We start from the raw sequence: 109,413 nt of genomic DNA, 5'->3' as shown, positions 1-109,413 counted from the left end.
GTTTTGCCTCCAGCTTCCTTCAGATTCCGCGTCACCACGGACACCCTTGCTCTTGGCTAACCTCTACTTCTGTCTTCGGGGTTCGGGACTTACACCCTATAGTTCATGTACATGCCGGGCGCACAAATAAAAAGGTCTCATTAATAATGAGACCTTTTTAATAGTTGTAGTTATTACACAACAATATTGTTATGAATTCATTATTCTAGTATAGGAAGAACTTGCTTATTTCATTTTAATTTCAGCTAAAGCCGTCAAAAACTTATCATTTAATACTTTAATATATGTTCCTTTCATGCCGAGAGATCTTGATTCAATTACTCCTGCAGACTCAAGTTTACGTAATGCGTTAACGATTACTGAACGCGTAATACCAACACGATCAGCAATTTTAGATGCAACGAGTAAACCTTCATTTCCATCTAGTTCCTCAAAAATATGTTCAATTGCTTCTAATTCACTATAAGAAAGGGAGTTGATAGCCATTTGCACGACTGCTTTACTGCGAGCTTCTTCCTCAATTTCTTCAGCTTTTTCACGCAAAATTTCCATGCCGACTACCGTCGCACCATACTCTGCTAAAATTAAATCATCGTCACCGAATCGTTCCTCTAAACGCCCTAAAATCAACGTACCTAAACGTTCACCACCGCCGATAATAGGCACAATTGTCGTTAAACCATTTTTGAAAATATCGCGGTTTTCAATAGGGAAAATTGTATAATCACTATTGATATCAATATTTGAAGATGTTTCATTGATGTCTTTCAGACTATTTGTATATTCTTCAGGGAATTGACGTTCTTCTAACATTTTTTTCATTCTGTCATTCTCGATTTTTTGATGAATGGAAATCCCCAATAATTTCCCTTTTCGACTAACAATAAATACATTACTATCAATCGTTTCACCTAATGTATCTGCCATCTCTTTGAAATTAACTGGTTTTCCAGCTGTTTTTTGCAACAATGCGTTAATTTTTCTAGTTTTTGTTAATAAATCCATATTAATTGCCTCCTAGGGTTACATTGTTCAATTATTATCGTAGAAAATGCTTTATACTTATTTGCTAAAGTATTCATGTTAAAGGATAAATTGTGACAAATCCTTGTTCTTTGAAATTTCACCAAGTTTTTTGTCTACATATGAACGAGTGATTTGAATATGTGTTGGAGCAATTTCAGGTGCTTCGTAAGATAACTCCTCCAATAATCGCTCCATAATCGTATGCAATCTACGTGCACCAATATTATCCGTTTCTTGATTTACTTCCGTTGCAATTTCCGCAATGCGTTCAATTGCATCATCAGAAAAATCAATAGATACGCCTTCAGTTTCAAGCAAGGCTCTATATTGTAAAATAAGAGATTGATCAGGTTCTTTTAGAATCCGAACAAAGTCTTCTTTTGTTAACTTATCCAACTCTACTCGAATCGGGAAACGACCTTGTAACTCTGGAATTAAATCACTCGGCTTCGACATATGGAAAGCTCCTGCAGCAATAAAGAGCATATAATCCGTTTTAACAGGTCCATATTTTGTCGTCACTGTTGATCCTTCTACAATTGGGAGAATATCTCTTTGTACTCCTTCACGCGAAACATCCGCAGACGAATGCTGACCTCTGCTTGCAATTTTATCAATTTCGTCGATAAAGATTATTCCAGATTGTTCTGCACGTTTAATCGCTTCTTGCGCTAGCTCTTCGGAATCGATTAATTTGTTCGCCTCTTCGATTGCTAATACCCGACGAGCATCTTTCACTTTCATGCGACGCTTTTTCGTTTTTTTCGGCACAAGACTTGATAACATATCTTGCATACCGCTAGAGCCTAGTTCAGGCATTCCCGGAATCATCATGTCTAGAAATGCTGTATTTTGTTCAGTCACTTCTACAGTTACCCATTCGTCTTCCAGTTTACCTGCTAATAAGTCTTCCTTTACTTTAGAACGTTTTAATCGAATTTCAGTTTCTTCTTGAGAATCCGTTTGGCTTTCCGTTTTTTGTCCACCAAATAAAAGTTCAAATGGATTTTGCGTCATTTTTGACTTAGATTTAGAAGGAACAAGCAATTTTACTAACACTTCATTAGCCTGTTGTTCTGCTTGATCTTTAACTTTTTCCATCATCTCTTCTTTCACAAGTCTTCTGGAAGCTTCAACAAGATCCCGAACCATCGATTCCACATCTCGGCCAACATAGCCCACTTCGGTAAACTTTGTTGCTTCAACTTTGACAAACGGAGCATTTGTTAACTTAGCTATTCTTCTTGCTATTTCCGTTTTACCGACACCGGTAGGACCAATCATCAATATATTTTTTGGAATCACTTCACTTTTTAGTTCATCGCTAAGAAGCGATCTCCGGTATCTATTTCTTAATGCAATCGCTACTGCCCGTTTTGCAGCATCTTGACCAACAATATATCGGTTTAATTGTTCTACAATTTGTCTTGGCGTAAGTGTCGTCATCAGTTTAGCGCCTCCACAATAATGTTATGATTTGTATAAACGCAAATATCGGCTGCAATTGTTAGGGCCGCCTTTGCAATTTCTTCCGCTGTCATATGCTGCCCCGCATGTTGCTTTAAAGCTCTCCCTGCTGCAAGAGCATAGTTTCCTCCAGAGCCGATTGCAAGTATTCCATCATCTGGCTCAATTACTTCGCCAGTACCGGAAATAAGAAGCAACGTGTTTTTGTCCATGACAAGTAATAGTGCCTCTAATTGTCGGAGCATCTTATCTCCACGCCATTGTTTCGCTACTTCAACAGCTGCTCGTTGCAGATTGCCGCTATATTCATTCAATTTGGATTCAAACATTTCAAACAGCGTAAACGCATCAGCAACAGAACCCGCAAATCCCGCTAATACTTGCCCGTTAAATAATTTTCTCACTTTTCTAGCTGTATGCTTCATAACGACGGAATTCCCTAATGTAACTTGCCCATCTCCTGCCATTGCACATTTGCCATTATGATGAATGGCAAAAATCGTAGTAGCGTGCATTTCCAATTTTTATTCCTCCCTACCATTATGCTCTTGGATGCGCCTTCATATAAGTACTTCGAAGGTGTTCCTTCGTCACGTGTGTATAAATTTGAGTGGAGGATAAATTCGCATGTCCTAGCAATTCTTGAACTGTACGTAAATCTGCCCCATTATTCAATAAATGCGTCGCAAAGGTATGTCTTAACATGTGAGGGTAAATTTTCGTATGCATACAAGCATTTTGAATCATTTCATTTAAAATATAATGGACACCACGAGCAGTAAGTTCGCCTCCACGCATATTCACGAATAACCTGTTGTGCTTATTATTTTTCATAATCAATGGTCTTGCTTCATTGATATATTTTATTAAAGCATCATGAGCATATTGCCCAAATGGAACAATTCTTTCTTTCCTCCCTTTTCCCATCACCCGAAGAATGGAATAATGAAAATCGATATCGTCTAATTCAATCGATGTGCACTCACTTACACGAATTCCTGTAGCATATAGTAATTCAAGTAGCGCCATATTGCGTAGTGATTTTAAATCGTCGCCTGCATTTGCTTCAAATAACTGTGCAAGTTCATCTTCATAAAAAAAATTGGGTAGTAATTTTTCTTTTTTCGGATGATATAAAGATAGAAAAGGCGAAAGGTCAATCCCATAATCTCGATTTAGAAAACGAAAAAATGTGCGAATGGAAGAAATTTTTCTAGAAACTGTTGTACGAGACAGTTTTTCTTCATATAGTTTGGTCACAAACAACCTTGCATGTATATACTCCACTTCGCGTAAATCGTCAACTCCTTCTGCTCTTAAAAAGGTAAGGAATTGGGTAATGTCTCGTTCATATTCCTTTACCGTATGAACAGAAAAGTTTTTTTCCAATTGAATTACTCGGAGAAACTCATCCAAAGCTTTTGTTGGTTGAATATTCAACTTGGGTCACCTCTATTTCGAAGTACCATGAAGAAAAATGCGGCATTTAGGGCATATTTTTCGTCATTTCTTTATTGGAACACATACAGTGAAAACATCCATTCTCGACTGTATACCGAACTTCGAGATATATCAAGCAAAAAATCAGTAATTTTGTAAAAAATCAGTTTCCCTTCACAAATTGTTAAAAATTTAACCTTTTTTATCCACGTTTATTCAAAGATGATGACATAAATAATAGCCTCTAAACATTATATCAACATTTAGAGGCTAAAATCAATTATATAGTTTGAGTATTCATAAAATTCCGAATTGTTTCAATTGCTCGCTCAGCATGTTTTAATGCTCGTTCTTGCTTAGATTTTATTCGTTCACCTAATTCCGGGAAGATACCAAAGTTAACGTTCATCGGTTGGAAGTTGTTTGGATCTGCTTCAGTAATATAGCGGGCCATGCTACCTAACGCCGTTTCAATTGGGAATTCAATCGGTTCTTTCCCAAGTGCCAAGCGGGCTGCATTCACTCCCGCAATAAGTCCGCTTCCAGCCGATTCAACATAGCCTTCCACTCCCGTCATTTGACCAGCAAAGAATAAATTAGAACGAGATTTCAATTGATAAGTTTTCTTTAATACTTTCGGTGAATTAATGAATGTGTTACGATGCATTACCCCGTAGCGAACAATCTCTACATTCTCTAAACCAGGAATTAATCGAAATACTTCTTTTTGCGCTCCCCATTTTAAATGAGTTTGGAATCCAACAATGTTATATAATGTGCCAGCTGCATTGTCTTGTCGTAGTTGTACAACCGCATATGGACGTTCGCCAGTTCTTGGATCTTCCAATCCGACTGGCTTCAACGGACCAAATAATAATGTTTTCGGTCCACGCTTTGCCATCACTTCAATCGGCATACAACCTTCAAAGTAAATTTCCTTTTCAAATTCTTTCAATTCGACTACTTCTGCATTTACTAAAGCATCATAAAATCGTTCAAACTCTTCCTTTGTCATTGGACAGTTTAAATATGCAGCTTCTCCTTTATCATAACGTGATTTTAAATACACTTTATCCATATTGATGCTATCTTTTTCAACAATTGGGGCAGCAGCATCATAGAAGTAGAGATAATCTTCACCTGTCAATTGTTGAATTTTCTTAGCCAAAGTTTCAGAAGTTAATGGTCCAGTTGCGATTACCGTAATGCCTTCAGGTATTTCCGTTACTTCTTCATTAACTACTTCAACAAGAGGATGATTTTTTAATTGTTCTGTAATAAATCCAGAAAATTCATGGCGATCGACTGCGAGAGCGCCTCCTGCTGGAAGGCTAGCCTGGTCAGCAGCTTTAATAACTAATGAGTTCATCATTCTCATTTCTTCTTTTATTACTCCAACTGCGTTTGTAAGCGCATTCGCTCGCAATGAATTGGAACAAACTAATTCTGCAAATTTGTCTGTATGATGAGCTGGTGTTTGTTTTACAGGTCTCATTTCATAAAGTTTTACTTTTACACCACGGCTTGCAATCTGCCATGCCGCTTCGCTTCCTGCTAGTCCTGCACCAATTACATTTACTACTTGTTCTGTCATAATTATCATCTTCCTAACTTCATTGTGTTGGTTGTTCTTCGTAGTCACAATTTGTACATTGTACTTGAATACCTTTTTTCACTTTTTTCTCAACTAATAATGAACTACATTTTGGACAAGGTCTGCTGATCGGTTTATCCCATGAGACAAAATCGCATTCAGGATAATTTTCACAACCGTAAAAAATGCGTTTCGTTTTACTTTTTCTCTCCACAATTTCTCCAGTTTTACATTTTGGACATGTTACGCCGATTGGTTTTGTAATCGTCTTTGTATTTCGACATTCTGGGAAATTGGAACAAGCCATAAATTTTCCATAACGGCCTAATTTAAATACCATTGGTGCTCCGCATTTTTCACAATCTTCTCCAGCAGGCTCATCTTTAATTTCGATTTTTTCAATCGCTTCATCAGCATGCTTTACATGTTTTTCAAATTCTTTATAGAAATTATCGATAATTTGAATCCAATCAGTTTTTCCTTCTTCAATTTTATCTAAATCAGCTTCCATTTTCGCGGTAAATTCAATATCGATAATTTCCGGGAAAAACTCCATCATCAATGAATGGACAATTTCTCCAAGCTCCGTCGGGACAAAACGTTTATTATCAAGTTGCACATAACCACGTCTTTGAATAACGTCCACAGTCGGAGCATAGGTGGATGGTCTTCCTATTCCAAGTTCCTCCAATTCTTTCACAAGTCTGGCTTCCGTATAGCGTGGAGGTGGTTGTGTAAAGTGTTGCTTTGGAATGATTTCAACTGATTTGATTTTGTCTCCAACGTGCAACTCTGGAAGTATTTTGGTTGTTTCTTCCGTTTGATCGTCAGTTCCTTCAATGTATACTTTCATAAATCCTGAAAATTTCAGTTGAGATCCATTTGCTCGGAAAATACAGCCAGAATTTTTTAATTCTACAGATACTGTATCTAGAATAGCTGGAGCCATCTGACTTGCTACAAATCGGTCCCAAATGAGACGATACAGACGCAATTGATCACGAGTTAATACATCTTTCAATTGGTCTGGTGTTCTTAACACGCTTGTTGGTCGAATCGCTTCGTGAGCATCTTGAGCATTTGTTTGTTTTTTCGCCTTCGGAATTTCTTCAGAGACATATTCTTTGCCATATTTATCGTGAATATATTGAATTGCTTCTGCTTTTGCAGCATCCGAAATACGTGTGGAATCGGTACGCATATACGTAATTAAACCGACCGTACCTTCATCTTTTCCAATATCAATACCCTCGTAAAGTTGCTGAGCAATCATCATTGTTTTCTTTGCTCGGAAGTTCAATTTTCGCGCCGCTTCTTGTTGAAGTGATGAAGTTGTAAACGCTGGAGCAGGATTTCTTTTTCTCTCTTTCTTCGTCACATTTACAACTTCAAATTCGGATCCCTCTATTTTTTTTAAAATTTCTTCCACTTGTTGTTGATTTGTGAGCTTTACTTTTTCCTTTTCATCTCCATAGTAAAGCGCTTCAAATTGCTTTTTATTCTTTTCAAATTTTCCTTCTATTGTCCAGTATTCTTCTGGAACGAAATGTTTAATTTCATTTTCTCTATCGATAATCAACCGCATTGCAACGGACTGAACACGTCCTGCGGATAATCCTTTTTTCACTTTTCGCCACAAAATTGGGCTTATGTTATAACCAACAAGCCTGTCTAATACTCTGCGAGCCTGTTGAGCATCCACAAGATGCTTATTAATTGGACGCGGATGTTTAAAAGATTCTAACACCGCATCTTTCGTAATCTCGTTAAATACTACTCGACAATCGCTTTCAGTATCGATATTTAAAGCTTTTGCTAAATGATATGCGATCGCTTCACCTTCGCGATCTGGGTCGGCTGCAAGATACACTTTTTTCGCCTTTTTCGCAGCTGTTTTTAACTCTTGTAATATAGGCCCTTTTCCACGAATGGTAATATATTTAGGTTTATAATTATCTTCCGTATCAATCCCCATTTGGCTCTTCGGAAGATCAATTACATGTCCAATGGATGCTTTTACTTTATATTTTTTTCCTAAATATCGTTCAATGGTTTTCGCTTTCGCTGGTGATTCTACTATCACTAAATAGTCTGCCATCTTCAACTTCCTCCTCACTAGAGGCACCTTTATATATTTTTAAAGAAATTCCTGTTGCAAAATGTATAACAGTTTGACTAATAATGCAACTTTTTTTCAATATATTTCCTAAAAAAACAAATTTAATTCATCTAAAATTTGTTGACCACTCCATACAGGAATTGCTCCTTCTCTTAACAATCGATTCGTTCCCTCTGAAAGTTTTGAATCAATAGGGCCTGGTACTACAAATATATCTTTTCCATGTTCTAAAGCATGATCTGTAGTAATTAACGTACCGCTTTTCACCGTAGCTTCTGTTACTACAATCGCTTCACTAATACCACTTATAATACGATTCCTGAGTGGAAAATGCCACCTTTTGGGACCAACATAGGGTGGAAATTCCGTTACCAATAAGTGTTGATTAGCCATTATCGTAGCTAATTTCTTATTTTCTTTAGGATAAATATGAAATAATCCATTCCCTAATATACCAATCGTTTTCCCGCCGTATCGAATAGTTGCCTCATGAGCCATTCTATCTGCACCTTTTGCCAATCCACTAACGACAACTATATCCTTTTCAATTAAAGGTGGAACAATCGACTCCAGCGCTTTCACAGTATATTGTGTAGCCATTCTAGAACCGATAATAGCAATTTTTCTTCTAGTTAATAAAGAAATATCCCCTTTCGCATAAAGCACAGTAGGTGAATCGACTAATGTAAATAGAGATAGGGGATAATTTGGATCGGTATAAGGAATTACATGTATTCCTTCATGATTATATGCATCAAGCAAATTTTTCTTTAACATTCTCTTATAATTAGTTAGGATTTTTTCTGCTTTTTCCGATGAAATTTGGAGAATGGACGTTAATTTTGTAGGCGATAAAAATTGCAGTTCATGAAGGGAGGAAATTTCATCTAATAATTTGTGAAATTGATTTAGTGGAAGTGGGTAAACATAGTGGAGGGTAATCAACTCATCAATTGAAAATGAGCTCACATTACACCTCCTATAGTAGAACATATCCTTTTCGTGACCGCACAAAGAATTGTCCAAAAAATATTATAAAATAAAGAAATGAAAAAGTGTAACGCAAATAGATGCGCTACACTCTTTATATTAATGGGTTTTACATTTTTCGTATAGCCCTTTTTCTTTTAATACTTTAATTAATGTTTCACCAATAACAGACGGAGTTGGAGCGATTTCAATTCCCGCATCATTCATCGCCTTAACTTTTTCCGCTGCTGTACCTTTACCGCCAGAAATAATCGCACCAGCATGTCCCATTCGTTTTCCTGGAGGTGCTGTTTGACCTGCGATAAATCCTACAACCGGTTTTTTCATATTTTCTTTAATCCATGCTGCTGCTTCTTCTTCAGCTGTACCACCAATTTCACCAATCATCACAACTGCGTATGTTTCCGGATCTTCATTGAATTCTTTTAATACATCTACGAAGTTTGTACCGTTAACAGGGTCACCGCCAATTCCCACAGCAGTTGTTTGGCCAATACCAGCATCTGATAATTGAAGTACTGCTTCATATGTTAAAGTACCAGAGCGGGATACTAAACCAACATGACCTTTTTTCAAAATATATCCAGGCATAATACCGATTTTACATTCTTCAGCTGTTACTAATCCAGGGCAGTTTGGACCTAGTAAGCGCGTTTTCTTCCCTTCCATAAAACGCTTAACTTTCACCATGTCTAATACTGGAATATGTTCCGTAATACAGCATGTAAATTCTAATTCAGCTTCTACTGCTTCCATAATCGCATCAGCAGCAAATGGCGCCGGTACGAAAATAACAGATGCATTCGCTCCTGTAGCTGCTTTTGCCTCAGCTACCGTATTAAATACAGGTACTCCTTCGATTACTTGTCCACCTTTACCAGGTGTTACCCCTGCTACGATTTTTGTACCGTACTCCAACATTTGTTTTGTATGGAATAAAGCTGTTTCACCAGTAATACCTTGAACAATTACTTTCGTATCTTTATTTACATAAATCGCCATTGTTCTCCCCAGCCTTTCTTACCTTACGAGTTCTATAATTTTTTGTGCACCTTCAGCCATTGAAGTCGTTCCGATAATATTTAATCCAGATTTATTTAGTATTTCTTTACCAAGAGCAGAGTTTGTTCCTTCTAAACGAACAACTAACGGAACATTTAACCCTATTTGCTTCGCTGCTGCTACTACACCTTCAGCGATGACATCACATTTCATAATGCCCCCGAAAATATTTACAAAAATACCTTTTACGTTCGGATCAGAAAGAATAATTTTAAACGCTTCTGTTACTTTTTCCGTATTTGCACCGCCACCAACGTCTAAGAAGTTGGCTGGAGAGCCTCCATAATAGCTGATTGTATCCATTGTTGCCATCGCAAGACCTGCACCATTAACAAGACATCCGATATTTCCGTCTAATGATACATAGTTTAAATCGTACTTTGATGCTTGAATTTCTTTTGGATCTTCTTCATCAAAGTCACGTAATTCAACGATATCAGGATGGCGATAAAGAGCATTTGCATCAAAGTTAAATTTCGCATCTAACGCCATAATTTTATCGTCTTCTGTTAGCACAAGTGGATTGATTTCAAGAATAGAAGCATCTTTTTCCACAAAAGCAGTGTATAATCCAATCATGAGTTTAGCAGCTTGATTTACTAACTTTGGTGGAATTTCCATATTAAATGCTAATCTTCTTGCTTGGAATGGTAATAATCCTGTTATCGGATCAATTACTTCTTTAAAGATTTTTTCAGGTGATTTTTCTGCTACTTCTTCAATCTCCATTCCACCTTCTGCTGAACCCATAACAGTAATGCGCGAAGTGGATCTATCCAAAATAAAACTGATATAGTACTCTTTTTTAATTTCGCAACCTTCTTCAATATAAAGGCGTTTTACTTCCTTACCTTGTGGACCTGTTTGTTGCGTAACTAAAATTTTTCCTAATAAATCCTTCGCATATGCACGAACTTCATCCAAATTTTTGGCTACTTTTACCCCGCCGGCTTTCCCACGTCCACCAGCATGGATTTGAGCCTTCACCACTGTGATATTTGATCCAAGTTCTTTTGCAACTTTAACTGCTTCATCCGGTGAAAAAGCAACTTTTCCGTTTGGAACTGCTACACCATAATTCCTAAGAATTTCCTTACCTTGATATTCATGGATATTCATTTGCCATCCTCCAATTCACCAATTTGGGAAATAGTTTGTTACCAATACTATTTTAATCAAACAGTAACCCATTGTCTATGTTCGCATTTTTTTCGTATTTTTCTTAATTTTCGACATATTTTTCTACTTCGCGTAAAATAAGCATTTTTGCTTTTACAATACTACAATAGTCATGTTAAGAATGTGAAGAAACTTTTCGATCTAATCGATAAATAAAAGCAAATACTTCTGCCACTGCTTCATATAAGTCCTGTGGTATCGACTCGTTTAAATCGAGTTGTCCCAGCAATTCTACTAGGCTGGGATCTTCATATATAGGTACATCGAATTCTTGCGCTTTTTGCAGGATATTTTCTGCAATTTTCCCTTTACCTTTCGCAATCACTTTTGGACTATTTTCATCAGGATTATACATAAGGGCAACTGCTTCTTTTCTTTTTTCCGAATTCATACGCGAATATCCACTCCCCTTTGTACTGCCCCTCTGTCATTCAATTTTTCAATATTTTTCTCAAGATTTTTTTGCAAAGTTTTTTTATAAGGTTTAATCATTACGCCGGATAAATGATAGTTTTTTTCTTCTAGGCCCACTTTTAAAGCTTTTTTTAACGGCTCAGCTAGTACATCTAACCCTTCCAGTTCATTGTACACATAAATCGAAACAATTCGGTTCTGCACCTGCATATCAATCACGGTTTCTTTTAATACTTCCATATTTAGATAAAATAAAATCCGAGCATAGTTGGAATCAATTTTTCCATCTTTTTTCATTCTTCCATTCCATTGAATGGTCGCATCTACGTGCTTTCCTAAAAATTGCAATGGAAGTTGCATAATTATTTGATGTTGATGACCTGTTTCTCCAGAAAGCAGTTGCATTCCATTTAATCGGGCTAATACCATCTCAGCACTATTCTTCAATTCTGTAGATGCGTTCTCATCTTGAATAAGGGACAATAATTGGGGCTTTATAGATTGGATGAGGTTTGTAATATCCTCTCCTTTGTTCAGTGCAGCTTCATAACTTAAACCAAGCCTTATTAATATGTGTTGAATAGCTTTTTGTATCCCTTGACTGTTCAACGATGACTCCAAAATTGCTTGAGATTCCGCCATCATAACTTGTGTAGATGGCTCTTTAGATGCTTGAAAAGCTTTTGCCATTTGAATAAATTCCATATCGCTTTTTATACTCATTTCCTGTTTTAGTAGTGACAATAAATGCTCCTTCGGCGAAACTCCATCTTCGTTAAAAAATAATCGATTTACTGCTTGTTCTGAAAAGGCTTTTAACAATTGGACATGGAGTTGTTTAGCCAATTGTTCAACATGATTAGTGTTTTCGAAGGATTTGAGCAATTCAAGAATGGTATTTTTCTGTTGTTCTGTAAGCGTTACTTCCCCTTTAATCCAATGGGTAATCTGTTGAATTGTATGAGCAATTGAAACAGTTGAACTTGATTGCAACTGTCTGACAAAGAATCCTGCTGTTTCATTGCGAGAAGAGAGCGTTGCGGTGTTCAACCAATTATTAAGTGTTGCATCTTTTGGTAAAATATTTGCTTCTTTTAAAATATTTAACGCTTCAAGTTGCTTTGTTTCTTGTCCATCACTTTGTAGAAGAATTTGCACAGAGCGTGCAATCATCGTTCCCGCTGTTTCTGCTTCGAAAGGTTTGGCAATGGACTGCAACGCATTTAGTAAATTTTCTTTTATTTGAGGTGAAATTAAGTGATTTTGTTGCAATAATTGGGTAAGTTGTTCAAGGTTATTGGAAATGCCACTTGTTTTCGAACCGAGTAGTAGCGCCTTAAATGTTACTTCCGAAAAAGGAATTTTCAATTCCATCATCTTTTGCAATGTTTGTAATGCTTCTTGCTTTGTTACTCCGTCAGGTAAATTTTTCAACCATATTTCCGATTGCAATAATTGTTCTTTAACAATAGGAAGCTGATGTTTGATGAAATGCGTCAACAGTTGCTGCATTTCAGGAGACTTCGGCAAATGCAATGTTTCAATCAATTGTTGCACATTTACAAATTCCTTCGTCATTGGCCCTGTAACCACTTTTAACTCCGTCTGGGGGGAAGTGCTCATCACTTGGAAAAAATGCGAATCTCCCACTTTTATAGGCGTTTCCAGTTTTGCTATGAGACGATGCTCGCCAATTTGGATTTCCGCCATTTGATTTGGATATAATTGTTTAATCTTTCCATGGAATACTTGTCCTTGTTTCAACACAAGAGGATTTATTTGTGCGGACACTTGTTGTTGTTGAATCGGTTGAAAGGAAGGAATTGTCATATCATCACCTTCTTCTCTAGCATTGTTTTAATTGGTTCAAATGATTTGCGATGATGAATGGTTGGCCCAAATTGTTCAATTGCTTCTAAATGTTGCTTTGTGCCATAACCAGCATGCTGATCAAATCCGTATTGAGGATATTCTTTATGTAACTTTTCCATATATAAATCCCGTTCGTGTTTAGCTAATATCGATGCCGCTCCAATCGCAAGACTTTTCGCATCGCCTTTTATTATATTTTTTTGAGGTATATCAATCGGGACTGTAACTGCATCTACAATGCAAAAATCTGGGCGTATTTTTAAACTTTCAACACACATTTTCATCGATTGTTTTGTTGCTTCTAAAATATTCATCTCATCAATGATTTCCGCGCTCTGAAAATGTATTGAATAATCAAGAGCATGCTTTTTAATTAACTCAGCAAATTCTGCGCGTTTCTTTTTGGATAGTTGTTTTGAATCATTCACTCCAACAAGTTCTGGACAATCTTTTGGTAAAATGACTGCGCAAGTGACAACTGGTCCAGCTAGAGGACCTCTTCCCGCCTCATCTATTCCAGCTAAATAGGCATCTTCAAAGGGAAGAAAACTTGCATCAAATGCTTGCTTTTGACGAAATTGTTCAAGCATTTTCTCCTGATTTTCTAATCTCTTTTTAAACTGTAAAAAAGCTTTTTTTACTCCCGCTCTTTCGTCATATTCAAGTTCCTTCATCCATGGCTCATATGTAGACGCACTTTTTAATGCTTCTGTTATTTCCTTAATTGTTTTCATACTTGCTTTCTCCTAATATTTTTATTTTATATCGGCTTAAATAGATTTCTTATAAGATTGACTAGAGTGATTCCATGATTCCACTCATGCTGTACTTTATCATAAATTCATTCTATAATGAGGGGGAATATACTGTGGAGGAAAAGAAATGAAAAAAATATACATATTGCTCTCTCTTCTTTTTATACTGAGCGCTTGCAAAGGCGAAACAACTCAACAAGAAGTTCACAGTGATACAAGCCATATTCATCACAATCCATTGTCGGGAGATTTACAAGAACTAACCTCTATTAATGAATTACCTTCTTTTTTACAAGAAAAACATGAAAACATAACGACTGTATACAAAATCGCATTCGAACATGCCGATGTGTTGCAATGGATTCCTTGTTATTGCGGTTGTGGAGAATCAGCTGGCCACCGAAGCAGTTTAAATTGCTTCGTTGCTGAAATTCGCGACGAACAAGTTCTGTGGGATGACCATGGAACTCGCTGTCTCGTTTGTATGGAAATTGCAGTTGAATCTGCAAAGCTCTCAAATGATGGAAAATCCATTAAAGAAATTCGAAAATATATTGATGAAAAATATCAAGAGGGCTTTTCGAAACCAACTCCGACTGAAATGCCTGCATAAAATTAAACCATCCATAAAGTTTCTCGATGGGACTTTTGGATGGTTTTTTCATCTAATTGTGAACAAGTTCTTTTTTTAATTCTTCATCAACAAAATCAAAAGTTAATTTCCCTAATTCTAAATTGCGAATATCGCGTACAATCAATTCTGATACTTTATCATAGTCAATTGTACCACCAGGACCTAATACATTGCGCAATTTTCCGATATGGTCATAAGTCTTTACGATATCTTCATCTACTGAACTAATACCATAGCGTTCATTCATTCGCTCAGGATAATGGGTAGATAAAAAATTCAACGCATAAGTTGCTAAATCTTCCATATTGAGGATTGTATCTTTAATTGCTCCCGTTAAAGCCAGTTTTAAACCTACCTCTTTATCTTCGAATTTTGGCCATAAAATTCCTGGCGTATCTAATAATTCTAATTCTTTTCCAACTTTAACCCATTGCTGGGCTTTCGTGACCCCCGGAGTATTACCAGTCTTGGCTATGTTTTTTTTGGCTAGACGATTGATTAAAGTTGATTTTCCTACGTTCGGAATCCCTACAATCATCGCTCGAATGGCGCGGGGTTTCATCCCTTTTGCTTTCATGCGAGCCCATTTTTCTGCTAATATTTGTTGAGCAGCTTTTGTGACCTGGTTTAGTCCTTTCCCTTCAAAGGAGTTGATGGCGATTGCCGTTAATCCTTTATTTGAAAAATATTCAACCCATTTTTTCGTCTCTGTTTCATCAGCCATGTCTGCTTTATTTAATAATATCAATCGAGGTTTTTGGTTAATGACTTCATCAATCATTGGATTTCTTGAAGATAATGGCAATCGGGCATCAACTAATTCAAAGACAATATCAACAAGTTTTAAATGTTCTTGAACTTGTCGTTTTGCTTTTGCCATATGCCCTGGAAACCATTGAATTGTCATTATTATTCCTCCTTCAGTCAAAAAAGAAAAGGAGTGTTCATCTACTCCTCTTTTTTATTTCACAATTTTTATTTCACTTAAAGGCCAAAAGACTACGCTTGTACTGCCAATGATTTCATCTTCACTGACGACTCCGATGTGGCGGCTATCCTTGCTGAATCGTCGGTTATCCCCCATTACAAATACATAACCTTCCGGAATTACGTCAAGGCTTGGATCAATATCTTGGAGGGTAAAATCTTGCGTTAATTGACCTTCTGAGAGTTGTGATTTATATTCATCTAAATATGGTTCATCGATGGGTTCACCGTTAATATACAACTGGTCATCTTTATATTCAATATGTTCACCAGGCAATCCAATAACTCTTTTGATATAGTCTTTGCCTTCTGGTGCATGGAATACAACAATGTCAAACCGCTTTGGTTCACCTAATCGATATCCGATTTTATTGACGATCATCTTGTCGCCATCTTTTAGCGTTGGCATCATCGATTCTCCATCTACCACAATAGGAGTAAATAAAAAGTAACGAATAACTACAGCAATGAGGAGAGCAATGATTAACGCTTTTGTCCATTCCCAAATCTCGTTTTTTTCTTTTTTTACTTTTTCCACGAGAGCATTCCCCCAAATCTACTATCTACATTTTATTTCATTCTTATTCTTTATGACAAGCAAAAGAAAGGAGGCTTTTTAAAACAAAGCCCCCTTTAGTAGAATGATTATCGAATTTCTTTAATACGTGCTGCTTTACCACGTAAATTACGTAAGTAGTAAAGTTTTGCACGGCGCACTTTACCGCGACGAACAACTTCTAATTTTGCAATTTTTGGTGTGTGAACAGGGAAAGTACGTTCAACCCCTACACCGTAAGAAATTTTACGCACTGTAAATGTTTCGCTAATTCCACCACCGCGACGTTTAATTACTACGCCTTCGAATACTTGGATACGTTCACGGTTACCTTCTTGAATACGAACGTGTACGCGAACTGTATCACCAGGGCGGAATTCAGGAAGATCTGTGCGAAGTTGTTCTTTTGTAATTTCTGCAATAATATTTGACATGTTTATTCTCTCCTTATACCGAATGTTCATATAGTCTTATTCACTACAGCGGAACACCGTAATTAAAGCTTCTCATAGAAGCACAGATTGAATATTATCATACTTTAAATCAACGTGCAAGGAAAATTCTAATCACGAATCAATAATCAACTAAAAGGGACTGTTTATTCATATTGATTATTTTTATAAAATATTCATGATTTTTCATTTTTTCTTTTTAAAGTTTCAAGATATTCCAGTTGTTTTGGTGTTAGTTCAATATTTTTCAATAAGTCAGGTCTTCGCTCAAAAGTGCGCTTGATTGATTGTTCCATACGCCATTCTTCAATTTTTTGATGATTTCCTGACAATAGCACATCTGGAACTTTCATTCCTCTAAATTCTTGGGGTCTTGTGTAATGCGGGTGTTCTAACAGCCCTGTAGAAAATGAATCATGAATATGTGAAGCTTCTTGTCCCAATACTCCAGGAATTAAGCGAACAACCGAATCAATAATCGCCATTGCCGGTATTTCTCCACCAGTCAATACAAAATCCCCAATGGATATTTCATCGGTTACAAGATGCTCTCGAATACGTTCATCATATCCTTCGTAATGTCCACAAATAAAAACAAGTTCCTCTTCTTCCGCCAATTCTTCCGCTTTCGACTGAGTGAAACGTTCTCCCTGTGGACACATGAGAATAACGCGAGGATTACGGCCTTCAGTAATCGATTCAACCGCATGAAACACTGGCTCAGGCTTCAACACCATGCCAGCTCCCCCACCATAAGGATAATCGTCTACCTGTTTATGTTTGTTGTCGCTGTAATCACGAATATTGGTTACTTGAATATCGACGATTCCTTTTTCTTGGGCTTTTTTTAAGATGGATGAACCGAACACACCATCAAACATTTCAGGAAATAAGGTAAGCACATGTATTTTCATGATAATAATCCTTCCATCACATGAATGGTAATTCGTTTATTGTCAACATCAATATCTTTAACTACATCTTCAATGTAAGGGATATAATGTTTTTTCCCTTTTCCGTCTTTTAATTCCCAAACATCGTTAGCGCCAGTTTCTAAAATATTTGTGATTTCCCCTAAGAGTTCTCCTTCTTCTGAATAAACTTGGCAGCCAATGATTTCAAAATAATAATATTCGTTTTCGCCTAATTCGTCTTCTTTTAATTGGTCTTTTGAAATTTTTAATACACTGTTTTTAAATGGTTCTACTTGATTGATGTTATAATATCCTTCAAATGTTAACAAAATAAAGTTTTTATGTCTCCGGGCATTTTCTACTGTCACCCAGATTGGTTCTGCATTATCACTTTTAAAAATAGCAAGTTGCGATCCTTTTTTGAAACGAATATCTTCAAAATCTGTGGAAGAAATGACGCGCACCTCTCCACGAATGCCGTGTGTATTGACAATGCGACCCACATTTAACCATTCCATCAAACGACACCTCTTTAAATTGAAGTTTTCTAATTAACTGGCTTTTCTCCAACCAGTTCATCATGGTACACGATATAGTTTGATTAACCTAGGAAGATTTTATATGTATAAAAAAGGGGCTGAAGTAGCCCCTTTTTGCATTAGTCCAATATATCGACGTAAGTTTTTTTCTTTTGGTGACCGCTAGCTGAATAAACAATAGTACGAATCGCCTTCGCAACACGACCTTGTTTACCAATCACTTTTCCTCGATCCTCTGGATTGACAAAAAGTTTATAAACAATGCGACTAGCATTTTCATCTTTTTCAACGCGAACGTCTTCGGGATAATCAACTAGTGGTTTGACAATTGTTTCAATCAGCTTTTGCATGCGGACACCTCCTAGATACTTTTCAATTAAGCATTTTTATTGAATTTTAAATTGTGGAATTTTTCCATAATTCCTTGTTGTGAGAACAAGTTACGTACTGTATCAGATGGTTTCGCACCATTTGCTAACCATTTAAGAGCTTTCTCTTCATCGATATTGATTGTTGCTGGAACAGTTAGAGGATTGTAAGTACCAACTGTTTCAATTGAACGTCCGTCACGTGGAGAACGAGAATCAGCAACTACGATACGATAGAAAGGAGATTTTTTAGCTCCCATACGTTTTAAACGAATTTTTACTGCCATGTTTATTGCACCTCCGAATTAGTTTCACACAAGATAGAATAATATCAGTGTTTGATTTGTTTGTAAAGTGTTTTTTCTTAACAGTTCATTTTTTCTTTTATATTAAAATTTAAATAATGAATCGAATCCAGGAAGTTTCATTTTCTTCTTGCCTTTTCCTTGTGCCATGCTCGTCATTTGCTTCATCATTTTTTTCATATCTTCAAATTGTTTTAATAATCGGTTGACATCCTGAATGGACGTACCAGAACCGTTTGCGATTCTCTTTTTACGGCTAGCATTGATGATTTCTGGACGCTCTCTTTCTTCAGGCGTCATGGAATAAATAATAGCCTCCAGGCGATCGATTTGTTTTTCGTCGATTTGAATATTATTTAAACCTTTTATTTTATTGGCACCTGGAAGCATTTTTAATAAGTCTTCCAACGGTCCCATTTTTCGGACAGCTTTAATTTGTTCTACAAAATCATCGAAAGTAAAGCTTTGCGTTTTAAACTTTTCTTCCAATTCTTTCGCTTTTTCTAAATCCACATTTGCCTGTGCTTTTTCAATTAGCGATAGGACGTCGCCCATCCCTAGTATACGAGAAGCCATACGTTCTGGATGGAAAGGCTCTAAAGCGTCCATCTTCTCACCCATACCAACAAATTTTATTGGCTTTTCTGTCACAGCACGAATCGATAACGCAGCACCACCGCGTGTATCTCCATCTAATTTTGTTAAGATGACGCCTGAGATGCCAATTGCATCATTGAAACTTTGAGCAACATTAACTGCATCTTGTCCGGTCATGGCATCAACAACTAAAAATACTTCGTCTGGTTCTTTAATGGCCCGAATATTTTTTAATTCGTCCATCAGTTCTTCATCGATATGTAATCGACCAGCTGTATCGATAATGACCACGTCATAATGTTCTTTTTTTGCATGTTCGATTGCTTCTTCCGCAATTTTCACAGGAGAAACATCCGCACCAAGAGAAAACACAGGAATCGAAAGTTGTTTTCCTAATGTTTCTAATTGTTTAATAGCTGCTGGACGATATATATCGGCAGCAACTAAAAGCGGTTTACGGTTGTATTTCTTCCTTAAAACATTTGCAAGTTTTCCGGAAGTCGTAGTTTTACCAGCACCTTGCAAACCTACCATCATAATGACTGTTGGAGGCTTTGTATTAAATTTAATTTGACTCTGTTCTCCACCCATCAACTCAGTCAATTCATCTTTTACAATCTTAATGACTTGTTGACCAGGTGTTAAACTTTTCATAACTTCAACGCCGACTGCTCTTTCACTTACTTTTTTTACAAAGTCTTTTACAACTTTTAAATTTACGTCGGCTTCAATCAATGCAAGGCGCACTTCCCGCATCATTTGTTTTACATCTGCTTCAGTAACTTTTCCCTTGCCTTTAATTTTTTGGATTGTGCTTTGGAGTCGTTCTGATAATCCTTCAAATGCCAAACTTTTCGCCTCCTAATCCGTTTCTTTTAATTGATCTATTAACTTTAATTGTTCTTCAATAGAGGCATTGCCTTTGATTGCAGCGGCTAGCTTTTCAATCGTTTGCTGACGCTTTTGAAACTTTTCAAATAACTTTAGTTTTTCTTCATATTCTTCAAGCATTGCTTCAGTGCGACGGATATTATCGTATACAGCTTGTCGAGAAACTTTGTAGCTTTCTGCAATTTCACCTAAGGAAAGATCATCTAAATAATATAGTTCCATATATGCCCGCTGTTTATCCGTTAACAAAGCTTGATAAAAATCGAAGAGAAAATTCATCCGCGTCGTTTTTTCAAGTAACATCGAATGTCTCTCCATTCATATTTTTTCTACTGTATCATATCGGTTTTACTTATAAGTGTCAAGTAAATTCCCTTTAACACTGATAATATACACGAATCGGAAATGTTATTGCTAGCGCCATTAAGTATTTGAGCCTGGCCAAAAATTTTTGGTCAGGCTCCTTTTCAAATATCTCTTCTTATTGTTCAGCTTTTTTCAATTCTTGGTCTAATGAATCAGCAAATAATCCGTATACATATCGTTCCGCATCAAATGGTTGTAGGTCATCAATTTTTTCACCTAAACCAACGAATTTAACCGGAATATTTAATTTGTTACGAATTGCTAAGACAATACCACCTTTTGCTGTACCATCCAATTTTGTTAATACAATCCCCGTCACATTTGTCGCTTCTTTAAATGTTTGAGCTTGAATTAACGCATTTTGACCCGTTGTCGCATCTAACGCAAGCAACACTTCATGTGGGGCGTTTGGAATTTCACGAGAAATAACGCGATGCACTTTTTCTAGTTCCTTCATTAAGTTCACTTTATTTTGCAAACGGCCAGCTGTGTCACAAATCAACACATCAACACCGCGCTTTTTCGCAGCATTTATAGCATCATAAATTACCGCAGCGGGATCTGAGCCTTCTGATTGTTTAATTACTTCGCAGCCAACTCGATCGCCCCAAACTTGAAGCTGTTCTATGGCACCAGCACGGAACGTATCACCAGCAGCAAGCATCACTTTTTTTCCTTGATTTTTCAAACGATGAGCAAGTTTACCAATTGTCGTTGTTTTCCCTACACCATTTACACCCACAAATAAAATAACTGTTAGCTCACCATTTGGTTGCAAATTAAGTTCAGAAATGCCTTCCTCGCCCTTTTCATAAATTTCCACTAATTTTTCACAAATAATTTCATAAATGCCATCTGTATCTTTTATATTTTTTCGTTGTACTTCAAAGCGGAGTTCGTCCATTAATTCCATAACTGTTTCAAAACCTACATCCGCTTGCAATAATATTTCTTCTAATTCTTCAAAGAATTCTTCGTCTACCTTGCGATAACGTGCAATTAAATCGTTCACTTTAGAAGTAAACGTATCACGGGTTTTTGCAAGACCCATTTTAAATTTTTGAGTGATCGACCATGCGGAAGGCTTCTTCTCCTCTTCCTTTTCATCCTCTTGTTGAACCGTTTCAACGTCGTCACCAAGAGTTTCTTCCGCTTTTTCGCTGTCATCAGAAAAAGTTTCTTCAGTTTCTATCGTTTCATTTTTTTCTTCTATTACTTCTTTTGATGTTTCTCCCACATCATCAGCTTCATTTTGAACATCTTCGTTTTGTTCAGCCGTTTCCTCAACCGTGTCCTGCTGTAATTTTTCTTCTGATTTTCCACTTAATTTTTCCTTCAAACGTTTAAAAAAGCTCATATTATTCGCTCCTTTGTCCAACAAGTACTACTTCATCTTCCAATTTAACCGAAACGAGCTTCGATACACCAGATTCTTGCATCGTAATCCCGTATAATACATCGGCTCCTTCCATCGTTCCTTTTCGATGGGTAATCACAATGAATTGTGTATCTCGGCTTAATTTTTTTAGATAGGTACTATAACGCTCTACATTTGCTTCATCAAGAGCCGCTTCCACTTCGTCTAAAATAACAAACGGTACTGGGCGCGAATTCAGAATGGCAAATAATAGGGCGATTGCAGTTAATGCTCGTTCACCGCCAGAAAGTAAGCTTAAGCTTTGCAATTTTTTCCCTGGAGGTTGAGCTACTATTTCTATTCCTGTTTCTAGTAAATTGTTCGGATCTAATAAAATTAAATCTGCATGACCGCCACCGAAAAGTTCACGGAAAACTTCGCGGAATTGTAGTTGAATTTTCTCAAAAGACTCTTTAAAACGAGTCGCCATTTCTTCATCCATTTCTCTAATTGTTTCGTTAAGCGTTTGTTGCGCTTCAATTAAGTCATTTCGTTGTTCCGTTAAAAATGTATGGCGTTCTAACACCCGCTCATACTCTTCAATAGCAGTTAAATTAACTGGCCCTAATTCTTCAATTGACTGTTTTAACAATTTTACTTTCTTGCGAATCTGCTCTACATCGTCCAGTTCAACAGCTTCATTTTTCGCTTCATCAAAATCAATTTCATACTCTTCTTCTAATAGATTAGTTAATCGATTAATTTCAAATTCGATACGGCTTTTCTTTACATCGATTGAACGTAATTGTTCTAAAAAACCTTTATGAATTCTTTGCAATTCCTTGAACTGTTCGTCCAATTGTGAGAGCTGTTGTTGGTACTCAATTCGCAATTGACGATTTTCTTGAATTGTGAACGAATATTGATCACGCTTTTCAGCCCACTCAGAAATCGCTTGTTCAATTTCTTCATCGGTCAAATGATTGTCTCGCTCATTTTGAATCCATTCAATTTCTCGAGAAATCGATTCCATTTGTTGAAAAACTTTCGAACGCTTCAAAGCGATATCCGCCGTTTGAATTTGAAGTTGATTTAATTGTTCTTGCAATACCGCAAGTTCTGAGCGTTTTTCAGCTGACTGTTCACGAAGCAAGTCTTTTTCCGTTTCGCTTTGAATTTTTGCTTTCGATAATTGCTCAACTTTGTCGTTTACTTTTTGCAATTCTTTATTCAGTTCAGCTAGTCGTTCTTCTGTTTGGCTTTTTTGTTTAAGTAACGCCTCTCTTCTTGAAGATGCGGACGATTTTTCAGAAGATGCGAGATTTACAGTATTTTTTAAGTTTTTCTCTTCCAATTCTAATTCAACATATTTCGAATGCAACTCCATTTCCTCTTGGCGGTATTGTTCGCTTTGCACCTTTAACAATTCCACTTGTTCACGTAAGGTTGTTAACGTTTCCTTTTCTGTTGCCAGCGTTTTTTCCGCTTGATAAATGGATTGCTCAATTTGGGATAAATTTTTCTTTAACTGTTCTAACTCCGCTTTTCTAGTAAATAAAGAGTTTTGTTGTTTGACGGAACCGCCAGTTAATGAACCGCCAGCATTTACGATATCTCCATCTAATGTAACAACACGATATTTATAGCCACATAACCTCGCGATTTGACTTGCTCCTTCTAAGTTTTCAGCAACAAGAACATTTCCTAATAAGTATTCCACAATATTCCGGTTATGTTCATCAAATTCTACTAATTCATGAGCAAGTTGAATATAAGCTGGATGATTCATTGCTTCCTGAATTTGTGTAGTAGATAGTTTTCGAGATTTCATGACGTTTTTTGGCAAGAAAGTAGCTCGTCCAGCTTTTTTTGCTTTTAACCAGCCGATCGCTTTTTGCGCATCTTGCTCTGTATTTGTGACGATGTGTTGGGTTGCTGCTCCTAAAGCGGTTTCAATGGCTTTAGAATACTTACCTTCCACTTTTAACAGCTCTAGAACGGCTCCTTCAATTCCTTTTAATTCTCCCCGTTCTCTTGCAAGTAAAATTTCCTTCACTCCAAAATTGAAACCAGAAAAGTCTGATTCTAGTTCCTCAATCGCTTCTTTTCTGGACTTCAATTGTTGCTGATGTTGATATGCTTGATACAGCATTCGTTGTTTTTCTTCAAATGAGGAAGTGGCAGCGTTTAGTTGTCGTTGTAATTGTTCATATTGCTCCAACACGTCACTAACTTTATTTCGTATATATTCGAGCTTTTGTGCGAGTTCATTTTTCAAGTTGGAAACTTGTTTTAATTTTTTTAACATCTCTTCAGAGCGGTCGTTCATTCGCTCCTCTGTTTCTTCATATTGGGCTAATTGCTGCTCAATATGTTTTAACTCATTCTTTGCAGTTGCTTCTTCGTTCAATAAATCAATATATAAATTTTTATATTCTTCGATTTGTTGTTCAATTTGAGAAACAGAACTATTTAACGAAACATCCAGTTGTTTAATTTCAGCTTTTAGTTGTTGAATTTCATTTTTTTTCAAATCAAACAATTTTTTATTTTCTTCCTCAGTTTTCGCTAGTTCCATTTCTTCTTCTTTTGCTTCTTTTAAGGCAAGTTGTAATTGTTGAAACTGCTTTTCTGCATTGGAGCGTTTTTCCTGCATTAACGCTTTTCGTCCTTCCCAACGCTCCACTTCAGCACTCGCTTCAACTAGTCGTTCTTGCGCAGCATCAATCGTCTCATCAATGTTATGGATTTTTGTGCGGAGTTCGTCCATTTTTGTTTGTAAATTTGCTATTTCTGATGCTTGATTTTGCTCTTGTTGTTCCAGTTGTTCGTGCTCTTCCTTGACAATGAGTAGTTCTTGATGGTGCTCTTTTAAATCATGAACGATCAGTGACATATCCAATTCTTTCAATTCTTCTGTCATGTGAAGGTAGTCTTTTGCTGCAGAACTCTGGATTTTTAATGGCTCTAAACGGCTATCCAATTCATGTAAAATGTCTAACACTCGATGTAAGTTGTCATCGGTTTCCAATAATTTTTGCTCTGCCTTTTTTTTGCGCAGTTTATATTTTAATATTCCAGCTGCTTCTTCAAATATTGTTCGGCGATCATCCGGTTTACTATTTAAAATTTCATCAACTCGGCCTTGAGAGATAATAGAAAAGGCTTCTTTCCCTAATCCTGAATCCATAAACAAATCCGTAATATCTTTCAGGCGACATTGCTGATTATTCAATAGATATTCGCTTTCACCCGAACGATATACTCGTCGAGTTACGCTAATTTCAGAATAGGGAATACCCACTTCTTCATCTTCATTGTTTAAAATCAACGTAACTTCAGCAAAGTTCAAAGGTTTTCGAGATGCGCTTCCAGCAAATATAACATCTTCCATTTTCGAACCGCGCAAGCTTTTTGCCGACTGTTCCCCTAAGACCCAACGAATCGCATCGGTTACATTGCTCTTTCCACTACCATTAGGGCCTACAACTGCAGTTACCCCTGGAACAAAATCGATACCGATGCGATCCGCGAATGATTTAAAACCTACTACTTCAAGTCGTTTAAGGAACATATTATTCCTCCTTATGCAAGGACTGATTTAGCGCAACCATTGCATTTTGTGCAGCTTGCTGTTCAGCCTCTTTTTTCGATTTTCCGCGTCCAATTCCAAGTTCTTTGTCGTTTAGCAATACGCGGGAAACGAATGTCCGATTGTGGGCAGGCCCTCTTTCGTCAATAATTTCATAATGTAATACTCCAGTATTTGATTGCTGCACCAATTCTTGCAATTGGCTTTTAAAATCCATCACATGCGAAAAAGCACCGACTTCAACTTTAGGGAACACGACTCTTTGTAAAAACTGAACAACAGAATCTAAACCTTGATCTAAATAAAGGGCACCAATAAAGGATTCAAATACGTCGGCAAGCAAGGCTGGTCTCTCTCTTCCACCAGTCAATTCTTCACCTTTACCTAAAAGTACATATTTTCCGAAATTCAATTCGTTTGCGAATATCACAAGGGATGGCTCACAAACGATGGAAGCTCGAAGCTTCGTCAATTCTCCTTCACTCATATGCGGGTAACGATCAAATAAAAATTTAGATACTGATAGTTCAAGAACTGCATCACCTAAAAATTCTAATCGTTCATTATCAGCAAATAATTTTTTGCGATGCTCATTCACATAGGATGAATGGGTAAAAGCTTGGTAGAGTAAATTCTTGTTATTGAACGTGATATTTAATTCTTCTTGTAATTCTTCAAATTGCTGTTTAATTTTTTCGGGAAACACTCCATTTTTTTGTTGAGTACCTTTTCTTTTTATCGTCATGAACAATCTGCCTTCCTATTCATTTCTCTCGTAAATATATCGTTGTTATTCGAAACAGTAAAGATATAAGGATAAAAGATTTATCCACATATCTTCACATCGAATAAATACATTGTTTTTATTATAACCCAAATTCACTTTTCATTTTTCTTTTAATGAATTTAAGCAATGAAAAGAGGCACCCATCAGCCACGTTGTGCGGGATGTGCCTCTTATAAATTAGTTTAATTTACTTTCGATATACTTGATTGCATCGCCAACAGTAACGATTTTTTCTGCATCTTCATCAGAGATTTCCATATCGAATTCATCTTCAAGTTCCATTACTAATTCTACAACGTCTAATGAATCAGCACCTAAATCTTCACGGAAAGATGCTTCTTCTTTTACTTCGCTTTCGTCAACACCAAGACGGTCAACGATTACTTTTGTTACACGTTCTAATACTGTGCTCATTTAGGTCACCTCCCTTCAATAGTATACATAAAAGTGTTTCCTGTTCAAAGAGTCTTTCATGAAAGGATGGTTAATCAACATTATTTATAGTTAGTAGCCCACAATTTTTGATTACATTGCGATGCCGCCATCCACATGAAGAACTTGTCCAGTAATATATTCAGCATCGTCTGAAGCCAAAAATACAACTGCTTTTGCTACATGTTCTGGCTTACCAAGTTTGGCTAATGGAATTTGTGAAAGCATAGAGTTTTTAATATCTTCCGGAAGAGCGTCTGTCATTTCTGTCGTAATAAATCCTGGAGCTACAGCATTCACTAAAATATTTCGTGATGCCAACTCTCTTGAAGTCGTTTTCGTCAATCCAATAACACCTGCTTTTGCTGCTGTGTAATTGGCTTGTCCAGCGTTCCCCGTCACGCCAACGACTGAAGCAATGTTGATAATGCGACCAGAACGTTGTTTCATCATTTGGCGAGTTACAGCTTTTGTGCATAGGAATACGCCTTTTAAGTTCGTTTGAATAACTTCATCCCATTCTTCTTCCTTCATACGCATCAATAAATTATCTCGAGTAATGCCTGCATTGTTTACGAGAATATCAATTGAGCCAAATTCATCTAATGCTGTTTTCATTAAGTTTTGTACTGATTCATTATCTGCAACATTAGCTTGAACTGCAATAGCTTTTTTACCAATTTTTAAAATTTCTTCTACCACTTCATCTGCTTTTTCTTTACTGCCGCTGTAGTTCACGACTATATTGGCACCCTCTTTTGCCAGTTCCAATGCAATGGCACGTCCGATTCCTCTTGAAGCTCCCGTTACAACTGCCGTTTTACCATCTAACTTTCCCATGTTTTCACCCCTTCAATTCCTTTACAACTTCTTCAAACGTTGCTATATCATATACACAATATGTTTTTACTGAGCGATCGATTTTTTTGACTAATCCTGATAATACTTTACCTGGTCCACATTCGATAAATGTTGTAACACCACATTCCAACATCTTGCGAACATCACGTTCCCATTGTACAGGGCTATAAACTTGTTCCACCATTTCTTTCTTGATGGATTCCACATCTTCCAATATTCCTGCATGTACATTACTAATAATCGGAATATTTGGTTGTGAAATTTCTACTTGCTCGATTTCCTTTTCTAATTTTATTGCCGCATCTTTCATCAATTCAGAGTGGAATGGTCCACTTACATCAAGTGGGATGGCTCTTTTCGCACCTTTTTCTTTCGCCAATTGAGATGCTTTTTCTACACCTGCTTTTGTACCTGAAATGACAATTTGGCCAGGGCAGTTTAAGTTAGCAAGTTGTACTAAATCACCGTTATTAGTGATTTCAGCACATACTTCTTTTAAAGGCTCTTCATCCATTCCTAAAATCGCAGCCATAGCACCTTGACCAGCTGGCACCGCTTCATTCATGTAAAGACCTCGTTTATGAACGATTTTGACAGCCTCTTCAAAAGATAACGATCCTGCAATAACGAAAGATCCATACTCTCCTAATGAATGTCCTGCTGTATAGTCAGGAGTAATACCAGCTTCCATTAATTTGGATGCAATCATCACTCCTGTTGTAAGCAGCGCAGGTTGAGCATGGTAAGTTAACGTTAGTTCTTCTTGTGGTCCCTCTAACATTAATGTTGATAGTTTAATATTTAAAGCTTGATCCGCTTGATCATAAAAAGCTTTGCTCGCTTCATCATTGGCTACAAACTCTGCACCCATTCCTACTTTTTGAGAGCCTTGTCCTGGAAAAATAAATGCTATTTTTGACATTTGTCGTCTCCTTTACTCATTTTCTTTCTGACTTTCTAGTATTGCTTGCTTCATGACGTTGACGATATCATTTTCAACCATCATAGCAGCTTGGCGTATTGTATTATAAATCGCTCTCGCATCGGATGATCCATGAGCTTTCACGACAGGAGCCTGCAACCCGAAAAGCAATGCTCCGCCATGTTCGGAGTAGTCTAGTTTATTTTTTAATCCTTTTAATTCATTTTTTACGAGTAATGCACCAAGCTTTGTTTTAGTAGAAGCCATGAATACGTCTTTTAACATTTTCATTAATGTTCCTGCTGTACCTTCAATGGACTTTAACACCATATTGCCTGTAAAGCCATCTGTTACAACGACATCTGCAACCCCTTCAAGCAAGTCGCGTGCTTCCACATTACCGACAAAGTTGAAATCTCCTTGCTGCAACATGCCATAAACTGCTTTTGTCAGTTCATTCCCTTTATTTTCTTCAGTTCCAATATTCAACAACCCAATTCGAGGGCGAGCTATTCCTTGAACTTTTTGAGCATAAATATTACCCATCACCGCATATTGAAAAAGATTTTCAGGTTTTGCGTCTGCATTTGCACCTAAATCTAGCATTAAAAACCCTTTACCATCGACTGTTGGGAGGATTGTTGCGAGAGCAGGCCTTGATACCCCTTCTATTCGCCCCACTTTGAATAATCCGCCGGACATATATGCACCTGTATTACCAGCAGAAATACATGCGTCTACTTTCCCTTCACTTACAGCTTCCAACATGCGTGTCATCGATGAATCCTTTTTTCGTCGAACGGAACGGACAGGATCATCTTCTCCAGTAATGACTTCTTCACAGTGAATGATTTCTAGACGGTCATTTTGTATAATGTATTTTTCTAATTCTTCTTTTCTTCCAAATAGTTGTATTTCTATGTTTGTAAAATCTTTTAAAGCTTCGTTGACACCTTCCACAATTTTCTGAGGTGCATGATCTCCGCCCATACCGTCAATTGCAATTTTCATTTTTGTTCACCTTCACCTTTCGTGCGATACATTTCAAATTCGCCTTTGAACACGGTTTCGTTGTTTACCGTCGAAATAACATCGATATACGTTCGATTTTTTTCAGTGTTAGTTTCTCGGACAATCGCTTTCGTTACTACTCGGTCTCCTGCACGAACAGGTTTAATAAATACAACATTTGACCGAACTGTTAATGCAAGTTCATCATTAATCACTGCAACACATAGGGAGTTGGCTTGGGCAAATAAATGATGTCCACGGGCGATTCCATTTCTTTGGAAAACATGTTCTTCTTTTACATCAAAAATGGATATGGCTCTCTTATCTAACTCGATATCAATAATTTCACCGATTACTTCGTTAATAGGTAATGACTTTACTTCATTTTCTAAATTTCTTTCCGCAACATCTTTTATTCGTTCTCTTAGTTCCGGAATTGATAATTCCATCCGATCGAGGCGAATCGTTTGAACGCTCACACCAAATTTTGTAGCAAGTTGTTCATCCGTGACGAATGGATTTTCCTCAATCGTTTCTAAAAGTAATTGCTGCCGTTCTTTTTTCGATTTTTTTATCAACATTCGCCACCTACTTTCTTCTGTTTTAGCACTTGGTACTAATACCAGTATACATTTCCATAAAAAAGAACGCAACAACGAATTGTTACGTTCAATTATTGAGTTCTTTCAATGCTCAATAAAAATACTTCCTAAATCCTCTCTTTAATTTATGTTTTGTTCTTGCTTTCTATTAATTGAGTACATCAATCCATTCTCTCTCCATTTAATGCACCGGATTGTTCTAACATTTCCCGCAGAAGCCTATACTCATCCTCTTTCCAAAAACGCTCATCATTAATAAGCTTTACAGCATCATTTCGAGCAACTTCCAATACTCGATAATCATGCACTAAGTCAGCTATTTTAAATTCCGGTAAGCCGCTTTGTTTTTTACCGAAGAAGTCTCCAGGGCCACGTAATTCTAAATCTTTTTCAGCTAACCGGAAACCATCATTCGTTTCTGTCATACTCCTCATTCGTTCAATTCCTTCATCGGTTTTTGGATTTGCTAGCAACACACAGTAAGATTGATAGTTCCCACGTCCAACTCGACCACGCAGCTGATGGAGCTGTGCAAGCCCAAAACGATCCGCATCATAAATTAGCATGAAACTTGCATTCGGCACGTTCACTCCTACTTCCACAACTGTCGTAGAAACGAGCACATGTATGTTCCCTTCTTTAAAATCTCGCATCACTTGATCTTTTTCATCGGGATGAAGCCGACCGTGCATGAGCCCTACTTTGTAGCGTCCGTGGAATATTCTTCTTAACTGTTCATATACCTCTACCGCATTTTGGACATCTATCTTCTCTGATTCTTCAATTAATGGACATATAACGTATGCTTGGCGACCTTTTTTCAATTCCATCTCCATTTTCACAAGGCTTGCATTCAACTGTTCTTTTTTCATCCAGTGCGTCTCAATTTGCTTGCGTCCAGAAGGCATTTCATCAATGACGGAAATATCCATTTCTCCAAATGCCGTAATAGCTAATGTACGCGGAATAGGTGTTGCTGTCATAAATAGCACGTCTGGGTGCATCCCTTTTTCCCTCAAGATTCTCCTTTGTTCCACTCCAAAGCGATGTTGTTCATCGGTTATGACAAACCCTAGACGATTGAACGTGACATCAGGTTGAATTAGGGCATGTGTTCCAATAATGACTTGGATTTCCCCATTCTCCAACTGTTCTAAAATGATTTTTCGGTCTTTTGCTTTTGTAGAGCCCGTTAGCAGTGCAATTTTTACACCCATCGGTTGGAATAAACTTTCCAGAGAAGCATAATGTTGTTCTGCTAATATTTCCGTAGGTGCCATTAAAGCACCTTGGAAACCTGCTGTAACGCAAGCATACAAGGTTATTGCAGCAACAATCGTTTTCCCTGAACCAACATCCCCCTGCAGAAGCCTATTCATGCGAAATGGTGATTTTAAATCTTTGCAAATTTCATTGACGACTCGTTTTTGGGCATTTGTCAATTCAAAAGGAATTTGTTGAATAAATTTCTTAAGTTTTTCTAAATCATACTGAATAACAATTCCTTTTTCATGCTCTTTTCTCGACTTACGCAATGCTTGAATGCGCAGTTGAAACATAAGAAGTTCCTCGTAAACAAAACGCCTGCGAGCCTGCTTCAAATGATTAGCATCTTTCGGAAAATGAATGCCCTCTAATGCTTCTTCGATAGATAACAATTGATATTGTTGTCTTATTTTATTTGGCAGCTTTTCAGCCATCTGTCCTTTTGCAAGATCGAGTGCTTGCCGCATAAACTTCCGAAATTTATTTTGATGCAGATTGCCTTTTAAACGATAAACCGGTTCAAAATCTTGGTTAATCTCCTTCGCTCCAAATTTGACTGACGATGCAGTTATCGTTTGCCGTCCTCTATCCCATTTCCCTGAAACAGTAATAATGGTACCTGGAGTTAACCGTTCTTTTAAATAATGTTGGTTAAAGAAAACCACTTTAACAATATGCCTACCAGAGAAAACGCTTACTTGAAGTCTTGACTTTTTCCGTCCGGTAAAAAAGACGACAGGCATGCCTTCTACTCTTGCTTCTATTGTTACTTGTTCGTTATGAGGCGTTTCTGCTAAATCCTTTAATCGAAAGTCCTCATACCGATATGGAAAATACATGATTAGATCATGTATATGATAAATCCCTAATTCATTTAATAATTCAGCGGTTTCTGTTCCTACGCCTTTAATATTGGTAACGGGTTCTAATTCGATTTGTCCCAATATATCTTCACGCTCCAAATATTTTTGCAGCAATTGCTTTTCCAGTCGGTGTAGCAGCAAGTCCTCCTCTACCAGTTTCTTTCAAGTTTGGATGCATTGTTTGCCCAATTCTAAACATAGCACCAATTACTTCATCACAAGGAATCCTACTTTCGATTCCAGCAAGCGCCATGTCCGCAGCAATAAGAGCGTTGTTAGCACCGATTGCATTACGTTTTACACAAGGAACTTCCACCAATCCAGCGACCGGGTCACAAACTAGACCTAGCATATTTTTTAACGTAATGGCGAAAGCTTCTGCACTTTGTTTTGGAGTTCCTCCAGCCATTTCTACAATGGCAGCAGCGGCCATTCCTGCGGCTGAACCTACCTCCGCTTGGCAACCTCCAGCTGCACCAGAAATGCTTGCGTTATTTGCTACCACGAACCCGAAAGCACCTGCAGTAAATAAATAACGAATCATTTGTTCACGAGTAGGATTAAGCTTATTCTTTACAGCAAAAAGAGTGCCAGGCACTACTCCGGCGGAACCAGCAGTAGGTGTTGCACAAATGATTCCCATAGCTGCATTCACTTCATTTGTTGCCATCGCCTTACTTACCGCATCTAACATCAATTCCCCTGATAGAGTGTTTCCTTTTTCAATGTACTTTTGCAATAAAACACTATCACCACCAGTCAAACCAGTGACTGATTTTACACCTTTTAATCCTCGTTCAACTGCTTGTTCCATCACAGTTAAATTTTTATCCATCTGCTCAATAATTTCTTCTCTAGAGCGATTCGTCATTAATATTTCTTGTTCAATCATCACTTCAGAAATGCTTTTATTTTCATTTTCACAAAGCTCAATTAATTCTCTGACATTTCGAAATAGTAAATCCATAGCATCTCCTCTTTTAAGTATTGATTTTCGAAACTTTCGTAATATTAGGGATTAAAGAAATTTGAGTTAGTATTTTTTCATCTACATTTTGGTCAACTTCAATGACCATTAATGCTGTAGAACCGCGGTCGATTCGAGACACTTCCATATGCCCGATATTCACATCATGCATGGCTAAAATGTTGGCTACATTCGCAATACACCCTGCCCGGTCATTGTGAACGACTAAAATAGTAGGCATCCCGCCAGTTAAACGCAATTTAAATCCATTTACTTCACTAATTTCAATTTTTCCACCGCCAATCGAAATCGCTTCAATCGACAATTCCGATTCTTCATCACCCAATACTATTCTTGCTGTATTAGGATGTTCTTTGTTTGCTGTTTCTGGAATAAATTCAAATTGTAAATTTTCTTCTTTTGCATGCTTAAAGGAATCAATAATTCTAGTATCGAAAGTGTCAAAATTTAATAATCCACCTACAATGGCAACATCTGTCCCATGACCGCGGTAAGTTTCTGCAAAAGAACCATATAAATGGATTTTTGCCCACGTTGGTTTTTTTCCAAACAAATCCCTTGCCACTTTCCCTATCCGAACAGCTCCTGCTGTATGAGAGGAAGAAGGTCCTACCATGATGGGACCGATAATATCAAAAACAGAGGTAAATTTCATAACATCACCTATTTGTTAAGTTTGAATTAAGTGTAACATGAACTATCAGTTTCTATCAAAACAATAATATTTTTTTCACCTGCCACTTATTAGAAACTCTATATAAAATAAAAAACGTCCCTAGAAGAGACGCTTTTTTATTCTACTGAGAAGATAAACGGATATAATGTTTGTTTTCCATCGATAATATCCAATTCTACATGTGAGAATCGATCCTCAATGAACTGAACGACTGCATTGACTTGTTCTTCAGTTGCATCTTCACCATAAATCATCGTTACAATTTCTGTGTCATCATCAATTAGATGAGACAATAAATTGTAAGTAGCATCTAACATATCGGAAGTTGAAGCAACAATTTTTCCGTCAGCAAGTGCCATGTAATCATCTTTATGGATTTCTACTCCGTCAATCGTCGTATCTCTAACAGCAAAGGTAATTTGACCCGTCTTTACTCCTGCAATCGCTTCTGTCATCGCTTCTTTATTTTCTTCAACAGAGGCTTCCGGATTGAATGCAAGGATTGCTGCCATACCTTGAGGAATTGTTTTTGTCGGCACAACTGCCGCTTCAATATCTAATAATTCAACCGCCTGTTCAGCAGCCATCACAATATTTTTGTTGTTTGGTAAAATTAATACTTTTTCCGCACCTATTTCTTTTACCGCTTTCACGATATCTTCTGTAGACGGATTCATCGTTTGACCGCCTTCAATGACATAAGAGGCTCCAATACTACGAAGCAAGTTGCTAATCCCCTCACCCATTGCAACAGTCACAACAGCATATGGATGTTTTTCTACCGTTTGTTTTTCATCTTTCTCGGAATTCACGATCGCTGAATGTTGTTCGCGCATATTATCAACTTTTATTTTTATGAGGCTTCCATATTTTTGCCCTTCGTTCAGAACAACTCCAGGAGTTTCAGTGTGAATATGTACTTTCGCTATTTCGTTGTCTGAAACAACAAGTAAAGAATCTCCGAGATTACTCAAGTCTTCACGGAATTTCCCTTCATCAAACGGTTCTTTTCCTGGCTCAAAACGAACCATAATCTCCGTACAATAGCCATATACGATATCTTCAGTGCTCATAAACTCTTGAGCTCGATGATGTTCAGCATTTACTAATTCTTCAAGATTATCGACTTTCGTTTTTTCTGGTAGCGCTTCCCCTTTTAATGATGCTAAAAAGCCTTCATAAATAATAACAAGACCTTGTCCGCCACTATCAACTACACCAACTTCTTTCAGTACAGGGAGCAATTCTGGTGTACGTTTTAATGAATTTTTAGCTTCTTCTACAAGCGCTTCCATCACTTTAATGATATCTTGTTCATTTTCTGCTACTTCAACCGCTTTTGCCGCTGCTTCACGAGCAACTGTTAAAATTGTCCCTTCCACAGGCTTCATAACCGCTTTATAGGCAGTGTCTACTCCCGCTTGAAAAGCTTGAGCAAATTGTTTCGCGTTAATTTCACTTTCTTTTTCTAAATATTTTCCAAAGCCACGGAATAGTTGGGATAAGATTACCCCTGAGTTTCCTCGTGCCCCCATCAATAAACCTTTTGATAAGCTTTGGGCAGTTTTACCGATATGTTTTTGGGCGTTTGCTTCCGTTTCTTTTGCCCCGGATATCATTGATAAATTCATATTAGTTCCCGTATCTCCATCTGGTACTGGGAATACGTTTAATGAATCTACAAAATCTGCATTTTGAGTTAGATGGTGCGATCCCATCTGAACCATCTCTGCAAATTTTGTTCCATCTAATAACTTCATTCGATTAATATCCTCCTCTATTCACCGTTCATTACACGAACGCCTTGAACGAAAATATTGACTGATTTCACGTTCAAACCTAATGTCTTATTTATTGTGTACTTTACTTTTGATTGGACTTGATAAGCTACTTCAGAAATTTTAGTCCCATAGCTGACAATGATATACATATCAATGTGGAGATCTTCTCCTTCTTGCCGTACAATGACACCTTTCGCAAAATTCTCTTTTCTCAAAATATCCGTTAACCCATCTCGAATTTGATGTTTACTTGCCATTCCAACAATACCATAACATTCAATAGCTGCTCCACCAGCAATTTGAGCGATAACATCATTAGAAATATCAATTTGGCCGTAATCTGTTCTAATTTCGATTGACATGATACTGCCCCCTTGGCTCATTTTAACTAAAAATATTGTACTATACAAAATTTGATTATAAAAGAGAACGATGTTGCTCGTCTAGTTTATCAGTATTTTCCTATAACTTCGTTAAAATCTCGTGTTATATTTTATTTTGTAACAACATTTTTTCACCTAATCCTTCATCTTTTTTATTAGACTGTAAAGGTTTTTTTCTTGAAACTATTCTCTAAAATAGTTGCATAGATTTTTTGTCTATGTTAAATTATTATGGTATGTGAAATACTCGAACTGAAAAAAATCTTTCAGATTCATCTGTAAGGAGGGAATATAGATGCCAAAAAAATGTGTAGTAACTGGTCGTAAAACTCGTACAGGTAATAAACGTTCACACGCAATGAACGCTAACAAACGTACTTGGAAACCTAACCTTCAAAAAGTACGTATTTTAGTTGATGGAAAACCTAAACGCGTTTGGGTTTCTACTCGTGCTTTAAGATCAGGTAAAGTAGAACGTGTATAATGACGCGTATATAAAAGCGTAAGTAAAGTCGTTTTTAACGTACTTTATTTACGCTTTTTTATTTTGAGAGAAAATAAAAGGAGGTGTGTAGAAAATTGAAAACTTTCTACACACCCTTACTTCTTATGATGTCTCTGATAAATCTTTGGTTCTTTGTCAAATGGTGTTGGTGAATAAATTTTAGTGACATTATTTGGTAATATGTAATCGGATGGCTTAGGGGAAATTCGAGGTTCCCCTAAGCTGTTTTTATTTTCGCTAAGTTTTGGGTAATGAATATTCGGTTTCTAAAGTGATAGAAGGATCGATAACCGAAAGAAATGCGTTTAATCACTTTGATTTTGTTATTAATCCCCTCTAAAATGCCGTTGTTATAATCATATTTCAACGTATTCTCCACGTAATTTATGTATTTGTTTATTGTCTTGATGGCGGTTTTCATATAGCTGGAAACGCTGTTCTGTTTATTCGCCAAGGTTTTCTTCAAGAGCTCAAAGTCTTTGGTTTTGATGCAATGTCGAACGTATTGGTATAACTCATAGGACGCTTTTAATTCAGAATCTAAATCAATGAGGTAGTGGAGAATCTCCACCTCACACATATGCTTTTTAAAGCAACGATCAAGTTTTGTTTGATCTTTCAGAAGGAGCTTCCAGTATTTTTTCAATTTATTGTAATTCTTTTTATCCCGATTCATGACGTTGATGCGCGTTTTGTTTAAAGCTCTGCTAAATAGTTGGAGGATATGGAATTTGTCGAGTACGATTTCCGCTTTAGGGAAAACTTCTTGGATTAAGGAAATATAAGGGCTGTACATATCGATGACAATCGTTTTTACCGCATCTCTCGCCTTCTTGGAATACCGTAAGAAATACTCTTTGAGGACATGTAATCTTCGGTCCTCCACGATATCCACAATCTCCCCCGTTTCAGAGTCGCAGAAAATAAAGGACATCGCTCCAGCTGCGGATTTCACTGATTTAAACTCGTCAAAACACAGGTGCTTTGGAAGGTAGTGAACATTTGGTTGATAGTAGCTATAAAAGCTGTCAATGACACGACTGACAGTGGCATGAGAAACATTATGTTTCATCGCAATATCTTTTTCGGATATTTTATCTTTGGCGTTTAAAGCAATCGCTACTTTAGTATTGTTGGAAATACAACAGTTTTTAGCCACGACGCTCGTTTTTAAAGTAAACGTGGAATGACAATGTTTACAGAAATAACGCTGTTTACGCAATTTTAAGTAGGTATGAAAACCTGAAATGCTAGGCATTTTAATGAGAGACGTTTTAAAACCGTGTTTAATGATTTGAACATCAAAGACATGTCCACAAGCATAACAAGCTTTTGGTTGGTAAGTTAATTGGCCATAAAAGACTTTTGATTGGACCCCTTTAATGAGTTCTTCTGCACAAAAATTTTCATCAAATGTGATATTTTTGTCTTTTATATTGAGTAGGTTTCGTATAGAATGATGGTGAGACATGTGACACAACTCCTTTGGAAAATGTGTTTTGGCGATTACATTTTACCAGAGTTTTGTCACTGTCTCATTTTTTTGTTCAAAAAAATTGGTGCTGGTTTTTACTCACCAACACCAAATATTATAGAGCCAAATCTTTTACTCCTGCGGTAGTAAAACAAAGTTTTCACAATCCTTGTCGCAACTTATCTGTAACTATGCGCGACAGTCACAAAGAGACCGTCTCAAATTGCTTTTCAGACAGCCCCTTTACTGGGAGCTAGACCAAAATAATCAAAAGATAATAACAGATGAATACGATAAACTACTCTTTTCTTTTTTTCTTTTTATTACTGCCTGAGAACAAATTGATGCAAGAACGGGTAAGATTACTTAAAAACTTTGGCAATTGAAAAGTATAAACTCGCACACTGAGACCTCCTTATAAGTCACTGCTTCTTATCATTAAACATATGCCTGATGAAAAGGAGATATAACCTTGCTCCCCTACGAGCTCATTGCTAGTAAATCGGCTAGAACCCACTTCAATCCTCTCCCGCGTTGTCTCATATTTCACACCGCGTAACGTCACATTTTCTACCGCTTGTATAAAAGAGAAAAATGAAAGGTAACGATATCTTTCATCTCGAGAAATCGTATGCGTTCCTGGTAACAGTATGCTAATTTCATTGTGGCTATTAATAATTCTATGTTCAATATGCGGACATTGTGCCTTCATTTTATATAAAGAACGAAGAGCCGCTTCAAAATGGTCCAAGCGTCCACCAGTTACTCCTGTAATCAAAATTTCATTCGGATTGTAGGAAACAGCTTTTAGCAGTGCTAAGTCGGTGTCAGTTTCATCTTTTTCTGAGCGATACTTTTCAATTTTTTTTACTTTAGAGCGAATTATTTCCCATTCTTCCTTCGATAATGAATCAAAATCCCCGATGATTTCATCTGGAACAATTCCTTTTTCAAGCAAATAAAGTGCGCCGCGATCTGCACCAATAAAATACATGTCCTTTTCTTTAGCATACATTTCAAATGAACATAATTCGTTTTTTGGACCGCCAGCACAAATTAATACTCTTTTCATTGCTGAATTGCAGCCTCACCACTCGTTTTAATAGCCTGCAACGCAGATTTTCGATCTTCTTTATTGTAAATAGCTGAACCAGCTACAAAAATCGTCGCTCCCGCTTTCGCACACGGAATAATTGTTTCCTCCGTAATGCCGCCATCAATTTCAATTTCTACATTATATCCGTTTTCTTTAATCATTTTGGAGAGAGCTTCAATTTTGGGCACAACGCTATCAATAAACTTTTGTCCCCCAAAACCAGGGTTCACCGTCATCAACAATACAAAATCTACTTCTCCTAAAACGTGTTGAATCATTTCAATCGGTGTGTGCGGATTTAATACTACTCCAGGTTTTACACCAAAAGAACGAATTAGTTGAATCGTGCGATGTAAATGTGGACAAGCTTCGACATGAACAGAAATCCAATCTGCTCCAGCTTTTGCAAATGCCTCAATATACTGATCTGGATTTTCAATCATTAAATGCACATCTAACGGTAATTTTGTAACGGGACGTAAAGCCTCCACAACGATAGGACCCATTGTAATATTAGGAACGAAATGACCATCCATTACATCAATATGAATAAGGTCTGCTCCAGCTTCCTCCACTTCCTTTACTTCGTCCCCTAATTTCGCAAAATTCGCTGATAATATGGATGGTGCTATTTTTATCATAACTAATACCTCGGCTTTCGATCTATTATTTCTTGCAAAAATTGTAAATAATGTTCGTAACGAAATTCTAGAATGTCTCCAGTTTCAACCCCAGCCTTTATGGCACATTTTGGTTCTTTCAAATGAAGACACCCACGAAATTTGCATTCATCTTTTTTTCGTTCAAACTCAGGAAAACAAGTTGTTAAATCCTCTTTTTCAAGATGGTCAAATTCAAAAGAACTAAATCCTGGTGTATCTGCAACAAGTCCACCAGCAACTTCGATTAACTCAACATGTCTTGTCGTATGCTTTCCTCTCCCAAGGCTTTGGGATATTTCCCCTGTTTTTAAATTGAGATTTGGAATTAAAGTGTTTAATAATGTAGACTTTCCAACTCCAGATTGTCCTGCCAATACTGTTGTTTTTCCTTTAAGGATCGGCTCTAATCTATCTAGTAATGTTGGATCGTTTTTGTAAGTATCTACCACTTCATAGCCAATATCTTTATAGATTTTGATATATGAATTTATTTCATCTTTTTCTTTTTCCGTCAACAAATCCATCTTAGTTAAGCAAATGATTGGGATCACTTGATGAGATTCCAATATTACTAAAAAACGATCCAGTAAAATTGTATTAAAATCAGGCTCTTTTACAGAAAATACGAGCAATGATTGATCAACATTTGCAATAGGTGGTCGTATTAATTCATTTTTTCGCGGAAAAATTTTCTTTATAACACCATCAGATCCTTCTTCCACTTTCTCATATTCAACAAAGTCGCCGACGAGAGGCTGTTCCCCTCGCTTACGGAATACCCCTCGTCCTCGACATTGCAATAATTTTCCTTCATCGTACACATAATAATATCCACTTAAAGCCTTTCGAATTTGCCCATTAGGCATCCAATTCCTCCTTAATCTCCTCTTTCAAATGGTATTGTATCTTTTTCAATAATTACCGAATCTTTTTCAATCATGTAGGATGCTGTTGAACCCTCTTGAATTACTAATTGGATTTGATAAGTCGTATCTTCAGTAATTTTAATTTCATCATACGGTTTATCCATCGTATTAGATTTGTCTTGAATGTAAATTCTAACTATTTGTTCTTCACCCATTAATGCATGATCATACGGTATCACAACTTCTTTTACATATAATTTTTCGCGTTTTTGTTTAGGTCCTTTTGAAATTACTACGTTCACCGATTCTCCAATTTCTAATTTTGTGTTCGGCTTAGGATCTTGTGATACGACGCTTCCAGCTGGAATGTCGTCTGAATACACTTCTTCGACAATTTTAATTTTAAATCCTGAAGTCTTTTCATATTCCCTCATAGCAGATTGATTAAAGCCTGTTAAATCACTGACAGTTCCAATTTGTTTCCCTTTACTAACTGTAAGCGTTACAATTGAATCTTCAGGTACAACTTCTTCTCCCGGTGCTGGATCTTGACCAATGATTGTCCCTTCCGGTTGATTTGAATATTCCTCGATGATTTTTACATCCTTAAATTCTTCACTAATGATGGAAAGAACTTGATTTAATTGTTTTCCTACATAATCGTTCATTTCAACTTTTTCGTTGCCAATTGAAATGATTAAATCAATTTCTGTTCCTTTTACTCTTGATAAACCAGCTTTTGGATCAGTTTCTATGACTAGCCCTTCTTCAATTTCATCGGAATTCTTTTCACGGATTTCACCGATGACAAATCCTGCCTTTTTTAGAATCTCAGTAGCTTCTTCCACTTCCATATTTGAAACGTCCGGTATCTCAACTTTATCCGGCATCATCAAGTTAACGAGTCCAATTAGTCCAATGATGAGAACAAGAGCAGCTGCCCCGATGATTGTCCAAAGTTTTTTTCTATTTTTCTTTAGTTTTGTAGGTTTCTTTTCCACTTCTTCATTTTTTGTTTTCTTTTTATGATCTGAAATGATCGGTTTTATTTCTTTCGTTTTTGCCAATTCATCGATTGGCATTACATCTTTTATAACTGGAATAGCTTTCGTTTCTTCATTATCAACAGGAGGGCGAAATTTCGGTTCATGTTGCCGAGAGGGAGATAATACCGTTTCTAAATCCGCTGCCATCTCTTCCACTGAAGCATATCTATGGTCAGGATTTTTTGCTGTCGCCTTTAAAATGACATTTTCTAAACTTTGTGGAATGGAAGCATCGAAGTTACGAACAGAAGGTGTTTCTGCTTGCAAATGTTTTAAAGCAATTGATACTGCGGATTCCCCAGAGAAGGGTACCTCTCCAGTTAGCAACTCATATAACACAATCCCTAGTGCATAAATGTCTGATTTTTTCGTTGCTATTCCGCCGCGTGCTTGTTCAGGAGACAAATAATGAACTGTCCCAATGACTGAATTCGTTTTTGTATAACTTGTTGCAGCAAGGGAAGTAGCAATCCCAAAATCTGTTATTTTCACATTACCTGCTTCATCCATTAAAATGTTTTGCGGTTTGATGTCCCGGTGTATAATTTGATTTTCATGGGCATGACTAATGGCGCTCGTTAGTTGTTTCATAATTTGAACGCTTCGAGCAGGAGAAAGCGGTGCATTTTCTTTTATGTACTGCTTTAGCGTTTTCCCTTTTACATACTCCATAACAATATAATGCATATCGCCATCTTCGCCGACATCATAAATACTGACGATATTCGGATGCATTAAACTTGTTGCAGATAAAGCTTCTCGGTGAAAGCGGCGCATACTTTCTTCTTCATTTGTTGAATCATAACGCAACACTTTAATGGCCACATCTCGATTTAATATAACGTCATGGGCTAGATAAACATAACTCATGCCCCCGCCGCCAATGAGTTCAAGAACTTTGTAGCGATCATTAATGCGTTTACCTTCAAGCATAAATTACACCTCCTCTTCAGTCATCATTAATAGAATGAGGGAAATATTGTCTTCTCCTCCGCTATCATTTGCTAATTGCACTAGTTTCCGACCTTTTTCAGCAATAGGCATCGGATAAGTAATGATGGCAGCCATTTCCTCCGTTGATATTTTATTGCTTAACCCGTCTGAACAGATAAGTAAATAAGAATATTCCTTCAGGGTTAGCTCGTAAAAATCCGGTTCAATGGTGGGTTCTGTGCCTAAAGCTTTCACAATAAAATTTTTTTGCGGATGATTTTGTGCTTCTTCCTCACTGATTTCTCCACTATCTACTAATATATTAACGTACGAATGATCACGAGTTATTAAGTCAACGCTAGTTGATGTAAAATGATATACTCGACTATCTCCAATATGACCAATTAAACAATGATTATGGTCAATCAACACGGCTATAAATGTCGTCCCCATTCCTTTACAGTTTTCATGTTCTAAGGAATGGTTGTAAATTTTTTCGTTGATGTTTGATATGGCTTCCTGCATCCACTTTCGCTTTTCTTCCACCGTTGCATTTTGAAATTCTGCCTGTAGAAAATAATTGGACATTTCTTGAATTGCCATTTCACTTGCAACATCACCCGCGTTATGACCACCCATTCCATCCGCTAATAAAGCAAGTTTTAATGAATCAGGGCGCTCTAAAAAAGCTGCCCTATCTTCATTAATAACTCTTTTTCTCCCTACATCACTTTCAACCGTAAACTTCACAATTGTCACCTCGTCTCGTGAACTCTCTCTTTCGCCCGTAATTGCCCACACGCTGCATCAATATCTGAGCCATGCTCTCTGCGAATTGTTACATTGACGCCATTCTTTTTTAATGCTTTTTCAAAGGCAAATATTTGATTTCTTGGAGTACGCACATAATCTCGCTCTGGTACGTAGTTTACGGGAATTAAATTGACATGGCTTTTAATTCCTTTTATCAGTTGGGCTAGTTCTTCTGCGTGCTCAATAGAATCGTTTACACCACCGAACAACCCATACTCAAATGTGACACGGCGTCCAGTTTTATTCGTATAATAGCGTATTGCTTCCATTAATTTATCTAACTTATACGCTCTAGCAATCGGCATTAAACGTTCACGCAGTTCTTGATTTGGTGCGTGAAGAGACAATGCGAAATTAATTTGCAATTGTTCATCCGCGAACTGGTAAATTTTAGGTATTATACCAGAGGTAGAAACAGTTATATGACGCGCTCCAATATTTAAGCCTTTTTCGTGATTGATGACTTTTAAAAACTTCATCATTGCATCATAATTATCGAATGGTTCACCGATTCCCATAATCACCACATGGGATACTCTTTCTCCGACTTCATCTAACGTTTGTTGCACTTTGACCACTTGCTCAACGATTTCTCCTGCAAGCAAATGTCTTTTTAATCCGCCTAAAGTTGACGCACAAAAAGTACAACCAATCCGACAACCCACTTGCGTTGTCACACAGACGGAGTTTCCATAGTCATGGCGCATTAATACCGTTTCAATGGAATAGTTGTCTTGTAATTGAAATAAAAATTTGATTGTTCCATCTTTTGATTCTTGTTTTACAATCGTTGAAAGGGTTGTAAATGCAAAGTTTTCTTTAAGTTTATCTCGCAATTGCTTCGATAAATTTGTCATTTCATCAAAAGTTTTAACCCGCTTATTATAAAGCCATTCATAAATTTGTGTAGCACGGAATGGCTTTTCTCCATTTTCATTCAACCATTGTTTTAATTCATCCAATGTTAATGAATAAATGGATTCTTTTAATTGTGGTTTTTCTTTTTTTACACGTTTCTGTGATGATTCTGCATGTTCAACTAATTCATTTATACGTTCATTAAAAATAGCGTTATCCATTAAATAGGATTCTCCTTTTTACTTAACTTTTTCAAAGGCAGCAACAAAGAAACCATCACTTCCAAAGTCTTGTGGAAAAACTTGCAGCATGCCTTCGTGCTGTGCTTCTAGTAATTGCTTTGGCAAATGGTTTATTGGTACAAGTTTCATCTCAGGGTGAGACGCTAAAAATGCTTCGACTGTTCCTTCATTTTCTTTTTTGCTGACTGTGCATGTGCTATACACAAGTCTTCCACCAGGTTTTAATAATTTTTCAGCATTATCTAACAGCTCCAATTGAATTTCATGTAAGCGGTCAAAATCCTCTTCTCTTTTTGTATATTTGATATCCGGTTTTCGACGCATTACACCTAATCCAGAGCATGGTGCATCAACAAGGATTGCATCGAATGATTCAGGCTGTAATAATTCCACTGCTTTCCTACCGTCAATTGGCGCTGTTTCAACGATATTAATTCCAAGCCTTGCACAGTTTTCTTCAATTAAATCTAATTTATGAGGATGAATGTCCGTTGCAAGAATGGAACCTTCATTTTTCATGATTTCTGCCATATGAGTCGTTTTTCCACCAGGAGCGGCACACATATCTAGTACCCGTTCGCCCGGCTTTGGATTTAAAACGATTGCTGGCATCATTGAACTCTCATCTTGAATCGTTATGATGCCTTGTCGAAAAGTTTCCGTTCTAGCAGCTTGTCCGTTTAATAGATTTAAACATTGTGGAATTACTTTACTTTGTTCTGCTTGAATATCTTCTTGAGCTAATAACTCTATTGCTTCACCTACTGTAGCTTTTAAAGTATTCACTCGGACAGTTTGCTTCGGAGGAATATTATTCTCTTTTAACATAGCAACCGTTTTTTCTAGTCCATATGAGTCAACAAACATTTCTACAATCCATCTAGGATGGCTTGTTTCTATAGCTATACGCTCAATCGGATCTTTTATTTTTTCTAGCGACGGAATGCCCATTCTGGTGATAGATCGCAAAATACCATTCACCATGGAAGCAATCCCTTTATGGCCTCTCCTTTTGGCAATTTCTACAGCTTCATGAACAATTGCATGCTCAGGAATTTTCGATAAATAGACCATTTGGTAAACCGAAAGTCTTAAAAGCCATCGAATCCATTGTTCTATTTTGCCACGAATATACGGTTCTAAATAATAATCCAAGGCATATTTATATTGAAGAGTTCCATAGGTTAATTCCGTCAGCAAGGCCCGATCTTTTGCTTCAATATGATATTTATTGATTGTTTGGTTTAATAATAGGTTGGAATATGCTTGGTTCTTGTCTACGGCAAGTAGTATGCTTAACGCCGCATCTCGCACATTACCATCCCAAATATGAATACTTTTCTTCTTCTTTCTCATTCAAATAAATCTCCAATCTGCAATTTTGAACCCACGCCACGTAAATAATCTTCCGCTGACATGCGTTTTTTACCTGCAGGTTGTAATTCGATTATTGCAAGGGTTCCTTCACCAGTAGCCACTTCAAAATAATCTTTTTCAATTTTCACCACTTCACCAGGACGAGCTGTAACTTGTGAGTCACCTACTTTTGCCCACCAAATTTTCACATTGTCACCTTTAAAGGTTGTATAGGCAATAGGCCATGGATGTAGGCCACGCACTTGGTTATAAATACTTCTCGCACTTTTTGTCCAATCTATTCGCTCTTGTTCCCTTGTAATATTATGTGCAAAAGTCGCTCTTGTTTCATCCTGCGGAATGCGTTCATTTGTACCATTTAGGATGCTAGGAAGCGTGTCCTTTAATAAATCTCTTCCCAAAAGGCTCAGTTTTTCAAACATGATGCCCGTATGGTCCAATTCTTCAATAGGGATTTCTCTTTGGGAAATGATATCACCCGCATCTAATTTTTCTGCCATATACATAATGGTAACGCCTGTTTTCTCTTCTCCGTCAATAATGGCTTGATGAATCGGCGCACCACCGCGATATTTTGGCAATAGCGATGCATGCACATTAATGCATCCCCATTTTGGCGCTTCCAACAACTCTTTCGGCAAGATTTGACCATAAGCAGCAGTAACAATTAAATCGGGATTCATATGAATTAATTCGCTCATTTCATCAGAACCTTTTAATTTCTCAGGTTGAAGAACTTTTAATCCTAAACGAAGTGCTTCTTCTTTTACTGGAGGAGGAGTTAGCACCCGTTTTCTTCCAACAGGACGGTCCGGTTGCGTGACGACTGCTGCAACTTCATATCCTTCTTCATGAAGCATGCGCAAAATAGGAACTGAAAATTCCGGAGTGCCCATAAATACGATTTTTGTCATATTTTATTCTTCCTCCTCCTCGAACATTTCCTCTAATTCTTCTTCAGTATAGACACGTGTAATTTTAGAATTGAATAAAATGCCATCTAAATGGTCAATTTCATGTAAAATACAGCGAGCATCGTAATCCGTTGCTTCCAATTGATATACTTGACCGTTTCGATCATGGGCTTCAATTTTAACATAATTCGATCTTTCCACTTCTCCATAAAGCCCAGGGAAACTTAAACAACCTTCGATGTCCACTGATGAACCGTCCGTTTCGATGACTGTAGGGTTAATCATTTCGATCAACGTTCGCTCTTCACCTAACTCAACAATAGCAATACGAAGGGGAACATTAACTTGAGGAGCAGCAATACCCATACCGTCATATTCAACCATCGTTTCGTACATATCATCTAATAAAGTGATAATCTCTTCATCAATTACTGTTACTTCTTTACATGGCTGTGTTAATATTTTTGCCGGATGCTTTACGATTTCTCTAATCATTAGGTAACCTCTTTCTATTTAAATCATGGAGGGGTCTAAATCAATTGTTAATACGACACCCTTTTTTATCCAATCCGTACGATATATTTTCATTAACTGTAAAAATGTTGGAATTAAATTCGGCTCTATTTTGTATTTTATCAAACATTGATAGCGATATCTATTTTGCAGACGAACGATGCCTGCTGTCGTCGGTCCAATAATAGAAGCATTAAAAGAAAGATGAGTACGAAGAAATTCTGCACATTTATTAGCATATTCTGCTGCTAACAATACGTCTTCATGTGCTACTTGGATGAGTGCTATAAAATAATATGGTGGATATGCCGCACCATGGCGAACCATCATTTCTCTTTCATAAAATGGTTCATATTGTTGGGTTTTCGCAAGTTCAATTGCATAATGTTCCGGTGTGTAGGATTGAATAATTACCTCACCATGCTTTTCCGCTCTACCCGCACGACCACTTACTTGAGTAAGCAGTTGGAATGTCCGCTCAGCTGCGCGAAAATCTGGCAAATGCAGCGAAGTATCGGCACTTAGTACACCAACAAGGGTAATGTTTGGAAAGTCCAATCCTTTGGCAATCATTTGAGTTCCGAGCAGTATATCCGCTTTGCCAGCTCCAAAATTCTCTAATATCTCCTCATGTGCACCTTTCTGTTTTGTCGTATCCACATCCATTCTTAATACCCTTGCCTCTGGAAAGAGTTTCATCAATTCTTCTTCCACTTTTTGAGTACCTGTTCCAAAATAACGAATATGGTCGCTACTACATTCTGGACAAATTGTTGGTACAAACTGTTCATATCCACAATAATGGCATTTTAATTTTTCATTGTAGCGATGATATGTTAAGGAAATATCACAATTTTCACATTGCATCACCGTTCCGCAATCTCGGCATAAAACGAAGGAAGAATACCCTCTCCGATTTAAAAACAACACGATTTGCTCTTTCTTTTTTAACCGATTACGAATGGACTCAGTTAATTTTTCAGAAAACATGGAACGATTTCCCTTTTTTAATTCTTCCCTCATATCAACAATTTCAACAGTCGGTAGGGGTTGATTTAATGCCCGCCCTTTTAATGTCAATAATTTATACACGTTTTTTCTAGCACGAGCATAGGATTCAAGGCTTGGCGTAGCGCTTCCTAAAATCACTGGACAATGATGATATTTACTTCTCCAAATGGCAACATCCCTTGCATGATATCTCGGTGTATCTTCTTGTTTATAAGACGATTCATGCTCTTCATCGAGGATGATGAGTCCTACATTTTCAAAGGGAGCAAATACTGCGGATCGCGCACCAACAACAACCTTCACTTTTTGTTGATGAACTTTCCTCCATTCATCGTACTTTTCACCGATCGACAAACCGCTATGCATCACCGCAACAAGTTCACCAAATCTTGAACGGAAGCGATTTGTCATTTGCGGAGTGAGGGAAATTTCTGGAACAAGTACAATCGCATCTTTACCTTGCTGAATACAATGCTGAATTGCCTGCAAATAAACTTCCGTTTTACCGCTTCCGGTTACCCCATGTAATAAGAACGTTTCAGGGGAACGATTGTCCATCGCTTCTACAATTTTATGTAATGCTTGTTTTTGTTCCTCTGTTAAAGTTAAAAAATCTGTTTTTTTAACATCCTTCTTAAAAGGATTTCGATACACTTCTTCTAATATAAATTCAGCAGCACCTTGCTCAATGATTGCTTGTAACACTTGAGGGGAACAGTTTGTTTCCTTGTAAATAAAATCAGGTTCCAATATTTCCCCAACGTGTTGTTTCATCCATAAAAGCAGTTGTTTTTGTTTTTTGGCACGGTTGGATAACTTATCATATACTTCTTGAAGAAGTTGAAGATTATCTGAAACTTTTACTTTTCTAATTTCTTTTACTTGGCCTTTTTGTTTAACTACATTTTCAAGGGAAAGTAATTTCTTATTTAACGCTTTTTTTAAAGGGATGAGCAAATTATTTTTCTCAAATTCTTTATAGTTCACTTTTGTCGACTTTTGGAAGTAATGTTTTAAAGGTTCATCTAAATTTTCTACATTAGTTTGAAGAACGACCATTTTTTCATACTTTGCCCTAAGTGCTGATGGCAACATTACTTGTAAGCAATCGATTTCATAACAAATCGTTTCTTGTTTCAACCATTTTGCCAATTGAAGCATTTCACTTGTCAATACCGGCTCAATATCGAGTAATGACGCGATTGGCTTAATTTTATCTAACGGAACATCCGTCTCATTCTTTATCCCAACAACAAATCCGAGAACATTCCGATTTCCAAAAGGCACTTTTACTCGACAACCACATTCAATAAGCTCTTCTACTTGTTCTGGAATGAAGTAATCAAAAGGGCGGTCGACTGGATATGCGGACACGTCAACAATGACTTCGGCAATCATCATTTTTTCTCTTCTCTTTCAAAATATTGAATCACCAACTCCGTTATTTTCTCCGGCTCTTCTAATCGTCCCTTACCAACATATCCACAAGCTAAATACCCTTCTGATGGTTCAATAAAGGAATAGCCGTCTCTTGCAAGCTGTGCGATATTGCGTTTTACAGCAGGATGGTCATACATATGCACGTTCATAGCTGGGGCAATCCATACTGGGCTCGTTGTAGCGAGCAGTGTTGTTGTCAACATATCATCAGCAATTCCATTGGCAAGTTTACCAATGATATTCGCTGTCGCAGGTGCAACAATCACTAAATCCGCCCAGTCAGCTAATTCAATATGGGCAATTGAACTTGGATCTTTTTCGTCGAACGTATCAATATACACATCATTTTTTGACATTACTTGGAAAGTAAGGGGTGTAACAAATTTCATCGCTGATTCGGTCATAATTACTTTTACTTGAAACCCTGCTTGAGTTAATTTACTTACTAATGCTACTGCTTTGTAAACCGCAATACCGCCAGACACTCCTAGTAAAATTTTTCGACTCATCAACTTTCACCCTTTCAAAGGATAAGCTCCCAAAGAATGTTTCTCCGGGAGCTACTCGTAGTTTTACATTAAATTTTACTTCTATTGTTCATCAGAATAAACTTTGTTAGCATCTTGGATTTCCATTTCTAATAAACCTGCAGCAACTTCTTCCAACGCTTTCCCAACTGGTTTATGTGATTTATACTCAGACAATTTAAAGTTTCCAAGTTCTTGTAATTGACGGGCACGTTTTGATGCTAAACTAACTAATGAATATTTGGAGTCTACTTTTCCTTTCAACACATCAATGGATGGATATAACATCATCATTCTCCTTTCAACATCGATAAATATCTTTTTTCAACACGTTCACGGCGGCAATGTTCAGCCATGATGATTGCATTTATTTTTTCACAAGCTTTTTGAATTTCATCATTTTCTACAACATAATCATATAAACTCATCATTTCAAGTTCTTCTTTTGCAGTTTCAATTCTCTTTTGAATAATTTCTTCCGTTTCTGTACCGCGACCTATTAATCGTCTTTCTAACTCCGACAAACTAGGAGGTGCTAAAAAGATGAAAAGAGCTTCCGGAACTTTTTCGCGAATTTGAGCCGCTCCTTGAACTTCGATTTCTAAAAAAACATCGCGGCCTGCATCCAATGTTTCATTTACATAATCGAGAGGGGTGCCATAATAGTTGCCTACAAATTCAGCATACTCTAATAGTTTTCCCTCCTCGATTAATTTTTCAAACTCTTCTCGAGTTTTAAAAAAATAATCGACTCCATCGACTTCTCCCTCACGAGGTTTTCGAGTTGTCATTGAAATGGAGTATTCATAATTTGTATTCGGTTGTTTAAAAAGCTCTTTTCTTACTGTTCCTTTCCCAACACCAGATGGGCCAGAAAGAACAATTAATAATCCGCGCTCTTTTTTCATCGATTTCATACTCTCCCTTATTACTACCTTTCCAAGCTTATTCAATATTTTGAACTTGTTCTCGCATTTTTTCTAAAATAGTTTTTGATTGAACAACCACTGGTGAAATGATTACAGACTGATTTTTCGACCCAATTGTATTAATTTCTCTGAGCATTTCTTGCATAAGGAAATCTAATTTTCTTCCTATGGAAAAAGGTTCTTCTAACGTCTCTTCTAACTGCTGGAAGTGACTTTCAAGTCGATCCAATTCTTCCGATATATCAATCCGATCAGCGAAAATAGCGACTTCAGCAAGTATTCTATCTTCTACTTCTTCCACATTTGCAATTTCTGCTAATCTTTCTGTCAATTTTTCTCGATGTTTTTTTACTGCATCTTGCGAATGTTCACGAATAAATTTTACTTGCGCTTTAAGCTCATCATTATATTCGAGCAACACTTGTTTTAATTCTTGTCCTTCTCGCTCTCGCATTTCTACTAATTTTTCCATCGCTTCTCGGACAGCAATTTCAACACTAGATGCAATCTCTTCTGGTGTTAACTCTTTTTTTTCATATAAAAGTGCACCTTCTAATGATAGCACTTCTTGCATAGAATATTGCTCATCTATTGGGATTACTTGGCGAAGTTCATCTTTTGCATTTTTATAGGCTTCAATAAGAGACCAATTAATTTTAAAATCTTTTACTTCTTCACCAGTAAGTTTTAAGTTTACTAAACAATCAAATTTCCCTCGTTTTACATATTGAGATATGATTTTTTTTGCAAGCAGTTCTGCCTCTAACCACTCTTTTGGAAATTTTGTATAAATTTCTAAAAAGCGATGATTCACTGATCGAATTTCTACTGTCAGTTGATAATCATTCGTAGTTGTGACACCTCTGCCAAAACCAGTCATACTACGCACCAAGGTAAGTCACACCTTTCATAAAGCTATGCTCCAATTATAACACATGATTAAAAAATTATAACGTATTTATCCGTTATTAGAAGATTAACTTAGCTTTTTTATTTTATTTGAAAAATTTCTCTTAGTCCATCATAGTATGATGTTTTTGGTAGGGGACCGATTTCCCGCTCATATTTTTCACCGCTTAAAATAACAGGTTCATCAATTAAATAAAACATCTCCGAAAATTCACGCATAAATGGGTTGAATAATCCTACCATTTGAACCATTCTTTTCGTTACAATGGAGATTTTTTTATCATATCCCGTAAACTCTCGAATCATTTGAATGATTTCTTCCCCGGTAATCGGACCGTAAGAAGGAATATTCCACTCTTGCCCATAAGCCTTTTCATTCAATACTAAGTTTACAAAAGCCTTTGCTCCATCAGGCAAATAAATGTATTCCCTCGCCAACTTTGGATTCCCTATAAACATGGCCTTTTTATTGTTTATTACAGCATTGATTGTTGTATATAATAATGTATTAGCGGCATTCGGACCGTAAAAATCTGGGAAATGAGCAATAGTATATTTAATTCCAGAATTCTTGATCATGTTTTCTAATTGCAATCGGATTTTTCCTTTTTTTGTATGAGGATTTTTCGGCATATCCTCCGTCATTTTTTTGCCAACACTTCGACCATAAGCATATATATTATCAACATAAGCAAATTTTATGTTGTACTTTTTTACAGTTTGAATAACATTGTCCATTAATACAGGTAGTTTTTTCCACTCTTGATAAGGTATATTCACTGAATGAACGATTAAATCAACATCTTGTGCTGCATGAAGTAAATCTGTTTGATTAAATAAATCTCCTTGGACTATTTCCACTCGTTCCTCATTATTAAATAGTCTTTCTAATTTTTCCTTATTTCGTGCAAATGCTTTTACTTCAATTCCACGATTACAAAATTCTTTTACAAGTGCCGCTCCCATATTACCTGAAGCACCAAGAACTAATACTTTTTTCATAAAAAAACTCCTCCCTTTTTGTTAACCAGTGGTCAATTAAATGTTCAATACATTTTATTGACCGCTGGTTAAATAAATATAAAAAAATTAACACACGCCTTTAAGTAAAAATTTTACGTGATGAATTGCTGCATTCTCTATATCTTCATAACTTACAACATGGGATAAATAGTGACTAACAAAACCATGCAAAGAAATAAAAATTGACCATATATCCTTTAATTGCAATTTTTTATTTGATAATGTGTATAAAGCATTGGCAAACTTCTCATATACCTTCATCGGTTGTTCATTGATGAAATTGCGTACCTCATCATCTTTTAGCATAAACATTATTTCATAATGGCTCTGATGGTTTAAACCAAACTTGATATACCCAAGCATACATTGCTCAAGTTTTTCTAAATTTTCAATGTCCTTCTCTAATACATTGTTTAATTCCTGTTCTAATAGAACAAAATATTCCTTCACCAATGCAAAAAATAATTCTGCTTTACTTTGAAAATGATAATACAAAGCACCGTGGGAACAGCCAAGTTCTTTTGCAATTTGACGCATCGAAACTTGCTGATAGCCATTTTTTACGAATAAATCTCTTGCAACATCCATAATCATTTTTGGCGTAAGGACAGGTTTAGACGCATCTCTTGCCATAATAAATCCTCCAGTCATTCTAGTTGCATTAAATTAATTGACCACTGTTCAATAATAAGATAATTCAAAGGTTTTAAAATGTCAAATGCTTCTTCTCATTAAACTTTAAATATTTTATGAATTGCATTAGAATCAATGCAGAGATATAAAAACATGATAAAATAATATATCAGTGATTTTTCAAGAAAAGAGGAACAATTATGGCATTTGATGGATTATTTACAGTAGCGATGATCAATGAGTTGAAGAGACTTGAAACTGGTCGAATTTCAAAAGTTCATCAACCAAATGCATTGGAAGTAGTGCTCCATATCCGAGCAAGAGGGAAAAATGAAAAATTATTATTTTCTATTCACCCATCATATGCACGAGTTCACTTAACAAAAGAATCGATTGAAAATCCACAAGAACCACCAATGTTTTGCATGCTCCTCCGCAAACATATTGAAGGCGGCATTATTACTCGAATTGAAAACAATGGTTTTGAGAGATTGATTACTTTTCACATTGAAAGTAAAAACGAAATTGGTGACCAAGTGACTCGGAAGTTAATCGTTGAAATAATGGGACGACATAGTAATTTAATTTTAGTTGACGATGAAAATAAAATCATCGATGGATTAAAACATTTACCACCTTCCGTTAACAGTTATCGAACAGTGCTTCCAGGATTTGAGTATATCCATCCACCAGCACAACAAAAAGCCAATCCGATTACAATATCTGATGAGGAGATTACGAACTTTTTCTCAAATGAAAAAACATCACAAGAAGTAGTTGCTCATTTTGCTGGATTTTCTCCTTTTCATGCTAAAGAATTATTGCATCGAATGAAGGACGAAAACAATAAAATTGAAATATTCCGCACGTTTATAAACGAAATTCTTGCTAGTGCTAATCCTACTTATTTAGAAGTTGATGGAAAACCTTATTTTTCACCGACAACAATTACTCATGTATCGAGGAAAAATACGTTTTTTGTTGATTTAAGCTCCCTCCTAGACCGAGCATTTTACGCAAGAGCTGAAAGGGACCGTGTAAAACAACAAGCGGGCGACTTAGAACGCTTTTTACAAAATGAAATCAATAAATTGAAAACAAAATTAAAAAAGTTACATAAAGATTTAGAACAAGCTTCCAAATTAGATCAATACCAATTATATGGCGAACTATTAATGGCTAATTTATACCAATTCGACAAAGGCATGAAGGAAGTTACCGTAACGAATTACTACAATGAACAAGAATTGACAATACCATTAGATGAAAGAAAAACACCTATCGAAAATGCCCAAAGCTATTATTCGAAATACAATAAAGCTAAACATGCGCTCATTCGGGTAAAAGAGCAAATTGATAAAACAAAAGAGGAAATTGAATATTTTGAAATGCTCATCAACCAAGTAAACCAAGCAAGCCCAACGGATATTGAAGAAATTCGTGATGAACTAGCAGAACAAGGCTATTTGAAAAAACGAAACAAAAAACAAAAGCAAAAACAATTAAAACCTGTTCCTGAAAAATTTATGTCATCAACAGGGGTTCCTATATCGGTCGGCAAAAACAATAAACAAAACGACTATTTAACCTTTAAATTAGCTAAAAAATCCGATACTTGGCTTCACACAAAAGATATTCCAGGATCACATGTCGTCATTCATTCGGATAATCCAGACGAGACAACATTGAAAGAAGCTGCTATATTAAGCGCCTATTTTAGCAAAGCAAGAAGCTCCTCTTCTGTACCAGTAGACTATACGAAAATTCGACATGTGAAAAAGCCGAATGGAGCAAAACCAGGTTTCGTGATTTATTTTGAGCAAAAAACGCTCTATGTCACACCGGATGAAGAAGTTGTATTAAAACTTAAGAAAAAAGATTGATCTTTTTATTATTGTAGTGCAAACCTATACGACGGTTTGTACTATTTTTTTAAAATAATTCAAGCCTTCTGGTTTATAAATAACCCTAAAGCTTGAGCCTTACTAAAAATAATCAACAACCTCTTTTTTCCAAACACCTTTTGTTAAAATATTGGCTCAATATTATTGCATTACCAAGTTATTAATTACTCTATAAATGCATAGAAATTAACGATTCATCTGTAAAATTTTCAGGAGGAATAATGATGCAATTCAAATTTATTCATTGCCTCAGTATATTCGTACTACTATTTGCATTTCTCATTCAATCACCTCAAAAGGCAAAGGCATCAGAATTTCATAAATCACAAGCTGAAATCGAACAGTTTTTTGATGAATTTTTTTCAAAGGAGATGTCAAAAAAGCATGTTCCAGGTGTCGGTTTCATATTAGTGAAAGATGGAAAAAGAATAATTTCAAAAGGATACGGCTACGCAAATATTGATAAAAAAATTGGGGTTGACCCAGAAAAGACTCTATTTCGGGTTGCTTCATTATCAAAAATTTATGTACTGATGGCAATTTTAAAATTGCAAGAAGAAGGCAAATTATCGGTTCATGATGAAGTATCAAAATATTTAGCAGAAGATGATCCACTTATCCATCGATTGAAAGGAATTAAAATTCACCATTTGCTTACCCATACAGAAGGCTTTCCATCTAAAGATGTTGGAACTTTTGTGTTAAATGCGGATGCCATTCCGCCTCTTCATGACACATTAATAAAAGATTTGAGAAAACCAACTATTCAACCCGGTACGGGCATTGCCTACGGTGGAATGGGTTCCGTATTAGCTGCTCATATTATTGAAAATATCACTGGAAAAGCATTTGATGTTTATGTAAAGGAAAAAATTCTTCAGCCGCTTTCTATGAACTACAGTACATTCTCTCAAACCATTCCAAAGTCATTACAACATAGTCTAGCCACTACCTATTTATTTGAAGATAATAAGTTTATTGAAACAGAGTTTTTATATGGCTCCACTCCGCCTTCAGGAGGTCTAAGTAGCACTCCAGCAGAAGTTAGCAATTTACTAATTGCCTTAATGAAAAATGGCACATTTGATGGAATCGAAATATTAAAACAAGAAACAGTACAATCTATGATTCAAGCGCAATACCGTGGACATGACAATCTAGCAGGTGTTACTTATGGATTTTTTGAATTCTTTCAAAACAACAAAAGGGCACTTGTTAGAGATGGCAGTGGATTTGGAGTAACAACCAGAATGTTGTTTATACCTGAAGAACAAATAGGATTCGTATATTTTCAAAATATTCGAGGTGATGATTTACTTAATGAATTAACCACTACTTTTTTCGATTACTTTTTTGAAAAGAAAGCAAAAAAGACTGGTATTCCCTTAACATTAGAGGAAGCAAAGAAATTAGAAGGTACTTATCGAGCAATCCAGCAACATCAAAATATCATGAAAGTTGGTAGCTTTTTCTCCGGGATGATGATTGATATTACTGCAAATCATGATGGCACTTTACAACTTGTTGTTTCAGGTCCAGGCGATACAGCAGGTTGGGGAGGATTTGAAAAAGAAGCAACGCTCACACAAATTGAACCGATGCTGTTTCAACGTAGTGATATGGAAGGATATGTTGCTTTTGAAAATCTTGACGGAAAATTATTGATGCATACAGGTAATGGTTATCACACCACGTATGAAAAAATTCCTTGGTATGAAAAAGTGATATCACAGCTAGTGTTCCTAACTATTTTTACAATACTATTTGTCATAACACTCATCTATTCAATCATCCATTTTATTAAAAGAAATAAGAAATTCTATGCTTATATGGAATTGCCTTTCCTTCAACTCTGTGGAGTAATTAGTTTATTAAATCTTTCATTTCCATTTCCAATCTTTCAATTATGTTTTATAAATCAAATAGCTGGATTCCCTGCAGTTGCTTTTGGCCTACCAAAACTCGTACAAATATTGCTGTATGTACCTGTGATTACTGGCATTTTGACCATGTTACTGTTTGGATTGTATTATCAATTGTATAGAAACGTTTCGAATAAAAGAAAAATCGGCTATTTCGTCATTCTAATGGGTTGCCTACTTTTCATCCCATACTGCATCTACTGGAGATTTTTTCCTGGTTTTGCATAATAAAAAAATTCTCCTGAATCATTTTAATGACTCAGGAGAATTTTTTTATTATAATCTACCAGCTTTCAAATCTTCATGCCAATTTTTTAAGAATGGAATATCGTCGGACTTAATAGCACCAGAATCTTTTGCCGCTTCAATTAAATAGTCGAAATTCGTTAAGCTGACATACTTTATACCCTCATTTTCAAAAGCATCCTCGGCTTTTGGCAAATTGTATGTATAAACACATACAACACCCACGACTTCGCATCCTGCATCTCTTAATGCTTTTACTGCAGTAAGTGATGAACCGCCAGTTGAAATGATGTCTTCTACAACAACTACCTTCTGACCTGGTTCTAGTTTCCCCTCAATTTGATTGCCTCGTCCATGTTCTTTCGGTTTGGAACGCACATATACCATTGGCAATTGTAATACATCACTCACCCATGCAGCATGAGGAATTCCTGCTGTTGCTGTGCCTGCAACCACTTCTGTTTCAGGAAAATGTTCTTTAATTTTTTCCGCTAAACCTTTCGCAATTTGTTTTCTTGCTTCTGGATAAGAAATTGTTAAACGTGTATCACAATAAATGGGTGATTTAATTCCACTTGCCCAGGTAAATAATTCCGATGCGTTTAATTCAACAGCACCTACTGATAACATGATTTGGGCAATTTCTTTTTCAATAGCCATTAAATTCCCTCCCAAAGTTGGCATACCTTTTTATAAGCTTCTACAGGATTTTCTGCTTTAGTCACTGCTCGTCCAATAACAATATAAGAAGAGCCATTAATTCGGGCATAGTCAGGAGTTGCAATCCGTTTCTGATCGTGAGCATCTCCACCAGGCAGTCGAATTCCAGGTGTCACTCGTAAGAACGTTTCTCCACATACATCCGCAATATTTTTTGCTTCATGAACAGAGCAAACAACTCCATCTAATCCAGCATCTTTCGTTAATTGTGCATAATGCAATACTGAATCTAACAAGGATAATGGGATTTTTTGCTCCTTTTGCATTTGTTCTTCCGTTGTAGACGTTAATTGAGTCACGGCAATGAGCATTGGCCTTTTGTCAGCACTTCCTGCCTCTAATCCTTCAATGGCTGCTTCCATCATATTTTTTCCGCCGGCTGCATGCACATTTACTAAATCAACGCCCAAACGAGCTAGCCCTTTCATTGCAGATTTCACTGTATTTGGAATGTCATGAAGTTTTAAATCAAGGAATATATCATGTCCTAAATCCTTAATTTTTCTTACAATATCAGGACCTTCTTGATAAAAAAGCTCCATTCCAACTTTTACAAACAATTTTTCATCGAATTGGTTTAAAAACTGAAAAACTTCAATTTCACTCGGAAAATCTAACGCGATAATCGGTTTGTTCATTAACGATGGCTCCTTCCGATAATCTCTTTAATATGCTTTACTCCAAGCTCATCTAACTTCGCTGGAAGGGCATCAATTATATTCGGACAAATGAAAGGATCGATAAAGTTCATTGTACCTACTGCAACTGCTGATGCACCAGCAGACATAAAGTCGATTACGTCTTGAACGCAAGAAATGCCACCCATACCGATAATCGGAATATCTACCGCTTTATATACTTCATAAACCATTCGTAAAGCAATCGGTTTTACCGCTGGACCGGATAGTCCTCCTGTAACATTGGCGATGACTGGTTTTCCAGTTTTTTCATCGAGTCGCATGCCCAATAATGTATTAATCATCGTAATTCCATCGGCTCCGCCTATTTCAACCGCTTGTGCCATTTCCACGATATTCGTTACATTAGGTGAAAGTTTCACATATACAGGCACTTGAGAAACGGCCTTCACTTGTTCTACAAGTTCTCTAGCAATCACAGGGTCTGTTCCGAACGTAATGCCTCCTTGCTTAACATTCGGGCAAGAAATATTTAATTCTAATGCTTTTACATTTGGAGCAGTTGAAATGCGTCTTGCCACTTCCACATAATCTTCCGGTGTAGTACCTGCTACATTAGCGATAATCGGCACATCAAAGCGTTCTAACCAAGGTAATTCTTCAGCCATGACTTTTTCGAGTCCTGGATTTTGTAATCCGATGGCATTCAGCATTCCAGCAGGTGTTTCTGCTACACGAGGCGTCGGATTTCCAAGTCGTGGTTCTACTGTCGTTGCTTTAATCATAATGGCTCCCAACTTGGAAAGGTCATACAACCCGGCATATTCACGGCCAAATCCGAAACAACCAGAAGCAGGCATAATCGGATTTTTTAATTGTAAACCAGGGAGTTGGATATCTAATCGATTCATAATTTCACAACTCCTTTCTCAAATACAGGACCATCTGAACAAATTTTAACGTAGTCTTTCTCTTGCCCTTCTTCCGTTTTGCAAATGCAAGCAAAACAAGCTCCAATGCCGCAGCCCATACGTTCCTCAAGGGATAAATATCCTTTTTTCTCCTCATACATTGAAGCTAATGCTCTTAACATCGGCAGCGGGCCACATGAATAAAAGATATTAAAATCTGGATTTAATTCATTCAATAAATCCGTAACGAATCCTTTAAAACCTTTTGATCCGTCATCCGTTACATAATAGGTTTCGCCTAATTTTGTAAACTCTTCTTCATAAAACGCTACTTCTTCTGTTTGGAAACCAAGTACATGGATAGTCCGAACGCCTTTAGCATTTAACTGTTTTGACAGTTCATAGAGGGGTGGAACACCAATCCCTCCTCCAACAAGAAGAGCCGTTTCACCTTCACGTGCTTCTTCAACTGGAAAACCGTTACCGAGAGGACCTAATACGTCCACCTCATCGCCTACTTGTTTCTGAGATAAAACTTTTGTCCCTCTACCTTGTGCTCGATAAATAATTGTAAATTCTTCTGCTTCTTTCTGAATATTCGCTATACTAATTGGGCGTCTTAACAAAGGCTCCAACAAATCTGAAACTCGTATATGAACAAATTGTCCAGGAGACATCTCCTGAACAATTTGACCTTGCAAAGTCATTTCAAAAATGTCTTTTGCAATTTCCCTTTGGCTTACTACCGTCATACGTTCTTGTCGAATCATGAATATACCTCCGCTTTCGGCATTTCCTGTATTGCAAATGTCATGGATTCAATGACTGTTATTAAAGCGTTAGCTGTATCCAATGATGTTAAACAAGGAATGCCGTTTTCAACAGTTTCTCGACGAATGCGGAAACCGTCGCGGGCAGGTTGTTTTCCTTTCGTTAAAGTATTAATTACAACTTGGGCATCACCGTTTTGGATTACATCCACCAACGTTTTACCTTTACCACCAATTTTATCTACTACTTCTGTTCGAATACCTGCTTCTTCAAATTTTTTCGCTGTTCCTTCTGTCGCCATGATGCGATAACCTACAGATTGGAAACGTTTGGCAAGACTAATTGCTTCTTCTTTATCTTTATCCGCTACTGTAAATAACACAGTTCCATACGGTTTGATTTCTATACCTGAAGCAACCAACCCTTTATATAATGCTTTTTCTAAAGTAATGTCTTTCCCCATTACTTCACCAGTTGACTTCATTTCAGGTCCTAGTGTGATATCGACGCGTCGTAGTTTTGCAAAGCTAAATACAGGTACTTTTACGTATACACCTTTTTTCTCTTCAACTAGACCTGTTTCGTAACCTTGTTCAACGATTGATTGACCTAAAATCGCTTTTGTTGCAACATTCGCCATCGGAATGTTTGTAATTTTGCTTAAGAACGGCACTGTTCTTGATGCACGAGGGTTTACTTCAATGACATATACATTTCCATCTGAAATGACATATTGGATGTTCATTAATCCGACAATATTTAATCCTCTAGCCAATCTTGTTGTATAATCCACAATCGTTTCAATTTGTTTTTGCGTCAAACTTTGCGGTGGGTAAACGGAAATTGAGTCACCTGAGTGAACCCCAGCACGTTCAATATGTTCCATAATGCCAGGAATGAGTACATTTTCTCCATCAGAAATCGCATCTACTTCTACTTCTTTTCCTGTTAAATAACGGTCAATTAATACAGGATGATCTGGAGAAGCTTCTACCGCATTTTCCATATATTGTTTCAATTCATTTTCGTTATAAACGATTTCCATCGCACGGCCGCCAAGAACGTAAGAAGGACGAACCAATACCGGGAAGCCGATTCTCTTTGCAATTTCCAATGCTTCATCCAATGAAACCGCAGTGTCCCCCTCTGGCTGTGGAATTTCTAATTCTTTTAAAGCTTGTTCAAACAAGTCGCGATTTTCTGCTCTGTCGATATCTTCTAATGATGTACCTAAAATTTTCACACCATTTGCTGCAAGTTTATCTGCTAAGTTAATTGCTGTTTGTCCACCGAATTGTACTACTACTCCAATCGGTTTTTCCAAATCGATAATGTGCATTACATCTTCAATCGTTAAAGGCTCAAAGTAGAGTTTATCGGAAATTGAAAAGTCTGTTGATACCGTTTCAGGGTTTGAGTTGATAATAATTGCTTCATACCCTGCTTCTTGAATTGCCCAAACCGAATGCACTGTTGCATAGTCGAACTCAACGCCTTGTCCAATTCGGATTGGACCAGAACCAAGAACGATGACAGATGGTTTATCGGAAACAATCGATTCATTTTCTTCTTCGTAAGTTCCGTAATAATAAGGAGTTGCTGATTCAAACTCCGCTGCACAAGTGTCAACCATTTTATAAACCGGTACAATACCATTCGATTTGCGAAGTTCGTAAATTTCTTTCGCTTCCATATCCCAAAGCTCAGCGATTTTTTGATCTGCAAAGCCTAGACGTTTTGCTTGTTTTAACACTTCTAAATCATTTTTATTTTCAGAAAGAACAGTCTCCATGTCGATAATGTTTTTTAGTTTATATAGGAAGAATAAATCGATTTGTGACCATTTATGAATTTGTTCCACAGCGACACCGCGGCGCATTGCTTCAGCGATAAAGAATAGCCGTTCGTCGCCTGCTTTCTTAATGCGTTTTTCAATCCAGTTATCATCATGATCTTCTGCATGTTTTAAATCGATATGATAATGGCCAGTCTCGAGAGATCGAACTGCTTTTAAGATCGCTTCTTCAAAATTACGTCCTAAAGCCATTACTTCCCCAGTGGCTTTCATTTGCGTACCTAAATTACGTTTTGCAGATTCGAATTTATCAAATGGCCAACGAGGAATTTTTGCCACTACATAGTCGATGGCAGGTTCGAAGTCTGCATATGTAGTGCCAGTAACAGGGTTTTTAATTTCATCCAGCGTTAAACCAACCGCAATTTTTGCAGCGATTTTTGCAATTGGGTAACCTGTTGCTTTAGATGCTAAAGCAGATGAACGAGAAACACGAGGATTTACTTCAATTACATAATATTTAAAACTATGTGGATCAAGTGCTAATTGTACGTTACATCCACCTTCAATTTTTAATGCACGGATAATATCTAATGAGATGTTACGTAGCATCTGATATTCCCGATCAGTTAACGTTTGGACTGGTGCTACTACAATTGAGTCACCAGTATGAATACCAACTGGATCCACGTTTTCCATGCTACAAACTACAATCGCATTATTTTTTGAGTCGCGCATTACTTCAAACTCAATTTCTTTGTAGCCTGCAATTGATTTTTCAAGTAGACATTGTTTCACTGGGCTATATTTTAAACCGCTTGAAACAATTTCTTCCAACTCTTGTTCATTGTGACAAATACCTCCACCAGTACCTCCTAGCGTAAAGGCTGGTCGAACAATCACTGGATAACCGATTTTTTCAACAAAAGCTTTTGCTTCTTCAACACTATGAACGATGTCGGATTCAGGAACTGGAGCACCTAATTCAAACATCAAACTTCTGAATAATTCACGGTCTTCTGCATGATGGATTGCTTCTAATTTTGTTCCTAATACTTCTATCCCTAATTCATCCAAAATACCTGATTTTTGAAGTTCAATTGCCATATTTAAGCCAGTTTGTCCACCAAGTGTTGGAAGTATGGCATCTGGTCTTTCTTTTCGCAATATTCGGGAAACAAACTCTAAACTAATCGGTTCGATATAAACCTTATCTGCAATTTCTGTATCTGTCATAATCGTTGCAGGGTTTGAGTTTATTAGAATCACTTTATATCCTTCTTCTTTTAATGCAAGACAAGCTTGAGTACCAGCATAATCGAATTCTGCAGCTTGTCCAATAACAATAGGACCTGAACCAATAACTAAAATGCTTTCAATATCTTTACGCTTTGGCATATGCTATTTCCTCCCCTGCTCGTTCCATTAATGCAATAAATTCATCAAATAAATAGTTCGAATCTTCCGGACCTGGTGAAGCTTCCGGATGGAATTGCACTGAAAAGACTGGATGTTTTTTATGTTTTAAACCTTCGATCGTACCATCATTTAATGAAACATGCGTAATTTCTAAATCAGTACCTTCCAATGAGTTTTCATCGATTACATAACCATGGTTTTGCGAAGTGATTTCAACAACACCAGTTTGAAGATTTTTTACTGGATGGTTTCCACCACGATGTCCGAAAGGTAACTTATAGCTCTTCGCACCGCAAGCTAATGCAATCAATTGGTGTCCTAAGCAAATACCAAACATCGGAACTTTCCCAATTAATTCTTTGATTGTTTCAATAGCTTCTGTTACATCGGCGGGATTACCTGGACCATTGGATAATAGAATGCCTTCTGGACGAAAACTCATGATTTTTTCAGCAGGTGTATTATAAGGAACTACAAGAACATCACAATGACGATTATTTAATTCACGCAATATCCCGTTTTTCATTCCAAAGTCCATTAGCACTACTCGTTTCCCTCTACCGGGACTTGGGAATGGCATTTTTGTCGAAACTTCTTTTACATGATTTTTCAAATAAGGCGTTTCATTTAATTGTTTAACTATTTCTTCTACATTCACTTCCTCGCCTGCTGCAGTTAACATCGCACGAACTGCGCCTTTTGAACGAATGATGCGAGTAAGTTTTCTTGTATCAATTCCTTCAATTCCAGGAATATTATGTGTTTTTAAATACTCATCCAAAGTGATTTCAGAACGGAAATTTGATGGGATTTTCGTTAATTCACGAACAACAACACCTCGAATAACAGGAGCAATCGTTTCAAAATCATCGCTGTTTATTCCATAGTTACCGATTAATGGATAAGTAAATGTTACAATTTGACCGTAAAAAGAAGGATCAGTAATTGTTTCTTGATACCCAGTCATCCCAGTTGTAAAAACAACTTCTCCTTGACTGCTTTGTTCACTTCCAAACGCTTCTCCCTGAAATACTGTCCCATCTTCCAAAATTAAGAGACGCTTTTTCATCATTCTTCCTCCTTATAAACCACATTTCCTTCAAAGATTGTCATGACCGGCCAACCTTTTGCTTTCCATCCATTGAATGGCGTATTGCGACCTTTAGAATAAAACTCATTTGCATCAATTGTTTTCTCTTTATTTAAATCAATAATTGTTAAGTCTGCAGGTGCACCTACCTCAATTTTTCCATAAGGAAGCTCGAAAATTTCAGCAGGTTTTGTAGCCATCCAATCCACTAATTGTTTTAGTGTAAAAATTCCTGTTTCTACAAATTTTGTATAAAGCAATGGAAAGGCTGTTTCAAATCCTACAATTCCAAAAGGAGCTCCAACCATTCCGCAACATTTTTCTTCAGTAGTATGTGGTGCATGGTCTGTGGCGATGCAATCGATCGTACCATCAAGTAATCCTTCAATTAAAGCTTTTTTATCTTCTGAAGCTCGTAACGGAGGATTCATTTTCCAATTTGCATCATCACTTGGAATGTCCATATCTTCTAATAGGAGATGATGTGGACAAACTTCTGCAGTAACACGAATGCCCGCTTTTTTAGCATCTCTTACTGTACGAACGGATTCTTTCGTAGAAACGTGACAAACATGATATCTTGCCCCAGCTGCCTCGGCAAGTAATACGTCCCGCGCAATTTGTACCGATTCACAAACGCTTGGAATTCCAGGTAATCCTAATTGTTTATTACGAACCCCTTCGTGCATTACCCCGCCATAGATTAATGAGTTATCTTCACAATGGGCAACAACAATTGCACCAACTTTTGCTGCATCTTGCATTTGTTCATACATTGTTGCAGCAAGTTGAACGCCCACGCCATCATCTGAAAAAGCTACAGCACCATGTTCTTTTAATTCAGCGATATTGGTACGTTTTTCCCCGGCTTCATCAACAGTAAGTGAGCCATAAGGAAGGACACGAACCACTGCACTGTTTTTAATTAATCCTTTAATATATTCAAGGTTTTCAACAGAATCTGGCACAGGCTTTGTATTTGGCATAGCACAAATTGTTGTAAATCCACCTCTAGCAGCTGATCGAGTGCCCGTTTCAATTGTTTCTTTATGTTCAAAACCAGGTTCCCTTAAATGAACATGTACATCGACAAATCCTGGAGAAACAAAATTTCCTTTTCCATCAATTACTTCAGCATTTTCTGGTTTTGATTCACCGATTGCAGCAATTTTGCCTTGTTCAATCGTGATCGTTGTTTTAACAAGTTCACCGTGGTCATTTAACATCTTGATATTCTCTATAAACGTCGCCATGTTATCTCTCCTTCAAAATTGTTTCAAGAATTGCCATTCGAACAAATACACCGTTTTGTACTTGTTGAAAAATTCTTGAACGTCCACATTCCACTAGTTCTGAAGCAATTTCCACATCCCGATTGACTGGCGCCGGGTGCATGATGATTGCATGTTCCTTCATTTGCTTTTCTCGTTCGGGTGTCAACCCAAATTGTTGATGATAATTTTCCTTTGAAAAATATACATCATGTCGTTCATGTTGAATTCGAAGCAACATAATCACATCACTTTCTTCTAACAGACCGTTCCATGCGTGCTGTGCCTCAAAATCACCGGCCCATTCAGGAGGACAAAGGAAATTTACATTTACTCCTAATCGTCGCAATGCGATGGCATCAGATTTTGCTACTCTGCTATGAGAGATATCCCCTGCAATCGTTACTGTTAAACCTTCGAAGCGTCCAAATTCTTTATAAATCGTATATAAATCCAATAAACTTTGGGATGGATGCTGCCCTGTTCCATCACCGGCGTTAATAATGCCGACATTAATTCCTTCGAGCAATTCTTTATAGTATTCATCTTCCTTTGCACGAATGACAACCGTATCAAGTCCAATCATTTCCAACGTTTTTACAGTATCGTACAAAGTTTCCCCTTTTAGCATACTTGAAAATCCTGCTTCAAAGGGGATGACTGTACATCCTACTTTTCGTTCTGCCATTTCGAAACTTGTTTTTGTTCGAGTGCTTGGTTCAAAAAATAAATTCGCTACATAATAGGAGCGTTGTAGCTTCGTTTCCGCTCCCTGTTCAAATTCTCTTGCTCTTTCTAAAATAGCCAACACTTCATCGTTTGATAAATGTTCCATTGAAAGTAAATTCTTCATTGTCAGTTTCCTCCTAATTTTATTTACACTCATTGCCATATACATGGCTTAGGAGGGATGACAAGTATGCACTTGCCATTCGTCTCCTTTTTTGCCTCACTGGACAAATCATTAAAGGATTATTGAATATCTTCTTATTTAAATTCTTCTATATTCTTTTCTCTACCCGGAAGGATTAAGTTTAAGATAACGCCAACAATAGCAGCAAGTGCCATACCTTCAATCGCAAATGCTTCAGTAAATCTGATTGCAGCGCCACCAATTCCCACCACTAAAATGACAGATGCTATAACCATGTTGCGGTTTTGACCAAAATCAACTTTGTTTTCTACAACCATTCGAAGACCACTTGATGCGATAATACCGAATAATAGGATGGAGATTCCTCCTAAAACGGCTGTTGGAATTGTTTGTACTAACGCCATTGCTTTACCGAAGAATGAAAGTAATATTGCAATCACTGCAGCACCCATGATGACATACACTGAATACACTTTCGTAATGCCTAATACACCAATGTTTTCTCCATAAGTCGTTTTCGGTGGACCACCAATTAGCGCACTTACAAATGTACCTAAACCATCACCAAGAATGGAGCGGTGCAATCCTGGATCTTTAATATAGTTTCGTTCAACGATTTTTCCTAATACGAGTTGGTGACCGATATGTTCTGAAATCGTTACGATCACAATTGGAACCATGGCTAATAAAATTGTTGATGTTACGTTAAACTCATAATGAATTCCAGGAATTAAAAAGTCTGGGACTGCAAACCATGATGCTTCTTTTACTTTTGTAAAATCTACGATACCGATGATTGCGGAATATATATACCCGACTACTAATCCTAAAAGAATTGGCATCGCGCTTAAAATATTTTTAAAGAACACGTTGAAAAATATCGCTGCAAATAAAGTCACTAATGCTGCTGAAAAATGCCAGCCACTATATTGTTTTACTAATTCTGTTTGACCTGTATCAGAATTTACTTGTTCCACTGAAATATTCATTGCCATATCTACCGCTACTCCAGCAAGTCCAAGTCCGATTACCATAATAACTGGTCCTACTACAACAGCTGGCAATATTTTCATAATCCATTTATAGCCGGTTTTATATATTAGTAATGAAACAATTCCATATACTAATCCAACTGCCATCGCACCAATCATTGCATTTCCAGGATTCACTGCTGCACCCTCTGGATCTAAACCGCCAGATACTAATAACATCGGTGCAATAAATGCGAAGGATGAACCTAAATAAGCTGGTACTTTAAATTGTGTTACAATCAAAAAGATTATTGTTGCAATACCGCTTGTTAAAAGTGCAATCGCTGGACTTAACCCAACTAATTGGGGCACTAAAATCGTCGATCCGAACATGGCAAACATATGTTGAAAACTTAATGTAATGAGTTGTCCACTAGAAGGTTTTTCATTAATATCGATAACTTGATTTGACATAATTTTACCTCTCTATCTTCATTAGTTTGATTTGTGTAAAGTAACTTGATCTTTTCCGTCTACTTCTGTTACATGAACAACAATTTTTTCAGAACTGGAAGTCGGAATGTTTTTCCCTACATAATCTGCCCGAATTGGCAATTCCCTATGTCCTCTGTCAATTAATACAGCAAGCTGAATTTGAGCAGGACGCCCTAAATCCATCACTGCATCAAGTGCTGCGCGTACAGTTCTACCTGTATAGAGCACGTCATCAACAAGAACTATTTTTTGATCATTCACAACGTAATCAATATCCACTTGTTGTACAGTTGGCTCGTCCTCATCAAATTTCGTAGATAAATCATCGCGGTATAATGTAATATCTAATTCACCTGTGCGAACTTTTGTACCTTCAATTTTTTCGATTCTCTCAGCCAATCTCCTTGCAAGATAAGTACCGCGAGTCCTAATGCCAACTAAAATAACTTTGTCAATTCCCTTATTTCGTTCAATAATTTCGTGAGCAATTCTCGTTAACGCTCGGTTCATCGCCTGTGCGTCTAACAATTCTGTGACTTGAGCCATTCATAAATTCCTCCTTATTTCATAATCCAATCACTTTGCACAAAAAAACCTCTTAAGCCGTCAGCTTAAGAGGTTGAAGTTACAGTAAAATAGTATGTTGGTATAGTAATTGAGTACAGTAATCCCTGTAAAATTGGGTACACTTCACCCTAATTAGATATAATTATACCCATTCCATCCAACATATCTCATTACCTTTTCAGCCTCTCTGGACTGCCATTAAAGGTACTCATATTTTATTGTCGTTTGATGTTATTCTACTTCTGTAAAGTATAGAACTAATTATCTTCCAAGTCAACACTCTTTTCTTAATTGTTCAAGTAAATTTACAAAATCATGAGGTAAAGGTGCTTCAAATTCCAAAAATTCATTTGTTCTAGGATGCACGAAACCTAAAACACCTGCATGTAAAACTTGTCCTCCAAAATCAATCGTTTTCTTTGGACCATATTTCGGATCTCCCACTAATGGATAACCAATATATTTCATATGAACGCGAATTTGATGAGTGCGCCCTGTTTCTAATTGACATTCCACTAATGTATATTTTCCTCCAAAACGTTCCAACACTTGGAAATGAGTAATTGCTTCTTTTCCATTGTTGACAACAGCCTGTTTTTGGCGGTCTTTCGGATCCCGACCAATAGGAGCATCAATTGTACCTTTATTATGTGGAATATGTCCATGAACTAATGCAGTATATTTTCGTTTTACTGTTTTATTCACTAACTGTTCAACAAGCGAATGATGGGCTTGGTCATTTTTAGCAACCATTAACAGACCAGAAGTATCTTTATCGATGCGATGAACAATCCCTGGACGAAGAACCCCGTTAATTCCAGATAAATCTTTACAATGATACATTAAGCCATTCACTAATGTACCTGTCATATGTCCTGGGGCAGGATGAACTACCATCCCCCTTGGTTTATTCACAACAAGTACATCAGAATCTTCATACACAATATCCAACTCTAAATTTTCAGGGATTACTTCAAGTATTTCAGGTTCGGGAACATCTACTTCAATAGAATCCCCTTCTTTTACTTTATATTTAGCCTTTACTTCCTTGCCGTTTACTTTTATTAGCCCTTCTTCAATCCAATTTGATATTTGTGTTCTGGACCAGTCCTCTTGAATAGTTGATAAAGCTTTATCAATTCGTTCTCCTGCTTGTTCTGCTTCAATTGTTATGGATACAACTGTCATTGTTTCACCTTTCTCTGTTCTTTTTGATCTTCCTTTAATATCACAATAATCAACATGACTACGGATATCGTCAATGCCGCATCAGCTACATTAAAAATAGGAAAATCATAGCGGATAATTGGAATGAAAACATCAATAAAATCAACCACTTCACCTCGAAAAACTCGATCGATAAAGTTGCCGATTGCCCCACCTAATAAAATCATTAAACTAACGCCAAGTAAAGGCTTATTTTTTCCTTCTTTATGAAAATAATAAATCACACCGACAATTACAATAATCGTGACAATATAAAAAATCCACATTTGTCCTTGAAGCATTCCCCAAGCTGCTCCACGATTTCGATGACTTAAAATACCAATCCAAGGATCCCAAATGCCAATCCTATCACCTATTTGCATAGTCGTCACGATAAACCATTTTGTAATTTGATCAATCAATATGATGAATAGTGCTAAAACGTAGTATTTAAACACATTCTTTCCCCCGTTTGCCTATATATCTTCATTATTCTAACATATTCCTTCAATTAATACAGAGAAACTATTCCTTTTATTTCAATTCCTATGTAAAAAAACAAAAATATTGTGTAAATACTACTTCCATTTAATATGATAATCCTCCTACTTGTGCGTTTGCCTTTCGCACTTGCGCAGATATCTTCATTGCTTCCTTTCCGCTCGTGCAGATAATTCTTTAACTTGTGCAAATACACTCCTCACTCGTGCAAATAATTTTTCAACTTGTGTGGATACATTTCCCACTCGTGCAGATAATTTTTCAACTTGTGTGGATACACTTCCCACTCGTGAAGATAATCCTTCAACTTATGCGGATACAGTGTAAACCACTCCATTAAATGGAAAAAATCTTTTGTAACAACCTTACAAATTCATGAATCGTTCCATTAAATTTCTTCTACTAATCATTTTATAAAAAAAGATGTATTTGCAAACAAAAAAACCGCCCTTGAATTACATAAGTAATTCAAAAGCGGTCTATTAATTATTCGTAATGATTGATTACAATTTCTGCACAGCGAGCACACAATGTTGAATGTTTTTCGTTTTGTCCAACAGTTTCAGCATAAGACCAGCAACGTTCGCATTTTTCGCCATTCGCTTTCTCAACAGCGATGGATGTTTTATCTAACTCTACAGCATTGTTTGGTGCATCTTTTCTATTGCCTAGAACAACAAATTGTGATACGAGTGAAATTTGTTTAAAGTCAACATGTTCATCATTTAATAATGCTAATACTTCTTCATCATCTGCATAAACAGCCACTTTTGCATCTAATGGTTTACCAATGATTTTCGCGTTTCGTGCCTCTTCTAAAGCTTTTAATACTTCGTCACGAATCTCCATCACTTGATTCCATTTTTCACGAAGTTCTTTGAAGTTGCTGCGTTCATCAACTTCTGGGAAGTCTGTTAATTGAACAGAAGTTTCTTCTTCATTTAAATATGACCATAATTCATCCGTCGTATGTGGGATGATTGGTGTTAGAACCTTTAATAATGTATGCAAGCAATCATACATCACTGATTGCATCGCACGGCGAGCTGGATTGTTTGGCGCCTCAATATATACTACGTCTTTCGCAACATCTAAATAGAATGCTGACAATTCAACAGACACAAAGTTGTTGATGGAATGATAAACTGCTGAGAAATCATATCTGTCATATGCAGCACGCACTTGTTTTAATACATCCTGCAAGCGCATGTACATATATTGATCCACTTCACGCAATTCTTCATATGGAACTCGGTCCGTTTTTGGATTGAAATCATATAGATTCCCGTGTAAATAACGAAGCGTATTTCGGATTTTACGATACACTTCAGAAATTTGTTTTAACATGTCCATCGAAATACGAACATCACCTGTATAATCTACAGAAGCAACCCATAGACGAAGAATATCCGCACCATATTGTTTCATCACTTGTTCAGGAGCGATGACGTTTCCAAGGGATTTACTCATTTTGCGTCCTTCACCATCTAAAACGAACCCATGAGATAAAAGCCCTTTATATGGAGCATGTCCATTAATTGCAACAGATGTAATTAACGATGAGTTAAACCATCCACGATATTGGTCAGAACCTTCTAAATAAAGGTCAGCAGGATATTTCATGCCTCGTTCAACAAGCACACCTTGGTGAGTGGAACCAGAATCGAACCACACGTCCATAATATCTTTTTCTTTCGTAAATTTTCCGTTTGGACTGCCTGGATGAGTAAAACCTTCAGGTAATAAATCTTTTGCTTCTTTTTCAAACCAAATATTTGAACCGTGTTCACGGAACAATTTTGCTACGTGAGCAATTGTTTCTGGTGTAATAATTTCTTCTCCATTTTCAGCGTAAAATACCGGAATTGGCACACCCCAAGCGCGTTGACGGGAAATACACCAGTCACCACGATCGCGAATCATGTTGTAAAGGCGAATTTTACCCCAGCTTGGTGTAAATGTTGTATTTTCAATCGCTTCCAACAATTGATCGCGGAACGGTTCGATGGAACAGAACCATTGCGGCGTTGCACGGAAAATAACCGGTTTTTTTGTACGCCAGTCATGTGGATAGGAGTGCGTAAAGAAATTTAATTTTAATAAAGCTCCGACCTCTTTTAATTTTTCAGTCACCACTTTATTGGCATCATCATAGAACATGCCTTCAAATCCAGGTGCTTCATTAGTATAGCAGCCTCGGTCATCGATTGGGCTCAATACGTCCAAACCGTATTTTTTCCCTACGATATAGTCGTCTTCCCCGTGTCCAGGTGCAGTATGAACACATCCAGTACCTGCATCGAGTGTTACGTGTTCTCCAACCATTACTAAAGAATCGCGGTCATAGAATGGATGTTTCGCAACAATATATTCCAATTGTTGTCCTTTTACTTCTTGAACGATTTCAACTTGTTCCCATCCAATTTCTTTTGAAACGTTTTCAATCAATTCTTTTGCAACGATATATAAGTTGCCATCCACTTTCACAACGGCATACGTAAATTCCGGGTTAACAGAAATACCTAAATTAGCTGGAATTGTCCAAGGTGTAGTTGTCCAGATGATGAATTTTGCATCTTCAGGAACAACGCCTTTTGCGTCTTTAATTTCAAAGCTCACATAAATGGATGGTGATTTCACATCTTTATATTCAATTTCCGCTTCCGCCAATGCAGACTCGGAAGACGGAGACCAGTAAACAGGTTTTAACCCTTTGTAAATGTACCCTTTCTCCGCCATGCGGCCGAACACTTCAATTTGGCGGGCTTCGAATTCAGGTTTTAATGTAATGTATGGATTTTCCCAATCACCCCGTACGCCTAAACGCTTGAATTGGGCCTTTTGATTTTCAATTTGTTCGTAAGCATATTCTTCGCAAAGTTTGCGGAATTCGGCAATTGACATTTCTTTGCGATTAACACCTTTTTTCGTTAACGCATGTTCAATTGGAAGCCCGTGCGTATCCCAACCTGGAATATATGGAACATGGTAACCTGTCATAGAACGATGACGGTTAATCATATCTTTAAGGATTTTATTTAATGCATGTCCAATATGAATATCCCCGTTTGCATATGGAGGACCATCATGTAATACGAATTCTGGACGACCTTTCGTACGGTCATTTACCAGCTTATTAATATTCATTTGTTCCCATTTTTCTTGAATTTTTGGTTCGTTAACCGGAAGATTTCCACGCATTGGAAAATCAGTTTTAGGCATTAATAACGTATCTTTATACTCTACCATTCAACTTCCTCCTTTAATTATTTTGACCTATACGTATTTTTAAATTTGGATTTTGCAAAATAGAAAATCACTCTCAAAATAAAAAAAGTTTCTCTATCCCTATAGGGACGAGAAACGATTGCCCGTGGTACCACCCTTATTCACAACGTCAATAAAATAATTGACCGTTGCCTCATGACACTGTAACGTCGTGTAAAACGAAATCACTTACTTTCCTTTCAGTGATTTGGCTCAGGAGCGATTTTCTTTTTTGCTGCTTGTTCGAGCTTCCACCGCCCTCGAATCGCTAGTTGCCGCAAGCAAAAAATACTGTCTCCGTCAACACCTATTATCCCTGTTGATTAAATTCCTGTGTATCAGTATATGAAAATCATACCACCCAGTCAAGTATTAAGAAAATTATTACAATTTTTCTTGTTCTGATGTACTATTTTTAAGAAATTCTTCTTCATCCTCTAACTTAAATTGTTCTTGTATCTCCGTTAATCCAATATCGTATTCCATTAAGTGATCCCAATCATCGGCATTCAACAAGTCCAACTGCGCTTCTACTAACATTTTGAAACGGTTTCGGAATACTTTTGATTGCTTTTTTAATGCATCAATTTCAATTGTTATTTTCCGTGCTTTTGCTAATGCTTCATTGACAATACGATCCGCATTTTTTTCCGCTTCTTTAATGATAAGTTTTGCCTCTTGTTGAGCATTTCTGCGTACTTCCTCTGCCGCTTCTTGCGCTACGACAATCGATTTTTGCAAAGTATCTTCCATTGTATTATAGTGCTCCATTTGAGCAGTCATTTGTTTTACCTTTTCTTCAAGCTCTTTTTTCTCTCGAATAATGAGCTCATAATCTTTAATAATTTGATCTAAAAATTCATTTACTTCGTCTTCTGCATAACCTCGAAAAGCCCTCGTAAATTCTTTATTATGTATATCAAGAGGTGATAGTGGCATGGTCTCGCACTCCTTTAGTCAAAATGTAAGCTTATTATTATTATTATAACGTTCGATGAAGTTCTTTACAGTAAATTTTTAAAACAATCTTACTTTCGCTCAAATAGTCCTATTGTTAATCGAATTTTGTCTTTTTTCGTTCGCCCTTCAATACGTGTAATTTTGAAACGCCCAAAGCCTCGACAAGAAATTGTATCCCCTTCTTGCAGCTCATAGGATGTTTCTTCACAAAGAGCAAAATTCACTTTTACTTTCCCTCCACGAATTAAGTTTTGGGATTTTTGCCTTGAAATATTAAAACTATTTGATAATATGGCATCTAATCTCATTGAAGATACAGTAAGCACTTTCTCTATCCATTCATCTTGCGGAAGAATTAACTCTTCCATGTTTTCTAATTCATCAATCCGCACATTTACCCTGCCGATTTTCGTCAAATTAGTTTTCACGTAAAGCGCAATCTCTTTTGTACAGGCAAACTGAATAATTTCCTTATCAATGCGGATGTCCCCAAAATGTTTGCGGTCAATTCCTAAGGAAAGCAAAGCTCCTAACACATCCGGATGCCTTAATTCAACGAACTTGGAAGGGAATGTTAATTTTAATATGATAATTTCAAAATCTTTTATAGTTGGTTCAAAATAGGATGGGGCAATGTACAGTCTTTTCCTTTCCGCTTCTTGAAACGCCCCTTCACTATAAACGTTAATTTCATCATGAGTTCCAATAATGGATTGTACTATATGTTGTTCTCTCGGATCTAAGAACACGGTTAATTTTGGGGCATATCGATCTTCCACTTCTTTTTTCCATTCAATGACACGTTCGATAAATGGTTGTTCATCTTTTCGAAAATGTTGCAAAATATTCTGCATGTCGTCAACTCTCTCATGAATAATTCAGAAAATAAAGAACATTATATAAAAAGGATGTGACTCTTCTTTGAGCCGCACCCATCGCTAAAATAGAATATAACTTAATACTTTATAAACTCCACGCTCAATAAATGTGAGAACAATTAAGGCGATAATTGGTGAAAAATCAATCATTCCAATCGGTGGAATAAATTTTCGGAAAAACCCTAAATAAGGTTCACAAAACTTTTCTAATATCTGACCAAAAGCAGTACCTCTAGATGCTGGAACCCAAGACATTAAGATATAAATAATCAACATTAATGAATAAATTTGAAATCCTATCGATATGATTTGTATAATTGCCATAAACTCCTAATTACCTCTCTATTTTAGATATCGTCGTAATAATAATTGGAAATTTCACCTTGCACTTCAACATTTTCTGGAGTGCATAGAAAAATATTGTCACCAATTCGCTGAATATCCCCACCTAGAGCATATACGGTGCCGCTTAAAAAATCAATGATGCGCTTTCCAGCCTCATGGTCAATTCGTTGAAGATTGACGATGATGGCACGTTTATTTTTTAAATGCTCAGAGATATCTTGTGCTTCAGCATACACCCTTGGCTCTACTATAACCACTTTGGCGTTTTTCAATGAATTTGCAGATTGAATATTAATAACATTTAACGTTTTCTCTTCACCATGGCTATTGACAATTTTTTTAGTTTTCCTAGTTACAGTCTCTTGTGGTAATGAAACTGGTTCTTTTGCTGTTGGTTGAATTTCTTGCTCTTCTTCTTCATCTAAGTAAAAGAAATTTTTTAATTTGCTAATCATGCCCATCTTTTCAACCCCCTATCCTACAAGAGCTGTTCCGATTCTTATAAAAGTTGCACCTTCTTCAATAGCAATCTCATAATCGTTGGACATCCCCATCGATAACTCTTGGCATGGTGCATACGGTAAATTCAGCTTCATAACCTCTTGTTGTAATTCTTTTAAATCACGAAAAACTTTTCGAATAATTTCTTCGTTCTCTGTATTTGGAGCCATTGTCATTAAACCGACTACTTGAATTTTGCTGAATTTTTCTAAGGATTGAATGAAAGGAATCACTTCTTCTTTGCTTAAGCCATGTTTTGATTCTTCACCTGAAACATTTGCTTGAACAAAACATTTTACTGGTTTTATTGCTCGCTTTTCAATTTCTTCCGCTAAGCTCATACGATCCAATGAATGTAAATAATCAATTTCATTAATGACTTTTTTTACTTTTTTTGATTGTAGGGTGCCAATATAATGCCAAGCAGCTTGATCTTGAATCGATTCTTTTTTCGCAAGTAATCCTTCTGGACGATTTTCGCCAAGATGAATTAATCCTGCATTTAATACTTCTTTCGTGCGTTCAACAGATACTTGTTTTGTTACTGCAATAATTTGAATATGATCATGCTGTCGGCCTGCTCTATTTTTGGCTCCTTCTATTCTTTGTTGAATAATTTCTAAGTTTTCGCGAATATTTGCCATAATAATCCCATCTTTACAACTATAGTTTCTTTCATTTTAACAATCAAATCTCTATTTTTCAATGAATACCAATAATTAAGAAACCCCTTTTACTAAAATGACATCTTTGCCGATTACTAAAATATCGTTGATGAATACTTTGCGAACAGGTTCTTCACCTTGTAGAAAGGTTAAAAACTTTTTTGGTTCTGATACAAGAAAAGCTGTAATCATTCCGGTTTGTTCACAAACTTCTGCATCGATAATGTACCCGATAAATCTGCCACTGCCCGCCTCAATTATTTCCTTTTGTTGAACTACTGAAAATTTCAATTGAATCTCCTTTCAATAAATGATTACTTCAAGAAAATACAAAACTTCGTTCAGAAAACTTCAAAATACTTTGAATTTATTCTAGAGCAGCGATGAGAGGATAAAATTTAATCTATTTTACGACAAAAGCATACTCGATAGGACCTATACTACTCTTTATAAAAATAAAAACGCACTTGTGAAAAGTGCGTCGGATTTTACAGTGATGATCCTTATCCTAATTTATAGTCTTTTTGCATGGTTTCAATCGCATTCTTTTCAAGTCTAGAAATTTGAGCTTGTGATATTCCAAGGGATTTTGCTATTTCTGTTTGTGTTTCGCCATAGTAGAAGCGTTTTGCAAGAATTAATTGTTGACGTTCATCGAGCTTTTGAATACTTTCTTTTACACTAACATACGCAACCCATTGGTCTTCTGACACGGCTTCATCCCTTAATTGGTCCATGATATATACTGCATCTCCACCATCGGAATAAATCGGCTCTTGAAGAGATAGTGGATCTTGTATCGCATCTAAAGCATATAGCACATCTTCTTTTTTCATGTCAATCATTTCAGCTATTTGTTCAATTGTTGGCTCATATAAATTTTCAGATATGAACTTTTCTTTTGCCTGCATTGCTTTATAAGCTATATCTCTTAAAGATCTTGATACGCGAAGAGCATGATGATCTCTTAAGTGTCTTCGAATCTCACCAATAATCATTGGTACAGCATATGTTGAAAATCTTACATTATGCTTTAAATCGAAATGGTCGATGGCTTTTAATAATCCGATACATCCAACTTGGAATAGGTCATCTGCTTGTTCACCTCGATAAGAGAATCTGCCGACGATACTCAGTACCAGACGTAGATTACAAATAACCAATTCATCTCTAACCCATGTTTCTCCGTTTTTCAAACGAACAAATAGCTCTCTCATTTCTTCATGTTTTAATACTGGCAAAGAAGCAGTATCAACACCACAAAGCTCAACTTTTGTACGCACCATCTTCTTTTCCTCCAGACTTTTTATCTCTTGGATTGTTTTTTAAGTTTGTCCGAAAAGGAAAAGAATATGCGTATTGTTACTAGTCCAATTTCAGCCAATTCTTTATGAGATTGGTTGGTTTAAGGATTCTCTTAACTCGGAAATAATTTTCTTTTCTAAGCGAGAAATATATGATTGAGAAATTCCTAAGTGATCCGCAACTTCTTTTTGCGTCATTTCTTTTTTACCGTTTAAACCGAATCTGCATTCCATAATGTATCTTTCTCTCTCGCTTAATCCGTTAATTGCTTCAAACATCGACGCACGTTCAATTTTCTTCTCAACATCATTCATAATAATTTCTTCATCTGTGCCTAAAATATCTGATAGTAGCAATTCATTACCGTCTGGATCTGAGTTTAATGGTTCATCTAAAGAAACTTCACCCTTCATACGACTTGTCTTTCTTAAATGCATTAAAATTTCATTTTCAATGCATCGAGAAGCGTATGTGGCAAGTTTAATATTCTTTTCTTTATTGTAAGTTTCAATTGCCTTTATTAATCCGATAGAGCCAATACTAATTAAATCTTCAATAGGTGTACCTGTGTTATCAAAACGTCTTGCAATATATACAACAAGACGTAGATTTCTTTCAATTAATGTATCGCGAGCTTTCATATCACCATTCATAAAGGCTTCTATTACTGACATTTCTTCTTCTCTAGACAATGGTACCGGCAATGAATCATGACCTCCTATATAGTATGTTTTTTTAGTGCGAAACTTACTAAATATTCTCGTGATCAGTTCTTTCAGTTTTTCAAACAACCATTCTCCCCCTTTATGAATTAGTTCAACGCTAAAACGTGGAGTATCATTTGTGCATTCTGCGGAAAACGAGCATCGTGTCTAGTAAAAACTACATATTCATCCAATATTTCCTTCTTTACGTTTCCGTAAAGAATCAGACGGTCAAAACGAAATGCTAATGCGGTTGACGTTTCTTTTTGGACCGTTGACAATGTCAAAATTCTGATTTTAGGGTACATAAAGCTAGGAAACATTGTTAGTTGATAAGGATTCTTGTCGTCCCACGTAAGCAAACCTTCTTTTAACTCTTTTGGCAATTTTTCTTCTACCGCTTGATACGATAAGAAATGAACCGGTTTTCCGCTAATCGGTTCCACACATTCATTTCCCGTATCAATGAATCCTTTCAACGAATATGTTTTTTGAAATAGCTCTAATTCACAATCAACGACAAAGGATTGTTGCAACCTTTCTTTTGTCATATTTCTCCATTTCGAATGAATAAAAGTTAAACTAAGAACAGCGATACTTAAACAAAAGATAAAAAAAATAAGATCCGATTGTCTAAGTAAAAAAGGTAATAAACTTGTGAGCAACCCACCTAGAAAAAAGGTGGCAACAAGCAACACTGTTCCTTGTTTCAACAGTGTTTGAATTCGAAAGGAGAAAGCGAGTCCAATTAATAAAAGAAAACTTGCAACTGCTCCTATAAATGTGTGATAAAGTATTGAAGACACGAGTCCGCTAATGAATGCACTAAATAACAATCTTCTTTTCCTTACATACAATCCCGTTATTTCCTTCGTAAACTTTAATAAAAAGTAATTAAATAACGTATTGTATAGTACGAGTAATTCTCCAATCATTTTAGCGTCCTCCTATTGATAGATTATCACTGTCTCCATGTGGAAAATGTCAAAACGTTGTAGGGAAAGTGGAGTTTTTATTGACAAAATATTGCATATACCGAGAAAATATGCATAAAAAAAGGAACAATCTAGCGTAATTTTTAATACGCTATATTGTTCCTTTGCTACTTTTTTCGTTGATAGATAAATATTTTATTTGAGAAAATGTCGAATTTTCAATTTTTGTGTAACATTATTTCTTAATTTAAAATAGTTATTGGTTTCGATGACGACGATTTCTTAAAAATGTTGGAATGTCTAAAATATCTTCTTGTTGATTGCGATTATATTCCGCTTGCTGTTGCGGTTCTACATTGCGTTCCCGCATTGGTTGTTGTTGTTGAACTATGTTCTGCTGTGAGCTACGAGTATTGATAGAAGGTCTTACACTTTGTGTGTTTTGAGGTGCAGCATCTTCTGAAAAGCCCGTTGCAATCACTGTTACAATGATTTCATCATTTAAGTTTTCGTTAATCACTGATCCAAAGATCATATTCACTTCTTCATCAGATGCAGACGCAACGATATCAGCTGCTTCTTGCACTTCAAATAGACTTAAATTTGTTCCTCCAGTAATATTCATAATGACACCTTTCGCGCCATCAATGGAAGTTTCAAGTAGTGGACTGGAAATCGCTTTTTTCGCAGCTTCAGTCGCACGATTTTCGCCAGAAGCAATACCGATACCCATAAGTGCTGATCCCTTATTGGACATAATTGTCTTTACGTCCGCAAAGTCTAAGTTGATGAGACCTGGTGTAGCTATCAAGTCGGAAATCCCTTGCACCCCTTGACGTAATACGTTGTCAGCTTCACGGAAAGCTTCAAGCATTGGAGTGCTTTTATCCACAATTTGTAATAATTTATCATTCGGAATGACAATCAGAGTATCCACCGCTTCTTTCATTGCAGCAATACCACTAATTGCCTGTGTTTGTCTCTTCTTACCTTCAAAAGAAAACGGTCTTGTCACAACCCCAACAGTTAATGCTCCCAAATCCTTTGCAATTTGTGAGATAACTGGTGCGGCACCTGTTCCAGTTCCTCCACCCATGCCTGCAGTGACAAATACCATATCTGCTCCACGAACAACTTCTTCAATTTGTTCTCTACTTTCTTCAGCAGCTTTTTTACCTATTTCAGGATTTGCCCCTGCACCTAATCCACGAGTCAGTTTACTACCAATCTGTAATTTTATTTCCGCTTTTGATAGTTTTAAAGCTTGAGCATCTGTATTTACTGCAATAAATTCAACACCTTGAACTCCATGTTCAATCATTCTATTTACAGCATTATTTCCACCGCCGCCTACACCAATTACTTTAATATTGGCTAGCTGGTCAATATTCGTATCAAATTCTAACATTCTTTCTCCTCCTGCCACACTAGTATATTCTTCTTTTTATTTATTCAAAAAATTTATCAAATAACCTTTTTGCTTTATCGATAACGCTCGAATTATTACCGTTATCAGCTTTTTCAGATGCATGAGATTGTTTTTTAGGAGGAGTAGTAACTGAACCTACCGCTTGATAAACAGGTGCTTTCGATACCGGGCTTCTTCCAAAAAATTCATCTTCCATATGTGCATAACAAATTAAGCCAACAGCAGTTGTAAATGAAGGTTCTCGAACCCCGATATAATCAGGAATATAAATTCTCACGCGCGTTTGCAAAACTTGGCGTGCAAGTTGAGCAATACCTTCTAATGAAGCAACACCGCCTGAAATAACGATTCCACCAGGTAAATCTCTTACTCCCAAGCGAGCTAATTCGTCTAAAACGAGATCAAACAATTCTTCCAAACGGGAACTGATAATTTCCGCTAAGAATTTTTGACTGTACTCTTCTGTGGCATCTGTACCTACAACTGGCACTTCAAATACTTCCTCTTCCGAAGCATCCTCATAGAAGGCATGTCCATATTGTCTCTTTATTTTTTCGGCTTGTTCAGTTGGAGTTTTTAATATGATGGATAAATCTTTTGTAATATGGTCGCCACCGACCGGAACGACTCCTGTATGAGTTAACAAGCCATCTTCAAATACGGCAATCGTGGTTGAACCGCCACCAATATCAATAAATGCGGTACCTTGGTTCTTTTCGTCTTCCGTTAAAGCAAAATATCCTGCTGCCAAGGGTTGCAAATAAATTTCTTTAATATCAAGTCCTGCACGCTCTACACATCTCAGAACGTTATGCAATAATGTGCGAGATGTAGTAATCATTGTGGCATCCATTTCAAGTCGAATACCAATCATGCCGCGGGGATCTTTAATTTCATCCAAGTTATCGACAATAAATTGTTTTGGAATTAAATTGACAAGTTCCCGCTCTGGTGGTATCGACATCACTTGAGCAGATTCAAACACTCGCTCTAATTCATCATCTGTAATTTCACGATTTTCGCTATTAACTGCCACAACACCTTTCACTGGCTGTAAGGCTGTTTGATTTGCAGGTATACCTAAAACGACCTCTCGAATTTGAATTCCTGTCATTCGTTCTGCCTGTTCAACGGCTTTTTTAATTGATTGAACGGTTGCATCTATATCAACAATTGCACCTTTTCTAACGCCATTCGTTTTGACATTTCCAACTCCTATAACATGCAACTGGCCATCTGTTACATCACCAATTAATACTTTAATAGAAGAGGAACCTATATCGAGTGAAATATATATATTTTGATGGTTCATCTCACCGCACCTCCTTCGAATGCTACTACACTCATTTTATTTTAAAATACTATATATGTCTAAGTAAATTCTTGTATAACATAATACATAATAAATTCTACTGCTATTATACAGTTTTTTCATCCTTTTTTACATGTCTGTCTTCCCACTTTTGTATCAAAATTCGTCGAATGATTGCAATATTTTGAAAAAGTCTGACTCCAAAAGCAAATACCGCTGCTAAATATAAGTCTACTCCCAAATGGACACCTAAAAAAGCTAGTCCAATAGCTAACGCGATATTAAAGAAAAAACCTGTGATAAACACCTTATCATCGTAAACTTGTTGCAAATTTGCCCGAATTCCTCCAACAATTGTATCTAGCGCAGCAAGTACAGCTATTGATAAGTAATTTTCATAAACTGAAGGAATTTGAATATCGGTCAATAAACCTAAAGTTAATCCTAATACTAATCCTAAAAATGGTAACCACATATTCTAATCCCCTTCACTTTTCAGCAAATAAGTATTAGTCAAATCCCCATCATAGGCATCAATCGTAATCTCCTCTTTTGCTGGGTGTATTGTCAACTTCAAATTATCGAGATAAAAATCATCTTGAAAAGTCGAAGCATATAAATAGCTATGAAGTTTTTCTGCTTGTTCAAAGTTTTCCGTAATAATATAAATATCTACATTTGAATTGCTTATTGGAACACTGTTGACTGTCGTTTTTCCATTAATATCCCGAATGGCAGTAGTATGGACAATTCTCTGTCCATCTATTTCAATATAAAGACCGTTATAACGATATATTTCGTTCACAAGTCTAATTAAAAGATCAGGGGATATTGGTTCCACTTTATAGCCGCTCAGAATCAACTCTTCTGCAGGCCTAATATTTAAATGAACTCCTGGACCAACCACCTTTGTCAGACCTGCCCTCTTTTTTAAATTGTCAACAGTTGATTGTAATACTTTTCCTTGTTCTTCAATGTTTGCATCTTCATATTCTGCTGCAATTTTTTTTAATGAAACAATTTCGTTTAATAGTTCAGAGTGCACTTTTTTTTCTTCTGATAGCTCTTGACGTATTTCCCAAATGTCTCTAGTATCTCGTGATTCAGGTTTTTGTATTGTATTATATTGAACAGCAATCATTAACCCTACAATAAAAGAAATAATCGTGATTCGAATGACTACTTTATTTTCCACCTGCCTGCCCCCTTTTAAGAATTTATTGAAGGCATTTCAATATTATCCAATGCTTGAATAGTTACGATAATTGAATCATTTAATAATTGATCAAAAACTCCACCTGCTATTTTTAAAGAAGAAATTAATGTTTCTGAATTTCCGATTGCTTCAATTTCAAAAGGAGCAGGATATTGTGTTCCATCCACCGTAATCACAGGACCATTGCAATGAATATAAGAATTTGGTTTCAATCGATGTCCATTTATAGCAATTGCTTCAGCACCGGAAATTTTTAATTCATTAATGACCATAAAAATATGACTTTCATGAACAATATAGTCATTTGGATTTGTCGATTTCGGGTTGTAATGTCCGTCTTTTAGTGTAACTCTGATTCCTTCACCATGAGCAGGCAATTCGCCTAGTATTAGCCTCAATTTTTCAGCTTCCTGTGCTAATTCTTTATAGTCATTTGTACTTTCAGTAAAAGACTTTTCATATTCTCTTATTTGAGCTTTTAATGCATTGAGCTCATCCATCAATTCTTTATTTCTCTCTTGTTGCTCAATAAGCTCTGTGCGGTATATATCTTCCTGTTCAAAATAATTCGAATCAAATTGTTTATCGTCTCTTGCCAAATTATAGGCATAGCCAATAATGAAACCTGTTACGATACTAACGAATAGAAGGATAAAATGTTTTCGCTTAAATTTATTTTGTTTTTTCTTATGAAGTGGATTCATCATTTTCCACATCCTGTTCTTCCTTCTCACTATCGGTTTGCGTACCTATATTCAAAACCTTATATTCTTCTGAATAGGGTTTGTAATAAGAACCAACTTCAATATCGATAATTCCCTTTTCATACTCTCCAGTGCTTTCGATTTGAGCAACGATTGCCGGATAATAATTAAGTTTTTCAGCTAGAGAAGTAATTTCCGCCCTTACTTCATAGCCATCGTTCATAAACAATGTAATCGCAAATGGATCCGTTTCTGTAGAAGTTAAATTAATTTGTGAAATTAATGTTAGCACCTCTTCATCAAGTTCTGCCAATTCTTTTAGTACTAATTTTCTTAAGTCCTCATCATGGAAATGCAAAAAGATTGGTGCATCAATTGGAGGAAATTCTTCTGATTTTTTATAAACAACCCCATTTTCCAATATCGGGTAAAAATGATTATTTTCAAAGATGTAGGCTACTTTTCGAAATTCTTCTATTTCAATTTCTACTGTTGTAAGCAATTTTCGCTTCACAACTACATGTTTGACCCATTCGTCTTGTAAACTTTCTTCAACGTTTGAAGTTTTAAACCCCCACATTGAATGGCCGATTTCAAGTCCAGACTTTTTTAAATAATATTCTTCTTTTGCCAAGTCCGCTCCATGGACCGAAATTTTTTGTATATTACTATAAGGAGATTGGAAATAAAGGAGTAAAAATAACGTCGCGACAAATAGTGATATGATGACAGCAAACTTTATGTTTGTTCTTCTTCTTCTTTTTTTCTTCAAAGTTGGTATGCGTTCTTCTATATCAATGACTTTGTCCATTTTTACTCCTCCTTTCCAATTTATACGGTTCGATTGGATATTGAAACGATGACGCCAACAATAAACCAAATAATCATTAACGAAGTACCGCCATAACTAATAAATGGTAATGTCACACCAGTTACAGGAATCAGCCCGATTACAACACCAATATTTAACGCTGCTTGAAAACCAATCATTGCTACAAGGGAACTAATGGCGAAAAAATCAAAGCTTCTAGTTGCTTGCAGAGCTAATCCTATTCCGGAATAGATAAATAAACAGAACAGTCCAATGATTAAACAACCGCCCAAAAAACCGATTTCCTCTAAAATAATTGAAAAAATAAAATCATTTTGCGGCTCTGGCAAATATAAAAATTTTTGTCTACTTTGTTGAAATCCATGCCCGAGTAACCCAGCAGGTCCAATGGCTAGCAAAGACTGTACCGCTTGGAAACCGCTTCCTAATGGATCTTGCCATGGATCAATGAAAGCCTCAATTCGTTTCAAGCGATAAGGAGCCGTAGCAATTAGCCCGATTAATCCGGCAACCCCAAGCAAGATAAATGCAACATACAGTTTTATTGGATATCTTGCAATGAAGAGCAATATAAAAGAGGATACAATTAAAATAAACACAGATCCGAAATCGGGTTGTAACATGATTAAAGCACTTGGGATCAGGATAATGAGGAAGTGCTGGAGTCGGACAACCCGTTCGCCGTTTGGCACTTTGCTTAATAGAAAACTTAAATACATTAATGTCGTAATTTTTACTAATTCGGCAGGTTGAACTGTCAATGGACCAATTCCGATCCAGCTTTGTGATCCATTCCGCTCAAGACCAATTCCTGGAATTAAGACAAGAACAAGGAGTACGAGAGAAAATATATATAAGCTAATCCATGTTTTTTCATTGTGAAATATCGGCATATTCGAAACAATGTTGAAGACAATTAATGCCAATATAAGATAAATGGATTGTTTAATGTAAAAAGGAATTTCACCTTCATAGTGAATCGCACTCCAATATGTACCTGCCGAATAAATGAAAATCACACCAATAATCGAAAGTATGAATGCCGAAATGATAAATAGCCTTTTATACGTAAATTTCAGTGATGGCATCCTTTCCTAATAATTTTTGCTTCAAAATCAAGTTGGCTTTTTAAGAAAGTTTCATTGCCGCCTCGATAAATAAATCTCCCCGCACTTCAAAGCTTTTATATTGATCCCAACTAGCGCAAGCTGGGGACAATAATATAACGTCGCCATTCTCAGATAGTTGCGCAGCCTTTTCAACAGCTTCCTCGATATTTGTAGCAATGTCCCATTTCTTAACATTACAAGATTTTGCAAATTCGATAAATCGGTGTTTCGTTTCTCCCAAAGCTACTACAGCTTTTACATTCTTCATTGCTTCACGTAATTCCTCAAAGGAATGTCCTCGATCAAGTCCACCAGCAATTAATACAATCGGCTGATGAAATGCTTCTAAAGCTACTTTTGTTGCTAAGCAATTCGTCGCCTTGGAATCGTTATAAATTTTTCGACCTTTCCATTCACGTACAAATTGAGTACGATGGCGAACACCAGAAAAGTTTTTTAACACTTCTTCCATCGCTGATTTGTCGCATCCATAAATGTTGCAAGCAGCAATAGCTGCTAATATATTTTGCAAATTGTGTTTACCGGGTAAGGCAATCAATTCTCGATGGATAAACGGTTCTCCTTCCCAGTAAATCATTGAATCATCAGCACTAATTCCTTCTTTCATGCGACCTTTTATGCTGAATGGAATTTTTGTTGCATTGGATTTACTTGCCCAATCTGCAACCACATCTTGATCTTTGTTGAAGATTAAATAATCTTCTTCTGTTTGATTTTTGGTAATACCAAATTTCGCTTTTGCATATTCCTCAAAAGTTCCATGATAGTCTAAATGTGCATCATATAAATTTGTTAACACTGCAATTTTGGGCTTAAATTGTTCAATCCCCATTAATTGAAAAGATGATAATTCCGTTACAATTACTTCATCAATGCTGGCATTTTCAGCAACACCGCATGCTACAGTCCCAATATTTCCAGCAATTTTCGGCTTGCGATTCCCCGCTTTTAACATTTCAAAAATTAATGTCGTCGTCGTCGTTTTGCCGTTTGTTCCTGTAATACCAATCATTGGTGCTTCGCTTACTAGATATGCTAATTCAATTTCAGTAATGACAGGTATATTCTTTTTCAAAGCATCTTTGACAATTGAATTCGTATAAGGAATGCCAGGATTTTTTACAACAAGTTCGAAACCTTCATCTAACAAATCTTCTGGATGTCTTCCACATATTACTGTAATTCCCATTTTCAATAGATTTTGAGCATCGGGATTTTCTTCGAATGGCTTCGCATCATTAACTGTTACAAATGCCCCAAGTTTATGTAGAAGCATTGAAGCTGCTACACCGCTTTTTGCTAAACCTAATACTAAAACTTTTTTATGTTGAAATTTTGTTGTATGAATCATAAATATGCCTCCGCTATCACAGCAATCATTGCTACTAGTAATGCCGTTGACCAGAATACAGCAACAACTTTTCGCTCCGACCATCCAGACAATTCAAAATGGTGATGGATAGGGGCCATTTTAAATATGCGTTTTCCTCTCGCTTTAAAACTTACTACTTGTAGGATAACAGATAATGTTTCAATTACAAAAACTAGCCCAATAAGTAATAGCAATAACTCTTCCTTTACAATGACAGATACGAGTCCTAGAGCTCCTCCAAGAGCGAGAGAACCCGTATCTCCCATAAATACCTTTGCAGGATTCGCATTGAAAATTAAAAATCCTAGCAAAGCTCCTGTTACTGCAAAAGTAAATAATGCCACATCCGTCTGCCCATTAAATAGTGCGATGACGCCAAAGGCACTAAAGGCGATTGATGCTGTGCCAGCCACCAATCCATCTAAACCATCTGTTAAATTGACAGCATTGGAAAAACCAACGAGCCAAAAAATTAAGAAGGCCACGTAAAGTATTCCTAAATCAACCGACCATTCGGTAAAAGGAATGCTGATGGAAGTATCAAATGTACCTAGCCTTAATAGTAAAAAGGCTAAAATTGAAATAATGATTTGACCGACTAATTTTTGCAATGAAGTCAAACCTAAATTTCTTTTAAAAACAATTTTAATGCCATCATCTAGTAATCCGATGACACCAAATCCTGCCAAAACTAATAACATAACAACGGATTGGGTAGTAAATAATTGAAGCATTTTTCCAACAACGATTGTAGTTGTAACAATGGAAATTAAGAAAATCACTCCACCCATCGTTGGCGTTCCGGCTTTTTTCATATGAGATTTGGGACCTTCAGTTCTAATACTTTGACCAAACTTCAACCGTCGAAGTATTGGTATTATCAACGGCCCCAATATTACTGAAATAAGAAAGGATACTGCTAAAATAGTTATTGTTATTTCAATAGACATGTTAGATCTCCCTCAAAAACTTCATTCTGAATCGATTTCTACAATATCATAGATGGAAGCATGGTACTATTAACAAAATAAGGAAACTCCCTCTTGTTATTGATGAACTCCCGCGGGGAAAAGCTTCCTTGCCGCAGGAGCAGTAAAATTCAATTCTATTTAATCTCCTAAATATAAATGAATCGTTCCATCCACTTCAATAATATTATCAGGTTCAGGTAATTGACTTTTTACAACTTTTCCTGTTCCATGCATTTCAATATGGAATGGGTATTGAAGCTTCATGATTTCATCCACTTTCATTCCAACTAAGTTTGGTACCCGTTCTGTCATTGGATCTCCCCAACGATACTGCTTTTCCAATTGCCCTTCCCGATTAACTTCCAAACCGATGATTGGCGCAATGTCTTCTATAATCTGCCCGACGATAGGTGCTGCAATGGTACTACCAAAAACGACTGAACTTTTCGGACTATCAATCGCAACATATACAACGACTTGAGGATTATTACTCGGCGCAAAGCCGATGAAAGAAACAATATAATCCCCAACCTTATAACGACCATTTTCTACTTTTTGAGCAGTTCCTGTCTTCCCACCAATACGCAGTCCATCACGATATGCGTTTCGCCCAGAGCCATTTGCAACAACAGATTCTAACGCATACCTTACCTTTTCGGATGTTTGTTCACTGATAACCGTACGTTTTAATTCCGGTTGATTTTCAAGAATGATTTTTCCCGTTTCTGAATCAACAATTTTTGAAACGACATATGGCTTATATAGTTTCCCTCCATTAATGGCTGCAGAAACAGCTTGAACTTGTTGAATAGGCGTTACAGCAATTCCTTGCCCGAAAGACGTTGTTGCATGCTCAACAGGTCCAAAAGCTTCTTTTGAGAATAATATGCCGCTCGCTTCTCCGGCAATGTTTGATCCAGTCGGTTCACCAAAACCAAAGTTTTTAATGTACTGCAATAACTTATCTGGACCTACTCGCTGCCCAAGTTCAATAAACCCCGGGTTGCAAGAGTTTTCTACTACTTGTAAAAATGTTTGTTGTCCATGTCCCTCGCGCTTCCAACAGCGAAGTCTTGAATCTTCTACAATTGTATACCCCTTATCATAAAAATTCTCTTTTTCTATATCCACTTTCCCTTCTTCAATGGCAGCGGCTAGTGTAATAATTTTAAATGTTGATCCTGGCTCAAAGGTCATCCAAACCGGCAAGTTGCGGTTATAAATTTCAGGTTTCACTTTTTCAAAGTTACTTGGATCGTATGTAGGATAAGAAGCAAGGGCTAAAATTTCTCCCGTATTTGGATTCATGGCGATTGCTAAGGCTTGTTCTGCATTATATTTTTTCATCGCTTGCGACAATTCTCTTTCAACCACTTGCTGAACTTCTAAATCAATTGTTAGTTGTACAGTTGCTCCTTGATGCCCTTCTCGCCACTCATCATCTACGTGTGGTAAAGTATTTCCTTTTGCATCCGTAAACAAACGAATTGCCGCATCTTTTGATGTGAGGTATTTGTCATATTGATATTCAATGCCTGCTAAGCCTTGCGTATCATAGCCAGTGAATCCAATAAAACGGGATAATAAATTCCCATAAGGGTAATGTCGAACATAATCGACACCTGTATATAGACCATCAATTTTTAACCCTTGAAGTTCAACAGCTTGTTCATAAGTAATGTTTTTTGCTTCTGGTGCAAGCTTTACTAAGTACGATTTTGAATTCATTTTTTCATACAACTTTTTTTCATCAACTTTTAAGACAGAAGCAATTTGTTTGGCAGCTTGTTCAATATTATCATTTTGTGCAGGCATAAAATACAAGGTCGGCGCTAATTTATTTGTTACAATGACTTCACCGTTACGATCGACTATTTCTCCTCTTTCTGAAGCAAATGGAATTTCTCGATCCCAGTTTTCCTTTGCCAGTTCTGTCAACTTGTCATGCTGAATAATTTGAACAATAAACAGTCGGACGATGGCGGCTATCACAAAAAGAATAAAGCCGTACATTACAATCCGCAACCGTTTTTTGGAGACGGTTGAAATCCACTTCATTCGACATCACACCTCGTTTTTTACAAGGTATGAAACGAACTTCTCATCTATTCAAAAGCTAAGCTAATCTTGGGGCAATTCCTCAGATTGCTCACCACTAATTAGGAATAATTCTTCAGGAGTTTTTAATTTAACAACAATCGGGGAGGAATCAGTAATCATTGTATTTTCTGATACACTTTGGCTTTCTACATAGCCTTCTCCTACGATTTCAATATTTATACCGGACATCGCTTTATAGATTAGTAAATTTCTCAATGACCAATTTTCAAAAGAAGGCAATGTCACAACGCCATCCGTTTTTAAAAAGACGATGCTATCTTTTACCATTGAAACTCCTTCTTTCGGATATTGGTCAATAATTTCTCCGCCTTCACCAATAATAATTGTTTTTAATCCTTGACTCTCTAATTCTTGTTTTAATTTCGCAGCTTTTTTCCCAATATAGTTCCCTATCGTTATTTTCTCTACAGGCTTCGCATCTTCTGGATTAATGTTTAAATATTTTAAGCTATTTTCCATTACAGGCTTAAATACTTTTTCCACCGGTTCTGAACCAATTTCAGTTCCTTTAAGTTTTGGTCTTTTCACTGCTACATAAACAATCAATTGTGGATCATCAACAGGGGCAAAACCTAAGAAGGAATATAAATAATTGTTTTTTCCATATAAATAGCCTCTTCCATTTGGATTCGGTATTTGAGCAGTACCTGTTTTCCCCGCTACTTCATATCCATCAATTTTATAGTTTCTAGCAGTACCTACTTCCGAAGTAACGGTAGAAGCCAAAATTGCTCTTACTTGTTTCGCTGTGCTTGCAGAAATCGGTTTTCCTTTTTCCTTCGGTTGATGATTTTCAATCACTTTTCCTGTGGAAGAATCCACAATTTTATCAATAACATATGGTTGCATCATAACACCATCATTCGTAATGGCTGTCATGGCTTGGACTAGCTGTATCGGCGTCACAGTAGAGCCTTGTCCGAATGAAGTTGTTACATAGTTAATTGGATATCGGGTTAAAATGGTTCCGGTCACTTCACCAGGCAAATCTATGCCTGTTTTTTTCCCAAATCCAAAGGCTTCTAAATAATCAATAAATGTATCATTGCCCATTAGTTCTAGCAAATTGGCCATCGCAGTATTGGATGAACGTTGAAATCCTTCTAAATAAGTAATTCTTCCCCAACCATGAATATTGTGGTCCCGAATCGTTCTGTCCAACACTCTATATGCCCCAGATTGATACGTAGCATTCGGATGCCAATTGCCTGTCTCAATTGCAGCAGCTAAAGTAAATGTTTTCATTGTAGACCCTGGTTCAATTACTTCTTGTGTCACGTAGTTTAACCAGTTATTTTCCAAACCAATTCTAGTTTCTGGATCGAATGTAGGACGTTGAGACAATGCAAGAATTTCCCCTGTTTTTGCATCTACTACAAGGCCAACCATCGAATCAGGATTATATTCTCGGTCCACATTTGTCATCGCATCTTCCAAGAAGTTTTGAATCGTTTTATCAATTGTTAAATAAATATTGTCACCATTTTTCGCTGGTTTGATCATCTTATCTCTGTTTGGCAATAAATAGTGAAATGCATCACTTTCATATTCAATTTTCCCATTTTCTCCAGTTAATTGTTCATTGTAAATCAATTCTAATCCCATTTTCCCTACAGGAATAAACGTTCCATCCTCTTGCTCTTCTCTTTGCGTAAAACCAATTAAATGGGATGCAAAAATACCGTTTGGATAATATCGCTTCGTATCACTTACAAATTTAATACCAGGTAATTTTTCCTTTTCAATTTTCGTTTTGATTTCGTGACTGATTCCTCTTCCCGCAGAACCGAATTCAACTTGATAGTAATATCCACCATCCGACTTTCGTTTTGTTAATATCTTATAAATAGTCGATTCATCCATATCAATATAATTTGCTAATATTTCAGCTGTTTTTTCAGGATCTACAACATGTTGTGGGTTATTTGGGTTTGTTGTTGCAACTGGATTGACAACGGCGATTAGTCGATAGCTTAACGTATCTTCTGCTATTACATTTCCATTCCGATCTAATATTTTTCCGCGTTCAGCAGTAATCACCGCTTCCTTTTGGTACAATGCTGCAGCCCTTGCCTTTAATTCTTCTCCTTCAACTTGTCCAGTTATTTGGATGTAAGTAATCCTTAAGAATAATGCAAAAAAGAGCCCTCCATATAATAAAAACATTAGAAAGGCTCCCCATTGAAAACGAAATTTCTTTTTCTTCATTCTCCCGGCACTACCTTTACGTTATCTTCTTTAAGAGTTAAACCGAGTGAATTGGCTTTTTCCCAAATTCTTTCATATGTTGATAATTCGCTAACCTGTACTTTTAAATCCGCATTTTCTTTTTCAATTTCTGCGATTTCTCTTTCAATTTTTTGTATTTCAATCGTTGTTTTTTGAATTGAGCTTTGTTTATGTAATACGAATACAGATAAAGTTGCAACAACTATAACAAATGCGATATATAAAAACTTTTCCCTTGCTGTAATGATTTTACGTTGCTTCTTTTTTACTTGCCTTGTATTTGGTTGATTGGTGGGTTGTTGATAGGGTACTTCTTGTTGTTGATAATATAATGGTTGCCTAACCCGAACTGCCATTTAGCCACGCCCTTTTTCATGAATTTTTTCAGCGATACGTAATTTTGCTGATCTCGCCCGATTGTTTGCCAACAACTCTTCCTCCGATGGAACAATCGGCTTTTTCGTAATATTTTTTAATACCGGTTGGAATTCATCTGGTACGATTGGTAACCCTGGAGGTAATTCTGGTAATGATGAAGCCTCTTTAAATATTGTTTTAACAATGCGATCTTCCAAAGAGTGGAATGTGATAACACTTATCCTACCGCCAATACGTAATAAATCAATGGCATCTGTCAGCGACTCTTCAATCGCCCCTAATTCATCATTTACAGCAATGCGAATTGCTTGGAAAACTCGCTTTGCTGGATGTCCACCTGTACGGCGACGAGATGCTGGAATGCCCTCTTTAATTAAATCGACAAGCTGTCCTGTTGTTTTAATGGGTGCTTTTTTCCTTGCCATTTCAATTTTTCGAGCAATTTGCTTTGAAAATTGTTCTTCACCATAACGGAAAAAAATACGCACTAATTCTTCATATGGCCATTCATTTACAATATGGTAGGCAGTTAGTTCTTGAGTTTGATCCATTCGCATATCTAAAGGAGCATCGTGCTGGTAACTAAATCCTCTTTCCGGAGTATCTAATTGGGGTGAGGAAACTCCTAAATCATAGAGAATACCATCAACTTTCTGAATATTAAGTTTATCCAATTCCTGTTTTATATACCTGAAATTGGAATGCACAAAATTCACTCTATCCTTATAATTTTCCAAACGTTTTTTCGCATGTTCAATGGCAGTTAAGTCTTGATCAAAACATATTAGTCTACCATTGCTAGAAAGTTGTTGAACTAAGTACTCGCTATGACCAGCACCACCTAATGTACAATCCACATATATTCCGTCTGAATGAATATTTAAGCCATCGACAGTTTCTTTTAATAGTACAGTTGTGTGATCGAACATGAATTGATTGCTCCTTCATCGATGTATTCGCTAGAAGTCAAAGCCAATAAGATTTTCTGCAATATCATTGAAAGATTCCTCTGCTTCGTTGAAATATTCTTCCCAAAGTTCTTTAGACCATATTTCAATCTTGGTTGAAACACCTAGAATAACACATTCTTTTTCAAGTTTTGCGTAAGTAGCAAGATTGGAAGGAATGTTAATTCGCCCTTGTTTGTCTAATTCAACTTCGGTAGCCCCAGAAAAGAAGAACCTAGCAAATGCTCTTGCATCTTTTTTCGTCATTGGCAAGTCTTTCAGTTTTTCTTCGAGCTTTCGCCATTCGTTCATAGGATATCCAAAAAGACAGTTATCAAGACCCCGGGTAATGACAAAAGTATTTCCTAATAATTCACGGAATTTTGATGGTATGATTAAACGTCCTTTGGCATCAACAGTATGTTGATATTCTCCCATGAACATGCTACTCACCCCACTTTAGTAAATAATGTACCACATTCCCCCACTTTCCACCACATATTTCTTCGCATAGTTTGTAAACTTTTCACAAATTATGCCAATTGTACTCCATAAACAGAGCAGTGTATAAGAAAAAAGAATTAAAAAAGCTATCTCCTACGAGATAGCTCTAAAAAAAATAGAAAAAACGCTATAATTTTATCAAATAATGATAATTCCCAATTTTCATTGGTAATTGTAATAAGTGTGTAATAAGACTAAAGCCATAAAGATTTAAATATTGATATGGGTTAAATACACGTTCTTGGAAATTGTTGTTTGGATACAACTCACTTACAATTGTATTCAACCGGCGAATCGTGTGATGATGTTTTAGTAAGACTTCTTGTTCGATTTTTTGACTTAAATAATCAAGTTGCATATTGTGGTAATTCTTATTTCTTTCTAATATCCTTACCAAATGGAGCTGTTTCGCATTCAATAGTTGTAATAACTCATCATATTGCTCGTCTAACATCTTTCTGATTCGCTGAATTTTTTCCTCTGCTTCAACCTCTTGAATATCCTGAATAAATTGTTTCATTATTTTTTGCACTTCACCAGCCACAACATCTTCAAAAGTTAGTTGATATTCAAAAAGCAGTTGTTCTACACGACGAGTAATAAAAGTAATATTTAACCTTGGGGCTAAAATCGGCATTTGTAAGTCTAATACTTCAAATGCATCTTTTAAAGCCGCCCAATAATGAAGTTCTCCAGGACCAGCCACAAAAGCCAATACTGGCAAACACATTTCTTGCATTAAAGGTCTCGTTACCACATTATTACTTAGTTGTTCTGGTGATTGTTCAGCAATTTGTAAAAGTTCTTCAAGGGTAAATTTTACGTTTGCAGCCGAATTAACAAATAAGCCATTCTTTCTTTCGAGTAAAAATCGTTCTCCATCTCGCACATAAAAGAGGTTCGCATTTTCCTCCGTTGCAACAATCGGAGTACCATACCCTCTCTTTTCTAATAATCGTTCCTTTTCAATTACTGCTAAACTAATCTCCTCATTTTTTTCGATGATTCGCTGGAAAAAAGTAGTTTGATATTGTCGAAATGGTAGAAACGCCGAATCGATCATTAGCAGTCCTTCATCTTTAAATAAATCATTCATTAAACGAGCGAAGAAATCAGTAAATGTTTCACTGTCATTCATATGTCGTAGTACCGAATGATAGAGATCATGCGTGTATTCCGTTTCACCATAATCTTTAAAAATTTCATCAATATAATCTTTCATTAACGAATGATCAAACCGAGTTTCGGAAGCAATCGTCTTTTTGCGAGGAGCTACGTCAAAAATTTTCTTTTTTGGCAATCCATCGACAATCGTATAAGTATGATTAATTTCTAAAATATCGTGGTCTTCACCCGCAATCCAAAAAATCGGTACGACATCAATACCTAGTTTTTCACTTTGTTCTTTCGATAGCAAAATAACACTAATTGCTTTATTAACAGAATAAAGCGGACCCGTCAACAATCCCGCTTGTTGACCACCAACAACTGCCAACGCACCTTTTTCTAATTTTTTTAGATTCTCCATTGATTTTTCTGAAATGCCAAAAGGCTCCATATACTGATAAATAACGTTACATAAACTTTTTCGATTATACGCTTGTTCTCTCAAATAATGAGCTCGTACTCGAAATGATTCATCTTTATATGGATATTGATAAAATGAGAGCAAATGTTCACTTTCCGCCCAATAATCAGATAACAATTGATTGTTAACTGGTGATAATTTTTCCAGTTTCATATTACTACTCCTCTACTTAACTCAATACGTTCATTTCATTGAAAGTAAATATTTATTCCTGTTATATTGTAATCTTTGAAACATTGTCTGAAAAGAAAATGGCTCAATCTATGTAATAAAAAATATAATACTTTGAATAATGCCTACAATCCAAACAATCGTATAGATGAAAATTAAATATAAAAATTGCATGCGCCATATTCTTCTCAATAAAGGAAATACTTTAATTTCATTTTTCGTTTTCCATTCTTTATAAGTCATCAACATCGCAATCAATATGGAAATTACAACGGCTACAATACTTATTGTAGAGTTCCATAGGGTTGCAATGGAGAGGGTGACGGAGAAAAATAAAAAAAAGGTCGTGATATCTGCTGCTAAACTAAAACTACTGTCCGCCTGTTTTTTCAAGTATTTCCGAAATAAAAAAAATGAAATAATGAAGGCAGTCATTGGCAATAAAATTAGGGTGCCAAGAATGTATGTTAAAACTAATTTCACGTTTTTTCACCCTCTAGTGACAACACTAAATGATATAACGTTTTTAAAGTCGGTAAGCTTTTACCTTTTAATTCTGCTTTTTTTATGATTGCTCCGACAATCGATTCCACTTCTGTTTTCTTATTCATTAATCGATCTTGTAACATCGAAGAAGTGTTAGAAGCTGTTTTTTCGCACAACGAAACAACATCTTCAAATGAGACAATCATTCTTTGTTCAGGGAAAGCATTCATTAATTCTTCATATAAATCTTTTAACAATTTTTTCGCATGAATATTGTTGATTAATTCGCCGTTTTTTACTTGCAACACAGCTGTCAAGGGGTTGATAAAACAATTATATAACGCCTTCTCAAAAAGCATTTTTTCAGCATCATCGACAAATTGTAAAGGAAACAATTCGTTTTCTATCCCGTGTAACAATTGAAAAACCTCGTCATTTCCCCTTTCAACTGCTAATTTTAACACACCAATTCCATTATGAATAACTGTATAATCATTTGCCTTTTGTGCACCGAATTGGCATGAGCCAAATCCAATAGTCTGTTGAGGAAGTTTCAGCGCTTCTTCAAAATGAGCTAAACCGTTTTGTACAAATAAAATTGGTATGTCCTGTGGCAGCTTCTGAAGTTGCAGGAAAACTTCTTGCAGATGTGTATATTTTACTGCCACAATTACTAAAGATGCTGTCGCAATTTCATTATATGTAGTCGTAACATTCACATATTTCTTCGTAATAGTTCCATCCAAATTTTTTCTATAAAGGCCATGTTTTCGTATTGCTTCTTCTTGTTTTAGCCTTCGAACTATTAACGTTACTTCATATTTTTCAGCTAAAAACGAGGACATCAACATTCCGACAGAACCTGCACCAATTATAACTATATTCATACGCGCTTCCCTCTTTACAACTTATTTATTCCATTAAATTGATATTAATTGTTTTGCTGGTTTGTACATCCTTATTTTTTCAAGAACGAAAACGACAAAAAGGTGTGACCGAAAGAGTGTCACACCCTTTTTTTCATATTATACTGGAAATATTTGAAGTTTTCGATATTTAACTGCAGCTTCCTTTACCTTGATTGATGGATGATGGTGATAAAAAAGAGGAATAATGGCGATTATTGCTGCTGTTTTTGCTGTTGTTGTTCGATGAATATTGCACCTTGTTGAAGCCATTTTAGCACTCTATCATGCTCAGTTTGAAGCTCTCGATATTTTAGTTCTAATTCATTGTATGCTTCTGTCAATTCATCAAAACTATTAAGAGCAAGCTTTAAGTGGCTTCGCATTAATTGCTTTGGTCGTTTTCTAACACTATTTAACATTTGACCATATTGTTGCCTTAATGTTTTATTCCAGCGGAAACCGCAAGCCTGCTTTGTTCGATTCAGCACTTGCGCAGCCTCAGCAAACGCTTCTAATTGAGTTCTTCCATTTTGTACAGCTGTGATGACAATCTCTGCTAATTTTTCGTCATCTTCAGCTGTCCATTGATCTTTCCTTCTTTTCCCTTCCATACTTATCACCTCTCATTTTTTTACTACTATATGCAAAAAGAGAGTAAATAGAATTAAAGAACATAGAAAAAAATAGGTTGCGACATATAAAAATTTTGTCGCGACCTATTTTCAAATGGATATAACCGATTATTCAGTAGTATTGTTGAAGACAATATTTTGTATTATTTATGATTGCTTGATTTTGATAAGAAGCGTTCAACTGCTTTTTCATGATCTTCACTTTCCCAAAGTTTTGCACAAAGTTTGATTTCTTCCATAACACGTCCATACATATTTCGCTCTCTCCATTTGCGAAGTTCAATCTCTTTATATGCATGATGGACAGAAGGATGAATTTTTTTCATATCTTCAATAAACGCTTCCAATGCTTCTTCTTTTGGACCGTCAAATATTCTCATAGCCCAACCAATTTCATATAATTGCTGAGCAGTGTATGGCTTCGCATCAATCAGCATTTTTAATGCACGGTCATGACGCAATCCACGTTCAAATAAATACGTACCGCCACCCCATCCGGTCGTAATTGCCAACGTTCCTTGAATAAATCCGCATTTTGCATGACTTGCCACCAAACGAAAATCACATGCTGTAGCGATTTCACAACCACCCCCAACGGCTGTCCCGTTAATTAAGGCAATGGTTGGAACATGCAATGTAGCAAGTTCATATAATATATTTCCCATTTTGCTTAACATCCCAAAAGCTTCTTCAGCCGTTTTTAAACTATGAAATTCCGTCAAATCTCCACCAGAACAAAACGCTTTATCCCCCGCACCAGTAACAACTAAAAATCGCACATCTCTGTTCTCTTTAATATGTTTAATTACTTGTTTTAGGCCATTCATTACTTCGTCATTTACTGCATTTCTCTTTTCTTCTCTATCAATAGTAAAAGTTAGAATACCGTCCTTTTGTTCAATTTGGTAAGACAATGAATACATCCCCTTTTTGATATTATTTCAACATAATACGATATGTTTTCATAGTAATAAAGGTTTTAAATTTTGACAACAATTGGTTTTTACCTATTTCATGAACATAATGCAAAAAAAGACTATTAGAGAGCCATGGTCACTCTAATAGTCTTTCGTAAGCAGCGTATAACGAATCTACGCTTTATTATTTACTTACCACTTCTTTACCTTTGTAATGTCCGCAAGATTTGCATACATGGTGAGATAAAGTTGGTTCACCACAATTTGGACAATTCACCATACCAGGTACTGATAATTTGTAATGTGTACGGCGTTTTCTTTTTGCAGTTTTAGAAGTTCTTCTAAATGGTACAGCCATGATTGGCACCTCCTTGCAGATTTATTCATCTGTTTTTGATTGATCAAAAAACTTAGCTAATCCAGCAAGTCTTGGATCCACTTTTGGTTCGTCATTTACTTTTTGACTAACGTCTTCTTCTGTTGAATAACTCCAGTCTTTACCACCTTTAATAGTACCTTCAGTACCTTCTTTAAATACTTGCATCGGCACTTCAAGAAGAATGATTTCTTCTAAGACTGGCTTCAAATCGATGACTTCTCCATCTATGTAATGGATATCTTCATCTTCTTCATTTCCCCGAAGTTCTGGATCAACCCAGCTAAAGACTTCTACCGTCTCAACTTCAATAGGAAATTCAACATCCTCCCAAGTACGAGCACAAGGGAGTATTAAGGTCGCTGTCAAAGTAAACTGACAAGTCATTTGTGAACTTCCGATTGTACAGTGACCTTTTACATGAACGGGTGAAATATCGCGAATTTCTTGATTTCGCTTTTTCACTTCATCCAATTGCACAACTGTATCGATCGGCATTCCTTTATGGCGATACTTCGAAAGTTGATGAATTGACCATTTCATTCACGAATCACCCCGAGACAACAATGTTGATTATATAATGAGGTAATATAGATGTCAAGATATTTTCTTGTCACTTTACAAAAACGCTTCTATAATTCAGTATTAACTAAAGAGATAATTTTAGAAGAAAGATTGTATTATTTGAAAGGGGCTTTTTTATGAAAGCGGTTGGAATAGTCGTTGAGTATAATCCATTTCATAACGGACATTACTATCATGTTACCCAATCTAAAAAGATTACAAACGCCGATGTAGTCGTCGCTGTTATGAGTGGCCCCTTTTTACAAAGAGGTGAACCTTCTCTTGTCTCTAAATGGCATCGAGCAAAAATGGCTTTACAAAGCGGTGTCGATATCGTTGTTGAATTACCATATGTTTATAGCACAGCTAATGCACCTGTATTTGCTGAAGGTGCGATATTTCTCCTTGACGCATTACAATGCGATGCTTTTTCATTTGGGAGCGAAGAAGGAAAACTCGAACCTTTCATTAACACTGCTAATCTAATTGAAGAACATAATGAAGAATATAATGCGCTCATCAAGAAGTACGTATCAACAGGAACTAGTTATCCACAAAGCTTATATTACGCTTATGAACAATTAAAACAAAAGAAAAATGAAAATTACATCGACTTGTCCAAACCAAATAACATTCTTGGTTATCACTATATTGCCGCTGCAAAAAAATTCAATTTATCAATTCAACCAATGACAATTCAACGATTGCATGCAGGCTATCACGATGCAATCAATGAAACATCGACAATCGCCAGTGCAACTGGTATTCGTAAAGAAATATTTCAAAAGAGAAATGTTGAAGCGATACGTAATTTCGTACCAAATTCAACTTATGTCCATCTTGTTGAATGGCAACAACAATTTTCAAAATTTGTTGACTGGGATGCTTTCTGGCCACTATTAAAATATGCCATCATGCGTTATAATCCAGAAAACTTGAGAGCCTTTGCAGATGTTTCGGAAGGAATTGAATATGCTCTCATCAAACATGTAAAACATAGTGAAAACTTTTCACAATTTATGTCAGACATAAAATCAAAGCGGTATACTTGGACGAGATTGCAAAGAATGCTGACGCACATTTTTACTGGCATAACGAAAGATGAATTGCATCAATTCAAGCATCCAACCTACATTCGTTTACTTGGAATGACAAAAAATGGACAAGCTTATTTATCAGAAAGAAAAAAGAATTTAGAGTTGCCGATTATTAGCCGAGTAGCACAAGCAAAGGATCAAATGCTTCAAATCGACATTAGAGCATCTGAAATGTATGCTTTAGGCGTTGAATTATTTTCACAAAAGAAAATTGACGGAGATTATAAAACTCCGCCAATACGATTATAGAATTACGATTTATCTTTTTCAGGAAGACTTGCTAAATAATTTAATGCATCGTCAATCGTTTTTACCGGCACGATTTTCATGTCGGTATTTAATTTTTTTGCGATATTGACAGCAGCTTCATAATTGGAAAGAATGGCTGGATTATTCTTCTTGACTTCTTCAGGTATTTCATCATCAGGAGCGAAGAAAATTTCCATGCCATCTTCATGAGCTGCAACAACTTTCTTTTCAATGCCTCCGATACGACCGACTGTGCCGTCTTCATGGATTTCTCCAGTTCCTGCAACTAAATATCCCTTTGTAATATCTTCTTCTAACAGTTGATTCAGAATTTCTAAAGTGAACATTAACCCTGCAGAAGGTCCTCCAATATCTTCTGCATTCACTTTTACCATCGGTTCTGTTTTAATCGTTTTATTTTCGGAATAAGTAATCCCTAAACCAACCTTCCCATCACTATCTGGGATTTCCTTTAATGTAATAGTGCGATCCAGCAATTTATCATTGCGGTGAATCACTAATTGGACGACATCATTTTCTTTTTTCGTTTCTAAAATATGAACTAAATCTTCCGCTTTTTTTATAATATTCCCATCAATTTCTTGGATTTTATCTCCAGGCTCTAATTGCCCATCACTGGCACCACCAGCTAATACATTTAAAACAGTGATGCCCTGATAATCAACTGTATACGGTAAACCAGCCTTATTATAAGCGACGTAAATAGCATTAAATTGTGAATCCTTCATTAGCTTTAATTGACGAACGTTATATTCCCGTTCATCCTCTTCTTTATGGTGAACTTCCTCTTTTTTCAAAATATCTTCATACTCTTTAAACTTTGCGATGAGATATGTCAAGGGTGTCGCTGGTCCCATTGCAACCGTCATAAGACTGATTGTTCCTTCATCGTCCAAATCCCCATTTTCCACAGTAACAAATTCGCTAACATCATAGGAGCTTCCAGGTTTCATAATATAGTAGTCCAGCTTGTAAAAAGATAAAAAAAATAAAACCAACATCGTAACGATTATCGTAATAAAATGTTTCAAAAGTTAAAGCACCTCCTATGTTAGCTCGAAAAAGACTAAAAAAATTAAATCGTGCATATATTAGTTTAGCATTTGGTTCATCGAAAAAACAAAAGTTGAAAAGAGTTGATGGCTTATTCCACTACTATATCTTTTCGTATGTATAACGCTCATTTGTTTACTATTACTATTTCCAGGAATCGCTCATAAAGGAGCGGACCTTGGACTTCAACTATTCATGGAAGCTTTATTCCCATATTTACTTCCGTATTTGATTTTAACACAATGGTTTATTCGCTTAACACCTGAAAAGGAAAATTCCTTATCAAGATTCAAATTATATTTTAAAACATACGGCATCAGTGCTCTCGGTGGTTTCCCGACCGGTGCCGCAACCATTGCCTATTTAAAAAGAACAAATCAAATTTCAAAAAGTGAAGCAAACGGCTTATTAAGTATTTGTCATAGTCCAAGCCCTTTATTCGTATTAGGATTTGTTGGACATGACTTACTACATGATACCCGCTTCAGCTGGCAATATTTAATTTTATATCATACAGTTTCTCTATTCCTTTTGCTGTTATATTATTTTTACCATCGTTCCAATCCTCGGCAAGAAATCAAATTAGACAACCTTAGGCGAAATGAAAATCCATTCATTTCTAGCATCAAAGACAGTATTCCTACTGTTCTTGTCGTCGGTTCAACAATCATCTTTTTTACAACCATTTATACCGTCGTCATGTTTACAATTCAGACAATTTTGCCAAATATACATAAAAATCTACTACTATTAACAGCAGCATCTTTAGAAATGACGAACGGACTTCAAATTGCACATAAGTTTTTTGCCGATGAATCAATTATACTTCCTTTGCTAATGGCTACTTTCTTATCAAGCCAAAGTTTAAGCATTCATATGCAAGTAGCAGTCATCGCAAAAAGTGAAAACATTTCGCTCAAACCCTACATTCTATTAAGAGTTCTCATCACGATTATTATTCCGTTGCTATATTTTATATTATTTTTATAACTTTATAAAAAGAGAAAACTCGGCAGATGCATTTTATCTTGCCGAGTTTTCGATTATTGATGAAATTTCTTCTTTAATGCTTCTTCTACTTCACAAGGTACTAATCCTTTTACGCTTCCACCATAGCGAGCAACTTCCTTCACAATACTAGAACTTAAGAAGGAATATTGATTTTTAGTCATGATGAAAAATGTTTCAATCGATTCATCTAAAAAACGATTCATCGATGTTATTTGCATCTCATATTCGAAGTCTGATACTGCTCTTAAACCTCGAACAATAGCGATGGCGTTTCGAGACTTCGCATAATCCACAAGCAATCCAGAAGAACTTTCAACGCGAATATTTGGAATATCCTTCGTTACCTTTTCGATCAACTCAAGTCTTTCTTCAATAGTAAACAACGGATTTTTTGAAGAATTTTTCAATGCAGCAACATATACAAGATCAAATACATCTGCTGCCCGTTTAATAATGTCTAAATGTCCATTCGTAATCGGGTCAAAACTTCCCGGTACTACTGCAATTTTTTGCGACAATTTCTCCCTCTCCCTAATTCATTCGATAAATTGAAATAATAGTATTTCCATAAGTTTCATCTCGGATGCATGAATATCGTCCGTAAGCATCTGGCAATTGTACTTCAGTCGAATGTTCACAAACGATTATTGCATCGTCAGCCAGCTTTCCGCCTTCTACAAGAAGTGAAATGTAATCATAATATTCTAGCTTGTTATATGGGGGATCAACAAATAAATAATCTATTTGGATATCCCTTTTTAGCAGTGCCTTTACAGCACGGCTTGCATCTGTACAATACACTTCCGAAAACTCTTCGTAACGGCACTTTTTTATATTTTCTTTCAATACTTGAACAGCTCGGCGATCTTTCTCAATAAAGATAGCTTTTTCCGCACCTCTACTTAATGCTTCAATTCCTAGTCCGCCGCTGCCAGCAAATAAATCTAATGCTATTCCACCTTCGAAAAAAGGCCCGATGATATTAAATAGTGCTTCTTTCACTTTATCCGTTGTAGGTCTCGTAGTCGTTCCGGCAATCGCTCTGAGCGGTATCCCTTTCCTTTCACCGGCTACTACTCGCATCTTCATCACCAAGCTTTCACTATTGTTGTTCAGTGTCAATGTTTTTTATGGAAATAGAGTCTTTCTTTTTATCCATTTCAATGAAAAATAGCTTTTGCACCCAAGACTCTTCAATGTAATACTTATCAGCTATCACTTTTATTGGTTGTGACACGGTATTGTAGCGTCTTTGGTTATAAACATAAAATTCATGATTAAAAGGAAAACGATATTGTCTAATATCATTATTTACATAATAACCTTTTTCCCCAACTCGTGTTTCATAACCGAGATGATGTAATAAAGAGTCAGCAGAATATAACACTTGACCATCTTTAAAAATTACTTCAACGTCATCTACTAATCGAGCATTTACATAAACATCTCGGAAATCATTGAATAGTAACGGAAATACTCCATCAGTTGCGACGTTTGACTGGAAATATTGTGTATGGTTTGCAAACACTTCGCTTAATTGTTCATCTAAAAGCGCTGCATCGATTTTTTTACCTTCTAAATCATGTAACTTTTGTTTCCAAAGTTCAAGTTGTTCTTCTGTCAATCGACTTTTTAAAGTCATTGTTATTTCTTTAGCTTTTTCCCCGCCAATCTCAGAATCAGATAAAATCGAAGCCATAACCTCAGTTACCCATGCAGGTACATTTTCAAACTGAAATTTCGTGCGTAATTGGGACAATATAACTTCTTCCTTTAAGGCTTCTATTGACAAATTATTAGAAAACAAAATACGTTCGCCTTGTTTACCAGAAAGATTCGAACCATGAACAACCGCGACGTGTTCATCATTTAAGAAATTCACTTTATTTAGCTGTTCTACTAATTCGTTTTCGATTTTATTTGTCGAATAAATAGAAATCAAATCAAGTTCATTTTGCAATTGTAAATGATCAGCATAAAAAAGTTCTTTCACTGGACCTGTGCCGCTAAACATTGAATAATGCACAAGGGATAATGATTGCTGACCAACTAAAGGTAAACCTGTAACCCATGTTCCAGCAATTGATTGTTCAGTTGTAATATGTACTGTTGAATAAGATACAATACCATTTTCTAACGTCACAAAAATATCTTTCATTAATTGATTTGGTTTTAATCCTCCATCAAGGGGTATTATGTATGAGATCGACTGAGTTTGTATATCACTTTCTTGGAATTTAGAAAAATCCTCGCTTAACCGTTTGCAGCTATTTTCTGATTCAATAAAACAATCGGGGTTTACAGCTTGTTCTGGCCAGTTGATAGAAATCGTTTGATTTGGTAAATTTCTAAAGTGATGACGAATATCTAAACTTTGACCTCTGTATACAATATCAATTTCTTGCGTGTAAGTAAAATCGTCTATTTCGCTCTCTCGATAATCGGAATAAACTTGGTATTGAAAAAAAAGCACGCCGCTAATAAGCAAAACTAGCAGACCAAAAAAACTAATGATATATTTCATATGCAAACCACCTCGAACATGCTACTATTATGTAAATAGAAAGGATGATAACAATATGACGCAACAGTTTGTTGAACTCGGACAAGGCTACGGAGATATATACGAGCTTTGTGAATTAATTCGTACAAATGAAAAAAGATTCCATAATGCCTTTTTGTTTATTTCTTATAAAGGCAATCAAGCATATGCCTCTCCTGCAGTAGCCTTTCAACCAGTTGGTGACAGCAACTTTATGCCAATATACATATGTAGAGAAGGGATACCATACACTCCAGAAAAACCTTCTAAACGGCTAGAATTATTTGAAGAGTCGTTAAAGGCCATTGGCAAAGAAGCCGTTCAAATGGATATTAAACATTCCTGCTATTACTCCGAAACGATTTTATTCTATCAACATTTAATTGGTGTATTAAGAATGAACCGTTTAATTCCGCAACTCTCTTAATGTTCAAAGTCCTATTTTATAATCGTATTCTTGGTCCTGATCTTTCTTAGACTTTGTATTTTCAAATTCATTTTTTACAAACGGTAAGTACGATTCAACAACGTCTTTCACAAAAGGAAGGCGTTGTATTTTATTTTTAATATAAGAAATTTCATCTCTATTACAATAGAGCACTACGTATTTTAATTTTCTTGAAATGTATTGGACATTTCCAAACTTTCTCAAGCTTTTAGCATGCTTCAGTTGATAAACATACACGATTAGCCCTTGACGTTCTTGCATTTTTATTACCCCTTTTCTTCATTTAAAGGATACCATATAGTTATTTTTGATAGCAACTGACATTCGTGACATGATGTTACAATTTCCGTTATAATCATCTTTATAAGATGCAATCTATACAAGTAATGATTTTAGAATTCATATTCGTTAATATATAGAAGCTCGTAAAGGAGGCCTAGTCATGGGTAAAAAAACGAAACTGGCACTGGCCATTGCCGCCGCAAGTGCAGCAGCATGGGCTGGAAGTAAAGCTTTTCTAAAACCCCAAAAACGAGAAGGAAAAGAAGTATTAAGCATGGATATACCTGTCGTCTTAGCACATAGGGGCGGTGCACTAATTGCACCTGAACATACAATGATTGCTTTTGAAAAATCCTTTGAACTAGGGGTAGATGGTTTTGAAATTGATATACGATTAACAAAAGACGAAGAGATTGTAGTACTTCATGATGAAACAATTGACCGCACTTCTGATGGAATGGGTGCTGTAAAAGATTTTACGCTAGAAGAACTAAAAAACTTTAATTTTGGTTTCCATTATAAAGATAACAATGGAAATTTCCCTTATCGCAATCAAAAAGTAGAAATCGTAACGTTAAGAGAGTTATTTGAAAAGTTCCCAAATATGTTTATTAACATCGATATTAAAGATAGTCCAGAAACTTATGAAGGTAGTTTAATGCCTTCGAAACTTTGGAGATTGATTGAAGAATATAACGCAGAAAATCGAGTGGTGGTAACGAGCTTCTATAGTGAACAAGTGGATCGTTTTAATTTGTACGCCCAAAACCGAGTCGCATTAGGAGCTGGAGAATCGGATGTCCGAAAAGCGTTTGCAGCATTTACAAGCCAATTTGGTCATCTTTATCATCCAAAAGTAGATGTTTTTCAAATCCCAATAAAGTCTGGAAGGTTCTCTTTAGACTCACCGAAATTTATCGCCTTTTTAAACAATTTAAATATCCCTGTCCATTATTGGGTAATTGACGATGAAGAATTGATGAGAAAACTACTAGATAATGGAGCGCAAGGCATTATCACCGATAGACCGGATATTGCTGTTCCCCTCGTTCGGGATTGGGTAGAACACCATAAAGAAAAAGGGGAAAATCTTTCATAAAGTCTTTGAATTCTTCAAATCGAGTAGGAGGGAGTGATTAGCTCCCGTCCTCTCACACCACCGTACGTACGGTTCCGTATACGGCGGTTCAATTAAGATAATTGACGCAAGTTTTCATAACTTCCGTGAATAGCTTGTCTTCTT

The 109,413-nt window shown here is 36.4% G+C and carries 107 protein-coding genes, 1 pseudogene and 1 other annotated feature; of the genes and pseudogenes, 8 read left to right on the top strand and 100 right to left on the bottom strand.

From position 1 onward, the window contains the following. Positions 1–225 precede the first annotated feature (225 nt). From codY to HF990_RS03260, 12 genes are all read right to left on the bottom strand, one after another. A complete protein-coding gene (codY, locus tag HF990_RS03315) occupies positions 226–1,005 on the bottom strand; it encodes a GTP-sensing pleiotropic transcriptional regulator CodY (protein ID WP_016837419.1) in 780 nt (259 codons plus the stop codon). A 78-nt stretch (positions 1,006–1,083) separates the two neighbouring features. Then, a complete protein-coding gene (hslU, locus tag HF990_RS03310; RefSeq protein WP_016837420.1) occupies positions 1,084–2,472 on the bottom strand; it encodes an ATP-dependent protease ATPase subunit HslU in 1,389 nt (462 codons plus the stop codon). Further along, the gene (gene hslV, locus HF990_RS03305; RefSeq protein ID WP_040764442.1) at positions 2,472–3,008 is read right to left on the bottom strand and encodes an ATP-dependent protease subunit HslV; all 537 of its coding nucleotides are present in this window, start codon (positions 3,006–3,008) and stop codon (positions 2,472–2,474) included. Before hslV ends, hslU begins: the two co-directional genes overlap by 1 nt. Positions 3,009–3,033: 25 nt before the next feature. Beyond that, positions 3,034–3,933: a tyrosine recombinase XerC gene (xerC, locus tag HF990_RS03300; RefSeq protein ID WP_016837422.1), complete on the bottom strand. Its 900-nt coding sequence runs from the start codon at positions 3,931–3,933 to the stop codon at positions 3,034–3,036. A gap of 280 nt (positions 3,934–4,213) precedes the next feature. Then, positions 4,214–5,527 (bottom strand): FADH(2)-oxidizing methylenetetrahydrofolate--tRNA-(uracil(54)-C(5))-methyltransferase TrmFO, encoded by a 1,314-nt coding sequence (gene trmFO, locus HF990_RS03295; RefSeq protein WP_016837423.1) that lies wholly within the window; start codon positions 5,525–5,527, stop codon positions 4,214–4,216. Positions 5,528–5,546: 19 nt separating this feature from the next. Further along, complete coding sequence (gene topA, locus HF990_RS03290) at positions 5,547–7,625, bottom strand: type I DNA topoisomerase (RefSeq protein WP_016837424.1); 2,079 nt, start codon at positions 7,623–7,625, stop codon at positions 5,547–5,549. 108 nt (positions 7,626–7,733) lie between these two features. Continuing rightward, complete coding sequence (gene dprA / locus HF990_RS03285) at positions 7,734–8,615, bottom strand: DNA-processing protein DprA (protein ID WP_016837425.1); 882 nt, start codon at positions 8,613–8,615, stop codon at positions 7,734–7,736. A 120-nt stretch (positions 8,616–8,735) separates the two neighbouring features. After that, a complete protein-coding gene (gene sucD / locus HF990_RS03280) occupies positions 8,736–9,638 on the bottom strand; it encodes a succinate--CoA ligase subunit alpha (RefSeq protein WP_016837427.1) in 903 nt (300 codons plus the stop codon). An 18-nt stretch (positions 9,639–9,656) separates the two neighbouring features. Beyond that, positions 9,657–10,817: an ADP-forming succinate--CoA ligase subunit beta gene (sucC, locus tag HF990_RS03275; RefSeq protein ID WP_016837429.1), complete on the bottom strand. Its 1,161-nt coding sequence runs from the start codon at positions 10,815–10,817 to the stop codon at positions 9,657–9,659. Between the two features lie 175 nt (positions 10,818–10,992). After that, positions 10,993–11,268, bottom strand: a complete 276-nt coding sequence (locus tag HF990_RS03270; protein ID WP_016837431.1) for an EscU/YscU/HrcU family type III secretion system export apparatus switch protein — start codon at positions 11,266–11,268, stop codon at positions 10,993–10,995. Beyond that, complete coding sequence (locus HF990_RS03265) at positions 11,265–13,121, bottom strand: hypothetical protein (RefSeq protein ID WP_168411969.1); 1,857 nt, start codon at positions 13,119–13,121, stop codon at positions 11,265–11,267. The genes HF990_RS03270 and HF990_RS03265 overlap by 4 nt, the downstream gene beginning before the upstream one ends. Next, entirely contained in the window at positions 13,118–13,897 is a 780-nt protein-coding gene (locus HF990_RS03260) for a ribonuclease HII (RefSeq protein ID WP_016837434.1), read from the bottom strand. Before HF990_RS03260 ends, HF990_RS03265 begins: the two co-directional genes overlap by 4 nt. A 148-nt stretch (positions 13,898–14,045) precedes the next feature. Between HF990_RS03260 and HF990_RS03255 the strand changes: the two genes are divergently transcribed. Then, the gene (locus tag HF990_RS03255) at positions 14,046–14,531 is read left to right on the top strand and encodes a PCYCGC motif-containing (lipo)protein (protein WP_016837435.1); all 486 of its coding nucleotides are present in this window, start codon (positions 14,046–14,048) and stop codon (positions 14,529–14,531) included. 52 nt (positions 14,532–14,583) lie between these two features. Here HF990_RS03255 and ylqF read toward each other — a convergent pair whose 3' ends face one another. The 22 genes from ylqF to HF990_RS03145 all read right to left on the bottom strand — a co-directional run bounded on the left by ylqF (position 14,584) and on the right by HF990_RS03145 (position 36,027). After that, entirely contained in the window at positions 14,584–15,459 is an 876-nt protein-coding gene (gene ylqF, locus HF990_RS03250) for a ribosome biogenesis GTPase YlqF (protein ID WP_016837436.1), read from the bottom strand. Between the two features lie 54 nt (positions 15,460–15,513). Next, positions 15,514–16,077, bottom strand: coding sequence for a signal peptidase I (gene lepB, locus HF990_RS03245; protein ID WP_016837437.1), 564 nt, complete (start codon positions 16,075–16,077; stop codon positions 15,514–15,516). Between the two features lie 107 nt (positions 16,078–16,184). Beyond that, positions 16,185–16,529 carry a 50S ribosomal protein L19 gene (rplS, locus tag HF990_RS03240; RefSeq protein ID WP_016837438.1) on the bottom strand — a complete coding sequence of 115 codons (345 nt, stop codon included), beginning with the start codon at positions 16,527–16,529 and terminating at the stop codon, positions 16,185–16,187. A 194-nt stretch (positions 16,530–16,723) separates the two neighbouring features. Continuing rightward, positions 16,724–17,461 (bottom strand): tRNA (guanosine(37)-N1)-methyltransferase TrmD, encoded by a 738-nt coding sequence (trmD, locus tag HF990_RS03235; protein ID WP_016837439.1) that lies wholly within the window; start codon positions 17,459–17,461, stop codon positions 16,724–16,726. Then, a complete protein-coding gene (gene rimM, locus HF990_RS03230) occupies positions 17,458–17,979 on the bottom strand; it encodes a ribosome maturation factor RimM (RefSeq protein WP_016837440.1) in 522 nt (173 codons plus the stop codon). Before rimM ends, trmD begins: the two co-directional genes overlap by 4 nt. A 140-nt stretch (positions 17,980–18,119) precedes the next feature. Then, complete coding sequence (locus HF990_RS03225; RefSeq protein ID WP_016837441.1) at positions 18,120–18,350, bottom strand: KH domain-containing protein; 231 nt, start codon at positions 18,348–18,350, stop codon at positions 18,120–18,122. Between the two features lie 26 nt (positions 18,351–18,376). After that, positions 18,377–18,655: a 30S ribosomal protein S16 gene (gene rpsP / locus HF990_RS03220; protein WP_016837442.1), complete on the bottom strand. Its 279-nt coding sequence runs from the start codon at positions 18,653–18,655 to the stop codon at positions 18,377–18,379. 102 nt (positions 18,656–18,757) lie between these two features. Beyond that, the gene (gene ffh / locus HF990_RS03215; protein ID WP_016837443.1) at positions 18,758–20,119 is read right to left on the bottom strand and encodes a signal recognition particle protein; all 1,362 of its coding nucleotides are present in this window, start codon (positions 20,117–20,119) and stop codon (positions 18,758–18,760) included. A gap of 12 nt (positions 20,120–20,131) precedes the next feature. Continuing rightward, entirely contained in the window at positions 20,132–20,464 is a 333-nt protein-coding gene (locus tag HF990_RS03210; protein WP_016837444.1) for a putative DNA-binding protein, read from the bottom strand. 178 nt (positions 20,465–20,642) lie between these two features. Next, the gene (gene ftsY / locus HF990_RS03205) at positions 20,643–21,884 is read right to left on the bottom strand and encodes a signal recognition particle-docking protein FtsY (RefSeq protein ID WP_016837445.1); all 1,242 of its coding nucleotides are present in this window, start codon (positions 21,882–21,884) and stop codon (positions 20,643–20,645) included. Between the two features lies 1 nt (position 21,885). Then, entirely contained in the window at positions 21,886–25,458 is a 3,573-nt protein-coding gene (gene smc / locus HF990_RS03200; protein ID WP_168411968.1) for a chromosome segregation protein SMC, read from the bottom strand. Position 25,459: 1 nt separating this feature from the next. Continuing rightward, entirely contained in the window at positions 25,460–26,221 is a 762-nt protein-coding gene (gene rnc, locus HF990_RS03195) for a ribonuclease III (protein ID WP_016837447.1), read from the bottom strand. 219 nt (positions 26,222–26,440) lie between these two features. Further along, on the bottom strand, positions 26,441–26,677 hold the full coding sequence (locus HF990_RS03190) for an acyl carrier protein (RefSeq protein WP_016837448.1): 237 nt from the start codon (positions 26,675–26,677) through the stop codon (positions 26,441–26,443). 111 nt (positions 26,678–26,788) lie between these two features. Beyond that, positions 26,789–27,535, bottom strand: a complete 747-nt coding sequence (gene fabG, locus HF990_RS03185) for a 3-oxoacyl-[acyl-carrier-protein] reductase (RefSeq protein WP_016837449.1) — start codon at positions 27,533–27,535, stop codon at positions 26,789–26,791. 4 nt (positions 27,536–27,539) lie between these two features. Then, positions 27,540–28,478 (bottom strand): ACP S-malonyltransferase, encoded by a 939-nt coding sequence (fabD, locus tag HF990_RS03180; RefSeq protein ID WP_016837450.1) that lies wholly within the window; start codon positions 28,476–28,478, stop codon positions 27,540–27,542. A gap of 12 nt (positions 28,479–28,490) precedes the next feature. Next, a complete protein-coding gene (gene plsX / locus HF990_RS03175; protein ID WP_016837451.1) occupies positions 28,491–29,489 on the bottom strand; it encodes a phosphate acyltransferase PlsX in 999 nt (332 codons plus the stop codon). Next, entirely contained in the window at positions 29,486–30,064 is a 579-nt protein-coding gene (fapR, locus tag HF990_RS03170; RefSeq protein WP_026018997.1) for a transcription factor FapR, read from the bottom strand. The genes plsX and fapR overlap by 4 nt, the downstream gene beginning before the upstream one ends. Positions 30,065–30,252: 188 nt before the next feature. Next, positions 30,253–32,301, bottom strand: a complete 2,049-nt coding sequence (recG, locus tag HF990_RS03165) for an ATP-dependent DNA helicase RecG (RefSeq protein WP_210730742.1) — start codon at positions 32,299–32,301, stop codon at positions 30,253–30,255. 7 nt (positions 32,302–32,308) lie between these two features. Continuing rightward, on the bottom strand, positions 32,309–33,187 hold the full coding sequence (gene sdaAA, locus HF990_RS03160) for an L-serine ammonia-lyase, iron-sulfur-dependent, subunit alpha (protein ID WP_168411967.1): 879 nt from the start codon (positions 33,185–33,187) through the stop codon (positions 32,309–32,311). 13 nt (positions 33,188–33,200) lie between these two features. Continuing rightward, a complete protein-coding gene (sdaAB, locus tag HF990_RS03155) occupies positions 33,201–33,863 on the bottom strand; it encodes an L-serine ammonia-lyase, iron-sulfur-dependent subunit beta (protein ID WP_016837455.1) in 663 nt (220 codons plus the stop codon). A 137-nt stretch (positions 33,864–34,000) separates the two neighbouring features. Further along, positions 34,001–35,644 carry a DAK2 domain-containing protein gene (locus tag HF990_RS03150; protein ID WP_168411966.1) on the bottom strand — a complete coding sequence of 548 codons (1,644 nt, stop codon included), beginning with the start codon at positions 35,642–35,644 and terminating at the stop codon, positions 34,001–34,003. Positions 35,645–35,661: 17 nt separating this feature from the next. Next, positions 35,662–36,027 (bottom strand): Asp23/Gls24 family envelope stress response protein, encoded by a 366-nt coding sequence (locus HF990_RS03145; RefSeq protein WP_016837457.1) that lies wholly within the window; start codon positions 36,025–36,027, stop codon positions 35,662–35,664. A gap of 316 nt (positions 36,028–36,343) precedes the next feature. On the opposite strand from HF990_RS03145, the gene rpmB reads away from it, so the two are divergent. After that, positions 36,344–36,532 (top strand): 50S ribosomal protein L28, encoded by a 189-nt coding sequence (gene rpmB, locus HF990_RS03140; RefSeq protein WP_016837458.1) that lies wholly within the window; start codon positions 36,344–36,346, stop codon positions 36,530–36,532. 238 nt (positions 36,533–36,770) lie between these two features. On the opposite strand, the gene HF990_RS03135 is transcribed toward rpmB, so the two are convergent. The 17 genes and pseudogenes from HF990_RS03135 to HF990_RS03055 form a co-directional block, all read right to left on the bottom strand. Beyond that, positions 36,771–38,024, bottom strand: coding sequence for an ISL3 family transposase (locus HF990_RS03135; RefSeq protein WP_168411965.1), 1,254 nt, complete (start codon positions 38,022–38,024; stop codon positions 36,771–36,773). Positions 38,025–38,442: 418 nt separating this feature from the next. Next, positions 38,443–39,099: a thiamine diphosphokinase gene (locus HF990_RS03130; protein ID WP_016837459.1), complete on the bottom strand. Its 657-nt coding sequence runs from the start codon at positions 39,097–39,099 to the stop codon at positions 38,443–38,445. Further along, positions 39,096–39,764 carry a ribulose-phosphate 3-epimerase gene (rpe, locus tag HF990_RS03125; RefSeq protein WP_016837460.1) on the bottom strand — a complete coding sequence of 223 codons (669 nt, stop codon included), beginning with the start codon at positions 39,762–39,764 and terminating at the stop codon, positions 39,096–39,098. Before rpe ends, HF990_RS03130 begins: the two co-directional genes overlap by 4 nt. 2 nt (positions 39,765–39,766) lie before the next feature. Then, positions 39,767–40,651: a ribosome small subunit-dependent GTPase A gene (gene rsgA, locus HF990_RS03120; RefSeq protein ID WP_096550625.1), complete on the bottom strand. Its 885-nt coding sequence runs from the start codon at positions 40,649–40,651 to the stop codon at positions 39,767–39,769. Between the two features lie 11 nt (positions 40,652–40,662). After that, positions 40,663–42,630, bottom strand: a complete 1,968-nt coding sequence (gene pknB, locus HF990_RS03115) for a Stk1 family PASTA domain-containing Ser/Thr kinase (protein ID WP_016837462.1) — start codon at positions 42,628–42,630, stop codon at positions 40,663–40,665. Between the two features lie 3 nt (positions 42,631–42,633). Next, a complete protein-coding gene (locus HF990_RS03110) occupies positions 42,634–43,380 on the bottom strand; it encodes a Stp1/IreP family PP2C-type Ser/Thr phosphatase (RefSeq protein ID WP_168411964.1) in 747 nt (248 codons plus the stop codon). Between the two features lie 5 nt (positions 43,381–43,385). Then, positions 43,386–44,522: a 23S rRNA (adenine(2503)-C(2))-methyltransferase RlmN gene (gene rlmN, locus HF990_RS03105; RefSeq protein WP_168411963.1), complete on the bottom strand. Its 1,137-nt coding sequence runs from the start codon at positions 44,520–44,522 to the stop codon at positions 43,386–43,388. 18 nt (positions 44,523–44,540) lie between these two features. Beyond that, positions 44,541–45,899, bottom strand: coding sequence for a 16S rRNA (cytosine(967)-C(5))-methyltransferase RsmB (gene rsmB / locus HF990_RS03100; RefSeq protein ID WP_168411962.1), 1,359 nt, complete (start codon positions 45,897–45,899; stop codon positions 44,541–44,543). After that, positions 45,896–46,834, bottom strand: coding sequence for a methionyl-tRNA formyltransferase (gene fmt, locus HF990_RS03095; RefSeq protein ID WP_168411961.1), 939 nt, complete (start codon positions 46,832–46,834; stop codon positions 45,896–45,898). The genes rsmB and fmt overlap by 4 nt, the downstream gene beginning before the upstream one ends. Positions 46,835–46,837: 3 nt before the next feature. Beyond that, entirely contained in the window at positions 46,838–47,329 is a 492-nt protein-coding gene (gene def, locus HF990_RS03090; RefSeq protein ID WP_168411960.1) for a peptide deformylase, read from the bottom strand. 18 nt (positions 47,330–47,347) lie between these two features. Beyond that, positions 47,348–49,756: a primosomal protein N' gene (gene priA / locus HF990_RS03085; protein WP_168411970.1), complete on the bottom strand. Its 2,409-nt coding sequence runs from the start codon at positions 49,754–49,756 to the stop codon at positions 47,348–47,350. 5 nt (positions 49,757–49,761) lie between these two features. Continuing rightward, a pseudogene (gene coaBC, locus HF990_RS03080) lies at positions 49,762–50,307 on the bottom strand (bifunctional phosphopantothenoylcysteine decarboxylase/phosphopantothenate--cysteine ligase CoaBC); the annotation flags it as partial. Positions 50,308–50,388: 81 nt separating this feature from the next. After that, positions 50,389–50,613, bottom strand: a complete 225-nt coding sequence (rpoZ, locus tag HF990_RS03075) for a DNA-directed RNA polymerase subunit omega (RefSeq protein ID WP_096550616.1) — start codon at positions 50,611–50,613, stop codon at positions 50,389–50,391. Between the two features lie 2 nt (positions 50,614–50,615). Then, a complete protein-coding gene (gmk, locus tag HF990_RS03070) occupies positions 50,616–51,233 on the bottom strand; it encodes a guanylate kinase (RefSeq protein ID WP_016837471.1) in 618 nt (205 codons plus the stop codon). A 37-nt stretch (positions 51,234–51,270) separates the two neighbouring features. Next, a complete protein-coding gene (locus tag HF990_RS03065; protein ID WP_016837472.1) occupies positions 51,271–52,146 on the bottom strand; it encodes a YicC/YloC family endoribonuclease in 876 nt (291 codons plus the stop codon). A gap of 98 nt (positions 52,147–52,244) precedes the next feature. Next, a complete protein-coding gene (locus HF990_RS03060) occupies positions 52,245–53,165 on the bottom strand; it encodes an NAD(P)H-binding protein (RefSeq protein ID WP_016837473.1) in 921 nt (306 codons plus the stop codon). 87 nt (positions 53,166–53,252) lie between these two features. Next, positions 53,253–53,819 (bottom strand): TetR/AcrR family transcriptional regulator, encoded by a 567-nt coding sequence (locus HF990_RS03055; RefSeq protein WP_016837474.1) that lies wholly within the window; start codon positions 53,817–53,819, stop codon positions 53,253–53,255. Between the two features lie 200 nt (positions 53,820–54,019). Between HF990_RS03055 and HF990_RS03050 the strand changes: the two genes are divergently transcribed. Continuing rightward, entirely contained in the window at positions 54,020–55,702 is a 1,683-nt protein-coding gene (locus HF990_RS03050) for an Rqc2 family fibronectin-binding protein (RefSeq protein ID WP_016837475.1), read from the top strand. Between the two features lie 245 nt (positions 55,703–55,947). Then, positions 55,948–57,873: a serine hydrolase domain-containing protein gene (locus tag HF990_RS03045; protein ID WP_016837476.1), complete on the top strand. Its 1,926-nt coding sequence runs from the start codon at positions 55,948–55,950 to the stop codon at positions 57,871–57,873. Positions 57,874–57,921: 48 nt separating this feature from the next. Here the strand turns inward: HF990_RS03045 and pyrE are convergent, their stop codons facing one another. From pyrE to HF990_RS02825, 44 genes are all read right to left on the bottom strand, one after another. Continuing rightward, positions 57,922–58,551 carry an orotate phosphoribosyltransferase gene (gene pyrE, locus HF990_RS03040; protein WP_016837477.1) on the bottom strand — a complete coding sequence of 210 codons (630 nt, stop codon included), beginning with the start codon at positions 58,549–58,551 and terminating at the stop codon, positions 57,922–57,924. Further along, complete coding sequence (gene pyrF / locus HF990_RS03035; protein ID WP_016837478.1) at positions 58,551–59,249, bottom strand: orotidine-5'-phosphate decarboxylase; 699 nt, start codon at positions 59,247–59,249, stop codon at positions 58,551–58,553. Before pyrF ends, pyrE begins: the two co-directional genes overlap by 1 nt. Continuing rightward, positions 59,249–60,160 (bottom strand): dihydroorotate dehydrogenase, encoded by a 912-nt coding sequence (locus HF990_RS03030; protein WP_168411959.1) that lies wholly within the window; start codon positions 60,158–60,160, stop codon positions 59,249–59,251. Before HF990_RS03030 ends, pyrF begins: the two co-directional genes overlap by 1 nt. Beyond that, positions 60,157–60,930 (bottom strand): dihydroorotate dehydrogenase electron transfer subunit, encoded by a 774-nt coding sequence (locus HF990_RS03025; RefSeq protein WP_168411958.1) that lies wholly within the window; start codon positions 60,928–60,930, stop codon positions 60,157–60,159. Before HF990_RS03025 ends, HF990_RS03030 begins: the two co-directional genes overlap by 4 nt. Continuing rightward, a complete protein-coding gene (gene carB / locus HF990_RS03020; RefSeq protein ID WP_168411957.1) occupies positions 60,927–64,124 on the bottom strand; it encodes a carbamoyl-phosphate synthase large subunit in 3,198 nt (1,065 codons plus the stop codon). The genes HF990_RS03025 and carB overlap by 4 nt, the downstream gene beginning before the upstream one ends. After that, the gene (locus HF990_RS03015; RefSeq protein ID WP_016837482.1) at positions 64,111–65,214 is read right to left on the bottom strand and encodes a carbamoyl phosphate synthase small subunit; all 1,104 of its coding nucleotides are present in this window, start codon (positions 65,212–65,214) and stop codon (positions 64,111–64,113) included. The genes carB and HF990_RS03015 overlap by 14 nt, the downstream gene beginning before the upstream one ends. After that, positions 65,214–66,488, bottom strand: a complete 1,275-nt coding sequence (locus HF990_RS03010) for a dihydroorotase (protein ID WP_016837483.1) — start codon at positions 66,486–66,488, stop codon at positions 65,214–65,216. Before HF990_RS03010 ends, HF990_RS03015 begins: the two co-directional genes overlap by 1 nt. A 1-nt stretch (position 66,489) precedes the next feature. Beyond that, a complete protein-coding gene (locus tag HF990_RS03005; RefSeq protein WP_016837484.1) occupies positions 66,490–67,359 on the bottom strand; it encodes an aspartate carbamoyltransferase catalytic subunit in 870 nt (289 codons plus the stop codon). A 134-nt stretch (positions 67,360–67,493) separates the two neighbouring features. Then, entirely contained in the window at positions 67,494–68,825 is a 1,332-nt protein-coding gene (locus tag HF990_RS03000) for a solute carrier family 23 protein (RefSeq protein WP_016837485.1), read from the bottom strand. A 21-nt stretch (positions 68,826–68,846) separates the two neighbouring features. Continuing rightward, entirely contained in the window at positions 68,847–69,392 is a 546-nt protein-coding gene (pyrR, locus tag HF990_RS02995) for a bifunctional pyr operon transcriptional regulator/uracil phosphoribosyltransferase PyrR (RefSeq protein ID WP_016837486.1), read from the bottom strand. 294 nt (positions 69,393–69,686) lie between these two features. Further along, the gene (locus HF990_RS02990) at positions 69,687–70,601 is read right to left on the bottom strand and encodes an RluA family pseudouridine synthase (protein ID WP_168411956.1); all 915 of its coding nucleotides are present in this window, start codon (positions 70,599–70,601) and stop codon (positions 69,687–69,689) included. Continuing rightward, positions 70,598–71,077 (bottom strand): signal peptidase II, encoded by a 480-nt coding sequence (gene lspA / locus HF990_RS02985; RefSeq protein ID WP_168411955.1) that lies wholly within the window; start codon positions 71,075–71,077, stop codon positions 70,598–70,600. Before lspA ends, HF990_RS02990 begins: the two co-directional genes overlap by 4 nt. A 186-nt stretch (positions 71,078–71,263) precedes the next feature. After that, complete coding sequence (locus HF990_RS02980; RefSeq protein ID WP_168411954.1) at positions 71,264–71,407, bottom strand: hypothetical protein; 144 nt, start codon at positions 71,405–71,407, stop codon at positions 71,264–71,266. Positions 71,408–71,606: 199 nt separating this feature from the next. Next, positions 71,607–74,369: an isoleucine--tRNA ligase gene (ileS, locus tag HF990_RS02975; protein ID WP_168411953.1), complete on the bottom strand. Its 2,763-nt coding sequence runs from the start codon at positions 74,367–74,369 to the stop codon at positions 71,607–71,609. A gap of 100 nt (positions 74,370–74,469) precedes the next feature. Further along, positions 74,470–74,700: a binding site (T-box leader), on the bottom strand. A gap of 71 nt (positions 74,701–74,771) precedes the next feature. Beyond that, entirely contained in the window at positions 74,772–75,326 is a 555-nt protein-coding gene (locus HF990_RS02970) for a DivIVA domain-containing protein (RefSeq protein ID WP_016837491.1), read from the bottom strand. Between the two features lie 89 nt (positions 75,327–75,415). Next, entirely contained in the window at positions 75,416–76,201 is a 786-nt protein-coding gene (locus HF990_RS02965) for a YlmH family RNA-binding protein (RefSeq protein WP_168411952.1), read from the bottom strand. Between the two features lie 84 nt (positions 76,202–76,285). Beyond that, positions 76,286–76,549, bottom strand: a complete 264-nt coding sequence (locus tag HF990_RS02960; protein ID WP_016837493.1) for a YggT family protein — start codon at positions 76,547–76,549, stop codon at positions 76,286–76,288. A 23-nt stretch (positions 76,550–76,572) separates the two neighbouring features. Further along, positions 76,573–77,031, bottom strand: coding sequence for a cell division protein SepF (locus HF990_RS02955; protein ID WP_016837494.1), 459 nt, complete (start codon positions 77,029–77,031; stop codon positions 76,573–76,575). Positions 77,032–77,043: 12 nt separating this feature from the next. Continuing rightward, on the bottom strand, positions 77,044–77,715 hold the full coding sequence (locus HF990_RS02950; RefSeq protein WP_168411951.1) for a YggS family pyridoxal phosphate-dependent enzyme: 672 nt from the start codon (positions 77,713–77,715) through the stop codon (positions 77,044–77,046). Between the two features lie 75 nt (positions 77,716–77,790). Next, positions 77,791–78,027: a hypothetical protein gene (locus HF990_RS02945; RefSeq protein WP_016837496.1), complete on the bottom strand. Its 237-nt coding sequence runs from the start codon at positions 78,025–78,027 to the stop codon at positions 77,791–77,793. A 212-nt stretch (positions 78,028–78,239) separates the two neighbouring features. Beyond that, positions 78,240–79,019, bottom strand: a complete 780-nt coding sequence (gene sigG / locus HF990_RS02940; RefSeq protein WP_026019001.1) for an RNA polymerase sporulation sigma factor SigG — start codon at positions 79,017–79,019, stop codon at positions 78,240–78,242. Between the two features lie 105 nt (positions 79,020–79,124). Then, on the bottom strand, positions 79,125–79,832 hold the full coding sequence (sigE, locus tag HF990_RS02935) for an RNA polymerase sporulation sigma factor SigE (RefSeq protein WP_016837498.1): 708 nt from the start codon (positions 79,830–79,832) through the stop codon (positions 79,125–79,127). Between the two features lie 20 nt (positions 79,833–79,852). Beyond that, the gene (locus HF990_RS02930; protein ID WP_016837499.1) at positions 79,853–80,680 is read right to left on the bottom strand and encodes a sigma-E processing peptidase SpoIIGA; all 828 of its coding nucleotides are present in this window, start codon (positions 80,678–80,680) and stop codon (positions 79,853–79,855) included. Positions 80,681–80,936: 256 nt separating this feature from the next. Then, positions 80,937–82,088 carry a cell division protein FtsZ gene (gene ftsZ / locus HF990_RS02925; protein ID WP_016837500.1) on the bottom strand — a complete coding sequence of 384 codons (1,152 nt, stop codon included), beginning with the start codon at positions 82,086–82,088 and terminating at the stop codon, positions 80,937–80,939. A 40-nt stretch (positions 82,089–82,128) separates the two neighbouring features. Next, positions 82,129–83,421 (bottom strand): cell division protein FtsA, encoded by a 1,293-nt coding sequence (gene ftsA, locus HF990_RS02920; RefSeq protein ID WP_168411950.1) that lies wholly within the window; start codon positions 83,419–83,421, stop codon positions 82,129–82,131. Between the two features lie 106 nt (positions 83,422–83,527). Further along, the gene (locus HF990_RS02915) at positions 83,528–83,896 is read right to left on the bottom strand and encodes a small basic family protein (protein WP_016837502.1); all 369 of its coding nucleotides are present in this window, start codon (positions 83,894–83,896) and stop codon (positions 83,528–83,530) included. A gap of 3 nt (positions 83,897–83,899) precedes the next feature. Beyond that, positions 83,900–84,616: a DUF881 domain-containing protein gene (locus HF990_RS02910; protein ID WP_016837503.1), complete on the bottom strand. Its 717-nt coding sequence runs from the start codon at positions 84,614–84,616 to the stop codon at positions 83,900–83,902. A gap of 14 nt (positions 84,617–84,630) precedes the next feature. Next, the gene (locus HF990_RS02905; RefSeq protein WP_016837504.1) at positions 84,631–85,353 is read right to left on the bottom strand and encodes a DUF881 domain-containing protein; all 723 of its coding nucleotides are present in this window, start codon (positions 85,351–85,353) and stop codon (positions 84,631–84,633) included. Then, positions 85,325–86,152, bottom strand: a complete 828-nt coding sequence (locus tag HF990_RS02900; protein ID WP_168411949.1) for a cell division protein FtsQ/DivIB — start codon at positions 86,150–86,152, stop codon at positions 85,325–85,327. Before HF990_RS02900 ends, HF990_RS02905 begins: the two co-directional genes overlap by 29 nt. A gap of 20 nt (positions 86,153–86,172) precedes the next feature. Then, positions 86,173–87,261: an FtsW/RodA/SpoVE family cell cycle protein gene (locus tag HF990_RS02895; protein WP_016837506.1), complete on the bottom strand. Its 1,089-nt coding sequence runs from the start codon at positions 87,259–87,261 to the stop codon at positions 86,173–86,175. Positions 87,262–87,301: 40 nt separating this feature from the next. Continuing rightward, the gene (gene murD / locus HF990_RS02890) at positions 87,302–88,654 is read right to left on the bottom strand and encodes a UDP-N-acetylmuramoyl-L-alanine--D-glutamate ligase (protein WP_016837507.1); all 1,353 of its coding nucleotides are present in this window, start codon (positions 88,652–88,654) and stop codon (positions 87,302–87,304) included. Continuing rightward, on the bottom strand, positions 88,651–89,625 hold the full coding sequence (gene mraY / locus HF990_RS02885; RefSeq protein ID WP_016837508.1) for a phospho-N-acetylmuramoyl-pentapeptide-transferase: 975 nt from the start codon (positions 89,623–89,625) through the stop codon (positions 88,651–88,653). The genes murD and mraY overlap by 4 nt, the downstream gene beginning before the upstream one ends. A gap of 159 nt (positions 89,626–89,784) precedes the next feature. After that, positions 89,785–91,704 (bottom strand): stage V sporulation protein D, encoded by a 1,920-nt coding sequence (locus tag HF990_RS02880; RefSeq protein WP_016837509.1) that lies wholly within the window; start codon positions 91,702–91,704, stop codon positions 89,785–89,787. Between the two features lie 63 nt (positions 91,705–91,767). After that, positions 91,768–93,975, bottom strand: coding sequence for a penicillin-binding transpeptidase domain-containing protein (locus HF990_RS02875; RefSeq protein WP_168411948.1), 2,208 nt, complete (start codon positions 93,973–93,975; stop codon positions 91,768–91,770). Further along, positions 93,972–94,352 (bottom strand): cell division protein FtsL, encoded by a 381-nt coding sequence (ftsL, locus tag HF990_RS02870; protein WP_016837511.1) that lies wholly within the window; start codon positions 94,350–94,352, stop codon positions 93,972–93,974. The genes HF990_RS02875 and ftsL overlap by 4 nt, the downstream gene beginning before the upstream one ends. After that, positions 94,353–95,303, bottom strand: a complete 951-nt coding sequence (gene rsmH / locus HF990_RS02865; protein ID WP_168411947.1) for a 16S rRNA (cytosine(1402)-N(4))-methyltransferase RsmH — start codon at positions 95,301–95,303, stop codon at positions 94,353–94,355. It lies immediately after the preceding gene. A 30-nt stretch (positions 95,304–95,333) separates the two neighbouring features. After that, positions 95,334–95,765, bottom strand: a complete 432-nt coding sequence (mraZ, locus tag HF990_RS02860) for a division/cell wall cluster transcriptional repressor MraZ (protein WP_016837513.1) — start codon at positions 95,763–95,765, stop codon at positions 95,334–95,336. Positions 95,766–95,952: 187 nt separating this feature from the next. Continuing rightward, positions 95,953–97,566 carry a bacillithiol biosynthesis cysteine-adding enzyme BshC gene (gene bshC, locus HF990_RS02855; protein ID WP_168411946.1) on the bottom strand — a complete coding sequence of 538 codons (1,614 nt, stop codon included), beginning with the start codon at positions 97,564–97,566 and terminating at the stop codon, positions 95,953–95,955. A gap of 108 nt (positions 97,567–97,674) precedes the next feature. Then, a complete protein-coding gene (locus tag HF990_RS02850) occupies positions 97,675–98,067 on the bottom strand; it encodes a DUF3397 family protein (RefSeq protein WP_016837515.1) in 393 nt (130 codons plus the stop codon). After that, positions 98,064–98,957, bottom strand: coding sequence for a ketopantoate reductase family protein (locus HF990_RS02845; protein ID WP_016837516.1), 894 nt, complete (start codon positions 98,955–98,957; stop codon positions 98,064–98,066). The genes HF990_RS02850 and HF990_RS02845 overlap by 4 nt, the downstream gene beginning before the upstream one ends. Positions 98,958–99,190: 233 nt before the next feature. Next, the gene (locus HF990_RS02840) at positions 99,191–99,589 is read right to left on the bottom strand and encodes a transcriptional regulator (protein ID WP_016837517.1); all 399 of its coding nucleotides are present in this window, start codon (positions 99,587–99,589) and stop codon (positions 99,191–99,193) included. Between the two features lie 164 nt (positions 99,590–99,753). After that, a complete protein-coding gene (locus HF990_RS02835) occupies positions 99,754–100,524 on the bottom strand; it encodes an enoyl-CoA hydratase/isomerase family protein (RefSeq protein WP_016837518.1) in 771 nt (256 codons plus the stop codon). Positions 100,525–100,711: 187 nt separating this feature from the next. Next, positions 100,712–100,885: a 50S ribosomal protein L32 gene (gene rpmF, locus HF990_RS02830; protein WP_016837519.1), complete on the bottom strand. Its 174-nt coding sequence runs from the start codon at positions 100,883–100,885 to the stop codon at positions 100,712–100,714. 21 nt (positions 100,886–100,906) lie between these two features. Further along, the gene (locus HF990_RS02825; RefSeq protein WP_016837520.1) at positions 100,907–101,446 is read right to left on the bottom strand and encodes a YceD family protein; all 540 of its coding nucleotides are present in this window, start codon (positions 101,444–101,446) and stop codon (positions 100,907–100,909) included. 158 nt (positions 101,447–101,604) lie between these two features. Between HF990_RS02825 and HF990_RS02820 the strand changes: the two genes are divergently transcribed. After that, entirely contained in the window at positions 101,605–102,813 is a 1,209-nt protein-coding gene (locus tag HF990_RS02820; protein ID WP_168411945.1) for a nucleotidyltransferase, read from the top strand. A 2-nt stretch (positions 102,814–102,815) separates the two neighbouring features. Here the strand turns inward: HF990_RS02820 and HF990_RS02815 are convergent, their stop codons facing one another. Then, entirely contained in the window at positions 102,816–103,865 is a 1,050-nt protein-coding gene (locus HF990_RS02815; protein ID WP_016837523.1) for a SepM family pheromone-processing serine protease, read from the bottom strand. A gap of 217 nt (positions 103,866–104,082) precedes the next feature. Between HF990_RS02815 and HF990_RS02810 the strand changes: the two genes are divergently transcribed. Then, positions 104,083–104,877 carry a hypothetical protein gene (locus HF990_RS02810; RefSeq protein WP_016837524.1) on the top strand — a complete coding sequence of 265 codons (795 nt, stop codon included), beginning with the start codon at positions 104,083–104,085 and terminating at the stop codon, positions 104,875–104,877. Positions 104,878–104,930: 53 nt separating this feature from the next. On the opposite strand, the gene coaD is transcribed toward HF990_RS02810, so the two are convergent. From coaD to HF990_RS02795, 3 genes are read right to left on the bottom strand one after another with little or no spacing between them, the layout of a single operon-like run. Then, the gene (coaD, locus tag HF990_RS02805; RefSeq protein ID WP_016837525.1) at positions 104,931–105,416 is read right to left on the bottom strand and encodes a pantetheine-phosphate adenylyltransferase; all 486 of its coding nucleotides are present in this window, start codon (positions 105,414–105,416) and stop codon (positions 104,931–104,933) included. Positions 105,417–105,429: 13 nt separating this feature from the next. Beyond that, the gene (rsmD, locus tag HF990_RS02800) at positions 105,430–105,981 is read right to left on the bottom strand and encodes a 16S rRNA (guanine(966)-N(2))-methyltransferase RsmD (protein WP_016837526.1); all 552 of its coding nucleotides are present in this window, start codon (positions 105,979–105,981) and stop codon (positions 105,430–105,432) included. A gap of 19 nt (positions 105,982–106,000) precedes the next feature. Further along, entirely contained in the window at positions 106,001–107,422 is a 1,422-nt protein-coding gene (locus tag HF990_RS02795; RefSeq protein ID WP_168411944.1) for an RNA polymerase II, read from the bottom strand. 55 nt (positions 107,423–107,477) lie between these two features. On the opposite strand from HF990_RS02795, the gene HF990_RS02790 reads away from it, so the two are divergent. Continuing rightward, on the top strand, positions 107,478–107,867 hold the full coding sequence (locus HF990_RS02790; RefSeq protein ID WP_016837528.1) for a DUF7147 family protein: 390 nt from the start codon (positions 107,478–107,480) through the stop codon (positions 107,865–107,867). Positions 107,868–107,870: 3 nt separating this feature from the next. Here the strand turns inward: HF990_RS02790 and HF990_RS02785 are convergent, their stop codons facing one another. Next, positions 107,871–108,149, bottom strand: coding sequence for a YlbG family protein (locus HF990_RS02785; RefSeq protein WP_016837529.1), 279 nt, complete (start codon positions 108,147–108,149; stop codon positions 107,871–107,873). Between the two features lie 181 nt (positions 108,150–108,330). On the opposite strand from HF990_RS02785, the gene HF990_RS02780 reads away from it, so the two are divergent. Beyond that, a complete protein-coding gene (locus tag HF990_RS02780) occupies positions 108,331–109,269 on the top strand; it encodes a glycerophosphodiester phosphodiesterase (protein WP_096550580.1) in 939 nt (312 codons plus the stop codon). The last annotated feature ends 144 nt before the right edge of the window (positions 109,270–109,413 follow it).

The organism is Ureibacillus thermosphaericus, from assembly GCF_012396605.1.
Lineage (GTDB): Bacteria > Bacillota > Bacilli > Bacillales_A > Planococcaceae > Ureibacillus > Ureibacillus thermosphaericus.
This window is presented reverse-complemented; position numbering and strand designations above follow the sequence as displayed.

Bases quoted from the DNA above. Each gene is read 5' to 3' on its own strand.
- HF990_RS03150 (WP_168411966.1), bottom strand. From the start codon at position 35,644: ATGAAGTTATTAGATGGAACAAAATTTGCAGAGATGGTTCAGATGGGA.
- HF990_RS02820 (WP_168411945.1), top strand. From the start codon at position 101,605: ATGAAAGCGGTTGGAATAGTCGTTGAGTATAATCCATTTCATAACGGA.
- HF990_RS02845 (WP_016837516.1), bottom strand. From the start codon at position 98,957: ATGAATATAGTTATAATTGGTGCAGGTTCTGTCGGAATGTTGATGTCC.
- fabD (WP_016837450.1), bottom strand. From the start codon at position 28,478: ATGTCAAAAATAGCATTTATTTTTCCAGGACAAGGCTCTCAAAAAGTA.
- HF990_RS03145 (WP_016837457.1), bottom strand. From the start codon at position 36,027: ATGTCAATCGAAATTAGAACAGATTACGGCCAAATTGATATTTCTAAT.
- HF990_RS02930 (WP_016837499.1), bottom strand. From the start codon at position 80,680: ATGATTGGAGAATTACTCGTACTATACAATACGTTATTTAATTACTTT.
- HF990_RS02950 (WP_168411951.1), bottom strand. From the start codon at position 77,715: ATGGCAAATATTCGCGAAAACTTAGAAATTATTCAACAAAGAATAGAA.
- HF990_RS02780 (WP_096550580.1), top strand. From the start codon at position 108,331: ATGGGTAAAAAAACGAAACTGGCACTGGCCATTGCCGCCGCAAGTGCA.
- sucD (WP_016837427.1), bottom strand. From the start codon at position 9,638: ATGGCGATTTATGTAAATAAAGATACGAAAGTAATTGTTCAAGGTATT.
- HF990_RS02790 (WP_016837528.1), top strand. From the start codon at position 107,478: ATGACGCAACAGTTTGTTGAACTCGGACAAGGCTACGGAGATATATAC.
- pknB (WP_016837462.1), bottom strand. From the start codon at position 42,630: ATGCTTGAAGGTAAACGCATTAATGATCGCTACAAAGTTCTTGAACTC.
- HF990_RS03045 (WP_016837476.1), top strand. From the start codon at position 55,948: ATGCAATTCAAATTTATTCATTGCCTCAGTATATTCGTACTACTATTT.
- HF990_RS03060 (WP_016837473.1), bottom strand. From the start codon at position 53,165: ATGAAAAAAGTATTAGTTCTTGGTGCTTCAGGTAATATGGGAGCGGCA.
- trmFO (WP_016837423.1), bottom strand. From the start codon at position 5,527: ATGACAGAACAAGTAGTAAATGTAATTGGTGCAGGACTAGCAGGAAGC.
- rpmF (WP_016837519.1), bottom strand. From the start codon at position 100,885: ATGGCTGTACCATTTAGAAGAACTTCTAAAACTGCAAAAAGAAAACGC.
- def (WP_168411960.1), bottom strand. From the start codon at position 47,329: ATGATTAGAGAAATCGTAAAGCATCCGGCAAAAATATTAACACAGCCA.
- HF990_RS03260 (WP_016837434.1), bottom strand. From the start codon at position 13,897: ATGAAAACAATTAAGGAAATAACAGAAGCATTAAAAAGTGCGTCTACA.
- mraZ (WP_016837513.1), bottom strand. From the start codon at position 95,765: ATGTTCATGGGAGAATATCAACATACTGTTGATGCCAAAGGACGTTTA.
- HF990_RS02915 (WP_016837502.1), bottom strand. From the start codon at position 83,896: ATGTGGTTACCATTTTTAGGATTAGTATTAGGATTAACTTTAGGTTTA.
- HF990_RS02960 (WP_016837493.1), bottom strand. From the start codon at position 76,549: ATGGCAATTATACAAATCATATCGATAGGATTTCAAATTTATTCATTA.
- HF990_RS03270 (WP_016837431.1), bottom strand. From the start codon at position 11,268: ATGAATTCGGAAAAAAGAAAAGAAGCAGTTGCCCTTATGTATAATCCT.
- hslU (WP_016837420.1), bottom strand. From the start codon at position 2,472: ATGACGACACTTACGCCAAGACAAATTGTAGAACAATTAAACCGATAT.
- HF990_RS03055 (WP_016837474.1), bottom strand. From the start codon at position 53,819: ATGGCAAGAGATGCGTCTAAACCTGTCCTTACGCCAAAAATGATTATG.
- HF990_RS02875 (WP_168411948.1), bottom strand. From the start codon at position 93,975: ATGAAGAAAAAGAAATTTCGTTTTCAATGGGGAGCCTTTCTAATGTTT.
- carB (WP_168411957.1), bottom strand. From the start codon at position 64,124: ATGCCAAAGCGTAAAGATATTGAAAGCATTTTAGTTATTGGTTCAGGT.
- rsmB (WP_168411962.1), bottom strand. From the start codon at position 45,899: ATGAGAAAGAAGAAGAAAAGTATTCATATTTGGGATGGTAATGTGCGA.
- fabG (WP_016837449.1), bottom strand. From the start codon at position 27,535: ATGGGAAAGTTAGATGGTAAAACGGCAGTTGTAACGGGAGCTTCAAGA.
- rlmN (WP_168411963.1), bottom strand. From the start codon at position 44,522: ATGGATAACGCTATTTTTAATGAACGTATAAATGAATTAGTTGAACAT.
- gmk (WP_016837471.1), bottom strand. From the start codon at position 51,233: ATGAAAAAAGAGCGCGGATTATTAATTGTTCTTTCTGGCCCATCTGGT.
- sdaAA (WP_168411967.1), bottom strand. From the start codon at position 33,187: ATGGATTTACTATTTCGAAATGTCAGAGAATTAATTGAGCTTTGTGAA.
- rsgA (WP_096550625.1), bottom strand. From the start codon at position 40,651: ATGCCTAATGGGCAAATTCGAAAGGCTTTAAGTGGATATTATTATGTG.
- HF990_RS02840 (WP_016837517.1), bottom strand. From the start codon at position 99,589: ATGGAAGGGAAAAGAAGGAAAGATCAATGGACAGCTGAAGATGACGAA.
- HF990_RS03225 (WP_016837441.1), bottom strand. From the start codon at position 18,350: ATGCAAAAGCTGATTGAAACAATTGTCAAACCACTAGTTGATTATCCC.
- rimM (WP_016837440.1), bottom strand. From the start codon at position 17,979: ATGGAATGGTTAAATGTGGGTCGCATTGTCAATACACACGGCATTCGT.
- hslV (WP_040764442.1), bottom strand. From the start codon at position 3,008: ATGCACGCTACTACGATTTTTGCCATTCATCATAATGGCAAATGTGCA.
- ftsY (WP_016837445.1), bottom strand. From the start codon at position 21,884: ATGAGCTTTTTTAAACGTTTGAAGGAAAAATTAAGTGGAAAATCAGAA.
- HF990_RS02795 (WP_168411944.1), bottom strand. From the start codon at position 107,422: ATGAAATATATCATTAGTTTTTTTGGTCTGCTAGTTTTGCTTATTAGC.
- topA (WP_016837424.1), bottom strand. From the start codon at position 7,625: ATGGCAGACTATTTAGTGATAGTAGAATCACCAGCGAAAGCGAAAACC.
- rsmD (WP_016837526.1), bottom strand. From the start codon at position 105,981: ATGCGAGTAGTAGCCGGTGAAAGGAAAGGGATACCGCTCAGAGCGATT.
- HF990_RS03050 (WP_016837475.1), top strand. From the start codon at position 54,020: ATGGCATTTGATGGATTATTTACAGTAGCGATGATCAATGAGTTGAAG.
- HF990_RS03255 (WP_016837435.1), top strand. From the start codon at position 14,046: ATGAAAAAAATATACATATTGCTCTCTCTTCTTTTTATACTGAGCGCT.
- HF990_RS02990 (WP_168411956.1), bottom strand. From the start codon at position 70,601: ATGACAGTTGTATCCATAACAATTGAAGCAGAACAAGCAGGAGAACGA.
- ftsZ (WP_016837500.1), bottom strand. From the start codon at position 82,088: ATGTTAGAATTTGATACGAATATTGACCAGCTAGCCAATATTAAAGTA.
- HF990_RS03030 (WP_168411959.1), bottom strand. From the start codon at position 60,160: ATGAATCGATTAGATATCCAACTCCCTGGTTTACAATTAAAAAATCCG.
- mraY (WP_016837508.1), bottom strand. From the start codon at position 89,625: ATGTCTATTGAAATAACAATAACTATTTTAGCAGTATCCTTTCTTATT.
- rpmB (WP_016837458.1), top strand. From the start codon at position 36,344: ATGCCAAAAAAATGTGTAGTAACTGGTCGTAAAACTCGTACAGGTAAT.
- rnc (WP_016837447.1), bottom strand. From the start codon at position 26,221: ATGACGATAAAAAGAAAAGGTACTCAACAAAAAAATGGAGTGTTTCCC.
- rpsP (WP_016837442.1), bottom strand. From the start codon at position 18,655: ATGGCAGTAAAAATTCGTTTAAAACGTATGGGAGCTAAAAAATCTCCT.
- rplS (WP_016837438.1), bottom strand. From the start codon at position 16,529: ATGTCAAATATTATTGCAGAAATTACAAAAGAACAACTTCGCACAGAT.
- HF990_RS02965 (WP_168411952.1), bottom strand. From the start codon at position 76,201: ATGCAGAATATTTTGCAACATTTTCGAAAAGATGAACAACCATTTATC.
- HF990_RS02825 (WP_016837520.1), bottom strand. From the start codon at position 101,446: ATGAAATGGTCAATTCATCAACTTTCGAAGTATCGCCATAAAGGAATG.
- fmt (WP_168411961.1), bottom strand. From the start codon at position 46,834: ATGACAAAAATCGTATTTATGGGCACTCCGGAATTTTCAGTTCCTATT.
- pyrE (WP_016837477.1), bottom strand. From the start codon at position 58,551: ATGGCTATTGAAAAAGAAATTGCCCAAATCATGTTATCAGTAGGTGCT.
- HF990_RS03005 (WP_016837484.1), bottom strand. From the start codon at position 67,359: ATGAAGAATTTACTTTCAATGGAACATTTATCAAACGATGAAGTGTTG.
- HF990_RS02970 (WP_016837491.1), bottom strand. From the start codon at position 75,326: ATGCCACTATCACCTCTTGATATACATAATAAAGAATTTACGAGGGCT.
- rpe (WP_016837460.1), bottom strand. From the start codon at position 39,764: ATGATAAAAATAGCACCATCCATATTATCAGCGAATTTTGCGAAATTA.
- HF990_RS03015 (WP_016837482.1), bottom strand. From the start codon at position 65,214: ATGAAAAAGCGTCTCTTAATTTTGGAAGATGGGACAGTATTTCAGGGA.
- ftsL (WP_016837511.1), bottom strand. From the start codon at position 94,352: ATGGCAGTTCGGGTTAGGCAACCATTATATTATCAACAACAAGAAGTA.
- HF990_RS02895 (WP_016837506.1), bottom strand. From the start codon at position 87,261: ATGCCATCACTGAAATTTACGTATAAAAGGCTATTTATCATTTCGGCA.
- smc (WP_168411968.1), bottom strand. From the start codon at position 25,458: ATGTTCCTTAAACGACTTGAAGTAGTAGGTTTTAAATCATTCGCGGAT.
- sdaAB (WP_016837455.1), bottom strand. From the start codon at position 33,863: ATGAAATTTACCTCTGTTTTTGATATTATCGGTCCCATCATGGTAGGA.
- codY (WP_016837419.1), bottom strand. From the start codon at position 1,005: ATGGATTTATTAACAAAAACTAGAAAAATTAACGCATTGTTGCAAAAA.
- trmD (WP_016837439.1), bottom strand. From the start codon at position 17,461: ATGAAAATACATGTGCTTACCTTATTTCCTGAAATGTTTGATGGTGTG.
- HF990_RS02810 (WP_016837524.1), top strand. From the start codon at position 104,083: ATGGAAGCTTTATTCCCATATTTACTTCCGTATTTGATTTTAACACAA.
- HF990_RS03190 (WP_016837448.1), bottom strand. From the start codon at position 26,677: ATGAGCACAGTATTAGAACGTGTAACAAAAGTAATCGTTGACCGTCTT.
- HF990_RS03265 (WP_168411969.1), bottom strand. From the start codon at position 13,121: ATGACAATTCCTTCCTTTCAACCGATTCAACAACAACAAGTGTCCGCA.
- murD (WP_016837507.1), bottom strand. From the start codon at position 88,654: ATGATTCATACAACAAAATTTCAACATAAAAAAGTTTTAGTATTAGGT.
- bshC (WP_168411946.1), bottom strand. From the start codon at position 97,566: ATGAAACTGGAAAAATTATCACCAGTTAACAATCAATTGTTATCTGAT.
- HF990_RS03135 (WP_168411965.1), bottom strand. From the start codon at position 38,024: ATGTCTCACCATCATTCTATACGAAACCTACTCAATATAAAAGACAAA.
- HF990_RS02880 (WP_016837509.1), bottom strand. From the start codon at position 91,704: ATGAAGTGGATTTCAACCGTCTCCAAAAAACGGTTGCGGATTGTAATG.
- HF990_RS03025 (WP_168411958.1), bottom strand. From the start codon at position 60,930: ATGATTCGACAAGAACGTATGACGGTAGTAAGCCAAAGGGAAATTGCA.
- HF990_RS02785 (WP_016837529.1), bottom strand. From the start codon at position 108,149: ATGCAAGAACGTCAAGGGCTAATCGTGTATGTTTATCAACTGAAGCAT.
- ylqF (WP_016837436.1), bottom strand. From the start codon at position 15,459: ATGACAATTCAATGGTTTCCAGGGCATATGGCAAAAGCAAAACGACAA.
- sucC (WP_016837429.1), bottom strand. From the start codon at position 10,817: ATGAATATCCATGAATATCAAGGTAAGGAAATTCTTAGGAATTATGGT.
- HF990_RS02955 (WP_016837494.1), bottom strand. From the start codon at position 77,031: ATGGGCATGATTAGCAAATTAAAAAATTTCTTTTACTTAGATGAAGAA.
- HF990_RS03210 (WP_016837444.1), bottom strand. From the start codon at position 20,464: ATGTTACTTGAAAAAACGACGCGGATGAATTTTCTCTTCGATTTTTAT.
- pyrR (WP_016837486.1), bottom strand. From the start codon at position 69,392: ATGGCTCAAGTCACAGAATTGTTAGACGCACAGGCGATGAACCGAGCG.
- HF990_RS03130 (WP_016837459.1), bottom strand. From the start codon at position 39,099: ATGAAAAGAGTATTAATTTGTGCTGGCGGTCCAAAAAACGAATTATGT.
- HF990_RS03010 (WP_016837483.1), bottom strand. From the start codon at position 66,488: ATGGCGACGTTTATAGAGAATATCAAGATGTTAAATGACCACGGTGAA.
- ileS (WP_168411953.1), bottom strand. From the start codon at position 74,369: ATGGTAGAGTATAAAGATACGTTATTAATGCCTAAAACTGATTTTCCA.
- priA (WP_168411970.1), bottom strand. From the start codon at position 49,756: ATGATTGCCGAAGTCATTGTTGACGTGTCCGCATATCCAGTCGACCGC.
- HF990_RS02905 (WP_016837504.1), bottom strand. From the start codon at position 85,353: ATGTGGAAAATGATGAATCCACTTCATAAGAAAAAACAAAATAAATTT.
- plsX (WP_016837451.1), bottom strand. From the start codon at position 29,489: ATGAAAATTGCAATTGACGGTATGGGCGGAGATCATGCACCTCAGAAA.
- HF990_RS03000 (WP_016837485.1), bottom strand. From the start codon at position 68,825: ATGTCAAATCAAGTTATCGATATTAATGAAAAACCTTCTAGTGGACAA.
- pyrF (WP_016837478.1), bottom strand. From the start codon at position 59,249: ATGAACAAACCGATTATCGCGTTAGATTTTCCGAGTGAAATTGAAGTT.
- rsmH (WP_168411947.1), bottom strand. From the start codon at position 95,303: ATGTTCGATCACACAACTGTACTATTAAAAGAAACTGTCGATGGCTTA.
- rpoZ (WP_096550616.1), bottom strand. From the start codon at position 50,613: ATGTTATATCCATCCATTGATGTGTTGAAAGGAAAAGTAGACTCCAAA.
- ftsA (WP_168411950.1), bottom strand. From the start codon at position 83,421: ATGAACCATCAAAATATATATATTTCACTCGATATAGGTTCCTCTTCT.
- HF990_RS02900 (WP_168411949.1), bottom strand. From the start codon at position 86,152: ATGGACAAAGTCATTGATATAGAAGAACGCATACCAACTTTGAAGAAA.